General features: G+C 65.9%; 95 protein-coding genes, 2 tRNA genes and 1 pseudogene. 52 read left to right on the top strand and 46 right to left on the bottom strand.

Annotated features, from left to right (window positions below; genetic code table 11):
- The coding region (locus ACZLZY_RS09090) for a BLUF domain-containing protein (RefSeq protein ID WP_472933901.1) at positions 1–231 on the bottom strand (231 nt) is incomplete at its 3' end.
- An 8-nt stretch (positions 232–239) separates the two neighbouring features.
- On the bottom strand, positions 240–1,904 hold the full coding sequence (locus tag ACZLZY_RS09085; protein ID WP_472933900.1) for a putative bifunctional diguanylate cyclase/phosphodiesterase: 1,665 nt from the start codon (positions 1,902–1,904) through the stop codon (positions 240–242).
- A 417-nt stretch (positions 1,905–2,321) separates the two neighbouring features.
- On the opposite strand from ACZLZY_RS09085, the pseudogene ACZLZY_RS09080 reads away from it, so the two are divergent.
- Positions 2,322–2,953, top strand: a pseudogene (locus ACZLZY_RS09080) (tyrosine-type recombinase/integrase).
- 490 nt (positions 2,954–3,443) lie between these two features.
- Here ACZLZY_RS09080 and ACZLZY_RS09075 read toward each other — a convergent pair.
- The 4 genes from ACZLZY_RS09075 to ACZLZY_RS09060 form a co-directional block, all read right to left on the bottom strand.
- Positions 3,444–4,625 carry a glutathionylspermidine synthase family protein gene (locus tag ACZLZY_RS09075; protein WP_472933899.1) on the bottom strand — a complete coding sequence of 394 codons (1,182 nt, stop codon included), beginning with the start codon at positions 4,623–4,625 and terminating at the stop codon, positions 3,444–3,446.
- A gap of 2 nt (positions 4,626–4,627) precedes the next feature.
- A complete protein-coding gene (locus ACZLZY_RS09070) occupies positions 4,628–5,200 on the bottom strand; it encodes a DUF1190 domain-containing protein (protein ID WP_472933898.1) in 573 nt (190 codons plus the stop codon).
- Between the two features lie 10 nt (positions 5,201–5,210).
- Positions 5,211–5,612, bottom strand: coding sequence for a DUF350 domain-containing protein (locus tag ACZLZY_RS09065; protein ID WP_472933897.1), 402 nt, complete (start codon positions 5,610–5,612; stop codon positions 5,211–5,213).
- Between the two features lie 112 nt (positions 5,613–5,724).
- The gene (locus tag ACZLZY_RS09060) at positions 5,725–6,402 is read right to left on the bottom strand and encodes a DUF2491 family protein (RefSeq protein WP_472933896.1); all 678 of its coding nucleotides are present in this window, start codon (positions 6,400–6,402) and stop codon (positions 5,725–5,727) included.
- Positions 6,403–6,498: 96 nt separating this feature from the next.
- On the opposite strand from ACZLZY_RS09060, the gene ACZLZY_RS09055 reads away from it, so the two are divergent.
- The 5 genes from ACZLZY_RS09055 to ACZLZY_RS09035 all read left to right on the top strand — a co-directional run bounded on the left by ACZLZY_RS09055 (position 6,499) and on the right by ACZLZY_RS09035 (position 14,632).
- A complete protein-coding gene (locus ACZLZY_RS09055) occupies positions 6,499–6,930 on the top strand; it encodes a YjfI family protein (RefSeq protein WP_472933895.1) in 432 nt (143 codons plus the stop codon).
- Positions 6,927–7,676: a PspA/IM30 family protein gene (locus ACZLZY_RS09050; RefSeq protein ID WP_472933894.1), complete on the top strand. Its 750-nt coding sequence runs from the start codon at positions 6,927–6,929 to the stop codon at positions 7,674–7,676. The genes ACZLZY_RS09055 and ACZLZY_RS09050 overlap by 4 nt, the downstream gene beginning before the upstream one ends.
- A 791-nt stretch (positions 7,677–8,467) precedes the next feature.
- Positions 8,468–10,939, top strand: coding sequence for an ABC-three component system protein (locus ACZLZY_RS09045; RefSeq protein WP_472933893.1), 2,472 nt, complete (start codon positions 8,468–8,470; stop codon positions 10,937–10,939).
- Positions 10,929–11,579 carry an ABC-three component system middle component 1 gene (locus ACZLZY_RS09040; RefSeq protein WP_472933892.1) on the top strand — a complete coding sequence of 217 codons (651 nt, stop codon included), beginning with the start codon at positions 10,929–10,931 and terminating at the stop codon, positions 11,577–11,579. Before ACZLZY_RS09045 ends, ACZLZY_RS09040 begins: the two co-directional genes overlap by 11 nt.
- Positions 11,576–14,632 carry an AAA family ATPase gene (locus tag ACZLZY_RS09035; RefSeq protein ID WP_472933891.1) on the top strand — a complete coding sequence of 1,019 codons (3,057 nt, stop codon included), beginning with the start codon at positions 11,576–11,578 and terminating at the stop codon, positions 14,630–14,632. The genes ACZLZY_RS09040 and ACZLZY_RS09035 overlap by 4 nt, the downstream gene beginning before the upstream one ends.
- A gap of 633 nt (positions 14,633–15,265) precedes the next feature.
- On the opposite strand, the gene ACZLZY_RS09030 is transcribed toward ACZLZY_RS09035, so the two are convergent.
- Together ACZLZY_RS09030 and ACZLZY_RS09025 are read right to left on the bottom strand one after the other, a co-directional pair.
- Positions 15,266–15,341: transfer RNA gene (locus ACZLZY_RS09030), tRNA-Thr, on the bottom strand.
- 228 nt (positions 15,342–15,569) lie between these two features.
- Positions 15,570–16,529, bottom strand: coding sequence for an NAD(P)H-dependent flavin oxidoreductase (locus ACZLZY_RS09025; protein WP_472933890.1), 960 nt, complete (start codon positions 16,527–16,529; stop codon positions 15,570–15,572).
- Positions 16,530–16,676: 147 nt separating this feature from the next.
- Between ACZLZY_RS09025 and ACZLZY_RS09020 the strand changes: the two genes are divergently transcribed.
- The 4 genes from ACZLZY_RS09020 (at position 16,677) to ACZLZY_RS09005 (ending at position 21,015) form a co-directional block, all read left to right on the top strand.
- Positions 16,677–18,134, top strand: coding sequence for a hypothetical protein (locus ACZLZY_RS09020; RefSeq protein WP_472933889.1), 1,458 nt, complete (start codon positions 16,677–16,679; stop codon positions 18,132–18,134).
- A gap of 70 nt (positions 18,135–18,204) precedes the next feature.
- Positions 18,205–19,011 carry an exonuclease domain-containing protein gene (locus ACZLZY_RS09015; RefSeq protein ID WP_472933888.1) on the top strand — a complete coding sequence of 269 codons (807 nt, stop codon included), beginning with the start codon at positions 18,205–18,207 and terminating at the stop codon, positions 19,009–19,011.
- Positions 19,012–19,041: 30 nt separating this feature from the next.
- Positions 19,042–20,670 carry a cisplatin damage response ATP-dependent DNA ligase gene (locus ACZLZY_RS09010; RefSeq protein ID WP_472933887.1) on the top strand — a complete coding sequence of 543 codons (1,629 nt, stop codon included), beginning with the start codon at positions 19,042–19,044 and terminating at the stop codon, positions 20,668–20,670.
- Between the two features lie 75 nt (positions 20,671–20,745).
- Positions 20,746–21,015: a DUF6460 domain-containing protein gene (locus tag ACZLZY_RS09005; RefSeq protein WP_472933886.1), complete on the top strand. Its 270-nt coding sequence runs from the start codon at positions 20,746–20,748 to the stop codon at positions 21,013–21,015.
- A 6-nt stretch (positions 21,016–21,021) separates the two neighbouring features.
- On the opposite strand, the gene ACZLZY_RS09000 is transcribed toward ACZLZY_RS09005, so the two are convergent.
- Together ACZLZY_RS09000 and ACZLZY_RS08995 are read right to left on the bottom strand one after the other, a co-directional pair.
- Complete coding sequence (locus ACZLZY_RS09000) at positions 21,022–21,684, bottom strand: hypothetical protein (RefSeq protein WP_472933885.1); 663 nt, start codon at positions 21,682–21,684, stop codon at positions 21,022–21,024.
- An 82-nt stretch (positions 21,685–21,766) separates the two neighbouring features.
- Complete coding sequence (locus tag ACZLZY_RS08995) at positions 21,767–22,666, bottom strand: histone deacetylase family protein (protein WP_472933918.1); 900 nt, start codon at positions 22,664–22,666, stop codon at positions 21,767–21,769.
- A gap of 113 nt (positions 22,667–22,779) precedes the next feature.
- Between ACZLZY_RS08995 and ACZLZY_RS08990 the strand changes: the two genes are divergently transcribed.
- Positions 22,780–24,123 (top strand): MATE family efflux transporter, encoded by a 1,344-nt coding sequence (locus tag ACZLZY_RS08990; protein WP_472933884.1) that lies wholly within the window; start codon positions 22,780–22,782, stop codon positions 24,121–24,123.
- Positions 24,124–24,134: 11 nt separating this feature from the next.
- Here ACZLZY_RS08990 and ACZLZY_RS08985 read toward each other — a convergent pair whose 3' ends face one another.
- Positions 24,135–25,235 (bottom strand): quinone-dependent dihydroorotate dehydrogenase, encoded by a 1,101-nt coding sequence (locus tag ACZLZY_RS08985; protein ID WP_472933883.1) that lies wholly within the window; start codon positions 25,233–25,235, stop codon positions 24,135–24,137.
- Positions 25,232–25,579 carry a DUF952 domain-containing protein gene (locus ACZLZY_RS08980; RefSeq protein WP_472933882.1) on the bottom strand — a complete coding sequence of 116 codons (348 nt, stop codon included), beginning with the start codon at positions 25,577–25,579 and terminating at the stop codon, positions 25,232–25,234. Before ACZLZY_RS08980 ends, ACZLZY_RS08985 begins: the two co-directional genes overlap by 4 nt.
- A 106-nt stretch (positions 25,580–25,685) precedes the next feature.
- Between ACZLZY_RS08980 and ACZLZY_RS08975 the strand changes: the two genes are divergently transcribed.
- Positions 25,686–26,198, top strand: coding sequence for a hypothetical protein (locus ACZLZY_RS08975; RefSeq protein ID WP_472933881.1), 513 nt, complete (start codon positions 25,686–25,688; stop codon positions 26,196–26,198).
- Between the two features lie 76 nt (positions 26,199–26,274).
- Here the strand turns inward: ACZLZY_RS08975 and ACZLZY_RS08970 are convergent, their stop codons facing one another.
- The gene (locus tag ACZLZY_RS08970; protein ID WP_472933917.1) at positions 26,275–27,288 is read right to left on the bottom strand and encodes an alpha/beta hydrolase; all 1,014 of its coding nucleotides are present in this window, start codon (positions 27,286–27,288) and stop codon (positions 26,275–26,277) included.
- 222 nt (positions 27,289–27,510) lie between these two features.
- Here ACZLZY_RS08970 and ACZLZY_RS08965 point away from each other — a divergent pair, with 222 nt between their 5' ends.
- Both ACZLZY_RS08965 and ACZLZY_RS08960 read left to right on the top strand, forming a co-directional pair.
- Positions 27,511–27,975 carry a secondary thiamine-phosphate synthase enzyme YjbQ gene (locus tag ACZLZY_RS08965; RefSeq protein WP_472933916.1) on the top strand — a complete coding sequence of 155 codons (465 nt, stop codon included), beginning with the start codon at positions 27,511–27,513 and terminating at the stop codon, positions 27,973–27,975.
- 157 nt (positions 27,976–28,132) lie between these two features.
- Positions 28,133–28,789 carry a response regulator transcription factor gene (locus tag ACZLZY_RS08960; RefSeq protein WP_472933880.1) on the top strand — a complete coding sequence of 219 codons (657 nt, stop codon included), beginning with the start codon at positions 28,133–28,135 and terminating at the stop codon, positions 28,787–28,789.
- Positions 28,790–28,837: 48 nt separating this feature from the next.
- Here the strand turns inward: ACZLZY_RS08960 and ACZLZY_RS08955 are convergent, their stop codons facing one another.
- Positions 28,838–32,323, bottom strand: coding sequence for a hybrid sensor histidine kinase/response regulator (locus tag ACZLZY_RS08955; protein WP_472933879.1), 3,486 nt, complete (start codon positions 32,321–32,323; stop codon positions 28,838–28,840).
- Positions 32,324–32,423: 100 nt separating this feature from the next.
- On the opposite strand from ACZLZY_RS08955, the gene mscL reads away from it, so the two are divergent.
- The 3 genes from mscL to ACZLZY_RS08940 all read left to right on the top strand — a co-directional run bounded on the left by mscL (position 32,424) and on the right by ACZLZY_RS08940 (position 35,257).
- Positions 32,424–32,894 carry a large conductance mechanosensitive channel protein MscL gene (gene mscL / locus ACZLZY_RS08950; protein ID WP_472933878.1) on the top strand — a complete coding sequence of 157 codons (471 nt, stop codon included), beginning with the start codon at positions 32,424–32,426 and terminating at the stop codon, positions 32,892–32,894.
- A 100-nt stretch (positions 32,895–32,994) separates the two neighbouring features.
- Complete coding sequence (locus ACZLZY_RS08945; protein ID WP_472933877.1) at positions 32,995–34,164, top strand: pyridoxal phosphate-dependent aminotransferase; 1,170 nt, start codon at positions 32,995–32,997, stop codon at positions 34,162–34,164.
- Positions 34,165–34,177: 13 nt separating this feature from the next.
- Positions 34,178–35,257: an AbrB family protein gene (locus ACZLZY_RS08940; protein ID WP_472933876.1), complete on the top strand. Its 1,080-nt coding sequence runs from the start codon at positions 34,178–34,180 to the stop codon at positions 35,255–35,257.
- Positions 35,258–35,266: 9 nt separating this feature from the next.
- Here ACZLZY_RS08940 and hemA read toward each other — a convergent pair whose 3' ends face one another.
- Entirely contained in the window at positions 35,267–36,544 is a 1,278-nt protein-coding gene (hemA, locus tag ACZLZY_RS08935) for a 5-aminolevulinate synthase (RefSeq protein WP_472933915.1), read from the bottom strand.
- 146 nt (positions 36,545–36,690) lie between these two features.
- Here hemA and galE point away from each other — a divergent pair, with 146 nt between their 5' ends.
- The gene (gene galE, locus ACZLZY_RS08930; RefSeq protein ID WP_472933875.1) at positions 36,691–37,680 is read left to right on the top strand and encodes a UDP-glucose 4-epimerase GalE; all 990 of its coding nucleotides are present in this window, start codon (positions 36,691–36,693) and stop codon (positions 37,678–37,680) included.
- A gap of 36 nt (positions 37,681–37,716) precedes the next feature.
- Here the strand turns inward: galE and ACZLZY_RS08925 are convergent, their stop codons facing one another.
- Both ACZLZY_RS08925 and ACZLZY_RS08920 read right to left on the bottom strand, forming a co-directional pair.
- Entirely contained in the window at positions 37,717–37,881 is a 165-nt protein-coding gene (locus ACZLZY_RS08925) for a hypothetical protein (protein ID WP_472933874.1), read from the bottom strand.
- Positions 37,878–38,804: an NAD-dependent epimerase/dehydratase family protein gene (locus tag ACZLZY_RS08920; RefSeq protein ID WP_472933873.1), complete on the bottom strand. Its 927-nt coding sequence runs from the start codon at positions 38,802–38,804 to the stop codon at positions 37,878–37,880. Before ACZLZY_RS08920 ends, ACZLZY_RS08925 begins: the two co-directional genes overlap by 4 nt.
- Between ACZLZY_RS08920 and ACZLZY_RS08915 the strand changes: the two genes are divergently transcribed.
- The 3 genes from ACZLZY_RS08915 to ACZLZY_RS08905 all read left to right on the top strand — a co-directional run bounded on the left by ACZLZY_RS08915 (position 38,797) and on the right by ACZLZY_RS08905 (position 41,665).
- Positions 38,797–39,510: a sugar transferase gene (locus ACZLZY_RS08915; protein WP_472933872.1), complete on the top strand. Its 714-nt coding sequence runs from the start codon at positions 38,797–38,799 to the stop codon at positions 39,508–39,510. The genes ACZLZY_RS08920 and ACZLZY_RS08915 overlap by 8 nt on opposite strands.
- A gap of 95 nt (positions 39,511–39,605) precedes the next feature.
- Positions 39,606–40,922: an NAD(P)H-dependent oxidoreductase gene (locus ACZLZY_RS08910; RefSeq protein ID WP_472933871.1), complete on the top strand. Its 1,317-nt coding sequence runs from the start codon at positions 39,606–39,608 to the stop codon at positions 40,920–40,922.
- 2 nt (positions 40,923–40,924) lie between these two features.
- On the top strand, positions 40,925–41,665 hold the full coding sequence (locus tag ACZLZY_RS08905) for an endonuclease/exonuclease/phosphatase family protein (RefSeq protein WP_472933870.1): 741 nt from the start codon (positions 40,925–40,927) through the stop codon (positions 41,663–41,665).
- Positions 41,666–41,668: 3 nt separating this feature from the next.
- On the opposite strand, the gene ACZLZY_RS08900 is transcribed toward ACZLZY_RS08905, so the two are convergent.
- From ACZLZY_RS08900 to ACZLZY_RS08890, 3 genes are read right to left on the bottom strand one after another with little or no spacing between them, the layout of a single operon-like run.
- Positions 41,669–42,067 carry a response regulator gene (locus tag ACZLZY_RS08900; protein WP_472933869.1) on the bottom strand — a complete coding sequence of 133 codons (399 nt, stop codon included), beginning with the start codon at positions 42,065–42,067 and terminating at the stop codon, positions 41,669–41,671.
- On the bottom strand, positions 42,015–44,360 hold the full coding sequence (locus ACZLZY_RS08895; protein WP_472933868.1) for a sensor histidine kinase: 2,346 nt from the start codon (positions 44,358–44,360) through the stop codon (positions 42,015–42,017). Before ACZLZY_RS08895 ends, ACZLZY_RS08900 begins: the two co-directional genes overlap by 53 nt.
- Before the next feature lie 56 nt (positions 44,361–44,416).
- Positions 44,417–44,851 carry a MarR family transcriptional regulator gene (locus ACZLZY_RS08890; protein WP_472933867.1) on the bottom strand — a complete coding sequence of 145 codons (435 nt, stop codon included), beginning with the start codon at positions 44,849–44,851 and terminating at the stop codon, positions 44,417–44,419.
- A gap of 514 nt (positions 44,852–45,365) precedes the next feature.
- Here ACZLZY_RS08890 and ACZLZY_RS08885 point away from each other — a divergent pair.
- From ACZLZY_RS08885 to ACZLZY_RS08860, 6 genes are all read left to right on the top strand, one after another.
- A complete protein-coding gene (locus ACZLZY_RS08885; protein WP_472933914.1) occupies positions 45,366–46,418 on the top strand; it encodes an ABC transporter substrate-binding protein in 1,053 nt (350 codons plus the stop codon).
- Between the two features lie 232 nt (positions 46,419–46,650).
- Positions 46,651–47,529, top strand: a complete 879-nt coding sequence (locus ACZLZY_RS08880) for an ABC transporter permease (protein ID WP_472933913.1) — start codon at positions 46,651–46,653, stop codon at positions 47,527–47,529.
- A complete protein-coding gene (locus ACZLZY_RS08875) occupies positions 47,526–48,308 on the top strand; it encodes an ABC transporter permease (protein WP_472933866.1) in 783 nt (260 codons plus the stop codon). The genes ACZLZY_RS08880 and ACZLZY_RS08875 overlap by 4 nt, the downstream gene beginning before the upstream one ends.
- 28 nt (positions 48,309–48,336) lie before the next feature.
- Positions 48,337–49,413: an ABC transporter ATP-binding protein gene (locus tag ACZLZY_RS08870; protein WP_472933865.1), complete on the top strand. Its 1,077-nt coding sequence runs from the start codon at positions 48,337–48,339 to the stop codon at positions 49,411–49,413.
- Positions 49,414–49,530: 117 nt separating this feature from the next.
- Positions 49,531–51,042, top strand: a complete 1,512-nt coding sequence (locus ACZLZY_RS08865) for an argininosuccinate lyase (protein ID WP_472933864.1) — start codon at positions 49,531–49,533, stop codon at positions 51,040–51,042.
- Positions 51,043–51,223: 181 nt separating this feature from the next.
- On the top strand, positions 51,224–52,852 hold the full coding sequence (locus tag ACZLZY_RS08860; protein ID WP_472933863.1) for a peptide chain release factor 3: 1,629 nt from the start codon (positions 51,224–51,226) through the stop codon (positions 52,850–52,852).
- A gap of 31 nt (positions 52,853–52,883) precedes the next feature.
- Here the strand turns inward: ACZLZY_RS08860 and ACZLZY_RS08855 are convergent, their stop codons facing one another.
- The 3 genes from ACZLZY_RS08855 to ACZLZY_RS08845 all read right to left on the bottom strand — a co-directional run bounded on the left by ACZLZY_RS08855 (position 52,884) and on the right by ACZLZY_RS08845 (position 56,436).
- Positions 52,884–53,894: a sensor histidine kinase gene (locus tag ACZLZY_RS08855; RefSeq protein WP_472933862.1), complete on the bottom strand. Its 1,011-nt coding sequence runs from the start codon at positions 53,892–53,894 to the stop codon at positions 52,884–52,886.
- A 165-nt stretch (positions 53,895–54,059) separates the two neighbouring features.
- Positions 54,060–55,850 carry a DEAD/DEAH box helicase gene (locus tag ACZLZY_RS08850; RefSeq protein WP_472933861.1) on the bottom strand — a complete coding sequence of 597 codons (1,791 nt, stop codon included), beginning with the start codon at positions 55,848–55,850 and terminating at the stop codon, positions 54,060–54,062.
- Positions 55,851–56,067: 217 nt separating this feature from the next.
- Positions 56,068–56,436 carry a DUF6481 family protein gene (locus ACZLZY_RS08845; protein WP_496253575.1) on the bottom strand — a complete coding sequence of 123 codons (369 nt, stop codon included), beginning with the start codon at positions 56,434–56,436 and terminating at the stop codon, positions 56,068–56,070.
- A 350-nt stretch (positions 56,437–56,786) separates the two neighbouring features.
- Here ACZLZY_RS08845 and cysT point away from each other — a divergent pair, with 350 nt between their 5' ends.
- From cysT to ACZLZY_RS08825, 4 genes are all read left to right on the top strand, one after another.
- Positions 56,787–57,641, top strand: a complete 855-nt coding sequence (cysT, locus tag ACZLZY_RS08840; protein WP_472933859.1) for a sulfate ABC transporter permease subunit CysT — start codon at positions 56,787–56,789, stop codon at positions 57,639–57,641.
- Between the two features lie 4 nt (positions 57,642–57,645).
- The gene (gene cysW, locus ACZLZY_RS08835; RefSeq protein ID WP_472933912.1) at positions 57,646–58,524 is read left to right on the top strand and encodes a sulfate ABC transporter permease subunit CysW; all 879 of its coding nucleotides are present in this window, start codon (positions 57,646–57,648) and stop codon (positions 58,522–58,524) included.
- 140 nt (positions 58,525–58,664) lie between these two features.
- Entirely contained in the window at positions 58,665–59,705 is a 1,041-nt protein-coding gene (locus ACZLZY_RS08830; RefSeq protein WP_472933858.1) for a sulfate/molybdate ABC transporter ATP-binding protein, read from the top strand.
- Between the two features lie 150 nt (positions 59,706–59,855).
- Positions 59,856–60,641: an SDR family NAD(P)-dependent oxidoreductase gene (locus ACZLZY_RS08825; protein WP_472933857.1), complete on the top strand. Its 786-nt coding sequence runs from the start codon at positions 59,856–59,858 to the stop codon at positions 60,639–60,641.
- Positions 60,642–60,666: 25 nt separating this feature from the next.
- On the opposite strand, the gene ACZLZY_RS08820 is transcribed toward ACZLZY_RS08825, so the two are convergent.
- Positions 60,667–61,275: a cupin domain-containing protein gene (locus ACZLZY_RS08820; RefSeq protein WP_472933856.1), complete on the bottom strand. Its 609-nt coding sequence runs from the start codon at positions 61,273–61,275 to the stop codon at positions 60,667–60,669.
- Positions 61,276–61,670: 395 nt separating this feature from the next.
- On the opposite strand from ACZLZY_RS08820, the gene ACZLZY_RS08815 reads away from it, so the two are divergent.
- Positions 61,671–62,492 (top strand): VOC family protein, encoded by an 822-nt coding sequence (locus ACZLZY_RS08815; protein ID WP_472933855.1) that lies wholly within the window; start codon positions 61,671–61,673, stop codon positions 62,490–62,492.
- A gap of 141 nt (positions 62,493–62,633) precedes the next feature.
- Complete coding sequence (locus ACZLZY_RS08810) at positions 62,634–62,921, top strand: hypothetical protein (protein ID WP_472933854.1); 288 nt, start codon at positions 62,634–62,636, stop codon at positions 62,919–62,921.
- Positions 62,922–63,165: 244 nt separating this feature from the next.
- Here ACZLZY_RS08810 and ACZLZY_RS08805 read toward each other — a convergent pair.
- Together ACZLZY_RS08805 and cpdR are read right to left on the bottom strand one after the other, a co-directional pair.
- Positions 63,166–63,240: transfer RNA gene (locus tag ACZLZY_RS08805), tRNA-Val, on the bottom strand.
- Positions 63,241–63,319: 79 nt separating this feature from the next.
- Complete coding sequence (cpdR, locus tag ACZLZY_RS08800; protein ID WP_472933853.1) at positions 63,320–63,685, bottom strand: cell cycle two-component system response regulator CpdR; 366 nt, start codon at positions 63,683–63,685, stop codon at positions 63,320–63,322.
- Between the two features lie 165 nt (positions 63,686–63,850).
- Between cpdR and ACZLZY_RS08795 the strand changes: the two genes are divergently transcribed.
- Positions 63,851–64,744, top strand: coding sequence for an N-formylglutamate amidohydrolase (locus ACZLZY_RS08795; protein ID WP_472933852.1), 894 nt, complete (start codon positions 63,851–63,853; stop codon positions 64,742–64,744).
- 3 nt (positions 64,745–64,747) lie between these two features.
- Here ACZLZY_RS08795 and ACZLZY_RS08790 read toward each other — a convergent pair whose 3' ends face one another.
- Together ACZLZY_RS08790 and ACZLZY_RS08785 are read right to left on the bottom strand one after the other, a co-directional pair.
- Entirely contained in the window at positions 64,748–65,710 is a 963-nt protein-coding gene (locus ACZLZY_RS08790) for an alpha/beta fold hydrolase (RefSeq protein WP_472933851.1), read from the bottom strand.
- Between the two features lie 195 nt (positions 65,711–65,905).
- Positions 65,906–66,400, bottom strand: a complete 495-nt coding sequence (locus ACZLZY_RS08785) for a PepSY domain-containing protein (RefSeq protein ID WP_472933850.1) — start codon at positions 66,398–66,400, stop codon at positions 65,906–65,908.
- Positions 66,401–66,698: 298 nt separating this feature from the next.
- Between ACZLZY_RS08785 and ACZLZY_RS08780 the strand changes: the two genes are divergently transcribed.
- Positions 66,699–67,163, top strand: a complete 465-nt coding sequence (locus tag ACZLZY_RS08780; RefSeq protein WP_472933849.1) for an Hsp20 family protein — start codon at positions 66,699–66,701, stop codon at positions 67,161–67,163.
- A 515-nt stretch (positions 67,164–67,678) separates the two neighbouring features.
- On the opposite strand, the gene ACZLZY_RS08775 is transcribed toward ACZLZY_RS08780, so the two are convergent.
- Positions 67,679–68,728, bottom strand: a complete 1,050-nt coding sequence (locus tag ACZLZY_RS08775; protein WP_472933848.1) for a threonine aldolase family protein — start codon at positions 68,726–68,728, stop codon at positions 67,679–67,681.
- 383 nt (positions 68,729–69,111) lie between these two features.
- On the opposite strand from ACZLZY_RS08775, the gene gltB reads away from it, so the two are divergent.
- Positions 69,112–73,824, top strand: a complete 4,713-nt coding sequence (gltB, locus tag ACZLZY_RS08770) for a glutamate synthase large subunit (protein ID WP_472933847.1) — start codon at positions 69,112–69,114, stop codon at positions 73,822–73,824.
- Between the two features lie 187 nt (positions 73,825–74,011).
- A complete protein-coding gene (locus ACZLZY_RS08765) occupies positions 74,012–75,466 on the top strand; it encodes a glutamate synthase subunit beta (RefSeq protein ID WP_472933846.1) in 1,455 nt (484 codons plus the stop codon).
- 87 nt (positions 75,467–75,553) lie between these two features.
- Here the strand turns inward: ACZLZY_RS08765 and ACZLZY_RS08760 are convergent, their stop codons facing one another.
- The 6 genes from ACZLZY_RS08760 to ACZLZY_RS08735 form a co-directional block, all read right to left on the bottom strand.
- Positions 75,554–76,879: an SGNH/GDSL hydrolase family protein gene (locus ACZLZY_RS08760; protein ID WP_472933845.1), complete on the bottom strand. Its 1,326-nt coding sequence runs from the start codon at positions 76,877–76,879 to the stop codon at positions 75,554–75,556.
- Entirely contained in the window at positions 76,879–78,096 is a 1,218-nt protein-coding gene (locus ACZLZY_RS08755) for a lytic murein transglycosylase (RefSeq protein ID WP_472933844.1), read from the bottom strand. The genes ACZLZY_RS08760 and ACZLZY_RS08755 overlap by 1 nt, the downstream gene beginning before the upstream one ends.
- Positions 78,097–78,364: 268 nt before the next feature.
- A complete protein-coding gene (locus ACZLZY_RS08750; RefSeq protein WP_472933843.1) occupies positions 78,365–80,203 on the bottom strand; it encodes an outer membrane beta-barrel protein in 1,839 nt (612 codons plus the stop codon).
- Between the two features lie 108 nt (positions 80,204–80,311).
- Positions 80,312–80,767 (bottom strand): NfeD family protein, encoded by a 456-nt coding sequence (locus ACZLZY_RS08745; protein ID WP_472933842.1) that lies wholly within the window; start codon positions 80,765–80,767, stop codon positions 80,312–80,314.
- On the bottom strand, positions 80,764–81,789 hold the full coding sequence (locus ACZLZY_RS08740) for an SPFH domain-containing protein (RefSeq protein ID WP_472933841.1): 1,026 nt from the start codon (positions 81,787–81,789) through the stop codon (positions 80,764–80,766). Before ACZLZY_RS08740 ends, ACZLZY_RS08745 begins: the two co-directional genes overlap by 4 nt.
- An 87-nt stretch (positions 81,790–81,876) precedes the next feature.
- Positions 81,877–82,788, bottom strand: coding sequence for a DMT family transporter (locus tag ACZLZY_RS08735; RefSeq protein ID WP_472933840.1), 912 nt, complete (start codon positions 82,786–82,788; stop codon positions 81,877–81,879).
- A gap of 173 nt (positions 82,789–82,961) precedes the next feature.
- Here ACZLZY_RS08735 and ACZLZY_RS08730 point away from each other — a divergent pair, with 173 nt between their 5' ends.
- The 3 genes from ACZLZY_RS08730 (at position 82,962) to ACZLZY_RS08720 (ending at position 85,055) form a co-directional block, all read left to right on the top strand.
- The gene (locus ACZLZY_RS08730; protein WP_472933839.1) at positions 82,962–83,267 is read left to right on the top strand and encodes a DUF1244 domain-containing protein; all 306 of its coding nucleotides are present in this window, start codon (positions 82,962–82,964) and stop codon (positions 83,265–83,267) included.
- A 184-nt stretch (positions 83,268–83,451) separates the two neighbouring features.
- The gene (locus ACZLZY_RS08725) at positions 83,452–83,709 is read left to right on the top strand and encodes a DUF2312 domain-containing protein (RefSeq protein ID WP_472933838.1); all 258 of its coding nucleotides are present in this window, start codon (positions 83,452–83,454) and stop codon (positions 83,707–83,709) included.
- Between the two features lie 224 nt (positions 83,710–83,933).
- Positions 83,934–85,055: a zinc-binding dehydrogenase gene (locus ACZLZY_RS08720; RefSeq protein ID WP_472933837.1), complete on the top strand. Its 1,122-nt coding sequence runs from the start codon at positions 83,934–83,936 to the stop codon at positions 85,053–85,055.
- Positions 85,056–85,171: 116 nt separating this feature from the next.
- Here the strand turns inward: ACZLZY_RS08720 and ACZLZY_RS08715 are convergent, their stop codons facing one another.
- Positions 85,172–86,302, bottom strand: a complete 1,131-nt coding sequence (locus tag ACZLZY_RS08715; RefSeq protein WP_472933836.1) for a fumarylacetoacetate hydrolase family protein — start codon at positions 86,300–86,302, stop codon at positions 85,172–85,174.
- A 230-nt stretch (positions 86,303–86,532) separates the two neighbouring features.
- Between ACZLZY_RS08715 and ACZLZY_RS08710 the strand changes: the two genes are divergently transcribed.
- From ACZLZY_RS08710 to ACZLZY_RS08695, 4 genes are read left to right on the top strand one after another with little or no spacing between them, the layout of a single operon-like run.
- Positions 86,533–86,979, top strand: a complete 447-nt coding sequence (locus ACZLZY_RS08710; protein WP_472933835.1) for a MarR family winged helix-turn-helix transcriptional regulator — start codon at positions 86,533–86,535, stop codon at positions 86,977–86,979.
- Entirely contained in the window at positions 86,976–89,048 is a 2,073-nt protein-coding gene (locus ACZLZY_RS08705; RefSeq protein ID WP_472933834.1) for an FUSC family protein, read from the top strand. Before ACZLZY_RS08710 ends, ACZLZY_RS08705 begins: the two co-directional genes overlap by 4 nt.
- Positions 89,049–89,056: 8 nt before the next feature.
- Complete coding sequence (locus tag ACZLZY_RS08700; protein WP_472933833.1) at positions 89,057–89,263, top strand: DUF1656 domain-containing protein; 207 nt, start codon at positions 89,057–89,059, stop codon at positions 89,261–89,263.
- A complete protein-coding gene (locus tag ACZLZY_RS08695) occupies positions 89,260–90,141 on the top strand; it encodes an efflux RND transporter periplasmic adaptor subunit (protein WP_472933832.1) in 882 nt (293 codons plus the stop codon). Before ACZLZY_RS08700 ends, ACZLZY_RS08695 begins: the two co-directional genes overlap by 4 nt.
- A 65-nt stretch (positions 90,142–90,206) precedes the next feature.
- Here ACZLZY_RS08695 and ACZLZY_RS08690 read toward each other — a convergent pair whose 3' ends face one another.
- The 4 genes from ACZLZY_RS08690 to ACZLZY_RS08675 form a co-directional block, all read right to left on the bottom strand.
- Positions 90,207–90,929 (bottom strand): fumarylacetoacetate hydrolase family protein, encoded by a 723-nt coding sequence (locus tag ACZLZY_RS08690; protein WP_472933831.1) that lies wholly within the window; start codon positions 90,927–90,929, stop codon positions 90,207–90,209.
- Between the two features lie 30 nt (positions 90,930–90,959).
- Positions 90,960–91,397, bottom strand: coding sequence for a Ros/MucR family transcriptional regulator (locus ACZLZY_RS08685; protein ID WP_472933830.1), 438 nt, complete (start codon positions 91,395–91,397; stop codon positions 90,960–90,962).
- A 517-nt stretch (positions 91,398–91,914) separates the two neighbouring features.
- A complete protein-coding gene (locus ACZLZY_RS08680) occupies positions 91,915–93,753 on the bottom strand; it encodes a peptidoglycan L,D-endopeptidase MepK (protein WP_472933829.1) in 1,839 nt (612 codons plus the stop codon).
- Positions 93,754–93,924: 171 nt separating this feature from the next.
- Positions 93,925–95,454, bottom strand: a complete 1,530-nt coding sequence (locus ACZLZY_RS08675; protein ID WP_472933828.1) for a sigma-54-dependent transcriptional regulator — start codon at positions 95,452–95,454, stop codon at positions 93,925–93,927.
- 131 nt (positions 95,455–95,585) lie between these two features.
- On the opposite strand from ACZLZY_RS08675, the gene ACZLZY_RS08670 reads away from it, so the two are divergent.
- From ACZLZY_RS08670 to pyk, 7 genes are all read left to right on the top strand, one after another.
- Complete coding sequence (locus ACZLZY_RS08670) at positions 95,586–97,412, top strand: M3 family oligoendopeptidase (protein WP_472933827.1); 1,827 nt, start codon at positions 95,586–95,588, stop codon at positions 97,410–97,412.
- A 286-nt stretch (positions 97,413–97,698) separates the two neighbouring features.
- Entirely contained in the window at positions 97,699–99,144 is a 1,446-nt protein-coding gene (locus tag ACZLZY_RS08665) for a homospermidine synthase (protein ID WP_472933826.1), read from the top strand.
- Between the two features lie 141 nt (positions 99,145–99,285).
- Complete coding sequence (locus ACZLZY_RS08660; RefSeq protein WP_472933825.1) at positions 99,286–99,744, top strand: nuclear transport factor 2 family protein; 459 nt, start codon at positions 99,286–99,288, stop codon at positions 99,742–99,744.
- A gap of 106 nt (positions 99,745–99,850) precedes the next feature.
- Positions 99,851–100,228 carry an Omp10 family outer membrane lipoprotein gene (locus ACZLZY_RS08655; protein ID WP_472933824.1) on the top strand — a complete coding sequence of 126 codons (378 nt, stop codon included), beginning with the start codon at positions 99,851–99,853 and terminating at the stop codon, positions 100,226–100,228.
- Between the two features lie 177 nt (positions 100,229–100,405).
- Positions 100,406–101,467, top strand: a complete 1,062-nt coding sequence (gene hemH, locus ACZLZY_RS08650; protein ID WP_472933823.1) for a ferrochelatase — start codon at positions 100,406–100,408, stop codon at positions 101,465–101,467.
- Between the two features lie 206 nt (positions 101,468–101,673).
- On the top strand, positions 101,674–102,132 hold the full coding sequence (locus ACZLZY_RS08645) for a DUF1036 domain-containing protein (protein WP_472933911.1): 459 nt from the start codon (positions 101,674–101,676) through the stop codon (positions 102,130–102,132).
- Entirely contained in the window at positions 102,129–103,568 is a 1,440-nt protein-coding gene (gene pyk / locus ACZLZY_RS08640; protein ID WP_472933822.1) for a pyruvate kinase, read from the top strand. The genes ACZLZY_RS08645 and pyk overlap by 4 nt, the downstream gene beginning before the upstream one ends.
- A gap of 60 nt (positions 103,569–103,628) precedes the next feature.
- Here pyk and ACZLZY_RS08635 read toward each other — a convergent pair whose 3' ends face one another.
- The 5 genes from ACZLZY_RS08635 to ACZLZY_RS08615 form a co-directional block, all read right to left on the bottom strand.
- Positions 103,629–104,354 carry a tetratricopeptide repeat protein gene (locus ACZLZY_RS08635; protein ID WP_472933821.1) on the bottom strand — a complete coding sequence of 242 codons (726 nt, stop codon included), beginning with the start codon at positions 104,352–104,354 and terminating at the stop codon, positions 103,629–103,631.
- A 104-nt stretch (positions 104,355–104,458) separates the two neighbouring features.
- The gene (gene ykgO, locus ACZLZY_RS08630) at positions 104,459–104,584 is read right to left on the bottom strand and encodes a type B 50S ribosomal protein L36 (RefSeq protein WP_472933820.1); all 126 of its coding nucleotides are present in this window, start codon (positions 104,582–104,584) and stop codon (positions 104,459–104,461) included.
- A 166-nt stretch (positions 104,585–104,750) separates the two neighbouring features.
- A complete protein-coding gene (locus tag ACZLZY_RS08625) occupies positions 104,751–105,836 on the bottom strand; it encodes a 5-(carboxyamino)imidazole ribonucleotide synthase (protein WP_472933819.1) in 1,086 nt (361 codons plus the stop codon).
- Entirely contained in the window at positions 105,833–106,330 is a 498-nt protein-coding gene (purE, locus tag ACZLZY_RS08620; protein WP_472933818.1) for a 5-(carboxyamino)imidazole ribonucleotide mutase, read from the bottom strand. Before purE ends, ACZLZY_RS08625 begins: the two co-directional genes overlap by 4 nt.
- Entirely contained in the window at positions 106,327–106,530 is a 204-nt protein-coding gene (locus ACZLZY_RS08615) for a YdcH family protein (RefSeq protein ID WP_472933817.1), read from the bottom strand. Before ACZLZY_RS08615 ends, purE begins: the two co-directional genes overlap by 4 nt.
- 218 nt (positions 106,531–106,748) lie before the next feature.
- Between ACZLZY_RS08615 and ACZLZY_RS08610 the strand changes: the two genes are divergently transcribed.
- Complete coding sequence (locus tag ACZLZY_RS08610) at positions 106,749–106,916, top strand: YdcH family protein (RefSeq protein ID WP_472933816.1); 168 nt, start codon at positions 106,749–106,751, stop codon at positions 106,914–106,916.
- Between the two features lie 223 nt (positions 106,917–107,139).
- Here the strand turns inward: ACZLZY_RS08610 and ACZLZY_RS08605 are convergent, their stop codons facing one another.
- The gene (locus tag ACZLZY_RS08605) at positions 107,140–107,898 is read right to left on the bottom strand and encodes a sulfite exporter TauE/SafE family protein (RefSeq protein WP_472933815.1); all 759 of its coding nucleotides are present in this window, start codon (positions 107,896–107,898) and stop codon (positions 107,140–107,142) included.
- Positions 107,899–108,106: the final 208 nt, after the last annotated feature.

The following is a 108,106-nucleotide window of genomic DNA, read 5'->3' as shown; positions in this document are numbered from 1 at the left end:
GCGATAGTCCTGCTGGATCCGCTCGAAGGTAGCCTCAACGGCTGCCAGCGGGCCTTCCAATACTTGTGCGAAGACGCCGGCGTTAAATAGCAGCGCGCCGGTAATGCCGACGGCCTCGTTGTTGCGGCGGCTGGTCTCGAGGATGGAGTTCACCTCGGCCGCAAAGTCCGCATTGTCTGCCGAGATCTCGTTACGGCTGTAGTAGACGAGTTGGTACAGTGTGTCTGGCATGTTGGTTCTCACGAGGCGAGGAAACTAGGGATGCTGTCCGCCGACATGGGGCGGCCCGTGAAGAAGCCTTGGACATGGGTGCAGTGCTCTCCGCGGATATGGGCGAGCTGCTCCTGGGTCTCGACCCCCTCGGCGGTGATCGACATTCCGAGGCTCTGTCCAAGGACTGCGATCGCCTTGAGGATGGCTTCGCTATCCCCGCCTTCGCTGGCACCTTGGACGAAGGATCGGTCAATCTTGATCTTGCTGAAGGGAAACTTTTGGAGGTAGCTCAGCGAGGAGTAGCCCGTACCGAAGTCGTCCATCGATATATTCACCCCGAGATCGCGTAGGGCGTGCAGTGTCCGCAGCACGTTTTCCGTATTGTCGAGGAGCGCACCTTCGGTGATCTCGATCTCCAGCCTGTGAGGAGGTAGTCCCGCATGGGCAAGCGCCGAGAGTACGGTTTCGACGAGGGCATCGGACTTGAACTGGACAGGCGACACGTTTACGGCGACCGTCATCTCGTCCGGCCACGTCATGGCTGTGGAGCAAGCGGTACGAAGCACCCATTCCCCGATCTTGCAGATGAGGCCCGTCTCTTCAGCAAGCGGAATGAAGTCGACCGGCGATACCCGCCCCCGAACGGGATGGTGCCAGCGGATGAGAGCCTCGAACCCCATGACCTTGTTCGACTGGAGGTCGACGAACGGCTGGTAGTGGACATCGAACTGTAGCAGGGCGAGCGCTCGGCGAAGGTCGATCTCAAGTTCCCGGCGGTCGCGGAGGGCCGCGTCCATGCCCGCTTCGAAGACGCGAAACCGACCGCGTCCGGCTCGCTTGGCTTCATATAGGGCGAGATCGCCGTTCCTGAGCAAGTCGCGGGGTCCGTTGCCGGGCTCTGCGATTGCGACTCCGACGCTGGCGCCGATGTTTACTGTGTGGCCACTCAACACGTAGGTCCTGCCAATTAAGTCCACGAGCCGGGAGGCCAGCCGCTCCGTATCCTGTTGATCGACGATACCTGTCTGGACGACCACGAACTCATCACCGCCGATACGGGCGACACAGTCGTCCTTTCGGCATGCCGACCGGATCCGGTTCGCCACCTTCTGCAGAAGCAAGTCGCCGATCCCGTGGCCGAGAGTGTCGTTGATGATCTTGAACCTATCGAGATCGATGCAGTGCACCGCTACGCAACGCTGCTCGCTAGGAGAAACGGCAAGAGCGTTCTCGAGCCCCGCACTGAGACCGCTGCGCTTAAGCAAGCCGGTAAGCTCGTCCTTGTCGACGACCACGGATAAAGCTTCCATGTCGTCTGGAAAAAGGCTTAACACGCGCCCCGTCTTGGTGGCCGCGCCGAGAAATGCCCTAAAGCGGGAGTTCTCCTTCGAGGTGACCATGAACGGCTTGCCTTCGGCGGCTAGACGGTCGAGCGGATCCTTATGTTCGGGAAACACATCCCTAAAACGGAGGCCGACGATCCAGCCTCCTAGCAAGCCTTGGGCCGAGGCGTTCGCGTATGTCAGTTCCTCGTCGTGGTCCAAAGCCAGTACGGGATGGGACAGGCTATCCAGCACGACATCCGCTTCGGGCGGCAGTCGATTGTCAGTGACTGCGAGGTGAAGGGCTGTCATGGGGGCCTCTGGTTTGCGATCACTGCTGATCTGCTCCCCATCAACTTTCCCGATCATGAATTAGCCACCTAATCCGTTTCTGCAAGATGGAAGAACGTTGACGGGGTTAACACCAAGTTGCGCCCCCGAAAGTTTCGCTGGTTTGATCAAATCGGCCTCTATTGCGGGATAATCGTTTATCTAGCTTTGACAGGTTGCTTTCCTTGGGACGTTTTTACCTTTTCGTTGCCAAGACCTGCCGGATTTACTGGCCCTTGGCGAGAACGGTCATGTCTCATCGATAGATTGTCGATGCTACAGATGGCCTTAAATTGGAGCCGGGCAGCCGCGACCTGCGAAGCACAATCTCGCTTTTGGAACACCATTGATTGCTCGACAATGACAATGATGGGTCGCTGCCGGTCGGCGCGGAGAAGCCAATCCAAAACTGAAATCAGGTCTCCCTTCGGCCATTTTGGCCGTGGGAGAACGACGATGGAACATTCACAGTTTGATCCGGTCATTGGCGACCGGAAAGCTTGGAACGCTGGAAGAACGGTTGGCGCGAAACTGCGCTGAAGGCACCACTAGTTTGGGCGCTCCGCTTCTGGCTCGATCACGAAGGCCGGGTGCACTACCGAGCGCTCTTCGATCTTGACATCGACAGCAAGCTGCGCGGCTGTGACGTCGTCAAAGTCAAGATCGGCGACCTCGTGTCGGGAGGGCGCGTCCGGGCCCGGGCCATTGTCGTGCCACGAAAAACGAAGCGGCCTGTGCAGTTCGAGCTCTTGGAAGCGGCGCGAGGAAGCCTTCGTTCATGGTTGGAACGTCGCGGCGGGACTATCGACGACTACGCCTTCCCGATCCGCATTGATCATTCAGCTCAATTGAGCACACGCCAGTACGCCCGCCTCACCGACGAATGGGTAACGGGAATCGACCTTCGAAAAGAGGACTATGGTACGCATTCGCTTCGAAGGACGAAGGCATCGATCATCTACAAGGCAACCGGCAACCTTCGGGCCGGGCAGATCCTTCTTGGGCACACCAAGATCGAGAGCACGGTTCGTTACCTCGGTGTTGATGTAGAGGATGCCCTGGCACTCGCAGAAAGCACTGAAATCTAGCAGTTCGTCGCTGCCTTCGTCGAAGGAGCCGCCGCTTCGGAGCATTCCCGCGGCCGTTCCGACAGCAAGGTAGGGTGCTATCCGCAACTGACGAAGAGGGACGTCAGAACGCTTGCGGCGGCTGGCTACGCCGTTCTGGTTGCCGTGGAAGCGGCATGAGAGGCAAGGTGGAAACGAACATCGTTTCGACGGAAAACGGGCGGCACGCACGTCCTGTTCGCAAACTGCGTCAAGCAGGTGAAGCTGCTGACGGTGCTGCGTAAGTACGACAAAGTCGCCCGCGAATTCGTCCACGAGCGTGTCGACCATCATCGCTATCTGCTGCGTCGCAGCTAGCCCGAGCTGATCGGCCTCGAACTTCGTTTATCTAAAGATGGGTCAAGGCGACGCGAAAGCCGGAGCATTATGATCTGTCGATCCTTGAACGCGACCCAACTCAATCCCGCGGGCCGTATTCAGCGCCACCGAAGCTCGCCAGCACTTCAACGCATTACTCGAAAGCAGCATAGTCCGCCTCGTCGAGGATGGCGTGTGGCACGAAGCGGGAGAGGTTGCGGGTGATGCGCGAGCGGTCCTCGCGGATGCCGAGGCCTGCGGCCTTGTCACCGACGATCCAGGGACCCAGCACGGCGTATTGCCCTTCGGCTTTGAAGAGCGGCGTCAGTTCCTGCAGGATGGTCGGGCCGTCGCCGTAGTCGCCCTCGGTGCTGTCGGTTTCCTCGCCTCCTTCGGTGATGGCAATGTTCTCGCCCTCGCGCGAATGCAGCGGCTTGCGTACGGCGGCGTCAAGGTTCGAGGCGCGAGGGTCGTCCGAGAAGAATGCAGGCAACAGGTTCGGATGACCCCGATGCCGCTCCCAGAGGAGCGGCAGGATGCCCTTGTTCGAGAGGATCGCCTTCCAGGCTGGCTCGACGAATTCGGTTCCCGACGTCGAGAGGTGCTTGGCGAAAGGCTCGCGCAGCATGTCCTCCCAGGGGTAGAGCTTGAAGCAGCGGTCGATGACGCGATCGGCGGGGTCGGTGAAGCGGCCGACGGGGTCGATGCCGATGTCGGAGATGTCTATCAGCTCTGTCGCGTGCCCGGCCTGGATCGCGCAGTCCATGAGATAGGCGACGGTGCCGCGGTCCTCCTCGTTTTCCGTTACCACGGCAAAATGGAAGATCGGCCCTTTCGGGAATGTCGCGAAGGTCTCGATCAGGCTTTCCTGCAATAGATTGAACTGGTCAGCGCCGCTAGGCAGGCGACCAAGCGCGATCTGGTCGGTCAGCCAGTTGTACTGGAAGTAGGCGCTTTCGAAGACGCCGGTCGGCGTGTCGGCATTATATTCCAGCAGCTTCGCCGGACCCGTCCCGGTATAGGCGAGGTCGAAGCGGCCGTAGAGATGGCGCTGCCGGCTCTCGAACGAAGACCGCACGGCGTCGAAGAGCTCCGGCGGGATGGCAAGCCGCTCGAGGTCCCGCTCGCTGGCGACGACATCGCCGACGAGGTCCATGCAAAGCGCGTGAAGCTCCTCGCTCGGCGCCTCGATCTGCGTTTCGATCTCCTCCATGGTGAAGAGGTAGGCGACGTCGTCAAGCCAATAGGGCTCGCCATACATCTCGTGGAAGCCAAAGCCGACGGCCTCCGCCTTTTCCCGCCAGCCTTCGCGCTCGGGGATTGCTACGCGGCGCATCCTCAGCCGCCGAAGGAGAAGCCGCGGTTCGACGACAGCCCGCCGAAACCCTGCCGCGACACCGTCCGCGTGTTGACGTTGTAGGGCCTTGGCTGCGGCGGCTGGCCGATCGCCGGTGGATCGCTACGGTAAGTCTGCCCGCCGCGCCCGGTATAGATCGGCGCGGAATTGTAGCCGGTGTCGCGCCGGTAGTTCCGGTAGGCGGCGTAGTTCGTGAGGTTCGAGATCGCCGAGGAGACGAGATAGCCGGTCATGAAGGGGACGAAGAAGCCGCCGGTCCCGGTCCCCGTGCTGCCCTGCGCGGCCGCTTCCATGCAGCGGCCCTCGCCGTATTCGGCTTCGCAGACGGCCATCGCGTTGAACTTCGGCGCGTTCTGGACATGCTGCTGCAGCGCCTGTTGGTACTCGGCGTTGCAGATGTCGCTGTCGACGCCGGCCGCGATGCATTGTGCCGCAGAATTGTATACGGTTTCGGCAGGCGGTGTGTCGCCGCAGGAGGAGAGCACCAGCCCGCTCGCGGCGATCGTGCCGAGAACGAGGATGGGCGGCCGGCGCCCGGTGAAGCGTCTGGTCATGCGGGCCTCCTCAATAGGTCATGCAGGCGGCGTTCAGCATGCCGACTGCGACCGCGATACCTGCCGCCCAGGTGCCGCCCGCCATCTCGCCTGCCGTGATGCGCGCGGGGAGGCCGGACATGGTAAGTGTAGCAAGGAGGAACGCGACGCCCTGGACGAGGCCGCCAACGACGGCCCAGATCACGAAATCAATGATGCTGACGGAATTGGCCGCAGCCGATGCCAGCGGCAGCGAGAAGCCGATAATGGCGCCGAGAAAGGCGACGACGGCCGCGGTATTGCCAGTTCGGATAAGGCGAAGCTCGTGATGAGGGGTCGCGGCAGAATAGGCGACGGCAAAAAGCGCGAGCGCGGCAAGACCCGTCGCGAAGTAGGCCAGGAAAGCCGGCAGGCCGGCGACATATCCGAACATGGGCGAACTCCGAACGAAGCCGGCAGCGCCGGCGGAAAGAAGCAAGAAACCGGCGCCGCCGGCGGAACACTGAAAGAGGCCGGCACACCCAACACGGGGTGCAGGCAGGCTGTCAAAGCCGGCGGACGTCGCCGGGCAGAAGGCCATAGCCGAGGATAAACTCGATCGAGGCGCCCTGCCGTGAGTCGCGGTCGGCGAGGTCGCGCTCGATATTGATGAGCAGCATCTCCTGCCGCGTGCCCAGCATGCGCGCATAGAGCATGCATGACTGGTGGATGGAACGCCGGACCCGCCCGTCGACGATGTCCTCGACGAATTCGACGAGGTCGGCCCGGCCCTCTCCCTCGCCCCAGAAACGGTCGAAGAGGATGCCGTCAGCGTCGTAGCGCGGCTGGCCGATCGTGCCGCGCGGTCCGCGCCATTCCGCCCATTCGGCAGCGTTCGCGGGGACGACGCTGTCCCAGGGCTGATAGAGGCTGACGTCGAAGATCTCCTCGCCGGGCTGGGCCGAGGCCGACATGACCTGCAGGATGGTGTCGCCGTCGTCGTAGTAGCGGGAGAGAACGGTGGTGGCGTCGAGGCGCGCCTCCCCATAGGCCGCGACGATCATCATGCCGCCCGCCGGCACCGGCATCGCGGGCGACGACCCCACGGTGTCGGCCTGCAGTCCCAGCGTGTCGATCTCGACCCCGCCGCCGAGGACGACGCCGAGCGGGCCGTGCTCGGGCGCCAGCGCGCCAGCCGCCTCGCCTTTCGAACCCGATCCCCAGCCGAAGAGCCGTCCGATCATGTTTCCCGCCTTGGTTCTATAGAGGTTCGCCACTAGATATCGCGCGCGGGGACCTTTTGAAGGTGGGCGCGTCGAAACACAGGGGGAATTGATCGCGTGACAGTCTGGAACCTCAATACATTGACAGAGCTCTTCGCGTCCGACCCAGCAGCGCTCGGCGACGTCGACGTTAGCATCCCGCCGGAAGGAGACGTCCTCTGCGTCACGATCAAGGAAAAGGGCTTCCTCGACGTGTTTGTCACCGCCGGCGGCGATCAGGTGATGGCGAGCGTCATGCTGGCCCCGGCTTCCTCCATCCCGAACCGCGAGGCGTTCGAGCGTTTGATCCTCAAGACGCATAAGCTGGTACCGCTTTCGACCTTCGGCATCTCGATCATCAACGGCGAGGAATGGTATGAACTGTTCGGATCGCTGTCGGCCCTGTCCTCGGCCGAGGTCGTGATCGAGGAGGTTGCGGTGCTCGTCTCGAATGCGGAGGACGCGGCACATCTCATCGAGGAATGGAAGAACGGGGAGATTGCGGCATGAGCGTCTGGGGCAAACTGTTTTCCGCCGTGCGCGGCGGCGTCAACGAGGTGGCCGAGAACGCTGCCGATACGCAGGCGCTGCGCATCCTCGACCAGGAAATCCGCGACGCCGATACGGCGCTCCGGCGCGCGCGCTCCGATCTCGCCGGCATCATGGCGACGACAAAGGTGCTGGCCCGCCGGATCGAGGAGGCGAAGGCCAAGGAAGCCAAGGACATGGATAGCGCTCGCGCGGCGATGGCGGCCGGTCGCGAGGATCTGGCCCGGGGTCTTGCCGACCGCGTTTCCGCTGCCCGCGCCGACATCGGCCGAGACCAAGCCGAGCACGACCGTCTGCAGGCACAGCAGGGTCAAATGATCCGCGCCGTCCAGGACACCGAGACGCGCATCCAGACGATGCGGCGCGAGGTCGATGGCGTGAAGGCCAACGAGTCGCTGCTGAAGGCCCAGTCCGCCATCGCGTCCAGCCATGCCGGCGTCAATTCACGCCTCGGCAGCGCGATGGAATCACTTGAGCGTGTGAAGAAGCGCCAGGAGATGACGGCTGGCCGCATTCAGGCCGGCGCCGAAATGCAGGCGCTGGAATCGGGAAGCGACCTCGACCGCGCCCTTCTCGAAGCCGGTATCGGCGGCAACCGCGCTTCCTCTGACGACGTCTTCGCCGAACTCACCCGCATCGACAGCGCACCGGCGCTTCCCGGTCCCTCCGGGCAGAAGCTCCAGATCGGTCACAATCGGGATCGGTGACGACGATGAACCAGCAAGTGCATTCCAGGTGGTATTCCGTGTTCCCGGGATATGCTGAGCTATAAAAATCGACAGCGGCGCGAGGCTAGGGCGAGCGAAGTAAGGCGTAAAATCTCTAACGGTATTACTTTGCTGCCTCTCCGCCTGACCGGGCATCTCCCCCGACAAGGACTGAGATTAGGCAGTGTCGTTCAAGCTGGTAATCTTCCTACCAAAGGCGCTTTCTCGTTTTGTGCCTCTCAGCGCCTGGCCTGCTGTTACTTCGCCGCATTCACCCGATTACTAAACCGACGCTTAGGCAGGATCTTTAGATGGAGTGATTGGTGGCTTGTGGGGAAAAGCGATATACTCGAGAGGGCGACAATGGGTGCGTAGCGGAAATCGTTTCCGATGGCGCAGACGGGCCGTAAGCTGATGGTCCGCTTCAAGGACGCAACGGTGGAAAGCTGACGTTCGGCACACGACCAACATGCGCCGTTCGATGGCCAAGCGTTCGAAGGCAGCTTCCGCCGGAAACTGCCGCCGGCACAATCCTCTGTCTGCCGACAGCAACGCGTCCTACCTTCGGCTGTTTTGCGGCCAGTGGCAGACTTTGAAGCGGACCTTCGAAATTGGCTGCCGCACCGCTTCGCTCAGCACGGCCAACTTGTATCTGAAGCTTTGCCTCTTGCACCCTCGTGTCCCGCAAGAAATCCGGATAAGATTTAGATGCGAAGAATCCCGGCAGTTCGCTATCAAGCTGCTATGAAAATGGAAGGCCAGACCGAGACCGTATCGGTGGTGTGTGCCTGTTGCCGAAAGCGATTCGTCACAGATGTTCGAACGCCCCTGACATGACGCCCCAGCAGATCATTCAGAACGCCAAAATTCCAGGGACTCAGAGCATTCTCGTGCTAGGGAGTTTCGAGAAACGTGTCACCGTCTACGCACAGCAGGTGCGAGCACTCAATCTCGTTGATGCGATGCTTTCGGAGAGCCTTATCCGACCCAGAGGCGGCAAGGTCGCGATCATTGGCGGAGGCGCAGCGGGCATCACGGCCGCAGTAGCGCTTGCGCGAGCCTGCCCTGAGCTCGAATGGCTGGATCTCTTCGAGCGGAGCTCAGGCATCCTTTCGCTGCAGCACGGAAGCCGGCGCTTTCTTCATCCGCATTTTTACGATTGGCCTGCGGCGGGATCCGACTCCAAAGATGCAGGCCTCCCGATCATGAACTGGACTGCTGGTCCGGCCGGGGATGTCGCCGCAATGCTGCGAGCTGAGTTCGAGGCGGCGCGGCACAACACCGTATTGACACTGCACTCGGACCAGACCGTGACCAAGCTTGTGCCAAGCACGCTTGGCCCGATCAGGGTCGTGGTCGACAAGGGCTCTGCCGTTAGGCGCATCTACGATGTCGTCATTCTGGCTATCGGCTTTGGCCTTGAAGCTCATCTTGACGGCGAGACACCGACATACTGGGCACCTTCGGGCCTGGCGGGGCCTATCCATACCCAGCTTCAGAACCCGTTGCTGTTCGTTTCAGGCAATGGCGATGGGGGCTTGGTCGATTTCCTCATGGCGGCCTTCAACGCGCTCGAGCATCACGAGATCGGCGCCATGCTCATGGGTCTCGATCTCGGACCGGCACGCGCTGAGCTTGAGGCGATCGAGCAGGAGGCGTGGACAGCAGGAGCGGATATTGACGTCCTCGCCGCTTATCGCGCCCGCCTTACTCCGATTATGCCCGCGGCCGTATGGCATGAGATTGCCGAAAGGCTGCGCCCTGCAGTGCGCATCCATTTTCATACCCGAGAGCCGCGCCTGCTTCGGAGGACAAGCGCGCTTCACAATCGCCTCGCCGTCTACCTTGTGCTAGAGGCCGACCGCGAGATAGGCAGCAAGGCGATCACCGTCACAACCGGCGTGGAGTTCGAAGGTAACATACCGAAGCGCGGGGCGATCACCCTCACCGGGCAGCCCCCGTTCGAGCCGTTTCGCCGGTTTCTTCGACTTGGCCCCGACTCAGCGCCAAACCTTGATCCATTTCAGGATGTTCTTGCCGCCTACCCCGGAGCGGTGAACCCGCCGCTATCCGCGACTCGACCAGAGTCACCGGCGCTGACGGCAAGCGCCGCAGCGCGGTTTACTGGTCTAGGTCCAGGCCCGGCGGTCGAGCCGGAGCCGGTGGCGCCAGCGCCCGCCGCGGGGCCTCTGACTATCAGCCTTGCCTCTGGCGCTGCGGGCGCTGTTGTTTGGTCTTGTGAGCTCGGGCCCGACGATGCAGGCCAGATTTGGTCGGGAGGAAGAAGCGTCGCCCTTCACAGCGAGATCTCCGCTGTCGATGCTGCTCCGCTCGCCGCGGCGCTCGCTCGGCTCGGAGCCCATGCTGCCGGCTTCACGCTCTACACGAAGGATGCTGCTAGCTGGCGCGCAAGCTTGGGCGCGCTTTGCGCCAGCAAGGCGCTGCCAGGCCCTGATCTCCAGATTCGCTGTGCCGTCGCTGAGTGGCAGGATGCTGCCGTCATCGGTCCGGCAGTCCAGCTCGCCGCGCCCTTGCTTGTGGCAACCATCCAGAGCCGGCTCGATCGCGAGGTTCTGCGCCAGCTGCACGCCGTTCTTTACGAGATACTCGGTCCTCCGGCGGCTCCGACCGGCTGGCCAATCGAGCCAGCCCTCCGCGCGCGTCTTTGGGATCGATGGAGCGAGTGGCATGCTGCGCTCGCGGCCGATGAAGCGCTTTGTCGGCGCTTCCTTCGCCTGCTCACCTCGGAGGACGATCGGGAGCCAGCTGGCGAGGCGGCGCTTGTTGGGCTCGGGCCAAAGACGCTGCGACCGTTTATGACGAAATCGACGATTTTCGCGTTGGCTTTCGCGGTCTGCTCGGGAATGCCTATGTCACCGACGGGCCTCTATCCGGGCAACGTCGCCTACGATTCGATGACAGGCCACAGCTGCGGCGTAAGCTGGATCAATGAACGCAGACTCGGCACGCGCTGCGTGATGGATCAAGCTTGGACCACGGGCGTGGTGCTGCTTTCGCAGTTGCAGGAGGCCGTGCGGATGATGGAAGGTGAGCTCAGGATGGATCGGAGCATTTCAGACGCACCAGCAGTCGGCACCATCTCGGCAATCGAGAACCCCCTGATTATCGGTGCGGATGAGAGCTTTGTTATGGCTCTAGAGGCGGGTGAGCCTGAACTGCAAGAATACTTTCAGTCGATCTTTCGTTGGCGCAATCAGACCGCAGCACCGATGCTCGAGGAGGTGGCTAGTGATGCAGCGTGAGATTCTTCCGCTGATGCTGCTCATGATCGAGGCCGCGCAAGGCATAGGCGCGTTCGTGACTGAAGCTCCCGACGAGCTCAGCGGATCAAGGTTCAACTCGGAGGTGCTTAGCGACGCGATCGCCGGCGGCACAATTGGTCGGCGTGAAAGCGATCTCCCGCACCACGTCGCCGCAACGACCTTGGACGGCATACCCGTGCTGTTCGGAATGCTCGATGGATCAGCGTTGAAAACGAGCGTTGATCAGCAGATGCGTCGTTATCGCAACCAAGCGACCATCGCTCGTTCGTGGCTGGGCTCCGATGCGCCGAACCTGCAGCTATTTGTGGCGGCGCCGAGCGGGGCCTTGCGAGATCCGGCATGGCGCCAGCTCGCAGCAGAGATCGAAGCAGATGATCGGACGTGTCGAAAGCTGGTCTGGCTTTTCGAGGGATCACCCACGCTTGACGACGCCAAAGGCTTTCTCGAACGCACCTTCATCGCTCGGCCTTGGCCAGCGGAGCAGCTTACGCAGCAACTCGACAGCATGGCCAACATTAGTCTTCCTATTGGGTGGGAGGAGGCAATCGAGGATCCTGATTTTGACTTCGGCGAACTCGTTGAGCGGCTCATCGAGCTGGAGCGGGGGGCACCGGCATGAGCGAGCTTTACCTGCGCAGCGTCGAGCTTTCGAACTTCCGCATCTATGGTAACAGCTACGCCTTTGAGCTTCCGGACGGGCCGGGTGTCACGCTGATCACCGGAGCGAACGGCCTCGGAAAGACCAGCTTCTTCGATGGCGTGGAGTGGGCGCTCACCAATCAGGTCAGCCGCTTTCAGGACATTCCGACGGACGCTCGGCGCAAGGAACCCGATCCGCTGACCCGCATCGGAGCGCCCGCGAACAGCCATCGGGTGAGCCTGCAGTTCAGCGACGGCGATCCGATCGACCGTGGCGCCGGCTTCGTTCCGGATGAAGACGCGATCGCGGAGCTTTTGAAGCGCTCGGAGTGGGCGAAGATAGCCAATCTCCATGGCTATCTCTCTATCACCCACTTTCTGGGACAGGCAGCGACGCAGCGCTTCTCTCTTCGCAAGCCTGAGAAGCAGTGGGAGGCCCTGAAAGGTCCCGCTGGCGTGGACCGCATAAACGCGCTCCGTGAGCGGATGAGCGGTCTCGGCGTGCGACGGGCTTTCACTCGCGCTCTGGACGGCCGAACGAAGAGGCTTAGCGAGGCGTCAGAGTCGCTGGCAGCTTGGACGTCGCTGCTTGCCGAGCGCAATCGCGCCAGGCAGCTTTCCTCTTCGAACGAAGCTGTTTCACCCGCAGCGCTGCGCAACGCTGTCGAGCTGGCAAGCGCTCAAGTCCTTAGGCTGGTGCCTGGTGTCGATTGGAGCATGCCGGAACCATCCACACCTTCAGAGGCGCTGCTCGAGGCACTCGCCGAGCTTCTTCGCGCAATCGAGCAGCGTAGCGTGGCCGACACCGAGGCCGTCGACACGCTAGCGAAAATTGCGGCTGATTTCGACGCAGCCGGCGCAGAGACGCAGACTATCCGGAGCAGGGCCGAAGATATCGAGCAGCGCCGGGCCGCAGCCGTCGAGAAGCTTGCGGGAGCCGACGCCTCGCTCTTGCGGGTGACAGCTAATTTGGCCGCCACTCAGCGCCAAGCTGCGCAGGCGCAGGCACGCTCTGTAATCCTTACGCGAGTGCGGGCCGCTCTTCGTCAGCTGGAGGATGCGCAATCGCGTCGTGGCGACGCAGCTGAGCAGCTTGAGCGCGCGCACGCTGAGCTAGGCAGGATCGGGGTCAGCATCAATGCTCTGGTGGAGGGCCTTGCGCGCGCGACCGCGCAGCGAGCTGATCGCCGAGCTTTAGCGGACAGGGTCACGCTTGCGCGACGCAGGGCCGAAGTCTCGGGAAAGCTGACTGCGACTCGCGCCGAGATCGACCGGCTGACGCCGTTTCTTGCGAGCAGGCAAGGGGCGGACCTGCGGGCGCAGCGCGAAGCTCTGGTCGGGCGGGACGCGGCTGCTCAAGCCATGATCGCGCGCATCAACGCAGATCTTCGCGCGCTCGACGATCGCACACGGGCCATCTCCGAAGCTGTCTCTGTTATTGCGCATCGTCTGGGGCATGACGACGTCACCTGTCCCGTCTGCGCCTCTGAGTTTCCGCCGGGGCGGCTTGCGGACCTTGCTACCCAGCAAAGCGCCGCCGATGCTGGGCCTGCATCGCAATTGGCCACTGCGCTGGCGGAGGCCCGGGTGGATAGCGAAGGGTTTCGGCGTCAGATCGTGGATGTCGAGCGCGCCATCGCGGAGCTTGAGCAGCTGCAAGCATCGATGGCGACCTTGCGTGCACGGGAGCAGGAGCTGCGCCAGCAGCTTGTCGAAGCGGGAGGTTCGGCAGATGGGATCTACGACCAGTCCGAGACGCTTTTTCTTGAGCAGAAGCTTGTCGAGACTGATGGGAAGCTCGCCGCCAGTGACACCCCAGAGCAGATCGACGTGCGCCTAAAGGAAGCTGATGCGGTTCTGAAGGCGGAGCTGACGAAGCGTGGCACGCTCCAGCAATCCAGGGACGCAGCCCACGAGGATGTTGAGGCGGCACAGAGCACATTGCGGCAACATGCCGAGATATGGGTTGACGACAAGGGGCTACTTGTCGATCTCGACAATGAGCAGGCAGCTATAGAGAGCCAGCTCTCCGACCTCACCTCACGAATATCTATCGAACGTGCCACTGCTGATGAGGCTAGATTGGCGCGGGACTCCCAACGTGAGGCTGAGGTTCGGGAGACCCAGGCTCAGACCGCGTCCAACGCTCGTCTCGATAGTTTGGCCAATACTAGATCTGCCCTCGTCAAGCGATGGATGGATGCTGGCGAGAGCGGGGAACCCGACACAGCGCGAGTGGCTCAAAGACGCGCCCGGATCAAGGAACGTTCGGCGCAGGTTTCGCAAGTGCGCGAGAGGCAGCAGCAGCTTGTTGCCGGCTATCGCAAATGGATGAGCGACGAGCAGCTGCGCCGGCTCGAGGCGCGGATTGCAGATATCGTGCGTATTGAGAACGCCGCAACCGATCTTGATGTCCGCCGGCTGCTGGAAAGACGCGTTGAGGAAGCGCGTCGCGAGCTTGAGTCTACGCAACGAGCGCGGGATCGAATTGACGCCGTTGGCAGCCAGCTCCAGCAGCGAGCGGAGTCATATGCTGATGATGTGCTGGCGCCGCTTAACGTCACGATCCAGAGGTTTGCCCGGACGCTAATGACTTGGGCGGATGCATCGATCATCTACCGCGCGGAGCATCATGTGACGCGTTCCGAGCTGCGCCCCGGGATCGTGCGAAGCGAAGCTGACGGATCGGTAAAGCAACTCGAGATGAACCCTAACCTATATTTCAGCGAAGGCCAGCTTTCGGCGCTAAGCGTGGCCGCCCTGCTCGCGGCCAGCACGACGTTCGGATGGTCCCGGTGGCGGGGCCTGCTCCTCGATGATCCACTTCAGCACAACGACGTAATCCACGCGAGCGCGTTCATGGACGTGCTTCGGCAGATGGTGCGCGAGCTAGGTTATCAGGTGATCCTCTCCACGCATGACAGTTCCGAGGCCGAGTTTCTGGGTAGAAAGTGCCGCAGCGCTGGCATTCCGTACTATGTTCACGAGCTTGTGCCACAAGGAGAAGGTGGGCTGATCTCCCACGTTGCTTAGGCGTCCGCCCCGTTTTTGACCGATGGCTGCTCCAAACATTTTGCTCCGAGAGGTTGTCAATCCGTTGTCGGCCCGACTTTTGTAGTCCAGCGATGCGGATCTGGTAAAGTCTGCATGGCGGCTACTGACAAGACCTGCCGTTCGAAAGATCGGTCTGGAACGGCTACTTAGCCCCAGTGCCGATCGTTTTGACCGCCGTTCGGAGCTTAGTTCATGAACGGCAGGTTTCAGGACAGCGCGGGATCAATTTGGACTACTCAGATGGGCGCAAAGCCGCCGTGCCAAAATATCCATGAGAACTTGAACGCGGTTCCGTCGAAATCAAACGAAGCCTATAGGGATGTGTAGCGAAGGCTTATTCGTTTTCTGTGTGTGTGTGGTTGTGTAACCAATCGCAAAAACCTTCTGAACGCGGCGCTGACCGTCGAAGTCTCTCTGCTTGCCGACATGAGAAGTTTCATAAGCGTGCCCTGATTCCGGACGATTTCACAATTTCAGAAAGCTGGCAGCTCAACGATTTGAAGGCAGTTGTATCAGGAGGAATGGTTACCCCGGAGGTTACCTCAACGTTGGCATGGATGCCTAGCAGAACGACTCTAGTAATCTTACATATTGTTTTCATTAATGAAAAAATGGTGCCGCTTAGGTGACTCGAACACCTGACCCCGTCATTACGAATGACGTGCTCTACCAACTGAGCTAAAGCGGCATGCCCTGACCAGAAATGGCTTCCCGCGGACGGCGATCTGATACCGACAAATCGGGACGAGTTCAAGCCGCAAATCGACATCGGCCGGGGAGGGGCGTCCGGCAGAAAGTTTCGGACCAGTTTTGTCGATGCGAGCGCCGCCGGCATTTCGCGCGCGCCGCGCTGGGTTGCGTTATCAGCGGCAAAATCGACCAAGCGGCGTATTGCCTTGTGGGCGGTCGGTTCGGCCTACAGGGTGAGGCGGGCGCGGGCGGCTTGGTATTCGTCGGCGAGGCGGGCGACGAGCGCAGCTGTCGGCACCACGTCCTTGACCGCGCCGATGCCCTGGCCGGAGCCCCAGATGTCTTTCCACGCCTTGGCGCCGCCGACGGCGGCCGCAAAATCCATTTGCGAGGGATCGCTTTCCGGAAGGCGCTTTGGGTCGAGGCCGGCGGCGATGATCGACGCCTTGAGGTAGTTGCCGTGGATGCCGGTGAAGAGGTTGGAGTAGACGATGTCGGCAGCGCTCCCCTCGACGATGCCTTGCTTGTAGGCGTCGCTGGCACGCGCTTCTTCCGTGGCGATGAAGGCTGAGCCGATATAGCCGCCGTCCGCGCCCATCGCTTCGGCCGCCAGCACGGCGCCGCCGGTGGCGATGGCGCCGGACAGGAACAGCGGCCCGTCGAACCATTCGCGGATCTCCTGGATTAGCGCGAAGGGCGACAGCGTGCCAGCATGGCCGCCGGCCCCGGTCGCCACGGCGACCAGGCCGTCCGCCCCCTTGCGGATGGCGCTGTGGGCAAAACGGTTGTTGATGACGTCGTGCAAGGTGATGCCGCCATAGCCGTGCACCGCCGCGTTCACCTCGGGCACTGCGCCGAGCGAGGTGATGACGATCGGCACCTTGTATTTCACGCACATCGCCAGGTCCGCCTCGATGCGGTCGTTCGAGCGGTGGACGATCTGGTTGACCGCGAAGGGTGCCGAGGGGGCATCTGGATGAGCGGCGTCGTAGGCGCTGAGCGTCTCGGTGATCTCCGCCAGCCACTCGTCGAGTTGGGCGGCCGGGCGGGCGTTGAGCGCGGGAAACGAGCCGACGATGCCGGCCTGGCACTGGGCGATGACGAGCTTGGGATGCGAGATGATGAACAGCGGCGCGGCGATGACCGGAAGCCGCAGCCGACCTTTGAGAATCGCGGGAAGGCTCATCGGCGCGGCTCCATTCTTTGACGTTAACGTAAACGGAGAGGTAGCAGATCGATCCGATGCTGCAAACCGTGCCTCAATGACTCCCATTTCTCCAGCGATAACGGCAGGATGGGAGAACGGTCCCGTTCTCCTGCAGAAGAGTTGCCGATGCCGTCCCAAAAAATCCCGCTCGCCCTCGCTCTGCTGGTCGCGTCTCTTTCGCCGATCGTCGCGTCGGCCGCCAGCCCCGATGCGTGGGCGGCTTTCCGCCGGGATGTCGAGGCCTCCTGCCGGGCGGCGGCGGCGGCGCTGATCGAGGCGCCCATCGTCACCGTCGACCCTTTCGGGTCCGCCAGCTACGGCCTCGCCGTCCTCAGCGGCAAGGCGCTGGACGACGGCCTGCAAAGTTCGCTCGTCTGCGTCTACGACAAGACGACGCACCAGAGTGAGATCGGCGGCGCCATGGCCTTGCAGAAGGCGGGCGAACGGGTTGCCGCCGGCGCAGGTGAGGCCTCAACGCCCGCCGCTCCGACTGCGTCCGATGCACCAGCCGTTGCCGGAACCGCGTCGCCGGAGCCGGTGGCATCGGCGGGTGAGGCTGCGTCCCCTGCCATCTCCGCGCCGGAAGCCGCGCCGACGCCCGCCCCGGAAGCAACGCCCCAGGCGCCTGCGCCCGCAACGGTTCCGGCGCCAGCGCCGGACGCCAAAGCCGAGGCCGCGCTTGCCGAACGCTTCGCCTCCTTCCCCAGCGATCCCGACGAGACCGATGCGGCGCCGGGTGCTGCCGCCGACCCCGCTGCCTCGCCGCAGAACCAGCGCGTCGTGACGCCGCCGGTGCCGATCCTGCCAAACGTGCCGGGGCCTGCGCCCGAGGCGGAGGGGGAGACGCGCGAGGATCTTCTTCCCGGCGCCGGCGAAGGCGCGGGGCCTGATGCGGCGCGTGCGCCGGACACAGCAACCGTCGACGCGGCCGCGACGCCCGAGGCGCCGCCGGCCGGGCAAGCCGCATCGCCTGCCTTCGCCGGTTGCGCCACGGACTGCGCGGCAACGCTCGCCGCCCTGTCCGCCAACGACCAGAAATCGCTGACGGACCTCCCGTTCGAGATCGACCGGACCATCGCCCGCAACGCTTCGGCCGATCTCGCCGCCGGCCCCGGCGCCGCGCGTGCCGCCGCCGGCGAGATCGCGGCGAACCTCACCGGGCGGCCGTCCCCTTCGATCGCCGCCCCGACGGCCGCGCTCGAGGGCGAGCGCTCCTGCGTTCTCTATTATTTCGGCTATTCCAATCAGGCGGCGCGTTCCGTCGGCCGGCACCGATGCGCGGTCTCGGCGGGCGAGGGCGGTGGGCTCGTGGTCGAGAAGATCAGCGGCGAGCGCCTGCGCGCCGAACTGAAGCCTCTGACATCCGGCGTCTCAGCCTTTGTCGGGCGCACCTACCGCACCGGGCAGGCCGACAACCGGTATGATCCGGCAAAGCCGGTCAGCGACAGCGACAAGGATCTCGGCAACAGCGTCGGGCTCGCCACCGCCAGCGAAGGACGGTTGCTCTTGACCTCTTCCGAGCTTCGCCGTTTCGAGGGTGAGGAATATTTTTTCTGGGTGCTGGCGATCGACCCGAAAGAGTGATGCCGTTTCAGCCACGCAACTCCCGCTGAACGCTTGCGAATCTCTTCGCCAGCGACGACATTCCAAGGTGATGTTGAACCTTTTCCCCGCCGCCCCGACGACGCCGTCGCTGTTTGCCGAACCCGCCCAGACTGTGGTGCGGGTAATTGACACCGAGACCGCCGGTCACAGCCTGCCGGAAGACGCGGTGATCGAGATCGGATCGGCGGATCTCGACCTTGCCACCGGCCAGATCTTCAACCCGCTGCAGAGCCTGGTCGATCCAGCGGGCATCGTCATCAACCCGCATGCGCGGCGCGTGCACCAGATTTCCGACGAAATGCTGGAGGGCGCACCGTCTTTCGCCGAGGCCATCCTGCCGTTCCAAGGCGCGCCGTCCTATGCGGCGCAGCGGGCGGAGTTCGACCGGCCGCGGCTGAAGATCACCAGCCGCTGGCTGTGCACGCACAAGCTGGCGCTGCGGGCGTTTCCCGACCTGCCGGCGCATGGTCTGCAGTCGCTGGTGAAATATCTCGCGCTGGATCTCAGCGAGATCCGGCCGCAGCTGGAGGGGCTGCACCCGCACCGGGCGCTCTATGATGCGCTCTGCACGGCGGTCTTGCTGCGGCGGATCGCCGAAGCGTTGATGCCGCGCTGCCTCGACGTTGCCGATTTCCTGGAGCGGGCCGAGCGGGTCTCGCACCAGCCAGCGCTTTTGTCGAAGCTGCGCTTCGGCAAGCATAAGGGCGTGCGTTTCGGCGAGGTGCCGCTCGACTACCTCGAATGGCTGGTGCGCGAGCCCGGCATGGACGCCGATGCGGTGTTTTCGGCAAAACACCAGCTGGCCAACCGTGTCATGCGCGGTGTGCGGACTGATCGGACGGAGCTGGCGCACTAGCTTCACCGAAAGTCCTTTCGTCAGGTCCGCATGAAACGCTTCGCCGAACTCCTCGACCGCCTCGTCCTCACCCCGTCGCGCAACGGCAAGCTGCGGCTGCTGGTCGACTTCTTCCGCGAGGTGCCGGACACCGACCGCGGCTATGGCCTTGCCGCAATCACCGGCGAGCTCGACATTTCGGCGGTGAAGCCGGCCATGCTGCGGGTCCTTGCGACCAGCCGCATGGACGAGGTGCTGTTCGGCTATTCCTACGACTATGTCGGCGATCTCGCGGAGACCATCGCGCTCGTCTGGCCGGGCCCGCACGACGGCGAGCCCGAGACCATCCTGCGCAACGACCTGCCGACGCTCAGCGAAATCATCGAGACGCTCAACGCCGCCTCGCGCGCCGAGGGGCCGAGGCTCATCGAGGACTGGCTCGACCGGCTCGACTCCTCCGGCCGCTATGCCCTGCTGAAGCTCGTCACCGGTTCGATGCGCATCGGCGTCTCCTCGCGGCTTGCCAAGCAGGCGCTGGCCGATTTCGGGGACAAGGACATCGCCGAGATCGAGGAGCTCTGGCATGGGCTCGCGCCGCCCTATCTCTCGCTGTTCGCCTGGCTCGAGGGCGTTGCGGAGAAGCCGGTCTCGGCGGCCCTCTCGCCGTTCCGGCCGGTGATGCTGTCGCAGCCGCTGGAGGCCGGCGACCACGCCCGCATCACGCCCGAAGACTATGCGGCGGAATGGAAGTGGGACGGCATTCGCGTCCAGGCGACACGCGAGGGCGGCGTCTGCCGGCTCTATTCGCGCACCGGCGACGATATTTCCGGCTCGTTCCCCGACCTGATCGAGCGGATGGAATTCGACGGTGCGCTCGACGGCGAGCTGCTGGTGGCGCGCCCGACGGATGGCGACGAGATCGTCGTCGGCACCTTCTCCGACCTGCAGCAGCGGCTGAACCGCAAGAGCGTCGGCGCCGCCGTCATGAAGCAGCACCCGGTCTTCCTGCGCGCCTACGACCTCCTGCAGGACGGTGGGGAGAACCTCCGGCCGCTGCCCTTTGCCGAGCGCCGGCGGCGGCTGGAGCGCTTTCTGCCGGCGCTCGATCCCAGCCGCTTCGACCTTTCGCCCTTCGTTCCCTTCGAGACGCTGGAGGATCTTGCCGCAAAGCGCATCGCGCCGCCGCACCCGGTGATCGAGGGACTGATGCTGAAGCGCTGGGACTCTGCCTATGTGCCCGGCCGACCGAAGGGCCCCTGGTTCAAGTGGAAGCAGGACCCGCATCTCGTTGACGCGGTGCTGATGTATGCCCAGCGCGGCCATGGCAAGCGTTCGAGCTTCTACTCCGACTATACCTTCGGTGTCTGGGCGGGCCCCGAGGACCAACCCGAACTCGTGCCGGTGGGGAAAGCCTATTTTGGCTTCACCGACGAAGAACTGAAGCAGCTGGACAAATACATCCGCGACAACACGATCGGGCGCTACGGCCCCGTCCGCTCTGTGCGCGCCGAGCCCGATCATGGCCTGGTATTGGAGGTTGCCTTCGAGGGCCTCGCCCGCTCCAGCCGCCACAAGTCCGGCGTCGCCATGCGCTTCCCCCGGATCTCACGCCTGCGCTGGGACAAGCCGGCCTTCGAGGCCGACCGTCTGGAGACGCTGCAGGCGATGCTCGGCGACTGAAGGCTTGCCGCGGCCGCCTTGTCCTCGCCGGCTTGTCCGACTACCTCATGGCCAACGAAGCTTCAGGAACCAGCCATGGCCGACCGCGTATCCAGTTTTCTCGGCGGCTCGCCGCTCTCGGTGATCGTCAAGCTCGTGCTGCTGTCGATCGCCGTCGGTCTCGTCTTGTCCTGGCTGGACTGGAGCCCGCGTGAGATCCTCTACTGGATCACCGATTTCTTCCGCTGGATCTGGTACTCGCTGTTCGGCTCGCTCGACCGTGCCGTCGACTATTTCATTCTTGGCGCCGTGATCGTGGTCCCGCTGTTCATCATCTCGAGGCTACTGAAGATCGGGCGGCGCTGACCGGCTTTAGTTCGTGGGAGGCTGGATCGCGGCGGCGGCTGCCTTCGTCTGCGCTGCGGCTGCTTTCGTCTCGGCCGCGGTGAGGGCAGTATTGGCGCGGTTCAACTCGGCGGCATCCTGCAGCACCTTGATCATCTGATGAATGGGATCGGCACCGCCAGCGAGGAGGCCGCCGACGATGATCACGTCGAGCAGGCGAAGATATTGGTACGATTTGCCGAGGTGGTCAGCCGCGTCGAACATCGGGCCGAGAATGCTCACGCCGAAGAGCCCCAGCAAGAGCCCAAGACCCAGCGCGAAAAGCGTCGCCCTTTTCTGCGTACCTGCTTGATACCCCGCAAGCTTGGATTGAGCTCCTTGTATGAGCGCAGCATCGGTGCCGGCCTGCTCTTTGGCGAGGGTGTTTTCTAGCAAGACCTTCCCCGGCTCGCGGACACTGACAGCATATACCTCGACCGTCCGCTCTACGAAGAGAGCGAGGATTGCCAGGGTGCCGAGCGCAGAGAGGACGTCTGTGAAGGCGGTGTCGGACAGGTGCGGCGTGTCCGGTAGTGGCCAGCCGCTGAACCAGATGCCAATGAGAAAAGTCAGGAGAACCACGACCAGTGCCAGCCGCGAAAGGGACCAGCCTGTTTCGATTGGCGGCTTTGGCAGCAATCCTTGGGGCATGATGCGTCCTCCGGTAGAGAGCAACCAAGAGTTGCATATTCTCTTAATAGTTGCAATTACCCTAAGTCATATGAGGTGGCGATCAGCCAAACTCCGCCGCCACCCGGTGCAGGATCGTGTGCCGGCGGGCCAGGCTGTCGATGTCGCGGGAATAGCCGCCGCCGATGACGCCGGCCACCGGGATACCGCGCTCGCGGAAGAAGCCGATGACGCGGCGGTCGCGTTCGGCGAGCCCCGCGTCGGACAGCGACAGGCGGCCGAGCCGATCGTCCGCATGCGGGTCGACGCCTGCATTGTAGAAGACGAGGTCCGGCCGTGCCTGCAGAAGGCTCGTCTCGAGCGCGTAGGGCAGGACGGCGAGATAGGCCTCGTCGCCGGTCTTGTCGGGAAGGGGAATGTCGAGATCCGACGGCGGCTTCACCTCGGGATAATTGTGGGCGCCGTGGATCGAGAGCGTGAAGACGCGGGGATCGCAGGTGAAGATCCGCGCGGTGCCGTCGCCCTGGTGCACGTCGCAGTCGAACACCAGCACCCGGTCGACCAGGTGCTCGGCCAACATCGCCCGCGCGGCGACGGCGACGTCGTTGAAGACGGAGAAGCCCGCGCCGGCATCCGTCGACGCATGGTGGCTGCCGCCGGCGCTGTTGCAGGCAAGGCCATGCGCCAGCGCCAGCCGGGCGGTGAGGATGGTGCCGCCGGTGGCGCAGCGCGAGCGCCGCGACACGCGTTCGTCGACGGGAAAGCCGATCGCCTTTTCCATCGCAGGCGAGACGGTCTGCGACAGCACCGCATCGACGTATCCGGCCGAGTGCGCCCGGCATAGTTCCTCCGGTGTCGCCGGCACGGGGACGTGAAACCCGTCCGGCACCAGTCCGTCCTCGACGAGGATCTCGGCGAGCCGCGAGAACTTGCCCATGGGAAAGCGATGCCGGGCATCGAACTGCGCGTCGAAGGCGGGATGGTGAACGATCGGCAAGGTCATCGCAGCTGACATAGGGCGCGGCTCGCTACCGTCAGCAGACCCCCGTACAACGCCCCTTGCCGCCTTCATTGGAAGCTGCCACGCCGTCCTCCGAGCTTCGATGGACCCGTGTCATGATCCCTGCATCGCCCCGTACTGCCCGACCGTTCGACGTGACCAACCGTGAGGTCCTGCGCATCGCCGTGCCGATGACGCTGGCCTTTCTGACGACGCCGCTGCTGGGGCTCACCGATATCGCGGTGGTCGGCCGGATGGGAGATGCCGCTGCGCTCGCAGGGCTCGTCGTCGGCGCGCTGATCTTCGATTTCGCCTTCGCCACCTTCAACTTCGTGCGCTCGGGCACCACGGGCCTCACCGCACAGGCCCTTGGCGAGGGCGACGGCACGGAAATGCAGGCGGTGTTCTGGCGCGCGCTGGTGCTGGCGCTGGTCATCGGCTGCGGGCTCGTCCTTCTGGAGCCGGCCATCTCGGTGGCCGGCCTCTTCCTCATCGCCCCCGATGCCGCGGTCTCCGAGGCGACGCGAACCTATCTGTTCTGGCGGATGTTCTCAGCGCCCTTCGCGCTGACGAACTATGCCCTCCTCGGCTACGTCCTCGGGCGGGGCAGAGGCGCGCTCGGGCTCGGGCTGCAGATCGTCATCAATGGCGCGAACATCTGTCTCGCCATCCTGTTCGGCCTCGTCTGGGAAGGCGGGGTCGCGGGCGTGGCGCTGGGGACGGTGTCGGGCGAGGCGATCGGGGCCATGGTCGGCCTCATCCTCGTCATCCGCGGGTTCGACCGGGCCGAGCGCCCGACGCGCCGGCGGGTGTTCGAGAAGGCCGGCTTCCTCAAGATGATCGCCCTCAACCGCGACATCATGATCCGCTCGTTCTGCCTGCTCGGCGGCTACATGCTGTTCACCCGGCTCGGGGCCAGCCTCGGCGCGCTGACGCTTGCCGCCAACGGCGTCCTCCTCAACATGTTTATGATCGGCGGCTATTTCCTCGACGGGATCGCGACGGCCTCCGAGCAGCTGGTCGGCCGTTCGGTCGGGGCGTTCTGGCGGCCGGCCTTCGATCGCGCGGTGCGCCTGTCGATCGCCTGGGGGCTCGCACTCTCAGGCCTCCTGACGCTCGCCTTCCTCGTCGCGGGCGGGTCGATCGTCGATCTTCTCACCACCGACGCGGCGGTGCGGGCGGCAGCGCGCCCCTATCTCTTCTGGGCGTCGATCGCCTCCTTCGCCGGGGCGCTCGCCTTCGTCATGGACGGGATCTACATCGGCGCCACCTGGTCGCGGACGATGCGCGACATGATGCTCCTGTCGACGGCGCTGTTCGCCGTCCTCGCCTTCGCCCTCGTGCCGTCCTTCGGCAATCACGGGCTCTGGCTCGCCTTCGAGGTGTTCCTGTCGCTGCGCGGTGTGACCTTGCTCGCCGCCTTGCCGGGCCGCCGCCGCCAGACCTTCGCCTCCGCCTGAGGCGAAGCGGCTCAATCCGCGTCGGGGCCGGCGGAAAGCACGCGATCGACCGTGCGGTCGCGGATTTCGGAAAGGCGGCCGATGCCGTTGAGGTCCATGAAATGGCTCATGCCGGCGAGAATCTTCGTCGGCAGGCGCGGCCCGCCATAGACGAGGCCGGTATAGAGCTGGACGAGATCGGCGCCGGCCTCGACCTTGGCGATCGCCGTCTTGGCGCTGTCGACGCCGCCGGCGCCGATCAGCGCGATGTCGGGTCCCAGTGCCCGGCGGAACGCTGCCAGCACGTAGGTGGCGCGGCGGAACAGCGGCCGGCCGGAAAGGCCACCGGCCTCGTTGCGGTTCAGCAGCGTGGTCGAGAGGCCGTCGCGCGACAGCGTGGTGTTCGAGACGATCAGCCCCTCGATGCCGTGCGCGGCGACCGACCGCGCAATGGCGGCGATCTCCTCGCGGTCGAGGTCGGGCGCGACTTTGAGGAAGATCGGCGTGCGCGGCCGCCCGTCGACCGCCGCCGCGCCGTTGCGGGCGGCGACCACCGCCTCCAGCAGGCGCTCCAAGTCGTCGCCCCCCTGCAGCTTGCGCAAGCCCGGCGTGTTGGGCGACGAGATGTTGACGGTGAGGTAGCTTGCCAGAGGCTCGAAGCGGCTGATGCCCTCGACATAATCGTGGATGCGGTCGGCGGCATCCTTGTTCGCGCCGACATTGATGCCGACGATGCCGGATTTGCGCCGCCGCTGCTGCAGCCGCTCGTAGGCTTCCGCGGCGCCCTCGTTGTTGAAGCCGAGCCGGTTGATCACCGCGCCGGCGGCCGGCAGGCGGAAGACCCGGGGCTGCGGGTTTCCGGCTTGCGGCAGCGGGGTGATCGTGCCGACCTCGGTGAAACCGAAACCCAGCCGCAGCACGGCGTCGGGCACCTCGGCGTTCTTGTCGTAGCCGGCGGCAAGGCCGAGCGGGTTCGGAAAGGACAATCCCGCGACCGCCGTTCGCAGTCTGCTGTCGATGGGGATGTCGACGCGCGGGATGACGCCGCGCTTCAACGCGGCGATCGACAGGCCATGCGCCTTTTCCGCGTCGAGCTTGAAGAGGAGGGGACGGGCGACGTCGTAAAGGCTCACCGGATGCTCGCGGGGAAAACGTGGTAGCCGGCTGCGTCCACCGGCAGTTCTTCGGCGAACAGCACGGCGTCCAAGCTTAGCGGGCCATATAGGTGTGGGAACAACTGACCGCCGCGCGAGGGCTCCCACTTCAGCGCGTCGCCGAGCTTGTCGGGGTCGATCCCAATCAGCAACAGCTCGCGCTGGCCGGTGAAATGCTTGTGCGCGGTCTCGCGAACCTGCAGCGCGGTCGAGAAATGAATGTAGCCGTCGGCGAGGTCGACCGGCGCGCCGTCGAAACGCCCTGCCTGTTCAGCGGCCTGCCACAGCGCCCTCGGCGCAATCTTGTAGATGGGATCGCTCATAGCCTCGGTTGCCAGACATGGTGATAAAGGTCAATCGCGGCAATCTCGCCCAATTTGCGTGGGATAGCTCCGCGCGTCCGAAGATCCGGGCCCCAGGGAGTTGCCGATGAAGACCGCGATCGCCATCCTGATCCTCGCTCTGGCCGGTGGTGCCGCGATCATGCTGGCCGGCGGCGCGGCCATGGCGCAAAGCCTCGTGCCGCAGAGCCCGTCGTCCCAGAGCCTGATGCCGCCGTCCGCCGCGTCCCGCTATTCGATGCAGCCGGTCGACGGCGGCGTCGCGCGGCTGGACACGCAGACCGGCGAGATCAGCCTCTGCCAGGTCGACAACGGCCAGATCGCCTGCGAGCCGTCCGAAGACGAACGCCAGCGGCTGCAGGATCGCATCCGCGAACTGTCCGACGAAGTCGCCAGCCTTAAGGATGGTGGGTCCGACGATGGCGACGCCGCGACCCCGCTTGCCAGCCCGCGCAAGCCCTCGCAGTCGGTTCTGCCGGAAGATGCCGACCTCGACAAGGCACTCGGCCAGATGAAGCATATCTTCCGCACTTTCCGCGACATCGCCCGCGAGTTGGATGACGAGAAGCCCGCCCCGGAGACCACCCCGAACCGGACGTAACCTTCCCCGTAGGGACCGGCCCGGCCGCGCCCAAAGGCGCGGCCGGATCTGCGAGGGATGCGATAGCGTTCGGCCGCTAGAGCTGTTCGACCAGTCGGTCGTGGCCCTGTGTGCCGTCGCTGGCGGCCTGGTGGCGGCGCAGGAAGGTGGCCATCTCGGCCATCGAGCGGACGCCGGTCGAGGAGGGCAGGTTCTGGAAGACGTGGCAGCCGCCGGTGACCAGCGAGAGTTCCGCCGCATTGCCGGCCGCTAGCCAGCGAGTCGCCATGAACAGGCTGTCGTCGACGAGGAGGTCGCAGGTTCCAACGGTGAAGAGGGCCGGCGGCAGGCCGGTAAGGTCGGCGTAGAGCGGCGAGATGTCGGGCGAGCGCGGGTCGCTGCCGGCGGGCAGGAAGCGCTCCGCGAAGGCGGCCACGTCCTCGGTGTTCAGCACCAGTCGCTCGCTGCCGAAGCGCCGGACGCTGGGGCTCAGCGACAGGTCGTAGCAGCCGGCATTGAGGTTGGCGGCGGCGAACGGCGTCACGCCATGCCCGTCCCGCAGCCGGATCAGCGTGAGGACCGCGAGATGCGCGCCGGCTGATTCACCGCCAATAGCAAGGTAACCGGTCGGCAACGGGCCATGCGCATCGGCGATGTCTCCCGCGATCAAAGCGAGCGCTGCGTCCTCGCAATCCTCGGGCCCGTTCGGAAACGGAAACTCCGGCGCGAGGCGGTAGTCGACGGAGGCGACGGCGAGCCCGGTCTGATCGGCGATCCGGCGCAGGAACGGGTCGTTTTCGGCGGCCGTGCCCCAGACCCATCCGCCGCCGTGGAAGTGCAGGAACGTCCCCCGCTCTGCCTGTCCGGTGGGACGCAGGACGCGCACGGCAATCGGATGGCCGCCGCGTCCGCGGATCTCGGTCGTCGTCGCGCCGGGATCGACCGGTGCGGCCGGAAACACGCCGCGCCCCTCGGCCCGCGCCTGGCGCACTGCGGTGATCGGCGCGCTCCAGGGGCTCGGGCGGGATCGCTGCAGCGCGATGATGTCGGCGTTCATCGCCATCAGCTCCGGCTCGGCGCGGCTGAGGTCGAAATCGGCGGGATCGATGATCAGGCGCTTGACGGTCATCACGCTTCCTTTTTTTGCCGGAGGAACGGACTTTCATTAGCCGTGTGGCCGGTCTTTTTTGCGCTGCGAGAGGTCCGGTGGTTCCATCGCGGCGACGATCATGGTCTGGGATTATGGAGGGACGATGGGCGAAGGCAAAACGCCTGTCACCTCTGCCGGCATCAGCCGGTCGTGTGGTGGCGTAAGAAGGGAAGACCGGCATTGATGGAGCCGATGCAGTTCATCGAGACGCTTGCCGTCCGCACCAAGGGGCGCTCGATGCTTGATTTGTCGCAGGCTGTGCAGGAGCGACTGGCGACGCTGGAGGCGGGCGACGGGCTTCTGACCGTCTTCATCCGCCACACCTCGGCGTCGCTGACGATCCAGGAAAACGCCGACCCGGACGTACAAGCCGATCTTCTCGATGCGCTGGACAGGCTGGCGCCGGCCGGACCGATCTACCGGCATTCGATCGAAGGGCCGGACGACATGCCGGCGCACATCAAGACCGTGCTGACGGCGACGAGCCTCGCCATCCCCGTGCTGCGCGGCCGGCTGATGCTCGGCACCTGGCAAGGCCTCTACGTCGTCGAGCACCGGGTACGGCCCCATACCCGCGAGGTGGTGCTGCATTTTGCCGGAACCCGCGCCGGCCAGCCCGGCCGCAGCAGCCTTGGTGGCCGGGCCTGACCGCGCGCAAAGACGCGCCGGCGGCCGAGGCAAGCCGTGCCCGGCCGCGCCTGCCCCTTGAACCTTCTGCTGCGATGCGGTTCGTTGCAGACATGGCCGGCGTTTCCGCTGCGCTGACCCAGAGAGAGCTGCCCGTGAAACCGTTGCAAGGCGCCCTGTGAACCGTACCTTCATCGTCGCCGACGATCATCCGCTGTTCCGCGGCGCCCTGAAGGAGATCCTGGCCTCGCTGCCGGGCGAGCATCTGATCGTCGAGGCCGCCGATTTCGACCAGGCGGCGGCGGCGATCGCGGCGCATCCGGAAGCCGATCTTTTCCTGCTCGACCTCAACATGCCCGGCGCCAGCGGCTTTGCCGGTCTCGCCTTGATGCGGGCGGAGCACCCGGGCGTGCCGATCGCCATTGTCTCCGGCAGCGAGGACGCGCCGCTGATCCGGCGAGCGCTCGATCTCGGTGCGTCCGGCTATATTCCGAAGTCGGCGAGCTTCGAGGAGATCCGCGCCGCCATCGCCTCGCTGCTGGCCGGGGACGTCTACCTGCCGGCAAACGTCCAGCTTGGCGCCGAGGGCGATCCGGAGGTCGCTGCGCTGATCGAGCAGATGCGCAGCCTGACGCCGCAGCAGACCCGCGTCCTCACCATGCTCGGGCGCGGGCTCCTCAACAAGCAGATCGCCTACGAGCTCGGCATCTCCGAGGCGACGATCAAGGCGCATGTCTCGGCGGTGCTGCAGAAGCTCGGCGTCGACAGCCGCACCCAGGCGGTGATCCGGCTCGGCCAGCTCGATCCCGGCCGCGAGGACGGCGTCAGCCGGTAGTTCTCACGAACGAGCGACCCTTAGGGCAGGGGCTTGCCGTCTCCGGCGCTATTCCGCCGCCTCGCGCCGGCCGCGGTGCTGCGCCATCGCGGCACGCAGCGAGGCCGGCTTCAGCGGCTTGGTGAGGACGTCGACGCCGATGGCAGCCGCGTGTTCGCGCACTTCCGGCGAGCGGTCCGCGGTGATCATGATCGCCGGCAGCTGCCGGTCGATCTGCCAGCGCAGCCGCGACAGCGCGTCGAGCCCGGTGCCCTGATCGAGGTGGAAGTCGATCAGCGCGATGTCCGGCAGCCGCTCGGCCGCTCCGCAAACCTGGATCGCCTCGGCTAGCGAGCCGGCAAGCAGCGTCTCGCAGTGCCAGCCGGAGAGAAGCGCCGCCATGCCGTCGCGGATCGATGCGTCGTTGTCGAGGATCAGCACCAGCATGCCGTCGAGCCGCAGCGCCCGGTGCACGCGTACTGTGGCGAGGGCTGCGGGTGCCGGCGCCATCGCCGGGCGGCGGGGAAGGCCGACATGGAAGCGCGTGCCGCGCCCGTGCTCGGAGGTGACGCTGACGGGATGGTCGAGCACCTTGGCGATGCGGTCGACGATCGACAGCCCGAGGCCCAGCCCTTGCGCCGTGCGGGTGCCCTCGTCGAGGCGGATGAACTCTTGGAAGATGTTCTGCAGCTGGTGGCGGGGAATGCCAATGCCGCTGTCGATGACCGCGATGTCGATAAGTTTTCCCGGGCGCCGGCGCACGCCGACCACGACCTTGCCGGTACGGGTGTACTTCACGGCGTTGGAGACAAGGTTCTGCAGCAGCCGGCGCAGGAGGTTGCGGTCGGAGCGGACGGTCACCGAGGTCTCGACGAACCGCAGACGGACACCCTTCTCCTCGGCCAGCGGCGCAAGGTCCGTCTTGATCTGCCGCAGGAGGGGCTCCAGCGGGAAATCCTCGAGCGAGGGCGCCATGGCACCGGCATCCAGCCGCGAGATGTCGAGCACCGCGCCGAGGATCGCCTCGACCGATTCCAGCGAGGAGCTGATATTGGCGGCGAGCGCCTTGCCGGGCAGGCGGGAATAGCGCTCCTGCAGCGCCGAGGCATAGAGCTTGGCGGCGTTCAGCGGCTGCAGGATGTCGTGGCCGGCGGCGGCGAGGAACCGCGTCTTGCCGATGTTGGCGGCGTCGGCCACCTGCCGCGATTCGGCGAGCGCCGCGTTGACCTTGAGGAGTTCGGCGGTGCGCTGGCGCACCCGCTCCTCCAGCGTCTCGTTCATCTCGTGCAGGGTCGCCGCGTGTCGCTCGCGCTCGGTCATGTCGGCGACGGTCAGCACGAGGCCGCCCTCCGGCATCGGATGGGTGCGGATCTCGACCACCCGGTTCGAGCGCCGCAACGACACCTGGCGCAGCGCCGGAGCGTTGGTGAGGACCTCGAAGCTGCGGGCATACTCGCCGGCATCGATCTGGCCCTCGCGGCGCAGCTGCTCCAGCACGGCCGTCAGCGGCGTGCCGACCTGGCCGAGCTGCGGCGGAAGGTCGAGCAGGTCGCGCAGCTGCCGGTTCCAGAAGGTCAAACAGAAGTCGGCGTCGAAGACCGCAAGGCCCTCGTCAACCTGGTCGAGCGCCAGCCGCAGGATGTCGCGGTTGTACTGCAAGGCTTCCGAGGCATCGTCGAGCAGGCGGATGGCCGATCGGCTGGAGCCCTTGTGCCGCTGCAGCAGGAGCGACAGCACCAGCCGCGACGAGGCCGAGCCGATCGCCGATCCCAGGAGCTGTTCGGAGAAGCCGACAACCCGGCTGTCCGCCTCGTCGGTATCGGCGAGCTGGCGCCGTTCGGCGACGGCGAAGCTGTCGAACGAGCGTTCGGTGCGGTCGCTGCCGAGATAGCGGGCGATCGTCGCCTTCAGCTCGCCGACCGTGACGCCGGCGCGCGCCCGCCGGAAGCCGGTCGAGGCGCCGCCGTCCTGGCGCACGAAGATCGAGGCCTGGATGCGCTCGCGCGGGCTTGGCTGGCGGGTCAGCGAGCCCAGCACCAGCAGCAACGCGTTGCAGCCAAGGCTTAGCAGCGCGCCATGCAGCAGCGGGTCGAGCGATAGGCCCAGCAGCCCCTGCGGCCGCAGCATCCCGATGCCGAGCGGCCCGTCCATGACCAGGGCCGAGCCGGGAAGGACGGCCGGCAGCAGCAAGGTGTAGAACCAGAGGGCAATGCCGGAGATCATCCCCGCCTTCGCGCCACGGGCGTTGGCGCCCTTCCAGCCAAGGCCGATCAGGAAGGCCGGCGCGAACTGCGCGACCGCGGCGAAAGAGAGGAGGCCGATCGAGGCCAGCCCCGTGCCGCCGCCGGCAAAGCGGTAGTAGAGGTAGCCGAGCAGCACGATGAGGATGATCGCCGTGCGCCGAACGGCGAGGATCAGCCGCGTCGCGTCGCGCTCGCCGGTGACGATGGTGTCGCGCCGCTTCAGGAGGACCGGCAGGACGAGGTCGTTGGAGATCATGATCGACAGCGCGACCGAGGCGACGATGACCATGGCGGTGGAGGCCGACAGTGCGCCGAGGAAGGCGATGAGCGCCAGCAGCGAATTGCCTTCCGACAAAGGCAAGGCGAGGACGTAAAGGTCGCTGTCGACGGCGCCGCCGAGCTTCAGCATGCCGGCAATGGCGATCGGCGCGACGAAGAGATTGATGGCCACGAGGTAGAGCGGAAACAGCCAGCGCGCGCGCCGGATCTCCTCGGGCGAACGGTTCTCGACGACGGTCACGTGAAACTGCCGCGGCAGCATCAGGATGGCAAAGCCGCTGAGGATCAGCGAGGCGAGGAAATGCCCGTCGACGCCTTTCGAGAAGGCCGCCCGGATCGCCGGCTCGGCGCGGGCCGCCTGCCACAGCGCCGGCGCGTCGTACAGCTGGAGGCAGACCCAGAGGCCGACCGCGACGAAGGCGGCGAGCTTGACGATCGATTCCATCGCGATCGCCAGCACCAGCCCGTCCTGATGCTCGGTCGCATCCGCCTGGCGGGTGCCGAACAGGATGGCGAAAAGGCCGAGCAGCAGCGTGATGAACAGCGCGCTGTCGCCAAAGAACGGCGGCAGGCTCGCCTGTGGCTGGTAGTAGACGATCAGCGTCGCGACGCCGGTCGAGATCGCCTTCAGCTGCAGGGCAATGTAGGGCACCGCCGCGACCAGCGCGATTCCCGTGGCGATGGCGGCGACCGCCGGGTTCTTGCCGTAGCGCGCGCCGATGAAGTCGGCGATCGTGGTGATCTTCTCGGCCTTGGCGAGCTGCACCACGCGCTGCATCAGCCGCGGCGCCAAGAGGAAGACGAGAATAGGGCCGATGTAGATGGCGAGAAAGTCGAAACCGTCCCGGGCCGCGACCCCGACCGAGCCCAGAAACGTCCACGAGGTGCAGTAGACGGCAAGGCTCAGCGCATAGACGCCCGGACGGCTGGTGCGGGCGCGCCCTTCCGCCGAGCGCCGGTCGCCGAGATGCGCCACGGCGAACAGCAAAAAGAGGTAGATGATCGCCGAAATGACGATGACCCAGCTGTGCACGTTGACATCCTTCCGTTTGCTGTCTTGGCTCTCGCTGCGTCATGACCGGAAGGGTCATTGAAATAACTGGGCGGGACCCGTCCGCGCGAGGGAACGAGCGATGATCAAAGAGTTCAAGGAATTCGCCCTGAAAGGCAACATGGTGGACCTCGCCATCGGCATCATCATCGGTGCCGCCTTCTCGGGCCTCGTCCAGTCGATGGTGAAGGACATCATCATGCCGTTCGTCGGCGTGGTCACCGGCGGCGTCGATTTCACCAACAAGTTCTTCGCGCTGTCCGGCAACGTCACCTCCGGCAGCCTCGAGGTCGCCCGCGAGCAAGGTACCGTCGTCGCCTATGGCGCCTTCCTGACGCTTCTCATCAACTTCCTCATCGTCGCCTTCGTGCTCTTCATGGTCGTCAAGGCGATGAACCAGCTGAAGCGTAGGGAAGAGGAGAAGCCTGCGGTGATCGCCGAAGTGCCGGCAGAGCAGAAGCTGCTGCAGGAAATCCGCGATCTCCTCGCCAGCAGCCGGGCGGACGCCGCGCGCCAGCCGGCGCGCTTCGGCAGCTTTACCGACCCGAGCTGAGGTCTGCCGCCGTCCCGAGGGTTGACGTCCGCGGGCGAAAGCGCGATGGCGGCACATGGCGCGCCGAGGCCGGCCGTGCCCCCATCCTGCAAGGCATTTCATGAGCCCTCTCGATCGATTGCGCCCAGCCGCTGCGGCCGCCCCGGAAAGCGGCATCGTCGCCGTGATGAACTACGGCCGCACGCTCGACGGCGTCATCCCGCTCTGGGCGGGCGAGGGAGACCTCGCGACGCCGCAGTTCATCCGGGATGCCTCGGCGGCGAGCCTTGCCGCCGGCGAGACCTTCTACACTTGGCAGCGCGGCCTGCCCGAGCTGCGCGAGGCGCTTGCCCGCTACACCGAGCGCACTTTCGGGCAGCCGGTCTCTTCCGACCGCTTCTTCGTCACGGGCTCGGGCATGCAGTCGATTCAGCTGGTGATCCAGGCCCTGGCCGGCGAGGGCGACGAGATCGTCTTCATCGGCCCGGCCTGGCCGAACTTCGCCGCCGCCGTCGGCGTCGCCGGCGGCGTGGCGCGCGAGGTGCCGCTCGATTGGACCGAAAGCGGCTGGCAGCTCGACCTCGCCGAGCTCAGGGCCGCCATCGGCCCGAAGACCCGCGCCCTCTTCGTCAACACCCCGTCCAATCCGAGCGGCTGGACCGCCGACCGGCAGATGCTCGAGGACATTCTCGCCATCGTCCGCGAGACCGGCATCACGCTGATTGCCGACGAGATCTACAACCGCTTTTACTATGCCGGCGGGCGGGCGCCGTCCTTCCACGACATCATGCAGCCGGACGAGCCGATCTTCTTCGTCAACTCGTTCTCCAAGAACTGGGCGATGACCGGCTGGCGGGTCGGCTGGATCGAGTGCCCGGCGGTGTTCGGCACGGTCTTGGAAAACCTCATTCAGTATTCGACCTCGGGCGTTGCCGCCTTCATGCAGCGCGGCGCCATCGCCGCGCTCGACCATGGCGAGTCCTTCATCGTCGAGCAGGTCGAGCGGGCGCACAAGGCGCGTGACATCCTGACGGGCGCGCTGCTGTCGACCAACCGCGTCGCCATCGTCGCCCCGGAAGGCGCGTTCTACTCTTTCTTCTCGATCGACGGCATCACCGACACCCGCCAGGCGGCCTTTGACATCCTCGACGACGTGCGCGTCGGCCTTGCCCCGGGCACCGCTTTCGGATCGTCCGCCGGCACTTTCCTGCGCGCCTGTTTCCACCGCCGTTTGGATGAGGTGGAAATGGCTGCCGACCGTCTGCAAAGCTGGATCCGGCGGCAGGCTTGACGGCTTGAAAGGCATGCCCCGCCTGATGGCGCTTGCGCTGACGCTGCTGCTCGCGGCTGCCGGCGGCACGGTGGCGACGCTGCTCGACCTGCCGGTGGCGTGGCTCTTGGGGTCCGCTCTGGTCGTCTCGATCGCCAGCCTGTCCGGCATCGACACTCGGCTGCCGAACAGCCTGCGCAACGCCACCTTCGTCGTCCTGGGCGTCCAGGCCGGGGCAGGGGTCACGCCCGAGGTGGTCGATCAGCTGGCGCTCTGGCCGCTGTCCTTCGCCATCCAGATGATCGGCGTCGTGGCGGTCACGGCGGCGACCTATTTCTTCCTGCGCAAGAGCTTCGGCTGGGACCGCTCCACCGCGCTGTTCTCGGCACTGCCAGGGGCGATGTCCTTCGTCCTCGCCGCTGCCTCCGAGACCCGGTCCGACCTGACGCGAATCACCGTCGTCCAAAGCGTGCGGCTGTTGCTGCTGCTCGGCGCGCTGACGCCGACGCTCGCCTGGCTGCAGGGCGGCGAGGGAATACTGGCGGCGAGCCGCGGCACCGACGGGCCGATCGCCGAATACCTGATCCTCGTCGGCGCCAGCCTCTTTGCCGCCTGGCTCGGCCATCTCTCGCGCGTGCCGGGCGGCATGCTCCTCGGCGCGCTCGCCGCGAGCGCCATGCTGCACGTCAGCGGCATCGCACCGGTGGCGGTGCCGAAGCCGGTCGCCACGGTCGCGCTGGTTCTCCTCGGCGTCATCATCGGCAGCCGGCTGAAGCCGGAAAACCGCCGCGCCTTGCTGGAATACCTGCCGGCCTCGCTCGGCGCTTTCGCGATCGGGCTCGGCCTTTCCGGCGTTGCGGCCTTCATCGCCTACGAGACGCTCGGCATCGGTTTCGGCAAGATCGCGCTAGCCTATGCGCCGGGCGCGCTGGAGGCGCTGACCGTGCTCGCCTACCAGTTCAATTTGGACCCGGCTTACGTCGCTGCGCACCACGTGGTGCGCTTCGTCTGTATCGCCTTGCTGGTGCCGGTTCTCGCGCGCCGCATGGCCGCCGCCTCGCCGCGCGCGCCCGACATCGTGCAGCCGCGCGAGGGCGGCGGACGCGGCGGCTGACGGCTGCTGTCAGCCGCCGGCCTTCGACATCACCAGCGGCATCACCGCGCGCTCGGCCTCGACATCCACATGCCGGTCGCCGCCGAACGGGATCCCGACGCTCTGCCAGGTCTCGACCAAGGCATCGCGCAGCGTGTCGATCAGGTCATCGCCGTGCAGCGGCGTCGGGGTGATGCGCAGACGCTCGGTGCCGCGCGGCACCGTCGGGTAGTTGATCGGCTGGATGTAGATGCCGTGCTTTTCCAGAAGATGATCGCTCGCCTTCTTGCAGAGATCGGGATCGCCGACATGGATCGGCACGATGTGCGTCGCCGAGGGCATGACCGGCAGGTCGGCGGCCGCCAGAACCGTCTTCGCCCGCGCGGCTTGCCGCTGCTGGCTGTCGCGCTCGGCCTGCGAGGCCTTGAGGTGGCGGATCGAGGCGGTCGCCGCGGCGGCCAGCGCCGGCGGCAAGGCGGTGGTGAAGATGAAGCCCGGCGCGTAGGAGCGCACGGCGTCAATCACCGCCGCGCTGCCGGTGATGTAGCCGCCGAGCACGCCGAAAGCTTTCGCAAGCGTGCCCTCGATCACGTCGATGCGGCCGGCGACGCCGTCCCGCTCGGAAATGCCGCCGCCGCGGGCGCCGTACATGCCGACCGCGTGCACCTCGTCGATATATGTCATTGCGTTGTAGCGCTCGGCGAGCGCGACGATCGCCTCGATCGGCGCGATGTCGCCGTCCATCGAATAGACGCTCTCGAAAACGATCAGCTTCGGCCGCTCGGGATCGGCCGCCTTCAACAGTTCTTCCAGATGCGCGACGTCGTTGTGGCGGAACACCTGCTTGCGCGTGCCGGCCTTGCGCACGCCCTCGATCATCGAGGCGTGGTTGAGTTCATCGGACAGAATCAGGCAGTCCGGCAGGAGTTTCGCGATGGTCGAGATCGACGCCTCGTTCGACACGAAGCCGGAGGTGAAGACCAGCGCCGCTTCCTTGCCGTGCAGATCGGCCAGCTCGCGCTCGAGAAGGGTCAGCGGATGGCTGTTGCCAGAGATATTACGCGTGCCGCCGGCGCCCGTGCCCATGCCCGACACGGCCGTCTGCATCGCGCCGACGACGGCGGGATGATGACCCATGCCAAGATAGTCGTTCGAGCACCAGATGGTAATTTCGCGCGCCTCGCCATCGTTGCGCCAGATCGCGGTTGGAAAACGCCCGACGATCCTTTCGAGATCGGCAAACACCCGGTAGCGTCGCTCGGCATGCAGCGCTTCGATCGCGGATTCAAAATGGCCCTGATAGTCGATCATTGAGAACTTCCTTTCGAGAAACGTTCTAAAAGGGCCGGCGCGCGAAGTCCACGATGCTGCGAGCGCCAGATTGTCCACCCTGTCAGACACTTGGAGTAGAGACCCATGACCAACCTCCCGATCACGACTGCGGCCGGCGCACGGTGAGCGTCCTCGTTACCGGCGGGGCCGGTTATATCGGCAGCCACATGGTTCTCGGTCTGCTCGACCGCGGCGAGAGCGTCATCGTCCTCGACAACCTCGTCACCGGTTTCGACTGGCTGGTCTCGCCTGGCGCGACGCTGGTGCAAGGCGACATTGCCGATCAGGCGCTGGTCGGCCGGTTGATCGCCGAGCATGGGATCGACGCGATCGTGCATTTCGCCGGCTCCGTGGTCGTGCCGGATTCGGTTTCGGACCCGCTCGGCTACTACCTCAACAACACCGTCAAGACGCGCGATCTCATCGCCGCGGCGGTGGCGGGCGGCGTGCCGCACTTCATCTTTTCCTCGACCGCTGCGGTCTACGGCATGGCCGGCCTCGGGCCGGTGTCGGAGGACAACCTCCTGAAGCCGCAATCGCCCTATGGCCGGTCCAAGCTGATGAGCGAGATGATGCTGGAGGACGCCGCCGCGGCGCATCCGATCCGCTACACCGCGCTGCGCTACTTCAACGTCGCCGGCAGCGATCCGGCCGGCCGGTCGGGACAGTCGACCAAGGGGGCGACGCATCTCATCAAGGTTGCCGTCGAGACGGCGCTCGGAAAGCGTCCGGCGATCGACATCTTCGGCGACGACTACCCGACGCCGGACGGCACCGCGGTGCGCGACTACATCCACGTCACCGACCTCATCGCCGCCCATCTCGCGGCGCTCGACCGGCTGCGCGCCGGCGGCGAGAGCATCGTCGCCAATGTCGGCTACGGCCTCGGCTACTCCGTCCGGCAGGTGCTCGACGTCGTGCGTGCGGTGCACGGCGCCGACTTCACCATTCGCCAGGGCGGCCGGCGCGCCGGCGATCCCGCCAGCATCGTGGCGAATGCCGACCGCGCCCGGACGGAACTTGGCTGGGTGCCGGCGCATGACGATCTCGAGGAGATCGTCGGCCATGCCATCGCGTGGGAACAACACCTCATGCGCCGCAACGCCGTATAACGCGCCGCAGCCCAAGACGTCCGTGCCGGAGGGGGCTCACTCCTCCGGCACGGGCTCATCATCGTCGCCGCCCATCACTGAGGGCCGCTGCCGCCGGGCCCGCGCCTGTTCCTTGCGGCGCTTGAGGTTTTCCTTCAGCGCCTCTTCCTGCCGGGCGAGCCGCTGCTCGGCGGCGATTTCGGATGGCTTCTTCTCGGTCATCGCGTTTCCGTTTCATCGTCGTCGCCGCGGATTGCCCGTCCGAGCGCCTCCTCGCTCGTCTCCGGCGGCCGCCAGCCGAGTTGGCGCTCGATCTTGCCGGTATCCAGCACGAAACTGTCGAACAGACGTTCGAACGCTTCCCGCCGACCGAGCCGGGTGGCGAGCGTCGCCAGGACTTTTCGCGGAAACGGCAGCACCCGTGGTTCCCGCCCGAGGCCGCGCCGCATGGCCGCGATCATCTCGCCGAGCGACAGCGGCTCGGCATCTGCGACGAGGAACGTCTCGCCTGCCGCCGCCGGATGCGTAAGACAGACGGCCAGGGCGTCGGCCGCATTGCCGACCGACAGGATGCTGCGCCGTGCCGGATCGCCGAGCGGAAAGGGCAGGCGGGTGCGGGCCAGCCGGATCAGGGCGGCGATGCTGCCGCGCCCACCCTTGCCGTAGACCGAGGGCGGCCTCAGCACGCAGACCTCCAGCCCCGTTCGGGCGGCGACTTCCCAGAGGGCCGTCTCGGCGGCGAGCTTCGATTCCGCATAGGGGTTCTGCGGGGACGGCAAGGCGTTCTCGGTGATCGGTCGGCCGGCGACGGGAGCATGCACCAGCGCGGTCGAGGCGAAGACAAACCGTTGGACGCCCTTGGCCGCCGCCCGTTCGGCGAGCGCCCGCGTGCCCTCCACATTGGCCCTCGTCAGCCAGGCCGGATCGCGGGAGGCGCCGTCGTGCCGGCTGGGATTGAGCGCGGCGAGATGGACGACCGCCTCGACACCCGCCGGCCAGTCCGGCCATCTGCCGATGGTGGCGAGGTCGGCCGGTGCCGAACCTTCGCCGCGCCGGAGGATGAGGACGTCGTGCCCGTCCGCCCGGAGACGCGGGACGAGATGCCGGCCGATAAAGCCGCTGGCGCCGGTGACGAGAATGCGCAAGGCGATGGGTGCTCCGAGGCTGGAGGCCGAGCCGATTGACGCATCGGATGCGCCGGGCGATACCGCCCCTTCAAGGCGCTTTGGCGCGGGAAGACAAGGGCCGGCCGCCATCGCAACGCCGTTCCCCAATCAAGCCGAGGGGCCGAGCCAGATGAAGCGCCTGTTCGACGTCACCGTCAGCCTCGTCGGCCTTGTCGTGATCGGCTGGGCGATCCTGCTGCTGGCGCTCATGGTGAAGCGCGACTCGCCCGGGCCCGGCATTTTCGCGCAAGCCCGTGTCGGCCGGAACCGGGCGGTGTTCACCTGCTACAAGCTGCGCACGATGCGGGTCGACACCGTCTCGGCGGCCTCGCACGAGACGCCGGCCTCGGCGGTGACGCCGCTCGGCCGCAATCTCCGCCGGTTCAAGCTCGATGAACTGCCGCAGCTCTGGAACGTCCTGAAAGGCGAGATGAGCTTCGTCGGCCCGCGCCCTTGCCTGCCGATCCAGACCACGCTCATCGCGGCACGCGACCAGCGCGGCGTCTACACCTTGCGGCCGGGCATTACCGGGCTTGCGCAGGTGCAAGGCATCGACATGTCGGACCCCGAAAAGCTCGCCGTCATCGACGAGGCCTATCTCAAGACGCGCAGCTTCTTCGGCGATCTCGGCCTGATCCTGCGCACCGTGACCGGGGGCGGGCAAGGCGACCGCGTCAAGCTCTAAGCGCCCCTTCTGCTTCCAATGGCCGGCGGGAGTGGTAGATAGGGCCTTACGTCCGTCGCCGTTCTGCCCGTTCCCACTTCGCTCGAAAGTTCCCGATGATCGACCGTATTGGCTTTGCCGCCGAACTCGACGCCCATGCCGACCGCCACGGTCCAATTACCATCGGCCTCGCCGGCGCCGGCCAGATGGGCACCGACATCGTCGTGCAGGTCGCGCTGATGAACGGCGTGCGAATCGGCGCGATCGCCGCCAGCCGCCCGACCCGGCCGATGGAGGCCATCGCGCTCGCCAGATACGATGCCGGGCACGGGCGCATCGCCGCCAACCCTTCCGAGATCGACCGGGCGATCGAGGCCGGCGGCATCGCCGTCACTGACGACCTAGCGGCGCTCTGCGCGGCCGGCCGCATCGACGTGATCGTCGACGCCACCGGCAGCCCGGACGTCGGCACCTTCCTGGCGCTGGAGGCAATCCGCAACGGCAAGCACATCGTGATGCTGAACGTCGAGGCCGACATCACCGTCGGCCGGCATCTGGCGGCCGAGGCCAAGCGCGCCGGCGTCGTCTACACCGGCTCGGCCGGCGACGAGCCCGCCGCCACGCTGGAGCTGATCGCCTTCGCGCAGACCCTCGGCATGGACGTCATCGCCGCCGGCAAGGGCAAGAACAACCCGCTGCGTTTCGATGCCGTCCCGGCCGAGTACGAGGAGGAGGCCCGCGAGCGCGACATGAATGCGCGCATGCTGGTCGAGTTCATCGACGGCTCGAAGACCATGGTCGAGATGACCGCCATCGCCAATTGCACCGGTCTCGTGCCGGACGTCGCCGGCATGCACGGTCCGGAGGCGACGATCGAGAACCTTGCCCAGGTGCTCTGCACCGAGGCCGACGGCGGCATCCTCTCGGCACCGGGCCGGGTGGACTACACCATCGGCAAGGGCGTCGCGCCTGGAGTCTTCTGCATCGCCAAGCCGCGGCACGGCCGCGCGATCGAGCGGATGGCGGACCTCAAGGTCGGCCCCGGTCCTTGCTTCGCTCTGGTCCGGCCGTTCCACCTCACCAGCCTCGAGACGCCGCTCTCGGCGATCCGCGCGGTGATGTACAAGCGACCGGACATGGTGGCGCTCGACCGGCCGGTGGCCGAATGCGGCGCCGTCGCCAAGCGCGACCTGAAGCCGGGCGAGATCCTCGGCCGGATCGGCGAGAGCGAGTATCGCGGTTTCGCCATGGAGTGGCGGGAGGCGCGCTCGGCGAAGGCCTTGCCGCTGGGCCTTGCCGAGAAGGCGGTCGTGTCGAAGCCGATCCGGCTGGGCGAACTCCTGACGCACGAGAACTGCAGCGCCGACGACAGCCTCCTCGTCACCCGCATCCGCCGCGAGCTCGACGCCGCCGACACCCGCTTCGCCGGCTGAGCATGGCGGCCATCCCGGTCCGTCCGACGAGCAACGCCTTGCGGATCGTCAGCTGGAATATCCACGGCAGCGTCGGCGGCGACAGGCGCTGCGATCCGGAGCAGATTCTCGCTCGCCTCCGCGCGCTCTATCCTGACATCCTGGCCTTGCAGGAAGTCGACGGCCGCACGCATTTCGGGCGGCAGGCTGGCGCTTTCGAGTTCTTCGCTTCGGCGCTCGGTGCCTACCGTGTGGAGGCACGCTTGGTGAAACGGCCCGGGCGCGACTACGGACATCTCCTCTGGAGCCGCTGGCCGATCTCTGCCGAGACCGTGCACCGGCTTCCCGGCGGCCGGATCGAGCCGCGCGGCGTGATCGACGCCTTCATCGCTTCACCCGCCGGCGCCTTGCGGGTGCTGTCGACGCATTTCGGCCTTTGGCCCGGCGATCGGCGGCGCCAAGCCAGCTGGGTGGCTGGGCTGATGGCCCCCGAGAGGGTGCCCGGCCAAGGGCTGCCAACTATCGCTCTGGGCGACTTCAACGAATGGCGCACGGCTGGTGCTGTGCACCAGACGCTGTCGGCGGCGCTGCCAGTGTTCGCAAACCCCGTGACCTGGCCGTCGCGCCGTCCCTTCGTGCGGATGGACCGGCTTTATGCATCGAAAGGCGTGGCCTTGGCGGCGACGTCGACCGTAACCGAGGCGGCAGGTGCCTCCGATCACCTGCCCCTCGTCATCGACCTCGTCCTGCCGCCGGCCAGCTGAGCGTCAGGCGCCTCTCGGTTCCATCAGCGCGGCGATCAGCTCGTCGTCGTCGAACGGCTTGAGGAATACCTTTTCGGCGCCCCAGACTTCGGCGAGCGAGCTCATCGCTTCGATGGTCAGCCGCGGTCCGCCGCCGGTCACGCCGAAGATCCGCATGTTCGGCTTGCGCCCACGGATTTCCTTCAGCAGCCGGAGGCCGTCCATCTCCGGCATCCACATGTCGGTGACGAGGACGTCGAAATCATCCTTCTCGAGGGCCGCCAGCGCCTCGACGCCGTTGCCCGCGCCGGTGACGGCATAGCCGGCCGACTCGAGGGCGATCGCCAGCGATTCGCGCACCGTCATCACATCATCCACCACCAGAGCCTTGCGGCGGGGTGTCTGGGTTTCCAGCGTTTCCATGGTCGTCCTTTCGGATGGGGAAGAAGATGGTCACGGTCGTTCCGTGCCCAGGAGAAGAGTCGAGGGTGATCCAGCCACCGTAGCCGCGAACGATCCGCTGCACGACGTAGAGACCGACACCGGTGCCGCGGCCGTCAACCTTCGTCGAGAAAAAAGGCTGCATGGCGCGGCGGCGGACATTTTCTTCCATGCCGGCGCCATCGTCGGCGATGCTGAGCCGTGCTCCGTCGTCGAGCTTTGACAGCGAGACGGTGATGGTGCCGGCGCCGTTCATGGCATGGACGGCGTTCGACACGAGGTTGCCGACGATCTGCAGGATGTCGCCGACCTTCACCGACACCGTGCTGCATTCCTCGATCACCGTGTCGACACGCATGCTGGCGGGAAGGGCAGGGCGGACGGCATCGACGCCGTGCTCCACCGCGGTGCTGATCGGCCGGTCGATATCCTTCCAGCGCTCGCCGCGCGTCGACTGCAGGAGCTCCGAGACCACTGTCGCGGCTTGCCGGCTGGAGATGTCGATGAGGTCCATCATCCGCGTGCTCTCGGGATCGGCGGTCGGGCCGGTGCGCAGGCGCAGGCGTTTGGTGAGGTTGATGATGGGGTGGATGAGGTTGTTGATCTCGTGCGCCACGCTGCCCGCGAGTTGCCCGAGCGCAAACATCTGCTGCTCCACCAGCCGCCGGCTCTCGCGCTCGACCTCCTCCGTCACGTCGCGGATCAGGCCGCGATAGACCGCGCTGTGCCCGCGATGGCGGTGCGCCGAGGCAGTGATCGGCCTGCCGCTAATGCTGATCCAGACATCGCGCTCGCCGTCTGCCATCCGCAGCCTGCGGTCGTCGAAGGGATGCCGTCCGGCCACCGCCTCGCGCAGCGGACGGACGAAATCCGTCGAGGTTGCCTCCGCCAGACGCTCGAGGAACCGTTCGCCAAGGCCGAAGCGCACCTGCTCGAGCTGCTGGCCGGTGAAGAAAACGAGCTTTCCGTCATCGTTGATCTCCCAGAAGATGTCGGTGCCGACCTCGGCGAAGGCCCGGAAGCGTTCGGCGTTGTGCAGGATCTCGGCGCGCAGCCTTGCCTCGCGCTTCTGAATGTCGACCGAGGCGATGATCGTGAACAGCACCAGCGACGCCGCGATGCCGAACAGAAGGCTCGTGTCGACCGCCGGACCGGTGCCGATGGCCGGCGCCACGTCGACGAACAGGCGCACGCTGCCGGCCAGCAAAGACGGCAGCCAGGCCATGACGAAGATCGCCGAGCGTCCGGCATTGCCGTGGATGCCGGACAGGGCCGAGACCAGCGCGAGGACGATTGTGGCAAGGCCGAGATAGGGCGAGACCTGGCGCAGGATGCCGATGCCGCTGAGGTCATCGACGACCGCCAGGGCGGCACTGAGGGCCAGCAGGACCATCCATGCCCGCACGAAAGGGTAGAGCCAGGGTTGCAGCTTTTGCAGGCGCAGAAAGCTCGCCTGGAAGCCGGTGAAGCTGAAGTAGATCAGCAGCGCCGAGGTTAGGGCCAGCACCCGCGAGACGCCGCCGCCGCTGGCGAACAGCGTCTCCAGGAAGGAGTTGGCGGAGACGATGTAGAGAAGACCGCTGGCGATGCAGGCGGCCAGCCAGAGATTGGTCCGGCTGCGCAGGAACAGGCCCAGCGCCAGGATGTAGATGAGGATCGCGCTCATGATGCCAATCATCACCGAGAGGATCGAGGTCTCGGTGTCGTACATGGCGAACAGCGTCCGGAAGTCGGACAGCCAGACGAGCCCCTGCATCGAGGACACCGTCGAGATCTGGATATAGATCTCGGCACCCTGCAACTCCGCTGGATCCAGGATGAAAACGGGGTAGCGGAACGCTTCGCTGCGGCCGGTCGTCCGGTCCTCGCTCTTCCAGCTCTGGGTACTGAGACCGCGCGGCGATTTTACATAGAGGTCGACATGCTGCAGCCGCGGTTCGCGGATGGAGATCGCCAGGGGTGGCTTCCAGCCGGATGCCAGAAGCTTGCTAACGTAAGGCACGTCGAAGCTCAGCCAGAAGCGTGAGCGCTCCGGTCCCGCGATGCCTTCATTGGGCGTCGTGCCCGGCCGGTGGCGGAAGAGCGCAGTCTTCCGGGCCAGCACGTCGTCGATGGTGAGCTCGCCGGTCTCATCGACGAAGCTGGAGGCCGAAGGACCGACGAAGAGCGACAGGCGATCCGGGTTGGACTGGCAGCCCGACAGAATCAGCACCGCCGGCAGAAGCAGCAGCCAGTAGCGCAGCGTGGTCAGAAGCCCCGTCAAGCCGATCCCCATCCGTTTTCCATGTCTCGTCCCGCGGATCCGCCGGCAGCGCATCCGCATCCTTTATCTCAGGATTCGTCGAGATCCGGCATGGTCGAGCGGATGGCGATCTCCAGTCCGTTGGCAAGGCATTCGCGGTCCGTGGTGCTCAGCACTTCCAGCGCCGCCGCCACCAACTGCAGCGGGTCGTCGGCGAGGACGCGACGGCCAAGCTCGGTCAGATCAAGCTGCTCGGCCCGGCCGCGGCCGATCGTGCCGGCCTTGACCAGAAGACCCTTGGTAATCAGCGTGCGGACGGTTCTGGCCACGGCACCCGAGGCGAGACCCTGGAACCGCGCAAGATCGATGGCCGTGCGGCGCTGCGGGGGCGCGCCCTCGAGATAGCGTATGGCGGCCCATTGCGCCGGGAAGAGATCCGCCGCGTAGCCTTGGCTGTGGATGCGGCGGGCGACTTGCTCGAGAAGGCTCGCAAGCGCGGCGGCAGAGATAGCCTGAGTAGTCAAATGACCTCCACGAAAGCGCATCTGCTCCAAGCAGACGGCCTCATTGATTCTGCCGAAGCGCACGGCAGCTTGTCGGGTTTCGTGATCGTGTCAATGTCTTGATGTAACGGCATGCCTGAAGAGAACGTATTCCGCTTCAGTAGCACTTCGCTACCCCGAGGCTCTACTGGCCTTTGAAGTCTTTCATTATCATGAACAGGAAATTATCTCGGTCAGTTACCATCTGTGCCCTGAGCAAATAACATTGCTTGACAAATCCGTGCTTACGATGAGGAATTTGCGTCGAAGCCGACGCCGCCGACCGGGTATGGGACGCAGCGACGGCATGCTTGTAACCGTTGCCTAGCAGGCGATGCCGGCCGACATGCCGCTGTCATCAGCCGCTGCTATGCGAACAGCCGATCCGGCATCGTGCCGTAAATTCCGCAGTGGCTCTTCGGGCCGGGCGGGTCTTGAGGGGTTGATCATGAAAACTCACCTGATGCGGGCGGTATCCGCTGTTGCCCTGATCGCGATGTCGCCGTCGCTCGTGCATGCGGCGTCGATGGACGAGCTGATCAAGGCGGCGAAGGCCGAGGGCCAGCTGACCACCATCGCGCTGCCGCACGACTGGTGCGGCTACGGCGCCATGATCGAGGGCTTCAAGGCCAAGTACGGCCTGACCGTCAACGAGCTGAACCCCGATGCCGGCTCGGGCGACGAGATCGAGGCGATCAAGGCCAACAAGGGCAATACCGGCCCACAGGCGCCCGATGTCATCGACGTCGGCCTGTCCTTCGGCCCGACCGCCAAGGCCGACGGCCTGATCCTGCCCTACAAGGTCGCGACCTGGGACGAGATCCCGGCCGATGCCAAGGATGCCGACGGCCACTGGTATGGCGACTATTACGGCGTGCTCGCCTTCGAGGTGAACAAGGACATTATCAAGGACAGCCCGACCGACTGGGCCGACCTCCTGAAGCCGGAATTCGCGAACTCGGTCTCGCTGGCTGGTGATCCCCGCACCGCCAATCAGGCCATCCAGGGCGTCTACGCGGCGGGCCTGTCGGCTGCCGGCGGCGATGCCAGCAAGGCTGCGGAAGCCGGCCTCGACTTCTTCGGCAAGCTCAACAAGGCCGGCAATTTTGTCCCGGTCATCGGCAAGTCGGCCTCGCTCGCGCAGGGCGCCACCCCGATCATCATCCGCTGGGACTACAACGCGCTCGCCGACCGCGACACGCTCGCCGGCAATCCGGACGTCGACGTCGTGGTGCCGAAGACCGGCGTCATCGCCGGCGTCTACGTGCAGGCGATCAGCGCCTTTGCGCCGCACCCGAACGCTGCCAAGCTCTGGATGGAATACCTCTATTCTGACGAAGGCCAGCTGAACTGGCTGAAGGGCTACTGCCACCCGATCCGCTTCAACGCGATGTCGAAGGCCGGCAAGATTCCGGCTGACCTTCTGGCCAAGCTGCCGCCGGCCGCCGCTTACGAGACCGCCGTGTTCCCGACCCTCGACCAGCAGAACGCGTCGAAGGCGAAGATCACCGCCGAGTGGGACAAGGCCGTCGGCGCCAACGTCCAGTAACTGACTTCAAAGCCTTTTCCCGCCGCCGGTCTCCCGGCGGCGGGAATGCCTGGGACAGGCGCGGGCGACCGCTTGCCAGGTAGATGCGCCTTTTCTTACGCTGCCTTTCGGTAGCGGCCTGTCCAGCGTCGTCTCCGACGCCACCACCCCCTCCGATCGGCAGATGTCCTTGAGCGCCCATTCGACGGAAATCGACATGATGCCGGCGGCCGCTGCCGGCGAGGTGGGCGCGATGCTCGGCTCGGCCGGCCCGGCTGCCAAGCGCCGGGGAATGTCGATGGCCTGGCTCGGCATCGTCCCCTTTATTGCCTTTGCCGGCCTGTTCCTGATCCTGCCGACCCTCTATCTGATCGTCGGCGCCTTCCAGGACGCCCAAGGCAACTTCACCCTCGTCAACGTCGCCAGCCTGTTCGAGCCGTCGATCCTGTCGGCCTACAAGATCAGCATCCAGATCTCGCTTGCCTCGGCCGCGCTCGGCGCGCTGTTCGGCTTCATGCTCGCCTATGCCGTGGTCAAGGGCGGCTTGCCGGGTTCGATCCGGCCGACGCTGATGACCTTTTCGGGCGTCGCCTCGAACTTCGCCGGCGTGCCGCTCGCCTTCGCCTTCATCGCCACGCTCGGCCGCCTCGGTCTCCTGACGACCATCCTGTCGGAGGGTTTCGGGATCAACATCTATAGGTCCGGCTTCAATCTCTTGAGCTTCTGGGGCCTGACGCTGACCTACCTCTACTTCCAGATCCCGCTGATGGTGCTGATTATTGCGCCGGCGATCGACGGGCTGAAGCGGGAATGGTCGGAGGCCTCGACGGTGCTTGGCGCGACGCGCTGGCAGTACTGGCGGATGGTCGTGCTGCCGGTGCTGGCGCCGAGCCTTCTCGGCTGCTTCCTGCTGCTCTTCGCCAATGCCTTCGGCGCCATCGCCACCGCCTATGCGCTGACCGGCTCCTCGCTCAACATCGTGCCGATCCTCCTCTACGCCCAGATCCGCGGCGACGTGCTGCACAACGCCAATCTCGGCTACGCGCTGGCCTTCGGCATGATCGTCATCACCGGCTGTTCCAACGGCCTCTACATCTGGCTGCGCAGCCGGGCCGAGAGGTGGCAGCGGTGAAGTCCTTCAAGTTCGGTCCCTGGCTCGTCGTCGCGCTCGCCGCGCTGTATTTCCTGTTGCCGCTGATCGCCACCTTCGAGTTCTCGCTGCGCATGCTGCGCGGGGTCTATTCCTTCCAGGCCTATCGCGTGGTCTTCGGCGATGCGCGGTTCCAGCAGACCTTCCTGTTCTCCACCATCGCCGCGCTCGCCACCATCGTCGTCGGCGCCGTGCTGGTGGTGCCGACGGCCTACTGGGTGCGGCTGCGGCTGCCGCAGCTGCGGCCATTGATCGAGTTCATCACGCTCCTGCCGCTGGTCATCCCGGCGATCGTGATCGTCTTCGGCTATCTCAGGATGTATAATTCCTCGTCCTTTCTGCCGCTGACCTCGAACGAGATGGGCACCAACCTCCTCCTGATCTGCGGCTATGCCACTCTGGCGCTGCCCTACATGTACCGGGCGGTCGACACCGGCCTCGCCTCGATCGATGTGCGCACGCTGACGGAAGCCGCCGAAAGCCTCGGCGCCTCCCGCCGCACGATCCTCCTCAGCGTCATCGTGCCGAACGTGCGCGCGGCGGTCCTCTCGGGTGCCTTTTTGACCTTCGCCATCGTCATCGGCGAATTCGTCTTCGCGAGCCTTCTCAACCGTCCGGCTTTCGGTCCCTACATCCAGAACGTCGGCGCCAACCGCGCCTACGAGCCGGCGGCGCTGGCGGTGGTGGCCTTCGCCATCACCTGGGCTTGCATGGGGCTGCTGCAGGTCTTCGCCGGCGGTCCGAAAGAGCACAAGCGGTGACCCCTCTTCTCGTTTCAGGAACAATCCGATGAGCTTTCTCGAACTCAAGGGCCTGAAGAAATCCTACGGGCCGAACACCGTGGTGCACGGCGTCGACCTGTCGATCGAGAAGGGCGAGTTCGTCTCTTTCCTCGGCCCCTCGGGCTGCGGCAAGACCACCATGCTGCGCATGGTTGCCGGCTTCGAGACGCCGACCGAGGGGCAGATCATCATCGACGGCAAGGACGTGACCCATTTGCCGCCGAACGGCCGCAAGATCGGCATGGTCTTCCAGGCCTATGCCCTCTTCCCCAACATGACCGTCACCGACAATGTCGCCTTCGGCCTCAAGGTCGCCGGCAGGCCCAAGGCCGAAATCGTCGCCCGCGTCGCGGAAATGCTCGATCTCATCAAGCTGGGGCACCTCGGCGACCGCTATCCCTACCAGCTCTCCGGCGGCCAGCAGCAGCGCGTCGCGCTGGCCCGGGCGCTTGCGGTCAAGCCGCAGGTGCTGCTGCTGGACGAGCCGCTCTCGGCGCTCGACGCAAAGATCCGGGTCTCGCTGCGCGAGGACATCCGCAACCTGCAGCGCCAACTCGGCATCACCGCGATCTTCGTCACCCACGATCAGGAGGAGGCGCTGTCGATCTCCGACCGCATCGTGGTGATGAACGAGGGCCGGGCCGAGCACGTTGGCACCCCGTTCGAGATCTACAACCGGCCGAAGACGCGCTTCGTCGCCTCGTTCATCGGCACGCTCAGCGTGCTGGAGGGCGTCGCCTCGGGTGAAGGCCGCATGAGCGTCGAGGGCCAGGAGATCATCGTCCCCGCCAACGCCAATCCGCAGGGCACGCCGCTGACCCTCGCGCTGCGGCCCGAGGCGCTGTCGCTGCAGCCGGGCCTCGACCGGACCAACAGCCTCGACGGCCAGATCGAGGACGTCCACTTCCTCGGCTCGGTCGTGCGGATGCGGGTTCGCCTCGGCCATAACTCGCTGCTGCTCGACGCGTTCAACAGTCCCGCCGCCCCGCCGCCGGCGCGCGGCGAAACCGTCAGCGTCCACTTCGCCCCGGGCGATGGGCAATTGCTCGACCAGCCGATCCGGCATGCCGAGGCCGCCGAGTAGCGGAAGGCAGCTCGACAGCACGGCCGTCCTTGGGACAAGGTTGCGCAATTCATAAGGGATCAGTAGCGTTTCCCCATCGGCAATGACCTTGCCGAAAGGAAAACGGGAGATCCACCGATGCCGACGCCAGTCAGAACCGCCGCCTTCGTCCTCGCTCTGCTGGCGTCCTCGACGTCCGCCCTGGCGGAGGGAGCGGCGGCGCGCGACCCGTTCTTCTGGCTCGGCGAGATGAACAAGGCGACGGCGGTCATCAACACCGAGGAGGGCCTTCTCGACAAGGCGAAGGCGCCAGGCATTGCCAGAGGCATCGCCAAGGTCCTGGCGGATGGCGGCGGCAAGGGGGCGAAGCGTCCGGGCACCGTGATCAGCTTCGAGCCGCTGCTGATCGAGGCCGCGGGCGTCGAGGTGACGCTGCTGCATGCCGGACGCTCCAGCCAGGACATGCACGCCACCTACCGCTCGGCGATGCTGCGCGACCGCCTGCTGGCGCTGGCCGATCAGCTGAGCACCACGTCAAAGACGCTGGTTGCGCTGGCCCGGCGGAATGCTGGCACCATCGTCCCGAACTACACCAACGGCGTGGCCGCCCAGCCCAACAGCTATGGCCACTACCTCCTCGGCCATGCCGCCGGGCTGCAGCGCGATGCCGACCGCATCCGCGAGGCCTATGCCCGGATCGATCGCTCGCCGATGGGGACGACGGTACTGAACGGCACCAGCTGGCCGCTGAACCGCGCCCGCATGGCCGACTATCTCGGCTTTGCCGGCATCGTCGACAACGCCTACGACGCCGGCCAGATCTCCTCGACGGAACAGCCGGTGGAGGTGGCGTCGATCGTCACCAGCATCGCCTTGCATGCCGGCGCCTTCATCGAGGACGTGATGACGCAGTATGCGCAGCCGCGGCCGTGGATCCTGCTGCAAGAGGGCGGCGGAAACACCTATGTGTCCAGCGCCATGCCGCAGAAGCGCAATCCAGGCCTCCTGAACGACACCCGCCAGTCCGCCTCCACGGCCGTGACGCTAGCCATGGGCCCGATCATCCAGGCGCACAACATCACCCCCGGCATGGGCGACGCCAAGGACGTCCGGCAGAACGGCGAGATGGTCGAGAGCGCGATGACGGTGCTGGCGGAGTGGAACGAGGTGTTGGGCGCCCTCGTCATCAATCCCGATCGCGCGCTGGAAGAGTTGAACAGCGATTGGACGGCGTCGCAGGAGGTCGCGGACGTCTTGATGCGCAAGTACAAGCTGCCGTTCCGGGCCGGCCACCATTTCGCGTCGGAGGTCGTCGACTATGCCAAGGCCAACAACATCAAGCCGAGCGACTTCCCCTATGCCGAGGCGCAGAAGATCTATGCCGTTTCGGCCGGCGAGATGGGCTTGCCGCCCGGCGATCTGCCGATGAGCGAGGCCGAGTTCCGCGAGACGCTGGATCCCATCGCCATCATCCGCAACCGGGCGACCGTCGGCGGTCCGCAGCCAGCCGAAATGACGCGCATGCTGGACGCCGCCGACAAGGCGCTCAGCGAACAGGACGCGTGGATCGCAGAACGGCGCGAGCACATCGACACCGCGCTCGGTCGGCTCGACGCCGACTTCGACAAGCTGCTCGCCAGCGGCGGCTGACGCATCCGGGCTCATCGTTCGGGGAAGCGCAGTTCCTGTGGAGGGGAGTTGCGCTTCCGCGCCATGTTCTCGATAAGGAAGCGCCCCTGAGGACAAGCCGAAAGGCTTCCGCCTCGATGCCGCGATGCCTCGCCTCACCCCGAGGACGGCCGCTGCAAACGCTTTCGAAGAGACGATGACGATGAGTGACACCAGCGCCCCGGTCGGCGAGATCGGCCGGATCGATGACGGCCTGTTCGACCTGCAGGGCGGCCACAAGCGCCGCCGCACCTTCGCGATCATCTCGCATCCCGATGCCGGCAAGACGACGCTGACGGAAAAGCTGCTGTTCGAGAGCGGCGCCATCCGGCTCGCCGGCCAGGTCAAGGAGCGCGGCGAGCGCCGGCGCACCCGCTCGGACTGGATGGAGATCGAGCAGAAGCGCGGCATCTCGATCACCTCCTCGGTGATGACGTTCGAGTATGACGGCCTCGTCCTCAACCTCCTCGACACGCCCGGCCACGCCGACTTCTCCGAGGATACCTACCGCACGCTCACCGCCGTCGATTCGGCGATCATGGTCATCGACGCCGCCAAGGGCATCGAGGCGCAGACGCGGAAACTGTTCGAGGTCTGCCGCTTGCGCGACATCCCGATCATCACCTTCGTCAACAAGATCGACCGCGAGGGGCGCGATCCGCTCGAGATCCTCGACGAGATCATGTCCTCGCTCGCCCTCGACGTCGCGCCGATCACCTGGCCGATGGGCATGGGCACCGATTTCCGCGGCATGGTCACGCTGAACGGGGAGGGCCCGGTCACGCTCACCCGCGCCAACAAGGCGCGCTCGCAGCATGAGAGCCTCGAGGACTTCACCTCGGACCCCGAACTTCTCGCCGACCACATCTTCGGGCCTTCGATCGAGGGTCTCGAGATCGCCCGCATGTCGCTGCCGGCCTTCGACCTCGAGAGCTACCGCGAAGGCCACATGACGCCGGTGATCTTCGGCTCGGCCATGCGCGAGGTCGGCGTGCGCGATCTGCTCGAGGCCGTCTGCCGCTTCGCCCCGTCGCCGCTGCCGCAGCCGGCGCTGCCCGCCCCGATCTCGCCGGAGATGGCCGAGGTTTCGGGCTTCGTCCTGAAGGTCCAGGCCAACATGGACCCCAATCACCGCGACCGCATCGCCTTCGTCCGGCTGACCTCCGGCGTGTTCAAGCGCGGGATGAAGCTTCGGAACGTGCGGACCCAGAAGGAGCTGAAGGTGACGAGCCCGATGTTCTTCTTCGCCCGCGACCGGGCGATTGCCGACGAGGCGGTGGCCGGCGACATCGTTGGCATTCCCAATCACGGCACGCTGTCGGTCGGCGACACGCTGACGGAAGGGTCGGAATACAACGTGACGGGTATTCCGAGCTTCGCGCCGGAGCTGATCCGCCGCGTCCGTCTGCCGGATACGATGAAGACCAAGCAGCTGGCGAAGGCTTTGAACGATCTGGCGGAGGAGGGCGTGACCCAGGTGTTCCGCCCGGTGATCGGCAGCGCCTGGCTGGTCGGCGTCGTCGGCGCCCTGCAGCTGGAAGTGCTGGCCTCGCGGCTGCAGTCGGAATACGGGGTCGAGGTGGCGCTGGAGCCCGCCGCCTTCGACACCGCGCGCTGGGTGGATTCCGACGATCCGGCCGAGCTCGACCGCTTCATCAAGGCGAACCAGGGCGACCTCGCCAAGGACCGCGGCGACCGCCCGGTGTTCCTCGCGCGCAATTCCTGGGAACTGTCCTACGCCCAGAAGAACTATCCGAAGGTGATCTTCTCAACGACGAAGGAGCGCGGCTGAGCCGCCGCGCCCTTAACGCCAGAGGCTTGCCTCAGGCGGCGAGGCGGTCGGGCGCGAAGTGCAGCATGACCACGAGGCCGCTTTCGGCCCAGTTGTAGTTGATGGAGCCGCGGAGGTGACCCGTGACGCTGCGCTCGACGAGCTTGCTGCCATAGCCGCCGGTACCGTTAGGAGCCACGACCTTCGGCCCGCCGCTTTCCCGCCAGATCACTGTGACGGCTTCGTCATGCGCCGAGCAGGAGACGTCGAGGGTGCCTGAATCAACCGATAGCGCCCCGTATTTCAGCGAGTTGGTCGCCAGTTCGTGCACGATCAGCGCCAGGATCGTCGTCGCTGCGTCGCCGACGCTCATCCGCGGCACCGACACCCGGATGCGGCCGCTGAAGGCGCCGAGATCGTCGTAGGGCGCCAGCAGAACCGTCAGGAGATCGCCCAGCAGCGCGGACGCTGCCTCGGTCTGCCCGGGGACGGGGCGGACGAGATCGTGCGCGCGACCGAGGGCGGTCAGCCGCAGCGTCAGTTCACGCGCCATGTCCTCGGTGGTCGTCGTCGAGCGGGACGTGATGGCGGTGAGGCCGGAAGCGATGGCCAAGAGGTTCTTGACGCGATGGCTCATCTCGCCGGCCAGCAGTTCGCGGCCTTCCTCGGCCTGCTTGCGGCCGGTGACGTCGATGAAGATGCCGAACATGATCCGCTTGACCATGCCGGCATCGTCGCCCTGGCCGCGCGCCGATATCCACTTCAGCTCGTCGCCGATCATGATGCGGAAATCGATCTCGTAAGGGCCGACGATCGCCCGCGTCGCATTGAAGGCCGCCCTGACGCGGTCGCGGTCGGCAGGGTGGATGTGGGCGGAGAGGTCCTCGAAATTGACGTCGATGCCCTTGGGGATGCCCCAAAGATCATAGGCGGCGTCGTCCATTGCCAGCGCGTCGGTGTCGACGTTCCATGACCAAAGCGTGACGCCGGCTGCCTCGACGGCCCGAACCAGGTTCTTCGCTTCCCAGAGAAGCGGTTTCAACGTTTCGGCGGTCGTGGTCATGCATTCTCCAGGCTCGTACCCGACGCCGAACCGCGGCTGGCTCGGTCGATGCTCTCCATCATTGCTGCGCTGCAAAATCGCAGAAAACGGGCAATATTAAGAGCCGCCGGGGCGATGGCGCCCCAGCGGTCTGTGCCGAGCCGTCAGAGGGCCAGTCCAATAGTCTTAGGCGCTGGGCTTCTTTGGGCGGCGTGGCTTGGCATAGGCCTTGTCGCCGCCGGGACGCGCTGCGCCCGGACCTGCACCCGCGGCACCGGCCTTGACGAAGGGCCGCTTGGTCTTCGGCTTGTCGTAGTCGCGCGGCGGGGTGTCGCCGCCGCCGGCTTCCGTCGAGAGCGAGATGGTGATGTCGTCGGCGTCGATGCCCTTGGCGCTGTCGGCGAACTTCTTCGCCATCGCCTCGCTGATCTCGAACTTGGTCTCGCGGTCGAAGATGCGGATCGCGCCGATGTCGGCGCGGGTGACGTTGCCGCGGCGGCAGATCAGCGGCAGCAACCATTTCGGGTCGGCATTGTTGCGCCGGCCAATGTCCATATGGAACCAGACGCTTGGGCCGGACGGGCTGCGGGCCGCGTCGCGTTCCTTGCGGGTGCCGCGGTCCTGGCCGGCATTGTCGTAGGTCTTGCCGGGCTTCGGGTCGCGGCCGAAGCCCGGATCGAAGACGTCCTCGGGGGCCGGCAGGCGCGAGCGGTAGATGCGGGCGAGCGCCGCAGCGAGTTCCTCCGGCGAATAGCGGCCAAGGAGGGCCGCGGCGACGCCGTCGTCGTCCTCGGCGTTCGGCTGCAGGATCGGATCGGAGAGAAGGCGCTCCTCGTCGAGCTTCTTGATCTCGTCGACCGTTGGCGCGCCACCCCAGGTCGGGTGCACGCCCGCCTCGAGCAGCAGGCGCTCGGCCTTGCGGCGGCGGGAGATCGGCACCAGCACGACCGAAATGCCCTTGCGCCCGGCGCGGCCGGTGCGGCCGCTGCGGTGCTGCAAGGTCTCGGCGTCGTTCGGCAGCTCGGCGTGGATGACGAGGCCGAGGTTCGGCAGATCGATGCCGCGCGCGGCGACGTCGGTGGCGACGCAGACGCGCGCCCGGCCGTCCCGCAATGCCTGCATGGCGGCGTTGCGCTCGTTCTGGCCGAGTTCGCCGGACAGCGAGACGACGGAGAAGCCGCGTTCCAAGAGGCCCGAATGCAGGTGCCGGACGGCCTCGCGGGTGTTGCAGAAGACGATGGCGCTGGTTGGCTCGACGAAGCGAAGGAGGTTCACCACCGCGTGCTCGACCTCGTTCGGGGCGATGCGGACGGCGCGGTATTCGATGTCGACATGGCCGGTGGCGCTGCGCGTCGCCTCGATGCGCAGGGCATCGCGCTGGTAGCGCTTGGCGAGCGCGGTGATCGCCTTCGGCAGTGTCGCGGAGAACAAGAGCGTCCGGCGCTCCGGCGGCGTTGCCTCGAGAATGAATTCCAGATCCTCGCGGAAGCCGAGGTCCAGCATCTCGTCGGCCTCGTCGAGGACGACGGCCTTCAGGCCGCCGATCAGCAGGCGGCGGCGCTCCAGATGGTCGCGCAGGCGGCCGGGCGTGCCGACGACGATGTGGGCACCGGCCTGCAGCTTCTTCTGCTCGGCGCGCGGATCCATGCCGCCGACGCAGGTGACGATCTTGGCGCCGGTGTGCTCGTAGAGCCATTCGAGCTCGCGGTGCACCTGCAGCGCCAGCTCGCGCGTCGGCGCGACGATCAGCGCCAGCGGCTCGCCGGCGACGTCGAAGTGCTCGGCATCGCCGAGCAGCGTCTTGGCCATGGCAAGGCCGTAGGCGACGGTCTTGCCGGAGCCGGTCTGGGCGGAGACGATGAGGTCGCGGCCCTCAACCTTCTCCTCCAGAACGGCGTCCTGCACCGGTGTCGGGTCGTTGTAGTCGCGGTCCTTGAGAGCGCGTTCGAGGGGCAGGCTGGTCGGGCGGAACGGCACGGGCGGTATCCTTCGGAGGGGCGGATCGCTCGGCGGTCCGACGGGGGACCGGCATGGCCATGATCCGGGAAGCGCCTGACCGATCCGGGGACCGACAAAGCACTGAGCGCGGCAGATACCGCAAAGCCATATAGGCCGGCCTGCAGGGCGTTTTGCCCGCGGGTCGGCCTCTGATCGTCAACAGACGTGACGCTGCCGGCGCGAGGCCGGCGGCGGATTACTTCTTGCGCTGCTTGCGGGCGGCGTAGCGCGCGTCGCGGGCTGCCTTACGCTCAGCCTCGTCAGCGACGACGCGGTTGACGCGCTCGTCCGCGATGGCACGCTTGGCGGCTTCCTCGGCAGCCTTTTCGGCCTCGAGAGCGGCCAGACGCTCGGCCTCCTGCTCGGCCTTCAGCGCCTGTTCGGCGCGCTTGGCTTCGGCGCGGGCTTCCTTGGCCTCGGCCCGGGCCTTGCGCTCGGCGATCTTCGCCTGCACAGCCGGATCGTTCTCGTCAGGCTTGGCCTTGAACTTTTCGAGGAGCGCCTTCTTGGCTTCCAGCGCTGCGCTGCGACGCTCGGCGAAATCGTTTTCCTTGGGCGTGCTCAATGCAAAAATATACCGACTGAAGAAAAGGGGAGGGACGGTCCAGGCCGTCCTGTGTTCGGCAGGGCTTAAAACCAGCTGCCGACATGTGCTTCCGATAGGCCGATGGCGCGCAAAGGTCAAGCTGGCGACCATAGAGGCGTCTGTGATCGCCGCGCGCATCCTGGCGCAAACGCCGCCGCCGTCGGGCGTCCGTCAATTGACAATCTATCGCCCGGCTAGATATTGAAGCCGTCCCGCGCCGGCCACAGGGCTGCCACGATCTGCGAGAGGAAACCGCCATGGGGTGCCGTGATCACCGCCGCCTCGCCGCGCACGTCCCCCGGCATTTCCCGCGGAAGTCCTGACGGCCCATGGCGATTTCTGCTGCCTCTTCCGGTTTCCGCAAACCGAGCGTTATTCCAGGCTTCGGCCTGACCTTCGGGTTTACGCTCGTCTATCTCTCCATCATTGTGCTGATCCCGCTGGCGGCTCTCTTCCTGCGCGCCGCCGGCGTCGGCTGGGAGGGTTTCGTCTCGATCGTCATGGATCCGCGGACGATCGCGGCGCTGAAGCTGACCTTCGGCGCCTCGCTGGCCGCTGCCATCCTGAACGCCATTTTCGGCCCGCTGCTGGCGTGGGTCCTGGTGCGCTACCAGTTTCCCGGCCGACGATTCGTCGACGCCATGATCGATCTGCCCTTCGCGCTGCCGACGGCGGTGGCCGGCCTGACGCTCGCTGCCCTCTACAGTCAGAACGGCTGGATCGGCCAGTTTCTGGTGCCTTTCGGCATCAAGGTGGCCTACACGCCGCTCGGCGTGATCGTGGCGCTGACCTTCGTCAGCTTGCCCTTCATGGTCCGCACGGTGCAGCCGGTGATCGAGGAACTCGACCGCGGCTACGAGGAGGCGGCGGCGACGCTTGGCGCCAATCGCCGCCAGACGATCTGGCGGGTGATCCTTCCCTCGCTGTTTCCGGCGATCCTCACCGGCTTTGCCCTGTCACTCGCCCGCGCCGTCGGCGAATACGGCTCGGTGATCTTCATCGCCGGCAACCAGCCGTATTATTCCGAGATCGTCCCGCTGCTCATCGTCTTCCGGCTGGAAGAGTTCAACTATGCTGGAGCGACCACGCTGGCCGCACTGATGCTGATCATCTCCTTCGTCATCCTCCTGACGATCAATCTCATCCAGGCTTGGAGCCGCAGGAGGTTCGGGTATGGCGGATGACCGCATGAGCCCCGCAGCGCGAAAGCCTCGGCGCAAGGCGCGACGGCCGGTGACCAGTGAAACGCCGGCGGTGAAGTGGACGCTGATCACCATCAGCCTCGTCTTCCTCGGCCTGTTCCTGTTTTTGCCGCTCGTCACCGTCTTCTACGAGGCGTTCAAGGATGGCGTCGGCGTCTACTGGGAATCGATCTCCGAGCCCGACACGCTGGCGGCGATCAAGCTGACGCTGCTGATCGCGGCGATCTCGGTGCCGTGCAACCTCGTCTTCGGCGTTGCCGCGGCGTGGGTCGTCGCGAAGTTCGAGTTCAAGGGGCGCAGCCTCCTGATCACCTTGATCGACCTGCCGTTCTCGGTGTCGCCGGTCATCGCCGGCCTCGTCTACGTGCTTCTGTTCGGCGCCGGCGGCTATTTCGGCCCTTGGCTGACCTCGCACGGCATCACCATCATCTTCGCCGTGCCCGGCATCGTGCTGGCGACGATCTTCGTGACCTTCCCCTTCATTGCCCGCGAACTGATCCCGCTAATGCAGGAGCAAGGCAGCGGCGACGAGGAGGCGGCGGTTTCGCTTGGTGCCTCCGGCTGGAAGACCTTCTGGCTGGTGACCTTGCCGAATGTGCGCTGGGCGCTGCTCTACGGCGTGCTCCTCTGCAATGCCCGCGCGATGGGCGAGTTTGGTGCGGTCTCGGTGGTCTCCGGCAAGATCCGCGGCTTCACCAACACCATGCCGCTGCAGGTGGAGATCCTGTCGAACGAGTTCCCCTTCGCCGCCGCCTTCGCGGTGGCGTCGCTGCTGGCGGTTCTCGCTCTACTGACACTCGGCATCCGGACCTTCCTCGAATGGCGCTATGCCGACGGCATCGCCGCGACCTCCGGCCGGCACTAGCCGGCCCAGTGTCTCTTGAAGCCGGCTTGCCCTCGATCCATTGTTTTATCTGCCGCAGTGAAAAGCGGACGGGCGTCCGGCGCGAAAAAGGCTCACGCCTCTCTGCCCTCTCTTTCCCTGACGGACCTTAGGAACGACCCATGGAAATCAGCGTCCGCAACGTCCGCAAGGAATTCGACCGCTACCCCGCTCTGCACGACGTCTCGCTCGACATCGCGTCCGGCGAACTCCTGGCGCTGCTTGGGCCATCCGGCTCCGGCAAGACGACGCTGCTTCGGCTGATCGCAGGGCTCGAGTTTCCGACGGAGGGATCGATCTTCTTCGGCAGCGACGACGCGTCGTCGAAGAGCGTGCAAGAGCGCAATGTCGGCTTCGTCTTCCAGCACTATGCGCTGTTCAAGCATATGAGCGTCGCCGACAATATCGGTTTCGGCCTGACCGTGCGGCCGCGCGCCTCGCGGCCGCCGGCCAAGGAAATCCGTCGCCGGGCGTCCGAACTGCTCGATCTCGTGCAGCTGTCCGGGCTCGAGAACCGTTTCCCCAGCCAGCTGTCCGGCGGCCAGCGCCAGCGCGTGGCGCTCGCCCGCGCGCTCGCCATCGAGCCGAAAGTGCTGCTGCTCGATGAGCCTTTCGGGGCGCTCGACGCGAAGGTTCGCAAGGACCTCCGCCGCTGGCTGCGCGAACTGCACGACAAGACCGGGCACACCACCGTTTTCGTCACGCACGACCAGGAAGAGGCGCTGGAACTCGCCGACCGCGTGGTGGTGATGAGCCAGGGCAAGATCGAGCAGATCGGCAATGCCGACCAGATCTACGACGAGCCGGCCTCGCCCTTCGTCTTCTCCTTCATCGGCGATTCCAGCGCGTTGCCGGTGACGCTAGAGGGCGGCAAGGTTTACCTCGACGGTCGCCCGCTCGGCATCCCCGCCGGCCGGCTGCCGGACGGTCGCGCCGAGCTGTATCTGCGCCCGCACGACCTTGACGTCGTCGATGATCCCGAGGGCGCCATTCCCGGCAAGGTCACGCTCGTCCGCCGCACCTCGGGTGCCCGGCTGGTCGAGCTGGAGGTCGGCCCCCGCAAGGACCGGCTGGAGCTGGAAATCTCCGCCGACGACACACGGCCGATACCCGCGACGCTGATGGTCAAGCCGCGCAAGTGGAAGCTGTTCGCGGCCGATTGAGCCGGAAGGGACGCGCGAGGCTCGCCGCATCGCCACGATCTTACGATGCGCCAAGGCCGGATCGTCGGTGCGCGCGGCCTTCTGGCGTGATGCAGTTCCCTCAACTACGAAGACGATCGCATCTGCCAGACGGCCATCAGGGAGAACGACATGCAGGACTTCGGCGGCAAGATTGCCATCACCACCGGCACGTCCGGCATTGGCAAGGGCGCGGCCTTCCGGCTGGCCCGCGGCGGCGCCACCGTGCTGGCGCTCGGGCTTGACGCCGAGGCCAACGCGCTGATGCGGCAGGAAGCGGCCGCGGAAAATCTGACGGTGACCGTGGCGGAGGCAGACGTCACCGACGAAGCCGCCGTCGCCTCTGCCGTTCGCTCGGTGGTCGACGATTTCGGCGGGCTCGATATCCTCGTCAACTCCGCCGCCATTCATCCTTATGGCGACGCGACGGAGACCGACTATGCCGGCTTCATGCGGTGCCTGGCGGTGAACGTCGGCGGGATCTTCCTCCTCGCCCACCACGCCGTGCCGGCGATGCGGCGACGCGGCGGCGGGTCGATCGTCAACGTCTCCAGCGTCCAGGGTCATGCCAACCAGAAGCGTGTCTCGGCCTATGCTACGTCGAAAGGTGCGATCCATACGCTGACCCGGACGCTCGCCGTCGACTTCGCGGCCGACCGCATCCGCGTCAATTCGGTCTCGCCGGGGTCCGTTCGCACACCGATCCTCGAACTTGCCGCCCGCACCCTCGACGGTCCCGGCGCGGACATCGAGGCTGTCTTCGCGCGCTTTGGCGCCGCCCACCCGCTCGGCCGCATCGGCGAGGTCGCGGAGGTCGCCGAGCTCATCGCCTTCCTTGCCTCGGACCGATCGGGTTTTTGCACCGGCGGCGACTATGCCGTGGACGGCGGCCTCGGCGCAGCGCTCGGCGTGGCCTAGCCCGCGCGCGGAAGCATGCGACCGGTCAGAACGTCGGGGGCGTGTTGACCCAGAATATCGAGGCCCGTTCGGCGCCAGCATTGCGGTAGTGGTGCGGCAGTTCCGAGCGGAAGACGAAAGTGTCGCCGGGATCGAGCCGGTAGGTCCTGTCGTCGACGACGAGCTCGACGGCGCCGGCGATGATGTAGCCGACCTCCTCGCCGGCATGCTGGATCGGGCCGGCGCTCTCGCCGCCGGCGTCGATGTGGTGGATGTTGCACTGGAGCATGTGGCCGGGCGAATAGGGGATCACCCGTTCCAGCGAGATGCCCTCGCCTCGGCGTAAGGGGTCGAGGCCGATCAGCGGCCGCGTGCCGGCGCGGAAGACGATGCCTTCCTCGCCGTCGACTTCCTCGAACATCCAGCCGATGTTGGTTTCGAGCACCTGCACCACCTTGTGCAGCATGGGCAGCGACGGCGAGGCCTTGCCATTCTCGATCTTGGACAAGAGGCTTTCCGAGCAGCCGGCCGCTTCGGCCACCGCCTTCAGCGTCATGCCCCGTATCTGACGGGCGTGTTTCATCCGGATGCCCAGCCGTGCCGCAGCAGCGCTGTCGTCGGCTGCACCCGCGCTGCGTTTGGCCAACTCGTTCATCTCGGCGCTTCTTTCCGTCCGTGGCTTCAGGCGAGGCGATGCGGGCTGGTCTGCAGCGGGCTGCCTGCCATAGCCTCCCGCCTGTGGACGTCGTTATCCATCCGCCGCTGGACCAAGAGGCTGACGAAAGCAGCTTCGATTTGCAAGCAGGTTGATTGTCTTGCAACATCCTTGATGGATAGCTCTCGCTTGGACTCCGTCCTGCTTGGCGGCAGGAGAAGCATTCGCCGTTTGGGACGGGCCGGCCCCGCCAGCCGCGGTGCTCAGACTTCGGATGGCCAGCCGTGCCGGACCCTTCGGGGCCGTGCGTGATCGGAAACACTGCGTTCGCCATTACGGGGCCATGCGGGCCCGTTCATCTCGGCTATGCCTGGGTCTCCTTCAGGAGGTCCGACATGGTCGACATCACAGCAACTCCTTTGCGCATTGGCCGTGTTGCCCTGACGGTGCACGACCTCGACGCGGTCGCCGGCTTCTACCAGGACATAATGGGCCTGCACCTGCTGTCGTCTGACGGCGAGAGTGTAAGGCTCGGTACAGGGAACACAGTGCTGCTGGAATTGCGGCGCGACACGTCTGCCCGCCGCCGTCTCGCCACGGAGGCCGGGCTGTTCCACACCGCCTTCCTGCTGCCGGACCGCCGCGATCTCGGCCGCTGGGTGCGGCACGCTGCTGCACGCCGGGCGCCGGTGTCTGGGGCTTCCGATCACCTTGTCAGCGAAGCGATCTATCTAAACGATCCCGAGGGCAACGGCATCGAGATCTACGCAGACCGCCCGGCAGCCGAATGGCGCTGGAAGGACGGCATGGTCGAGATGGCGACGGCGGGCCTGGACGTCGACGGTCTGATGGCCAGCGGCGGCACGGAGAGCTGGCAGGGTTTTCCCGCGGGAGCGACGGTCGGGCATGTTCACCTCCAGGTCGGTGCACTGGAAGCTGCCGAGGCGTTCTACGCCGAAACGCTCGGGCTCGACATCACCTGCCGCTATCCTGGCGCGACGTTCTATTCCTCCGGCGGCTATCATCACCATATCGGCGCCAACATCTGGAACAGCCGTGGTGCCGGTCAGCGGACGCCGTCGACCGGTCTCAGCGACGTCGAGATCCTCGCGCTGCCCGAGCAGCGTGCGCGTCTCGCTGCAGCAGGGCCCTCCGGTGGCGCCAAAGACCTGACCTTGCTCGATCCCTGGGGGACGGCGATCACCATCAGCGGCTGAGGTTTTCCGTCGCCGGGCGGAAGCTTTCCCGTTTATCTCTTGGACAACGCCAAGTTGGTCCCTACTTAATTTTGTCCTACTTACGATTTATCGGAACAGAAGATCGTCGAGCCGGTTCCTTTCGCCTAACAGGAGCCGAATATGTTCAACCTCAAGTCTATCGCCATCGCCGTCGCCCTTTCGGCTTCCGCCCTCGTTTCCACGGCACCGTCTGCCGTCGCCCGCGACAAGGTCATCGTGATCGAGCAGTCGCAGCGTCCGCACCATGCCCGCAACGATCGCCGCAACGACGTCCGTGATCACCGCGCCGCGCGCCGCGCTGAAGCCCGCCGCGCCGAGGCCCGCCGTGACCGTCGTCACGATCGCCGCATGGACCGCCGCCACGACCGTCGCAACAACGGCGCGGTCATCGTGCTGAAGAATCGCTAACACTCAGCCATCAGACGTCACGTGAATGGGGCCCGCTGAAAAGCGGGCCTTTTTCGTATCTGCTGATGGGAGACTTAAGAGCCGCTGGAAGGGTAAGGCGTATCGGCATGCGTCGGACCCGGCAACAGCCGTTCAGATCGCACCGCACGCAGCTGCCGCAATCAGCATCGCCGCCTTCAACCTGCCAGGACCTCGGTCCGTTCGATGGCAGGCTCAAGTATCGAAAAGAAAGATTGGAGCCGGATGGTGGGCGTGACAGGGATTGAACCTGTGACCCCTTCGATGTCAACGAAGTGCTCTCCCACTGAGCTACACGCCCATCCGACGAGGCGGATAGACCACAGGGCCGATTGAGCGTCAAGAGCTTTCGGCACCTGGATCTACGCCTGTGGAAAAGTTTACGCGGCGTCTTCCAGCATCTTGGCGACTTCGTCGACGAGTTCGCGCAGGTGGAACGGCTTCGAAAGGATCTTGGCATCCTTCGGCGCTTTGGAATCAGGGTTCAGCGCAACAGCGGCGAAGCCGGTGATGAACATCACCTTGAGGTCCGGATCGAGTTCGGTCGCCCGGCGGGCGAGCTCGATGCCGTCCATCTCGGGCATCACGATGTCGGTCAGCAGCAGCGAGAAGGGCTCCTCGCGCAGCCGTTCGTAGGCGCTGCCGCCATTGTCGTAGGAGGTCACCTCATAGCCGGCCTTTTCCAGGGCCTTGGCGAGGAAGCGACGCATGTCGTTGTCGTCTTCGGCAAGCAGAATCTTGACCATTGAGCGTTTTCCAGGTCCGCCGCGGTGAAAGCCCGCGCAAGCTTCGTTGATAGCAGTAGCCTTTTAACAGATTGCCTAAAGAATCCCTAAATGGAATGGTCGATCGCGTGACTGCGGCCATATCTCCCTTGGATGTCGCAACCCGAACGGATGAACGTAGCCGAGATGATCCCGCTTCTAGAGACCGCAGCAGGACCATGCCCGGCCTTCGAAGTCCTCGAGCCGTCGCTGCAGAGCTTGCCGATGGTGTTCTGTTCGCCGCACAGCGGCCGGGTGTACCCCTCGGCTTTCCTAGCGGCATCGCGCCTTTCGGATTCGGCGATTCGCCGTTCGGAAGATCTCTTCGTCGATCAGTTGTACGATTTCGTCCCTTCGCTCGGCGCCCCGCTGCAGATCGCTCGGTTTCCGCGGGCCTATCTCGACGTCAACCGGGAGCCCTACGAACTCGACCCCAAGATGTTCGAGGATGCCTTGCCGGAGTTCGCGAACACCGTCTCCGTCCGGGTGGCCGGCGGGCTCGGGACCATTCCACGCATCGTGGCGGAGCGGGAGGACATCTACCGCGACAGGCTGGCGGTAAGCGAAGGCCTCGAGCGGATCGAGACCATCTACAAGCCGTTCCACGAGCAGCTGACGGCACTGCTGCAGCGCACGCGTGAGCGCTTCGGCATCGCCATCCTCGTCGACTGCCACTCGATGCCGTCCACTGTCAGGGCTCTGCCCGGCGGGCGGCGGCCGGACATGGTGATCGGCGACCGTTTCGGAACCAGCGCCTCCAGCCGCATCGTGACCCTCGCGCAGAGCGGGCTCTCGGCGCTCGGCTACGACGTGATGCGCAACAAGCCCTATGCCGGCGGGTTTATCACCGAACGCTACGGCCGGCCGAATGACGGGGTCCATGCGCTGCAGATCGAGATCAACCGCGGCCTCTATGCCGACGAGGCGCGGTTCGTGCCAAGCGCCGGGTTCGACGCGCTGCGTTCCGACCTCGTCTCTTTCGTCACCCGATTCGCTGAAGATCTCGACGCCGACCTCAGCTACGCCGCGGCGGCCGAATAGCCATCAGAGCGGCAGAGCGGCGCCGGCAAAACTGTCGAACGCGGCGATGAACGGCGCACGGTAGAGGTCGGCCTCCTGCATCAGCTCGTGCCGGGCACCGGGAACGGACAGCGCGTGGCCCGAGCGCATGCGCCAGGCAAGGCGTTCCGCCGCCGGGCTGGAGACCACGCGGTCATGGCCAGCCGTGACGATCAGCGTCGGCACGCGCAAGGCGGCGATCACGTCGGAGTCATCGAGCCGCCGAGCCGCACCGACGGCCCCGGCCACCCAGGCGGCCGTCGGGCCGCCGACGAAGAGCTGCGGGGCGGCCATCATCAGAGCACGGTTGCGCTCGAAGCGGCGGGCATCGCTGGTGAGGGGATTGCGCTCGGCGGTCCAGCCGGCGCTTCGGCCGACGCCGCGCACCGGGACGCGGCCGAGGCCAAGGAAGCGCATGGTGTTCATGCCAAGGAAAAGGCCATTGGCGCGAGAGTTGCCGGGCATGCCGATCAAGGGGGCGGCGGCGACGATCCGGGCGACATGGGCGCCGATCCGGGGTGCGGCCAGCAGTGCTACCGCGCCGCCCATGGAGTGCGCCAGGATGGCATAGGGGCCGGTGCAATCGGGCAGGATCAGCGAGCGGAAGATCGTTTCGAGGTCGATGGCATAGGCATCGAAGCTCGGCACGTGCCCGGTTCTGGCTGCACCACGCAGCCGCTGCGAGCCGCCTTGGCCGCGCCAGTCGAAGGTGGCAACGGCGTAGCCGAGGGCGGTGAGATCGGCGATCGTCTCGAAATACTTCTCGATCGCCTCGTTGCGGCCCTGCAGCAGGACCACCGTTCCCCGCGTGCTGTCCAGCCGGCTCGGCGCCACGGCAAAGCGCAGCCTCACCCGGTCCGGCGTCGACAGGAAGCCGCAAGCAATCCCTTCGGGCAGCGGATTGCCGTCGAGTTCGAAAAGGCCGGTCGGGCCGTCGGTAGGGTTCATGGGCTTCCGTCCGGCGAGGATCGCCATGCTCCAGTCTAGCACCCCAGCCGTTGCCGGGAGGTCAACAATGTCTTCGCCCGCACAGAACGGCTGGCCGAGAAGGGAAGGGATCGGGGATCCCCGCGAAGGGACCCCCGACCGAGCGGTCGGCCTGGAAGGGACGGAACAGGCCGACCGTTTGGGAAAGGCGCCGGCCTATCGGCCGTAGAGCCCGAAACGTCCGCCGCCGAGGTCGTCGGGTCCGCGCCATCCGGGGCCACCGCGACCACCGCCGTCGCGCGTCCAGCCGATGCGCTCGCGTGACAGGATCTCGCCGTCATAGGCATCGACCGACAGCCGGACGAGCGCGCCGTTCGGACGGACGGCCTCGACGATGTAGCGGTCGCGGCGAAGGCGAATGTCGTCGATCGACACAAACCCCTGTCGCACCAGCTTGCGGACCACCCGCTGCTCCGGGATGACGTCGGGGTCGCGGCGATCGTTGCGCGGGCCGCCGTGCCAGCGGCCTTCACCGCGCCCGCGCCAGTCACGCCGGTCACCCCCGCGTTCATAGCCGCCGTCCGGACCGTCATAGGCATCCTGGACAAGGACGTAGTCGCCACGGACGTGGTCGCGCGGCCCGGCGCTCGCGACGGAGCCGAGGCCAGTTAGAAGGAGGAGGGTGGACAGTCCTGCGAGGGCGAATTTCATGGAGGCTCTCTCCGGTGGCGACCCGCATCTTGCAGGCCATACCGAGACTATCGGCGCGAGCGCCTGAACGAAACCGGAAGACGGCGTTCATCCCCGGTTCAAAGACGGGCGCCGACGGGAGAGCGAAGTCGGCCCGGCGGATTTTTACCGCGGTCGTCCGGAGAGGCGCTTGAACGGCGAAATCGACGTCACCAACTCAAGCTCACGGTCGCCGCAAGGGACCGTTGGCCAGAAGGGTCCGCCAGTAAAGGGGACCTGCGGCCATACCGCAACCAGTTGCTTCCTATGGAGAACTACCATGCGTGCCATCGATTTCGCCCCGCTTTACCGCTCCACCGTTGGCTTCGACCGGCTCTTCGCCAAGCTCGACGGTCTGTCGCAGCCCGAGGGTCAGACCTACCCGCCCTACAACATCGAACGCACCGGCGAGAACGCCTACTGCATCAGCATGGCGGTTGCCGGCTTCGGGGAAGGGGACCTTCAGATCGAATCGCGCGAGACCGTGCTGACGGTCACCGGCGATCGCGGCGGTGACAAGGAGGAGGGCGCGGGAGAAGTGCTTTACCGCGGCATCGCCGGACGCTCCTTCGAGCGCCGCTTCCAACTCGCCGATCATGTCGAGGTGAAGGGAGCCAGCCTGAAGAACGGCCTTCTGCACATCGATCTCGTCCGGGTCATCCCGGAGGCGATGAAGCCGCGCAAGATCGAAATCGTCGCCGCCGACAACGGCAATGCGGCGCAGCTCGAGGCGAACGCCGCCTGAGGCAAGTTCGGGTTTAAAGGTTGATAGGGACGGCGCCTCTCGGGGCGCCGTTTTTTTTTGGGCGAGGGGTCGGCATCTCGGCTGAGGCTGGGTTCCCTCGGGTTCCACTCGTCTCTGGTCTCGAGGGTCGCCCGAGCTGTTCCTTCAAGCTCGGTGCTCGGCAAGCTCGTCAAATTCGGGGTTTTGGCCCCGGGGATAGCTCGGTGCTCCGCAAGCACGTCATCCTCGGGGCCTTGGCCCCGGGGACCCATGCCAAGTCATTGGAGCGTGTACCGTCCGGTGGGCATTCCCCCGGCGATTTCCTCAGCCGGACTGGCGCGTTGGCGCGGAGGCATGGGTCCCCCGCCTGCGGCGGAGGATGACGAAACTGAGGGGTTTGCGCCCCTAATTCAACGAGTGCCGAGTACCGTGCTGTGCACGGTGCACGCAAGACCGAGCGCTGCGTTGCAAAGGCGGATGCCCGGCCCCGAGGGCCAGGCATACCCAGCGCGGTTGCCCGCGCTCCGGCCCGGCTGTCAGTCCAGAAGGTCGACAAATCGCGCGACGTCGTCCGGCGTCGTCGACCACGACGTCACCAGCCGCGCCAGCATCTCGTTCTCGCCGATCAGGTCATGCGAGGAATGCGGCGGGTTCCAGTCGTAGAACACGGCGCCCTTTTCGCGGAGCCGGGCGGCCGTCGCGGTCTCGATGATGGCGAAGACCTCGTTGGTGCGGGTCGACCAGGCCTGGCGCGCGTGCGGGCTGGCGTCGAGTCCGGCGCGCAGCTGGTCGGCCATGGCGTTCGAGTGGGCGGCAAGCTTCAGCCAGAGCCCGTCCTCGAAATAGGCCATGAACTGGGCGGCCATGAAGCGGGTCTTGGAGAACAGCTGCGCGCCGCGCTTGCGGATGTAGGGGAACTGCTTAGCCTTTTCCGGATCGAAAAAGATCACGGCCTCGGCGCACCAGCAGCCGTTCTTGGTGGCGCCAAAGGACAGGATGTCAACGCCGCGCTTCCAGGTCATCTCCGCCGGCGACATGTTGTTGGCGACCAAAGCGTTCGCAAAGCGGGCGCCGTCCATGTGCAGCGACAGATTGTGCTCGTGCGCGATCGCGGCGATCGCGTCGAGGCGGTCGGCCGGGTAGATCGTGCCGGCTTCGCCGGGCTGGCTGACGGTGACGGCCATCGGCTGGCCGGCATGCACGAAGGCCGGGTTGAAGCGCTTCAGCTCTCGCTTGAGGTTCACCGTGTCGATCAGGCCGCCGTCGCCGTCGACCGGTGCCATCCGGGCGCCATGGGTGAAGAACTCCGGCGCGCCGCACTCGTCCTCGATGACGTGCGCCTCGCGGTGACAGAGCACCACGCCGCCGGGGCGGTTGACCGCGGCAAACGACAGCGAGTTCGCCGCCGTGCCGGTGCCAACGAAGAACACCGCCACCTCGCGCTCGAAGATTTCGTTGAAACGCCGCTCGACGGCCTTGTCGAGGTCGCTCGCCCCGTAGGCGGCGGCCATGCCGGTGCCGTTCTCGGCGAGCGCTGCATTGATGGCGGGATGCGGCCCGGACCAGTTATCGGATGCAAAGATCATGTCCGGAGGCGTAACGCGGCGGCGTGCCGAGGACAAGGGTGCCCTGTCGCGGCCTGCTTCCGAAGCCCCAGCGGCCTTGTGCTGCAGTGCCGCATAGGCACGGTCTTGCAGGACGCTTAACCTTCTGGCATGTTGCCGACGATAGGACAGTATTGCTGCCATATCCGACTCGCTGCGAGCGGAGGGATGTGCACGACTGATAGACTTGGCTCTGCAACGATGCGGCCCTATCGCTCCGTGCCCCACCATGCGAAAAATTCGCGGGTGGCAACTGTCCGATAGCCTGAACCTGCGACGACGACGGCACCCTTTCTGGCGCCGAGAGAAACGACCTGGACCGTCTCGCGCTCGCGCGGCGGATCCTTGCAACGGGAGACACCGCGATGACCCACAGGCCCTCCACCGCCGCGCCCCGCCCGCGGACCGCGAAGACCGTCGATGGCATCGTGAAGCCGCGCACTCTCCCCGGCAAGGTCGGTCTCTACGATCCGCGCAACGAGCACGACGGCTGCGGCGTCGGCTTCATCGCGCATATGAAGAACGAGAAGTCCCACTCGATCGTCGAGAAGGGGCTGCAGATCCTTGTGAACCTCACGCACCGCGGCGCCGTCGGCGCCGACCCGCTGATGGGCGATGGCGCTGGCATGCTGGTGCAGATTCCGCACGCCTTCTTCACGGCCGAGATGGCCGAGCAAGGCGTCGAACTGCCCGCGCCCGGCCGCTACGGCGTCGGCCACGTCTTCATGCCGCGCGACGCCGAGAAGCGCGCGCAGGTCGAGGCGATGTTCGAGGCGATCGTCGCCGAGGAAGGCCAGACGGTTCTCGGCTGGCGCGACGTGCCCGTCGACAACGGCTCGCTGTCGAAGGCTGCCGACATCGCTGCGACCGAGCCGGTGCAGCGCCAGATCTTCATCGGGCGCGCCGCGGCCATCGCCAGCGACGACGACTTCGAGCGCAAGCTTTACATCATCCGCAAGGTCATCTCGAACCGCGCCTTCGCCGAGGTGAAGGGCGAGGATTTCGGCTTCTACGTCGTCTCGCTCTCGGCCCGGACGGTGATCTACAAGGGCATGTTCCTGGCCAACCAGCTCGGCCAGTACTACCGCGACCTCACCGATCCGCGCTTCGAGAGCGCCATGGCCCTCGTGCACCAGCGGTTCTCGACCAACACGTTCCCGTCCTGGCGGCTGGCGCATCCCTACCGCATGGTCGCGCACAACGGCGAGATCAACACGCTGCGCGGCAACGTCAACTGGATGGCGGCGCGCCAGGCCTCGGTCGATTCCGAGTTATTCGGCAACGACATCGGCAAGCTCTGGCCGATCTCCTATGAAGGTCAGTCGGACACCGCCTGCTTCGACAACGCGCTCGAGCTGCTGACGCAGGGCGGCTACACGCTCGCCCATGCGATGATGATGCTGATCCCCGAGGCGTGGTCGGGCAACAAGCAGATGTCGCGCGAGCAGAAGGCGTTCTACGAGTATCACGCCGCGCTGATGGAGCCCTGGGACGGGCCGGCAGCCGTCGCCTTCACCGATGGCCGGCAGATCGGCGCAACGCTCGACCGCAACGGCCTCAGGCCGGCGCGCTATATCGTCACGGACGACGACCTGATCATCATGGCGTCCGAGGCAGGCACGCTGGAAGTGCCGGAGGAGCGGATCGTCAAGAAGTGGCGTCTGCAGCCGGGTCGCATGCTGCTGATCGACCTCGAGAAGGGCCGCATCATCTCCGACGAGGAGGTGAAGCGCGAGATCGCGACCCAGCATCCCTACAAGGAGTGGCTGAAGAACACCCAGCTGATACTCGAGGATCTGAAGCCCGTGGCGCCGCGCGCCTCGCGCGCCGACGTGTCGCTGCTCGACCGCCAGCAGAGCTTTGGCTATTCGATCGAGGACACCCGCACCTTGATGGCGCCGATGGCGACGACCGGCCAGGAGGCGATCGGCTCGATGGGGACGGACACGCCGATCTCGGCGATGTCGTCGCGCTCGAAGCTGCTCTACACCTATTTCAAGCAGAACTTCGCGCAGGTGACGAACCCGGCGATCGATCCGATCCGCGAGGAGCTGGTGATGAGCCTCGTCTCCTTCATCGGACCGCGGCCGAACATCTTCGATCTCGAGGGCAACTCCCGCCGCAAGCGACTGGAGGTGCGCCAGCCGATCCTGACCAATGGTGATCTCGAGAAGATCCGCACCATTGGTCACACAGAGGATCGGTTCGACACCAAGACGATCGACACGACCTATCCCGCCGAGCAAGGCGCGGGCGGCATGGCCGGCGCCCTCGACCGCCTGTGCGAGCGCGCGGAGGCGGCCGTCGTCGGCGGCTACAACATCATCGTCCTGTCGGACCGGCAGGTCGGCCCCGACCGTATCCCGATCCCGGCGCTGCTCGCCTGCGCCGCCGTGCACCACCACCTCATCCGCAAGGGCCTGCGCACCGCCGCCGGTCTGGTCGTCGAATCCGGCGAGCCGCGCGAGGTGCATCATTTCGCTTGTCTCGCGGGCTTCGGCGCGGAGGCGATCAACCCCTACCTCGCCTTCGACACCTTGCTCGACATGCACCGCAAGAAGGAGTTCCCGCCGGAGGTCGACGAGGAAGAGCTGGTCACGCGCTACATTAAGTCGGTCGGCAAGGGCCTCTTGAAGGTCATGTCCAAGATGGGCATCTCGACCTACCAGTCCTATTGCGGAGCGCAGATCTTCGATGCCGTCGGTCTGAAGTCGGACTTCGTCGCCCGCTACTTCACCGGCACGGCGACGACGATCGAGGGCGTCGGCCTCGACGAGGTGGCGCGCGAGACGGCCGAGCGTCATCTCCTCGCCTTCTCGGACGATCCGGTGCTGGCCCGTTCGCTCGAGGTCGGCGGCGAATACGTCTACCGCATGCGTGGCGAGGCCCATATGTGGTCGCCGGATGCGGTGGCGACGTTGCAGCACGCCGTGCGCGGCAATTCCTGGGAGAAGTTCCAAGAATATTCCAAGCTCGTCGACGAGAGCGCGGTGGACGCTGCCGCCATCCGCGGCCTGTTCCGCATCCGCATGGCCGACGAGGTCGGCGCCCGTACCGTGCCGCTCGACGAGGTGGAGCCGGCGGCCGACATCGTCCGCCGCTTCTGCACCGGCGCGATGAGCTTCGGCTCGATCTCGCGCGAGGCGCATGCGACGCTGGCGGTGGCCATGAACCGGATTGGCGGCAAGTCGAACACCGGCGAGGGCGGCGAGGAGCCCGACCGCTTCCAGAAGATGCCGGACGGCTCGCCGAACCCCGAGCGCTCGGCGATCAAGCAGGTCGCCTCTGGCCGCTTCGGCGTGACGACGGAGTATCTCGTCAATGCCGACATGCTGCAGATCAAGGTCAGCCAGGGCGCGAAGCCCGGCGAGGGCGGGCAGCTGCCCGGCCACAAGGTCGACGCGACCATCGCCAAGACGCGCTTCTCGACGCCGGGCGTCGGTCTGATCTCACCGCCGCCGCACCACGACATCTATTCGATCGAGGATCTGGCGCAGCTGATCTACGATCTGAAGAACGTCAATCCGGAAGCCGACATCTCGGTCAAGCTGGTGTCGGAGGTCGGCGTCGGCACGGTCGCGGCGGGCGTCGCCAAGGCGCGCGCCGACCATATCATCGTCGCCGGCTATGACGGCGGCACCGGCGCCTCGCCGCTGACCTCGATCAAGCATGCCGGCTCCCCCTGGGAGATGGGCCTTGCCGAGACCCAGCAGACGCTGGTGATGAACGGCCTGCGTTCGCGCGTCTGCCTCCAGGTCGACGGCGGCCTGAAGACCGGCCGTGACGTCATCATCGGCGCGCTGCTGGGCGCCGACGAGTTCGGCTTCTCGACCGCGCCGCTGATCGCCGCCGGCTGCATCATGATGCGCAAGTGCCACCTCAACACCTGCCCGGTCGGCGTCGCGACGCAGGACCCGGTCCTGCGCCAGCGCTTCAAGGGCCAGCCGGAGCATGTCATCAACTTCTTCTTCTACGTCGCGGAAGAGGTGCGCATGCTGATGGCGGCGATGGGCGTGCGTCACCTGTCGGAGCTGATCGGCCAGTCCGATCGTTTGGACAAGCGCGGCCTGATCGACCACTGGAAGGCCCGCGGGCTCGACTTCGCCAACATCTTCTACAAGCCGGACGGCGCGCGCGAGGAACTGCGCTGGACCGAGCGGCAGAAGCACCCGATCGACGACGTGCTCGACCGCCGGCTCATCGCGGAGGCGATGCCGGCGCTGGAGACGCGCCAGAAGGTGTCGATCGAGACCGACATCACCAATGTCGATCGCTCCGCCGGCGCCATGCTGTCCGGCGAGGTCGCCAAGCGCTACGGCCTGAAGGGGCTCGCCGACGACACCATCTCGGTCAAGCTCACCGGCACCGCCGGCCAGAGCTTTGGCGCCTTCCTTGCCCGCGGGATCACCTTCGATCTCGTCGGCGACGGCAACGACTACATCGGCAAGGGACTGTCGGGCGGGCGCATCGTCGTCCGGCCGCGCGAGAACACGCGCATCGTGCCGGAGGAGTCGATCATCGTCGGCAACACCGTGCTCTACGGTGCGATCTCGGGCGAGTGCTATTTCCGCGGCGTCGCCGGCGAGCGGTTCGCCGTGCGCAACTCCGGCGCCATCGCGGTGGTCGAGGGCGTCGGCGACCATGGCTGCGAGTACATGACCGGCGGCGTCGTCGTCATCCTCGGCCATACCGGGCGCAACTTCGCGGCCGGCATGTCCGGCGGCATCGCCTATGTCTTCGACGCCGACAACAACTTCGCCGAACGCTGCAACATGGCGATGGTGGAGCTCGAGCCGGTGCCGGAGGAGGACGACCTCCTGGAGAAGCTGCACCACCATGGCGGCGACCTGCAGCACATGGGCCGCGTCAACGTCTCCTCCGACATGACCGGACACGACGACGAGCGGCTCTACCAGCTGATCCTGAACCACCACCACTACACCGGCTCGGGCCGCGCAAAGGTGATGCTGGACGACTGGGAGACCTACCGGCCGAAATTCGTCAAGGTCATGCCGGTCGAGTACCGCCGCGCGCTGCAGGAGATGGAGCGCATGCGCATGGGCATCGCGGCGGAGTAGTTCGCCTCCGACGAACGCCATCCGGCCGGACGCAAAGCGTTCGATGCCGGGTGGCGCACTGGAGCTCTTCTAACAACCGGAAAAAACCGTATTCTGTGCCGCGCCGCGGCAGGGCGAAATGCGGTCTGACGTCATGCGCGCCTGCCGGACAGTCCCGCGGGTCGACGAACTGAGAGTGGGACAAGACATGGGCAAGGTGACGGGCTTCCTCGAGATCGACCGGCAGACTCCAAAATACCAGCCGGCCTCGGACCGTATTCGCCATTTCCGCGAATTCACGCTGCCGATGTCGGATGCCGAGGTCGGCAAGCAGGCGGCGCGCTGCATGGACTGCGGCATTCCCTATTGCCACGGCCCGACCGGCTGCCCGATCCACAACCAGATCCCCGACTGGAACGACCTCGTCTATTCCAACGACTGGGAAGGCGCGATCCGCAACCTCCACTCGACCAACAATTTCCCCGAGTTCACCGGCCGCATCTGCCCCGCGCCTTGCGAGGAAGCCTGCACGCTGAACCTCGAGGACACCCCGGTTGCGATCAAGACCGTCGAGCAGGCGATCGCCGACAAGGCGTTCAAGCTCGGCCTGATCAAGCCGCAGCCGGCCAAGGTTCAGACCGGCAAGAAGGTCGCGATCATCGGCTCGGGTCCCGCCGGCATGGCGGCGGCTCAGCAGCTCGGCCGGGCCGGGCATGCGGTGCACGTCTACGAGCGCGAGTCGCGGCCCGGCGGCCTGCTGCGCTACGGCATCCCCGACTTCAAGATGGAGAAGCACTGGATCGACAAGCGCGTCGAGCAGATGAAGGGCGAAGGCGTCACGTTCTTCTGCGGCGTCAATGTCGGCGCCGACAAGCCGGTCGCCGATCTCCTCGCCGAATACGACGCGGTGCTCTACTGCGGCGGCTCGGAGCGGCCGCGCGATGCCGGCATCCCGCATGGCGAACTCACCGGCGTCTATGATGCCATGCCCTATCTCGTGCAGCAGAACCGCCGCGTCGGCGGCGAGAAGATCGAGAATGTCGGCTGGCGCTCGGGCGAGATCTGGGCGGGGGGCAAGCACGTCGTCGTCGTCGGCGGCGGCGATACCGCGTCCGACTGCGTCGGCACGGCGTTCCGCCAGGGCGCGGTCAAGGTGACGCAACTCGACATCCGGCCGCAGCCGCCGAAGACCGAGAACAAGCTTGAGGTCTGGCCCTACTGGGCGACCAAGATGCGGACCTCGTCCAGCCAGGCCGAGGGCGCGGTGCGCGAGTTCCAGGTGGCGACGCTGGAGTTCACCGGCGAAGACGGGCACCTGACAGGCGTGAAGTGCGCCGAGGTCGATGCCCGGCGCAAGCCGATCCCTGGCACCGAGTTCATCATCAAGGCCGATCTCGCCTTCATCGCCATCGGCTTTGCCGGCCCGTTTGCGGCCGGCCCGGTTTCCGAGCTCGGCAGCAGCCTGGCGCAGAAGGCGGATGGACGCGGCAACGTCGCGCTCGTCGCCAACGACCAGGATTATCGCAGCACCGTCGGCAAGCTTTACCTTGCCGGCGACATCCGCCGCGGTCAGTCGCTGGTGGTCTGGGCCATCCGCGAGGGTCGCCAGGCGGCGCGGGCGATCGACATCGACCTCATGGGCGTCACCACGCTGCCGCGCTGAGACGGCAAGTGGATGCCGGGGCGGCGGCACGGATGCCGCGTCCCGGCGCGGTGCCGCCGTCGTGCAAAGTGGGCGCGTGAGGACGGGTCAGCCGTCCGGTGTGCCACTTCCATCCGGCTGTGGCGGGGAGGGAGGTGCCGCCTGAGGACCTTGCTGGTCGGCGACGGACCCGCGGAACTGATCCGGCGATGGCGGCGGTGGGGCTACCGCGGGCGGGTTGCCGCGGTTGAAGGCATCTGCGCGCCCTGGCTCCGCGCTGGTCGGGATGCCCGACAGCACGAGCCGGTCGCGCGGCGATGGCTCTGCCGCATCCTCCTGCTGCAACGGTCCGCCCAGCAGTGCATCGCCACCGTCGAGGGAGGGGTCGCTGAGGGCGACCAGCGGGGTCGAGGTGGCGTTCGCCGCATTGACCTTCGGCATTTTCGGCAGCGTCTCGTCGGGCCCTGAGAGGGCGATGCCGTCGACCGACGTCCCGAGCTGGCGGAATATCGGCTTTTCCGCAAAGAAGGCGAGCTTCTCGGCACCGGCGGGAGTCATGGTGATGCCATCGGCATTGCGCAGCCGCGCGGGCTGGCCAGATATGTCCGGCCCGGAGAAGGCGAAGGCGCCGGCTGCGTCGACGAAGCCATCCCAGACATCGACATATTCGCCGCCCGCGGCGCTGGCGGCCTTGCGGTAGATCTCGTTGAGATAGGCCATGTCGGCGCTCATCGCCTCGGTCTCGAAGGCCGGCATGCCGACCCAGATCAGCGGCACCTTCTTCGCGGCGACGGCATCCGCCAGGGCACCCGCCCGCCGCTCATATTCGGCGATCCAGCCCGGCGTGCGGGGCGTGAGGCTGGTGCCGGCGAACGCCATCGCCTGGCGCTCGTTCGAGCCGAGCATGGCGACGACGATGGCGGGTTTTTCCTGGTCGATGAGGGGGCCGATCTTAGCCAACCAGTCGTAGTGGTCGTCGCGGACAAGGCCGGACGAGCCGTTGGCGGCGTTGACGACCTTGAGGTCACGGTTGTCGGAAAGGCTCGTCTCCAGTCCGCCCGCAAGTGAGCCGGCCATGAAGTCGCCGATGACCAGCACCGTTTTCGCCGTTTTGCGCTTTTCGACGATCTGCGGCGGGGCCGCCGCCGGCGAAGGGACAGCCCGCGCCCGCGTCGCCTGCTTGGGCCTGCGCACCGGCTTCACCTCTTTCCGGCGCGGCTGGGTGCGGATCACCCGGCGCGGCGGATCGGGATAGTCGCGATAGTAGCGCTGCTGGCGGGGCTCGCCAAACAGCATGTCGAACAGCCCGCGTCGCTCCTGAGCCTCGGCCGTACGCAGCAGCGACGGCGCGAGGCTGGTAAGCGAGAAGGCCAGCGTGAGACCGATCAGGATGGCGAGCCGCAGCGGTCGCCGTGTCGCCATCCCGATCCCCATCAGTTCTTCCGCATGATGTCGAGCAGCGCCTTGGAGGCGTTGCCGTCGGCGTCGACGCCGACGCTGCGCTGGTAGGACATGATCGCCCCCTTGGAGCCCGAGCCGATCTTGCCGTCGATCTTGCCGTCATAGAGCCCGTGCTTGCTGAGGTGCTCCTGCACCTCGGCGCGCTCGACCATCGACAGCGGCACGTAGCCGCGCGGCCAGTCGTGCACCAGCGGGCCGTAGCCGCCGATCCGGTCGCCGAGATGGCCGACGGCCAGGGCATACTTGTCGGCATTGTTGTAGGCCTTGATGACGAAGAAGTTCTTGGTCATCAGGAAGGCCGGCCCGTTCGCGCCCGCCGGCATCAGAAGGTTGGCCTTCTCGGCGGAGGAGGAGAAACCCTTGCCGTTGGCGCGGCGCACGCCGAGCTTTGCCCACTCGGCCATGCTCTTCGAGCCCTTGACGCCCGCAAGCTTCGGCGACGCGATCACCTCATAGCCCCAGGTCTTGCCGCTCTGCCAGCCGTTCTTCCGCAGAAGGTTGGCAGCCGTCGCCAGGGCGTCGGGGACGTTGGTCCAGATGTCGGCATGGCCGTTACCATCCATGTCCGCCCCATAGGCCAGATAGCTGGTCGGAATGAACTGGGTATGGCCCATCGCGCCGGCCCAGGAGCCGGTGAGGCCGCTCGCCGAGACGTCGCCCTTCTGGACGATCTTCAGCGCGGCAATCAGCTGCGTGCGGGCGAACTTGGCGCGCTTGGTGTCGAGATAGGCAAGGGTCGCCAGCGAGCGCGGCAGCGGCTTGACGACATCGGTGCGCGAAAGGATCTTGCCGTAATTGGTCTCCATCGACCAGATCGCGAGCAGGATGTCGCGGTCGACGCCGAAGCGCTTCTCGATCCGGTCGAGCCAGGGCTTCAGCCGCTGAAGCTGGGCCTGGCCCTCGGCGATGCTCTCCTCGTTGACGCGGTTGTCGAGATAGTCCCAGACGGTGTCGCGGAACTCAGGCTGGAACTTCGCCTTCTCGATCACCTCGGGATCGGGATCCTCGACGCCGGCAAAGGCTGCCCGGTAGACCTGGCGGCTGATGCCGGCCTTTATCGCGGTACCCTCGAAGTCGGCGATCCAGCGCTTGAAGCCGGCATCGGCGGAAGCCGACGGTGCCGCTCCCAGGAAGATCAGTCCGGCCAGCGCGGCCGCAGCGAGGCGGGAAAAACGAGAGTCTCCGGACATGGGCAAGCTCCTTGATCGAAAGATTCAGCATCCCCAGGCAGTTTGCAGGCAAGGCCTGCTTTCCACGCTCGACGAATGCCGCGACAGCGCGAAACCAATGCTCCCATCGAATCGGAGCCGGTTCCTGCACCCTTCGTCCATCATACGGCCGAGGTCGTTAAGAGGTGCTTTACCACGACGGCTTCCAGCCCGCATCCGCCGTGCAGGCGATCACGTTGACGTGGGTTCGCGGCGAAAGCGCGGCGATGGCGGTTGCCGGGGGTTTCGGTCAGCGCTGGAGACGCAGGCCGATCTTGATGGAGTCGGAGGTGTAGTCGTCCTCCGAGGTCTTGCCGGTCAGGTTCTCGTGTCGCACTAGTCCGGTGAAAGCCAGCGAGCGGTTCAGCCAGTAGAGAAAGCCTGCTTCGGCGGAATAGCTGGTCTGCTGGTCGGTGGCGCGTTCGCTGTCGCGGTAGGCGGCCGACAGCGTCGCCGTCAGGTCGGTGCGGTGGGTCAGCCGGTGGCGCAGCGCCAAAGCCCCCTCGTAGACCGTCGACGTGCCGGTATCGTCGGTATCGGGGTCGAAGCGGGTCTGGCCGGTTAGGACGAGATCCGTGCCGCGCTGCGGCGACCAGGCGAGCCGACCGTCGATCGTCGGCGAGCCCGTGGTCTCGAGCGACGCGGCGTCCGGGACGTTCCAGGCATAGCCGGCCGCGATCTCGCCGAGGAATTTCTCGCCGAGGTCGAAGGCGACGCCGGTGCGCAGGGACTGGATGAGCGAGTCGCGCTCGACGCCGGCCAGATCGACCTCGTCGTCGAAGTTGCGCCGTCCGAGACTGCCTTCGACGAAGGGCTTCAAGGCCGGCGAGATCTCGTAACCGCCCCGCAAGGCGGCGGTATAGGTCGTGTAGCTTTCGTCGAGGATGCGGGTTTCCCCTGCGAGATCGGGGGTCGAGCGCGTCTGCCGGCTAACCGACGTGTCGAGGCCGGCGGTCAGGCGGCCGAACTGCCGTTCGAGCTCCGCACCGGCGGAGTAGGTGGAAAGGTCCGGCCGGTCCGCCGCGGACTCGCCGGCGTTGAAGTCGATCGGGCTTTCCTGGCGATATTCATAGGCACCCCTGAGGGTCGCCGTCGTCATCCGGTCGATGTCGAGCCGCAGCCGGCCATCCACGGCGATACGCGGTTCCGATTCGAGGTCGCCGGCAAAGTTTCGCCGGTAGGCGCCGAGCGCGTTCAGTTCGAACTGGTGCTCCGACCAGTCTGACAGCAGCCGGGCCGCAACATCGGTCTCGCTGAAGATGCCGCCTTCGCCGCCTGCGCTGTCCGACAGGTTGGTGGACGCACCGAGGCTCTGGTTGAGGGTGGAGTAGAGCACGAACGAGCCGGCGCGGATGCCGACCGGGGCGAAGGGATCGTTCTCGGCGATCGGGATCGTCCCGCGCAGCGGGGTGATCGCAAGGTTCTGACGGCCGAGGATGCTTTCGCCACGCGGGCGATCCACCCGGCTGGCCGGCGGCGACAGGTCGCGCGGCGGCAAGCCGCCATTGCGCGCCGCCATCAGCGGGTCGATCGGCCGGCCATTGCGGTCCCGTTGCGGTGCGTTGCCTTGACGCGTTGCGGCTGCGTTGCCACGCGCCGCACCGTTCTGTGGCAGGTTCTGGCCTGCCGCCGCCGGTGCCGGCGGGCTGGCGAGATTGGCCGGGGCCGTCGGCTTGCCGTCGGGGCCTTCGAAGAGATCGAACTTCGGTTTCGCCGGGGCCGCTGCGTCGTCGGTCGCGTCGACCGGGGGAACGGTGGTGTCCGGCAGGTCGCTGGAGTCCTCGGCGCCGCGGCTGAACGGGACGTAGGCGCCATCGCCGCCGCCGTCGCGCAGCGTCGTCGACGGATCGGCCGCGCCGGTACCGGGATCGGTGAGGCTGCGAGGACCCGTCAGCCCGGAGGGTGTCGTGGTGGGTGATGCGACGGTGCCAGCGCTCGGCCGCAGGCCTTCGATCCCGGACGGGGGCGCTGCCGGCGTCTGCGCGGCGGCAAGACCGGCCAAGCCGCAGCCGAGCGCGAGCACGACGATGCCGGCCCCCCGGAGGGTGCATCTCGGCGTCTCCGCTGACGTGTTGCGTGGCTCGTTCAAGATCCCACCGGCCGGTTGCTGATTCGCAAACTCATTGCCGAAAGGTAAACGCGGATGGTTAACGCAACCTTGCCAACCCGTGGCCGGCTGCGCGAAAGCCTCGGCCCTTCACGTGGCTGGAATGACCGTCAGCACCGATCCTTCGACGCCGGTGACCCGGACGCGGGCGCCGAGCGGAAGGTCCGGGCCGCTCACCCGCCACCAGCCGTCCTCGATCGCGACCTTGCCGCTGCCGCCGACGATCGGCTCGGACAGGACGACGACGCTGCCGACAAGGCGGGCGGTACGGTCATTCAGCACCGGTCTCGGTCCGCTGATCGTCTTCGGGCCGACCTTGCGCCGTCCGAGAAGCACCGCAAGCGTCGACAGGATGACGAAGGCCAGCACCTGCCATTCCCAGGTAAAGCCGCTGGCCTCGCCGAAGAGCAGGACCGCCGTGCCGACGATCAGCGCGGCGATGCCAAGGAACAGGAGGTAGACGCCGGGCAGTACGACTTCGAGCACAAGGAGCACGAGGCCGGCGATCCACCAGGCATAGGGCACGATCTCGGCGAGCGGCGTCATGGGCCCTCGACACCACTGCGGGGCGGCACGGAGCCGACGGCGGGCGTGCTCGTCACGCGGCCTTTTGCGGCGGGCGAGGTGGGCGTTGGGGTGTCGGGAAAGGACGCGCGGGCGAGTTCGGCGATGCCGCCGATCGAGCCGATCAGCGATGCCGCCTCAAGTGGCATCAGGATGACGCGCTGGTTGGGCGCCGAGGCAAGCTTTGCCAGCGCCTCGGTGTATTTCTGCGCGACGAAATAGTTGAGCGCCTGGACGTTGCCGGCGGCGATCGCCTCGGAGACGACGCGGGTCGCGGTGGCTTCCGCTTCCGCCAGCCGCTCGCGTGCCTCGGCCTCGCGGAAGGCCGCCTCGCGCAGGCCTTCCGCCTGCAGGATCTGCGCCTGCTTGTCGCCCTCGGCTCGCAGGATCTTGGCGTTCCGCGCACCCTCGGCCTCTAGCACCTCGGCGCGCTTCTCGCGCTCGGCCTTCATCTGCCGGGCCATGGAGTCGACGAGGTCCCGCGGCGGGTTGATGTCCTTGATCTCGATCCGGGTGATCTTGATGCCCCAGGAGTTCGCAGCTTGGTCGGCGACCCGGAGAATGCGCTCGGAGATCGCGTCGCGGTTCGACAGGAGATCGTCGAGGTCCATCGAGCCCATGACCGAGCGAAGGTTGGTCATCACGAGGTTGAGGATGGCGTTCTCGAGGCCGCTTACCTCATAGGCGGCGGCCGCGGCGTCCAGCACCTGGTAGAAGGCGACGCCATCCGCCGCGACCGAGGCGTTGTCGCGGGTGATGACCTCCTGCGTCGGGATGTCGAGCACCTGCTCCATCATGTTCAGACGGCGGCCAATGCGCTCGACGAAGGGCAAGAGGATGTTGAGGCCGGGCGTCAGCGTGCGGGTGTAGCGGCCGAAACTCTCGACCGTATAGGCGTAGCCTTGCGGGACGGTCTTGACCGCGGCGAAGAGGACGATGACCGCGAAGAACAGCACGGCGAGGATGAGAATGCCGAAGCCGCTGATCGGGAACCCGGTTTCCATGCGTCATGCCTTTCTGCCGATGTCCGATCTCTCCTGAGTGCCCTTCGCAAGCTCTCCGTGCAAGCTGAAACGCCTTGCACCCGCGCGTCAGAGCGTTGGCGCGGGGCGGGGGCGGGCGACGAAGAGGCCGAAAAGGATCAGGAGCCCGCCGGCGATCTGCAGGAGGCCGAGGCTCTCGCCAGCAAAGATCCAGGCGAAGAGTGCGGCGGCTGCCGCCTCGACGAAGATCACCAGCGAGGAGAAGGACGCCGACAGCACGCCGAGTGCCAGTGCCAGCAGGCCCTGACCGCCGGCATGGCTGATCATGCCGAGCGCCAGGAGGTTCGCGACCCCGGTCCCGGTCTCCGGCAGGAAGCCTTCGCCCGAGACGACGGCCGCGGCGAGGAGCGCCAGCGTGGTGATGAGGGTCGAGCGGAGCGTCGCCGCGCCGGCGGCGAAGTGCTTGCGGGCCGTGCGCATCACCAGGAAGTAGAGGCCGAAGAAGAAGGAGGTGGCGATGCCGTAGAGATCGCCCACCCAATTGCTGGATCCATCGCTGGCGGAGTGGAAGATCAGCAGCGCCGCGCCGGGCAGACAGACGGCGAGGCCGATGAAAGTCTGGCGCGACACCGCTTCGCCGATGGTGAAGCGCGAAAGCACGGCGACCCAGAACGGCGCGAGGCAGGCAAAGAAGGTGGCGTTGGCGATCGAGGTGTGGCTGATCGCCAGATGCCAGAAAATGAGGTCGCCGGAGAAGAACAGGCCGGCCAGGAGCAGCGCGCGGCCGCCGCCGGACCGGGGCTTTGCGGCCGTGTTCGCCCGCTCGATCCGCGCCCAGAGAAACAGTACGGGCAAGGACAGCGCGACGCGCCAGAAGGCGCTGGCGAAGGGGCCGACTTCGGCGTTGCGGACGAAGACCGGAGATATGCCCATGGCCAGCGCGCCGACGAAGAGCGCCAGCAGCGCCATGCCGATGGAAATGCCGAGAAGGGCGGGCTTGGCGGAGACGGAGGTGGACATCGGTATCACCAAGCGGCACGAACTATTGACGTCCTGATAGGCAAGCCGGACGACGCCAAGTCAAGGGCTTCCGTCCCGCGGTCGCCCGGCTGCGCTGTCGGCTTGCCGCTGGCCCCGTTGCATCCGATATGACAGCCGTGCCCGCTAGGGGCGAACCGACGAGGACGACAGCGATGACCGAGATCGACCAGCGCCTGCAGACCGAGCTCGAGGCGGCGGCCTTTCGCCGGCTGCGCGACCATTTGCGCGAGCGGACGGACGTCCAGAACATCGATCTGATGAATCTCGCGGGCTTCTGCCGCAACTGCCTGTCGAACTGGTACCGCGAGGCCGCGGGGGAGGCGGGCGTCGACATCGGCAAGGAACAGGCCCGCGAGATCGTCTACGGAATGCCCTACGACACCTGGCGCGACCAGTACCAGCGCGAAGCCGCGCCGGAGGCGGCTGCCGCCTTCGCGGCAAAGGCGCCGCACTCCTGACCGCGCCGGCGAACAGCGCGACCATCTTCCTTCAAACTTTCGGCTTTATCTGCTAGGTGCGCCGGACGCAGTCGAATCCCGGTCCTCGACGAGCCACGGCCTTCGGGGCCGCGGCCGTCTGGTGCGAAGGGTCGACCCCGAATTCTTGAGGCGGCTTCGGCCTCCCAGCGACCGAGAGATTCCGATGGACGAGAACACCCCCGCCGATTCCACCGTTGCCGCCGACGAACTGCGCGCCTTCATCGAACGCATCGAGCGTCTCGAGGAAGAAAAGAAGACGATCGCCGACGACATCAAGGAAGTCTACGGCGAGGCCAAGGGCCGCGGCTACGACACCAAGGTGATCCGCAAGATCGTCTCGATCCGCAAGCAGGACGCCAACGAGCGTGCCGAGATGGACGCCATCCTGGAGCTGTACCTCCAGGCCCTCGGGATGCTCTGACGCATCATCGTCGACGCATTGCGCGGCGGCGTAAACTGAAGGGCGTGGCGGCGTGGCACGCCGTTGCGCGCGCTCGAAAGCCGGTACCCAGTGGGTCGGGCCAAGGTGTTCAGACAGGGCGGCGAAGGGCTGGGGGCCTGTTAAACGGCGGTGGAAACGCCAGTTAGTTTGCGACAGGCGACGGATCATGATCCTCGCCCCTCCCAAACTTTCGGAGAACCACCATGCCCATGACCGCCAAAGAATTGCGCTCGACCATCACCGATGACGGTGTCCTGACCCTTGGCCTGGAAGAGGTGTCGATCAACGATCCCGGCGATGACGAGGTCATCGTCCGCATCGAGGCCGCGCCGATCAATCCGAGCGATCTCGGTCTGCTCCTCGGCCCCGCCGACATTGCGTCGATGAAGGCGGGCAAGGACGGATCTCAGCTGACTTTCACGGTGCCGAAGGAGCGGATGGGCAGCGTCGCCGGCCGGATGGGCCAGTCGATGGCCATCGGCAACGAGGCGGCCGGAACCGTGGTGGCTGCCGGAAAGAACGCGAAGGCGCTGGAAGGAAAGCTCGTCGGCGCGATCGGCGGCGGCATGTATGCCGATTACCGAAAGCTCGCAGCCAAGGACGTCGTTCCCTTGCCGGCCGGCGCCACGGCGGCCGACGGCGCTTCGATGTTCGTCAATCCGCTGACGGCGCTCGGTTTCGTCGAGACGGCCCGCCGCGAGGGACATAAGGCGATCGTCCACGCGGCCGCCGCATCCAATCTTGGACAGATGCTACAGAAAATCTGCATCGCCGACGGCATCCCGCTGGTCAACATCGTCCGCTCGAAGGCGCAGGCGGATATCCTGCGCGGGATCGGCGCCACGCATGTCGTCGACAGCACGGCCAGCGATTTCAAGGCCCAGCTCGCCGATGCCATCGCCGAGACCGGCGCGACGATCGCCTTCGATCCGATCGGCGGCGGCACGCTCGGCAGCGACATCCTGACGGCGATGGAGCAAGCGGCGGCGGCGGCCATGCCATCCTACAACCGCTACGGCTCTGAAACCTTCAAGCAGCTTTACGTCTACGGCGCGCTCGATCCCGCGCCGCTGGTGCTCAACCGGCTGAGCTTCGGCTTCCGCTGGAGCGTCGCCGGCTGGCTGCTTTTTCCGTTCCTGCAGCAGGCCGGTCCTGAGGTCGGCGCCCGCTTGCGCCAGCGTGTGGTCGACGAGCTGACGACCACATTCGCCAGCCGCTACACGCGCGTCATCAGCCTTGAGGAGACGATCCAGCCGGACGTCGTCGAGGCATACCAGCGCAAGGCGACGGGCGAGAAATTCCTGATCGATCCGTCCCGCGGCTGAACTTTTGGCTGCCGCCCTTTGCCGATACTTTGGGTGCGGGGCGAATGAAATAGACGGCGCCGCGGTCTTCGCGGCGCCGTCTTCATATTGAGGTAACAGCTCAGAGCGTCAGAGCGTCATAGCAGTTTGCGGGCGGCGAGGTTGCGCATGAGGGCCGAAGGACCGAAGGTCCAGGGCGCACATTCCGTCGAGAGCAGCACGCGGTTGCGCAAGGCCCCGAGCTTGTCGTTCGAGATGGTGACGACGTCGCCGATCTTGTGGGTGAAGCCCTGGCCGGGATGATCGCGGTCCTCGCTCGGAGCAAACAGGGTACCGAGGAACAGCACGAAGCCGTCGGGATACTGGTGGTGGCGGCCGATGGTCTGGGAAACGAGATCCAGCGGATCGCGGCTGATCTCCTTCATCGAACTGCGGCCGTTCAGCACATAACCGTCCTCGCCCTCGACCTTCAGGTCGAGCTCGGCCTGACGCACGTCGTCAATCCCGTAGCTGTCGTCGAAGAGGCGCACGAAGGGACCGAGCGAGCAGGACGCGTTGTTGTCCTTCGCCTTGCCGAGGAGCAGGGCCGAGCGCCCTTCGACATCGCGCAGATTCACGTCGTTGCCGAGCGTCGCGCCGCGGACCTCGCCCCGGCTGTCGACGACCAGCACGATCTCCGGCTCCGGATTGTTCCACTTCGAGATCGGGTGCAGGCCGACATCAGCGCCGTGGCCGACCGACGAAAGGACCTGGGATTTGGAGAAGACCTCGGCATCGGGGCCAATGCCGACTTCCAGATACTGCGACCAGACGCCTTCCTCGATCAGCGCCGCCTTGACGCGTTCGGCTTCCGCCGAGCCGGCGCGAACGTTGCGTAGGCTGTCGCCGATGAGGGCGGTGACGCGGTCGCGGATGCCTTGCGCCAGATCCGGATTGCCGGCCGCCTTCTCCTCGATGACGCGCTCGAGCATCGAGCGCGCGAAGGTCACGCCGCAGGCCTTCACCGCCTGCAGGTCGATCGGCGCGAGGAGATGCGCGCCGTTCGGGCCGCGGCCGCCGAGAAAGTCGGCGACGCGGCCGAGCGTTTCGCCCGTCGTCGCCGCCAAGGCGCCGGCCGGGTCTTTCATCTCGATGAGATCGCGGACGGTCGGTATTTCGGGCGAGGTGATGTCGACGACATCGCCGTTCCGGATGACGACGACCGACGGGCCCTCCAGCTCCGGCCGCCAGACGCGACCGACGAACGTGCCCGTTTCGTAGAATTCCATGCTGTTTCCTCCCACAGCGATTCGCATCATCGCTTCCGGCGGGACCCTAGCGCCGTCGGGCCGCCAGCCCAAGCCGGACATCCGGGAGGACTAAGACGGCGCGGAAGAGACGGCCGGACAATGTCCTGCAGGCCGGTACAACAATCGTATCCACCAAACTAGCATTGCATACTTATAATGAGAGTCCTATCTATCGAATCATGCAGGCCATTGACCGTCTCCGCTTTGACATGACGAGCACGCTTCACCGCGTCGGCCGGCAATGGCGGCGTCTCGTGCGCGAACTGATGCTCCGGCACGGCCTGTCGGAAGCCTGCGCCCATCCGCTGGTGGTGATTGCAAGGCTCGGGGACGGCACCCGCCAGGTGACGGTGGCGGAAGAAGTCGGGATCGAGGGTCCGTCGCTCGTCCGGCTGCTCGACCAGCTCTGCGGTTGCGGCTTGGTGGAGCGGCGCGACGATCCCGTAGACCGGCGCGCGAAGACGCTGTGGCTGACCGACCTCGGTCGCCGGACGACGGGGCTGATCGAGGACGATCTCGTCGCCCTGCGGCGCGATGTCCTCGGCGATATCGATGCGGCGGATCTCGCGGCAACGATCAGGGTTTTTCAGGCGTTGGAGCGGGGTGTCGCGTCCTCTTCCGGACATGGCGGCCAAAGTGAGGATCAGACATTTTGATCACTGGTCTGCCCAACTGGCGGGAATGGCTGTTCTCGGCCAAGTCGTTCGTCGCCTCGATGATGGCGCTGTACATCGCACTGTCGGCCGGCCTCTCCCGTCCGTATTGGGCGATGGCCGCCGTCTACGTCGTCGCCAACCCCCTGTCGGGCGCCACGCGTTCGAAGGCGGTCTACCGTGTCCTCGGCACGATGATCGGCGCAGCGGGCTCGGTGTTCCTCTTGCCGCTCTTCGTCAATGCGCCGGAGCTGTTCAGCCTCGTCGTCGCGCTGTGGACCGGCGGATTCCTGTTCATTTCGTTTCTCGATCGCACGCCGCGGAGTTACGTCTTCATGCTGGCGGGCTACAGCCTGCCGCTGATCGCTTTGCCGGCGGTGTCCGACCCGACGCAGATTTTCGACATTGCGAGTTCGAGAACCCTCGAGATCGGCATCGGTATCGTCTGCGCTACCCTCGTCAACTCGTTGATCCTGCCCGCGCCGATCGGCCCGGTGCTGGGCGGGCGGACACAGAAATGGCTGCAGGATGCCGGCGAATGGGTGTCGGCCATCCTCAAGCGCGAGGACAGCGTCGACAGTGCCCGCGAGCGTCAGCGTCTGGCTGTCGACATCCGCAGCTTCGACATGCTGATCAGTCAGCTGGCCTATGACGACGCGATCGGCAGCACCGTGCAGCGGGCGCGCGCCTTGCGCGGCCGTATGGCCATGCTGCTGCCGCTGTTGTCTTCCCTCAGCGACCGCCTCGATGCCGTCGGCAAGGGTACCGGCGCCCCGGCGGAGCTCGCCGATCTCACCCGCGACATTGCCGACTGGATCGCCGCACCCGCCGAGAGCGGTACGGCGGAACTGACACTCTTGCAGGAGCGCCTCGCGGCACTGGAACCGCAGGGCGAGCCGGCCGCGCAATGGCAGGGACTGCTCGTCTCCAGCGCCCTCGAACGGCTTCGCGAACTGCTAGACCTCTGGCAGGACTGCCGGGTGCTGCAAGGCGAAATCCTGCTCGGCCGCAAGGCCGGTCGCAGGCAGCGCGCGTCGATGCGCCATCACCGCGTCATCAGCTCGGTGCCGCATTTCGACTACGGCCTGATGGCCTTCTCCGCCCTCTCGGTCGTCGCCGTCACCTTTCTGGCGGGCCTCATCTGGATCATGACGGGCTGGCACGAGGGCGCCGGCTTCGTGATCATGGCGGCGGTCGGCTGCTCGTTCTTTGCGGCCATCGACAACCCGGCGCCGATGATCAAGAGCTTCGTCATCTGGATGTCGGTGGCGGCGGTGATCTCCGGCGTCTACCTCTTCGGCATCCTGCCGAACGTCCAGGATTTCGGCATGCTGGTGCTCGTCTTCGCGCCGCCGTTCCTCCTGGCGGGGACCGTGATCGGCCGGCCGCAGTTCATGCTCATCGGCATGCTGCTGGCGGTCAACATCGCCTCGCTCGTCGGGCTGCAGGAGATCTACGCCGCCGACTTCGGGACCTTCGTCAACGGCAATCTCGCCTCGGTCGCCGGCGGCCTGTTCGGGCTGGTCTGGTCGATGGCAACCCGGCCCTTCGGCGCGGCCTTGGCGGCGCGGCGCTTGGTGCGGGCGGGATGGGCGGAGATCGCCGCCACCGCCGGCGGACGGCGCAATGCCGATCCCGCTCGGTTTGCTGGGCGCATGTTCGATCGCCTCGGCCAGCTCGTGCCCCGTCTGGCCCAGGGTGTCGCAGAGGACGTCGCGGCCACCGACATGCTGGCGGAACTGCGGATCGGCATGAACATGCTTGACCTCAAACGGATCGAGCCTGACCTCCCGCCTCCACTGCGGACGCATGTGCGCACGGTGCTCGACGGCGTCGCCGAGGCCTTCGCCGACCGGCTTCACAACACCCGCCGTGATGGGGTCGCGGAAAAGCTGCTGGTGGAGATCGATGCCGCGCTGGTGGCACTTGTCGACATCACCGACGGGCCAACGCGGCGGACGGCGCTGCAGGCAATGGTCGGGCTTCGGCGCGGCCTCTTCGCCGACCGACAGGCACCCGTGCTGACCATGCCGCGCCACGATGCTCCGCCCCTCGCCATCGCCGCGGAGTAGGGCAAACCATGTTCGGCGACTTCAACATCTTCGGCGTCTTCGTTCCCCGAATCCTTATCCTTGCGCTGGTCGCCTACGTCCTCAATCTCGTGCTGCGTCGGGTCTTGGCACGGCTCGGCGTCTATCGCCTGGTCTGGCACCCAGGGCTCTTCGATCTCGCTCTGTTCGTCCTTGTCCTTGGTGGCGTGGCGCAATTATCGGAACTGTACCTGTGAAAACGCTCTCCCGGATGATCGGCCGCGTACTGTTCACCCTCGTCATCACCGTCGTCGCAGCGGTGGTCGGCTGGCAGACGTGGGACTACTATATGAACGAGCCCTGGACCCGCGACGGCCACGTCCGAGCAGACGTCATCGGCATCACCCCGGACGTGTCCGGCATCGTCAACGAGGTGCTGGTGGCAGACAACCAGACGGTGAAGAAAGGTGATGTGCTCCTGCGCATCGACCGCGAGCGTTTTGCGCTGGCGCTTCAGCTGGCGGAGGCTGCTGCCAAGGGGCAGGCGGCATCCCTCGAGCAGGCGCGGCGCGAGTATGAGCGCTATCAGCAGCTCAGTCGCAACGTCGCTTCGCAGCAGAATGTCGAGCAGGCCGGTGCGGCCCAGGCTGTGGCGGAGGCTTCCTATGAGCAGGCGGTCACCAACCGCGACCTTGCCAAGCTGAACCTCGAACGCTCGGAAATCAGGGCGCCCGTCAACGGCGTGATCACCAATTTGTCGCTGAATGCCGGCGACTACGCGACCGCCGGCAAGGCCGTCATCGCGCTGGTGGACAGCGACTCGCTTCGCGTCGAGGGCTATTTCGAGGAAACCAAGCTGCCGCGCATCGCCATCGGGGATCCGGTGGATATCGCTGTGATGGGGCATCCCGGCAACCTGAAGGGACGTGTCGAGAGCATTGCCGGCGGCATCGAGGATCGCGAGCGCAGCGCCGGATCAGAGCTTCTGGCCAATGTCACGCCGGCTTTCAGCTGGGTGCGGCTGGCGCAGCGCATTCCTGTCCGCATCGCGCTCGACGCCATGCCCGCCGGCGCGCCGCTGGTCGCCGGCCTGTCGGCAACGGTGACGGTGCGACGCGCTGCGGCTGCTGACTGAATCACTGCGGATCGGATTGGCACCGGGCGTCGAACGTCCGGATCATGCGTCGAAACCATTGGATTTCAGCGGCCCGTCGGGGAAGCAATCCGTGTGCGCAATTCCCCGATGCCGTCGATCCCGCCGACGAGAACATCGCCGCGCTCGACAGGACCGACGCCCGCCGGGGTTCCAGCGAAGATCAGATCGCCTGGCTGTAGCGTAAAGAGGGTCGACAGCGTGGCGATGATCTCCGGCACCTTCCAGATCATCTGGTCGAGGTTGCCGCGCTGGCGCATTTTTCCGTTCACGGTCAGCCAGATCGCGCCCTTGCCGATGTCGGGAGCGTTCGCGACCGGCATCAGCGGCGTACACGGAGCCGATCCCTCGAACGCCTTGCCGGTTTCCCAGGGGCGGCCGAGCTTTTTCGCCTCCCCTTGCAGATCACGGCGCGTCATGTCGAGGCCGACGGCATAGCCGAAGACGTGGTCCATGGCGCGGTCGAGCGTGATGTCGGTGCCACCGGTCCGCAGCCCCACCACCAGCTCGATCTCGTGGTGCACGTCGGCCGTCGCGCTGGGGTAGGGGAAGTCCCGGCCGGACAGGATGAGCGTGTCCGGGTTCTTTTGGAAGAAGAAAGGCGGTTCGCGATCGGGATCGTGCCCCATCTCGACCGCATGATCGGCAAAGTTCCGCCCGACGCAGTAGATGCGGTGAACGGGGAACCGCTTGCTGCTGCCGAAGACCGGAAGCGACGGCACGGCCTTGGGCTCGAACACGTAGAGCTCGTCTACACCGCCATCGGCCATTCCGGTTCTCCCGTCAGCGTTTTTAAACGGTCAGGCGCCGGCCCGACCGGTCCGGCGACGCTTGTGACCGAGGCCCATCTGCTTGGCGAGGCGCGAGCGTGCCGCCGCATAGTTCGGCGCCACCATCGGGTAGTCCGCGGGCAGATCCCACTTTTCGCGATAGTCCTCGGGCGACAGATTGTAGTGCGTCATCAGGTGGCGCTTCAGCGACTTGAACTTCTTGCCGTCTTCTAGGCAGACGATGTAGTCGTCGGTGACCGACTTCTTGACCGGAACGGCGGGCTTTGGCTTTTCCGCGGTCGGCGCCGCAGGAGCGGAATGGGTGCGACCCAAGGCCCCGAATACATCGGAAATCAGCGCCGGAAGGTCGGTCACCGGAAGCGAATTATTGCTGACATAGGCGGCCACCACCTCGGCCGTCAGTTCCATCAGCATTTCAGTATTATCGGCTGTCTCGATCTGGTCCATGTCTCACCCAATCACGTGAACGGCCTTGTTCGGACCGTATCGCCAAACGTCTGCTATGACCGATTTCCAGGAGATGCGACGCGCTCTGTACACTGGCATGCTGCCGCATAGCGATAGCGGCGCTTATCTGCTTGTATTGATACTGCGTTACTTAATGTCAAGGCATAAGTCAGGCATCGCAAGCCCGTCCAACCTTAAGTCGCCAGAACAGGTTTAGAATAAAAAAGGGCGCCGCGGCGGCGGGACTAGGCCTGCTTCCGCTTCAATCGCCGAAAATCTTTTCATCCGGGGGTGAGCGACACCCGCATGCCGTGCTGAACGCATCCGCGTCAATATTCAATATTCGCTCCCAGGGGAGCATCGCTCGTAATGTCGGCAGGATTTTCTGCTGTCCTGGCGGGCCGACGCGAATCATATCCGCGACACATACGCTCTCGCCGAATTGCCACGGGCCGCTCGGTCAGCGAAGGGCGTGCCCGCTGTTGGCGAGCGCGGGGCCCGCCAACAGATGCGGCGACTATTCGAACTTGGCAACCGGAAGGAAATTGACCGCCGAGCCCGCGAAGCGGTTGGAGGCGTTGGTCAACGGGTTGGCGGTGAAGCCCGCGGTGAAAACCGAGGAGGGAACCTCGCGCACCAGGCCGTCAGCCTTCGGCTTGCGGAGGACCTCGGACTTTGCCCGCGCCTCGGGGTCGGTCACGAGTGCTGCCATCTCGATCCGCGACGTGATCGCCTTCTGCACATGCTTGACGGACTGAGCGGCCGGAGCCGGGGCCGGGGACTTGACCCGGGCGAAGCGCCCAGTCTTGCCGGCGGGCACGGCGATCTTCGCTGTCGTGCGCACCGGCGCTGCCGTCGCAGCCGCAACCTTGCGGCTTTCCAGTGCTGCCACGAGCTGGTTGTCGACAGCCTTCTTGGACGGCTCCGACGGGACGGCGACGACGGGCGCTGGCTTGGCGCCGAGGTCAGCCCGCATGGCGGGAGCCGCCTCGAGGATACGCTTGATCGGATCGTTGCTCGCCACCAGCGGCGACGGCACCGGAACTGCAGCCGTTTCAACAGGCGCTGCCGAGGCGCCGCCCTTCAGGATGGCTTCGAACGGCGGACGTTCACGCGGCGTCGGCACGGCGTAGGCCATCTGCGCGGGAGCACCGACCACGGCTTCGTCGACCGGCGGAGAGGCTTCAAGCGCGGCGACGAGGCTCGAAACGTCGTCCTCCTTCGCCGGCGTTGCCGTCGGCCGAAGCGGGGCAGCATGCGGCACGGGAACGCGAGCCGGGACCAGCGCGGCGACATCGGTCTCCGCGGCCGCTTCGGCGGTCGCGAACGGCAGCCGGTCGGCGATCGCCGCGGGCGGGGTGGGCGCCGACGTGTCATAGGTATCGCGGATCGGCAGCGGAACGCCCGACGCCAGCATGTTCGGCTTGGCCGACGGCACCATGGCGGCCACGGCGACGCTTGCAGCTGGCTTCGGCGGGACCGGCATGGCCGCAGGGGCGAGCCTTGCTGCCGGTTTCGACGGCACGGCCTCGGCGACCTCGGCCTCGGCGTTGTCGTCTTCCTCGTCAGCCCCGCCGCCGCCGAAGATGGCCGCGAAGAGCGTCTTGCCACCGCCACTGCTGCTCGGGCTGGTCCGGCTGATCGCGCCGCCCGAATTGGCGACCTGAATCGTGCTGGCCGTCTTGCGCGATTTGTAGGAGGCGAGCGCCTGCTCGTAGCCCGGCAACGGCTTGCCGTCGGATGGCACATGCACGGTGTTGCCGTTCGGGAAGACGGCGACGAGTTCCTTGCGGCTCATCTTCGGCCAGTGACGGGCATTGCCGACGTCGAAATGCACAAAAGGCGAGCCGGAGCGCGGATAATAGCCAACGCCGCCGACCTGCATCTTCAGGCCGATCTCGCGCATCTTCTTCAGCGGCACGTCGGGAAGGAAGAAATCGAGGGCGCGGCCGGCGGTGTGCTGGCTTTCCTTGGCGACACCCGAGGAGCGCGAGCGCAACATGTTGTTGGTCGCCGGCGAACGGAAACCGCAGATGACGTTGATGTAGGAGCGTGAGCCGGACTGGCGATACGCCTCCCAGATCAGATCCATCAGGCGCGGATCCATTTTGGTCTCCTGCTTCTTGCGCCAGTCGCGCAGGAACCAGTTGATCTCCTTCAAGCCGGACGGGATGTAGCGACCGTTCCGCTTGTAGTCGATCGCGACCTTTTCCTTGGTGTGCAGATTGTAGAACTTGAGGGTGCGTGTTTCAGCCTTCGCGGTAACCGACCCGACGGAGAGGGCCAGCACGCAGAGGGCGGCCATCGAAGCGGCGCGCGTTCCAGCGCGGCCGACAAGGTCGGTCAGTCCGAACATTCGGTACCAGTCCCCTCAGGTTGACGAACACGGTCTATGCGTCCCCAGACCGCTGTCTTATAGCAGGATAGTTAACGGTCTTCCAATCGGCCGAGAGTGCGGCGCTAAGATGACGCATAGCCTACTCCGACCCAATTTGAAAAGAAAAGGGTTAACAGGATGTGAATGCAGCTAAGCGTCACCCGTGTCACGCAAGGTTTGCTGATGCTTATCCTTGTCGAACCCTGCGTCTGCCTCAAAGATGCCATAAAGCCTCATCTTCCGATACAGCGTCGAGCGACCTATGCCAAGGCGGCGCGCAATCTCACTCATATGACCACCATAATGAGCGACAGCGCGGCGGATGTGCGCAGCCTCGACCGCCTCGAGGGTCAGGAGTTCGCCGTCCTCGCCGAAGCCGTCTGGAGCCGCGGTACTCTCCCGCTCGAACGGCTGCCGTACGGCCATCGGGACGGGTTCGCCAACCCCGTCGGAAGCGTCCGTGACGTCCAGCGCCGGCACCGGTACGGCCTCGATCCCGCCCGGCTGCAAGGCCCCGATCTGCGGGAAGTCGGCAATGCCGAGCGTCGGTCCATCGGCCAGCACCACGGCGCGGTGAAGGGCGTTCTCCAACTGCCGGATGTTGCCGGGCCAGTCGTGCCGCTCGAGGAGGGTCACAGCGTCTGCCGACAAGTGGCGCGCCGGCGAGCCGGGCTCGGCCTCGGCAAACCGGGCGAGGAAGTGCGCCGCGAGCGGAGCAATCTCGTCGCGGCGCTCGCGCAGCGGCGGCAGGCGGACGGACAGCACGTTGAGGCGGTAGTAGAGGTCCTCCCGAAAGCGTCCCGCGGCGACCTCCGTCGGCAGATGGCGGTGCGTGGCGGCGATGATTCTGACATCCGGCCGGACCGGACGGCGCCCGCCCACCGGGTCGACCTCGCCGCTCTGCAGGACGCGCAGCAGCTTGACCTGAATTTCCAGCGGCAGCTCGCCGATCTCGTCGAGGAAGAGGGTGCCGCCATCGGCATCGACGAATTTGCCCGGCCGCCGCTCTCCGGCATCGGTGAAGGCGCCCCGCTCGTGGCCGAACAGGATGCTCTCGGCAAGGCCTGCCGGCATCGCGCCGCAGTTGACGATCACGAACGGCGCCTCCGCCCGCGGCCCGGCCGCGCGGATGGTGTCCGCCAGCCACTCCTTGCCGGTGCCGGTTTCCCCCTCGATCAGCAGGGGAATGGTCGAGCCCGCGGCACGTTCGGCCAGCGCCAGCAGATCGCGCATGGCGCGGCCGGTGGGTGGCGAGGGCGCCCGTATGCCTTTCGGTTTTACTCCGGGCCCACCCCGGCGGCGCGCGTCGTGAACGCGGATCGCCTTGTCGATCGTCTGCTGAAGCTTCTCCGGAGAGACCGGCTTGACCACGAAATCGAAGGCGCCGGCGCGCATCGCCTCGACGACGGTGTCGATGCCGCTGCGGCTGGTGAGGACGATCACCGGAATGTCCCGGCCTTGCCGCTGCATGTCGGCGAGGACGTCAAGGCCGCTTTCGCCCGACAGCATGAGGTCGAGCACCAGCGCGGCGATGGCATCCGAGCCCTCTTGCCTCAAAGCGTCGATTCCGCCGGAGACGCTGTCGCGCAGGAGCGGAAGATGCCCCATGCGCGTCACCAGCGCCTCCACCAATCGGCGCTGGACAGGATCGTCGTCGATGATCAGAACCTGGCGTGTCATGCAGCACTCCACCCTCGCCGGATGGCAGGGTTGCCCCATTTTGACACGCAGGTTCCTGTGATCCGCTTGACGATCAGGCTTAACGCAGTGCTAACCCTCCCATTCCCGCTCTGGCAACGACCGAGATTTTGATGATCGACCGTATTCTTCTGGCCACTTCCGCAACCGGCGCGACCGCCGGGATAGGGCTGCCCGAGTGGAACCTCGACGACCTCTACCCCGCAATGGATGCCCCGGGCATCGCTGCCGATCTCGACAAGGGCGCGGCCCTGGCCCTGGCCTTCCAGGCCCGCTGGCGCAGCGCTCTCGGCCGCGAGACCGCGCTGCCGGGCGGCGGCGGCATTGCCGAGGCGCTAAAGGAGTTCGAGGCACTGGAGGAAATCCTCGGCCGGCTGATCTCCTATGCGGGCCTCGTCTATTCCGGCGATACCTCGGATCCGGCACGCGCGAAGTTCTACGGCGATATCCAGTCGCGGGTGACCGATATTTCCTCGCGCCTCCTGTTCTTTCCGCTGGAGATGAACCGGATCGAGGATGCCGTCCTCGACGCTGCAATGGCGGAGAACCCGAAGCTCGCACACTATCGCCCTTGGATCGTCGATCTTCGCAAGGACAAGCCGTACCAGCTGGAAGACCGTGTCGAGGAGCTATTCCACGACAAGTCGGTCACCGGGCATGGCGCCTGGAACCGACTGTTCGACGAGACGATGACGGCCCTGCGCTTCGATGTCGACGGGGACGACATGGCGCTGGAGGAGACCTTGAACCTCCTGCAGGACGAGCGACGGGAGCGCCGCCAGGCCGCCGCCGGCGCGCTCGCCCATACCTTCGGCGAGAACCTGCGCACCTTTACACTGATCACCAACACGCTCGCCAAGGACAAGGAAATTTCCGACCGCTGGCGCGGCTTCAAGGACGTGGCCTACAGCCGGCATCTCGCCAACCGGGTCGAGCCGGAGGTGGTCGATGCGCTGGCGCGGGCCGTGGTCGCGAGCTATCCCGCGATCTCCCACCGCTACTACGCGATGAAGGCGAAGTGGCTGGGGCTGGAGAAGCTCGAGTTCTGGGATCGCAACGCGCCGCTGCCCGATACCGCGCGGCGCGAGATTTCCTGGGGCGAGGCGCAGTCGACCGTGCTGTCGGCCTATTCCGGTTTCTCGCCGGAGATGGCGGCGATTGCCGAGCGCTTCTTCCAGCGCAACTGGATCGACGCCGCCGTTCGCCCGGGCAAGTCGCCCGGCGCCTTCGCGCACCCGACCGTTCCGTCCGCACATCCCTATGTCCTGCTGAACTACATGGGCAAGCCGCGCGACGTGATGACGCTTGCGCACGAGCTCGGCCACGGCGTGCATCAGGTGCTGGCGGGTCCGCAAGGCGCGCTGATGGCGCCGACGCCGCTGACGCTGGCCGAGACGGCCTCGGTCTTCGGCGAGATGCTGACCTTCCGCTCGCTGCTCGATCAGGCCAAGACCCCGCTGGAGCGCAAGACGCTGCTCGCCCAGAAGGTCGAGGACATGATCAACACGGTGGTCCGGCAGATCGCCTTCTACCAGTTCGAGCGGGCGCTGCATCAGGAGCGGCGGAACGGGGAACTGACGGCGGACCGGATCGGCGAGATCTGGGTCGAAATGCAGAAGGAAAGCCTTGGTCCCTCGATCCATTTGGGCGAAGGCTACGAGACCTTCTGGACCTATGTTCCCCACTTCATCCACTCGCCGTTCTACGTCTACGCCTATGCCTTCGGTGACTGCCTGGTGAATTCGCTCTACGCCGTCTACCAGAATTCGGAAGAGGGTTTTCAGGACAAGTACTTCGCCATGCTGAAGGCTGGCGGCACCAAGCACCATTCCGAACTGCTCGCGCCTTTCGGCCTCGATGCTTCCGACCCGTCTTTCTGGTCGCGGGGACTGGCGGTGATTTCCAGCTTTATCGACGAACTCGAGATCATGGAGGACTGACGTCCTCTATGCGGCGGCGCTATTTTGACGAACGCCGCCGCCGCGGCGCAGCCGTTTGCAGAAAAGTTTTATGAACGTTGCCGCCAAACCCGCGGCGAACGAATAACGCTAATCCGATCAAAGGCTCGCAGCGAACTAGTTTCGACGCTCTGGTGATTCTGGCGGCGCCGAGAATGGAAACGCTGCCGCCGTTGAGTTTCATTTAACGCCGATTTGCTTTAGCCGCAGGGCAGACATAGTCGCAGCGACCTTGATCGTTGCGTCCGACCTGGAAGGAATTGCCACCATGGCGATTGAAAAGCATCCGATCTACGGAAAGATCAGCGGCCCGGTGGTGATGATTGGCTTCGGCTCGATCGGCCGGGGAACGCTGCCGCTGATCGAACGCCATTTCGACTACGACCGTTCGCGGGTCACCGTGATCGACCCGAACGACGCCGACCGGAAGCTGGCGACCGACAGCGGCGCGACCTTCCTGCACCAGGCCCTGACCCGCAAGAACTACGAAGAGATCCTGACACCGCTGCTGACCGAGGGTGAGGGACAAGGTTTCTGTGTCAATCTCTCGATCGACACCGGCTCGGTCGACATCATGCGGCTCTGCCGCGAGCTCGGCGTCCTCTACATCGACACCGTGGTCGAGCCCTGGCTCGGCTTCTACTTCGACGATACGATTTCGAACGCCGACCGCACGAACTATGCGCTGCGCGAGACCATGCGCAAGGAGAAGCGCCGGAACCCCGGCGGAACCACCGCCGTCTCCTGCTGCGGCGCCAATCCCGGCATGGTCTCCTGGTTCGTCAAGCAGGCGCTGGTCGATCTTGCCGGCGAGATCGGCAAGGATTTCGCAGAGCCGGCGTCCGGCGACCGCGAGGGCTGGGCTAAGCTGATGAAGAAGGTCGGCGTCAAGGGAATCCACATCGCCGAGCGCGATACCCAGCGCGCCAAGAAGCCGAAGCCGCTGAACGTGTTCTGGAACACATGGTCGGTCGACGGGCTGATTTCCGAAGGCATGCAGCCGGCGGAACTCGGCTGGGGCACGCACGAGAAGTGGATGCCCAAGAACGCCAAGACCCACAAGAAGGGTCACCAGTCCGGCATTTTCCTGGAGCAGCCGGGCGGCAACACGCGCGTGCGCAGCTGGTGCCCGACGCCGGGGCCGCAATACGGGTTCCTCGTCACCCACAACGAGGCGATCTCGATCTCGGATTACTTCACGGTCCGCGGCAAGAACGACGAGGTCAAGTATCGGCCGACTTGCCACTACGCCTATCACCCCTCCAACGACGCCGTCCTGTCGCTGCACGAGTTGTTCGGTGCCGGTGGCCGCATCCAGCCGGTCCGCCACGTCCTGTCGGAGAAGGAACTGGCCGACGGCGGGGATGAGCTGGGTGTCCTGCTCTACGGGCACGAGAAGAACGCCTACTGGTACGGCTCGCAGCTGTCGCTGGAGACGGCGCGCAGCCTGGCGCCGCACCAGAACGCCACGGGCATGCAGGTGACCTCGTCAGTACTCGCCGGAATGGTCTGGGCGTTGGAGAACCCAAAAGCCGGCATCGTCGAGTCCGATGAGATGGACTTCCGCCGCTGCCTCGAGGTGCAGAGGCCCTATCTCGGGCCGGTGAAGGGCTATTACACCGACTGGACCCCGCTCAAGGATCGATCGAGCCTGTTCGAAGAAGATCTTGACGTTGAGGACCCTTGGCAGTTCCGGAACATTCTCGTCCGCTAGGGCAGGCGGACATCTCCCACTCACCGATTTCCTTGTGCAAAAGCCGTTTGTTGGCTTGGCCTCCTCATGCAGTCACTGGCCAACAAAAGCTACTGCGTTATTATTCCCTCTCGGCTTGTTCTAAGCCGGGAGGAAACATGGATGCTGGAAATCCATGACAGGGCAGAGTTAAGGCGAAACGTTCTTCGTGACGTCATGGATTCGGTCATGTCGGGAACGATGGGCAGTATCGCTCGGCATTTCGCGCCCGGTGCTGTCTTCTCCAACCGCAGCAATGCCGGAATTATCGACGCGCCATGGTTCGACCGGCTGGAGGGCGAGTTCCGCTTGAGCGGCGAGGACGAAGCGAAGTCCTTCCTCAGTGAACTGATGCGGCGCGCAACCTATATTTCCTACGAAGAGCGCGGCACGATCGTCGAGGACGACCAGGCGGCCTGCCGTTGCGACTGGACCCGGCGGGACGAGCGGAACGGCTCACTCGTCACCGGAACGACGATGTACTGGTTCACATTCACCAGCGACGTCCGCATCCGGTCGATCGAAACGATTGGCTCGATACACTCCGTCATTCCAGCGCAGGACAGGGAAACTGCGGCCTGATCGGCCACAGCTTGGGTTTTTCACGACGCATTGCCGGCTGACCGATGACAGGTCCGCTTATGTCTTGTACGGGTCAGTCAACAACTGCTTTTCTCGGAGCCAGAGCATGCGTGCCATCGTTTCCTCCATCGCCCTCGCGACGGCTGCCCTTTTGCTGGTAGCGTGCCAGACGGCAGACAACCGTGTGACCAGCCTCCCGACCGACACCAAGCCAAAGAGCGTCGATGGCAGCTGGGCTTCCGTCGGTGGCCCTGTTTCCTATACCGCTAACTTCCGAGGTGGGAGATATACCGCAACTGAGGCGGGTACTGGAGGTCTCCTCGCTGAGGGTTCATACCGCTCGCTGGGACCCGGACAAGTATCGCTTGATTACACCTCTAAGGTTCGTGGAAACCGTGTCGCTGCGAACTGTAATTATGCAGGCGATAATCTGGTGTGCGTCTTGTCTGACAACAGTCGCTACGACTTCGTACGACGCAGCTAGTAAGGGCTCGTAGGAAGGCCCAGCGACGGCTGCCCTTAGCGACTTTTCGCTCCTGCGAACATGCGCCGCGCTTTGGCTTGGCGTTTTCCCACCTATATCCGTTTCGAGCCGGCGCCATGTTCCGGTGCCGCTCCGGTCGCCGGGGCCTCTTAGCTTGAACGATCGGGGACTTACCAGATGAACGCTCAGACCCCCCTCGCTGCCGCGCGTGCAACGGGCCCGTTGCCGCCCGGCCACCCGGTGGTGAAAACCAAGAAGGTTGGCGTGCTAATCGTCAATCTCGGTACGCCCGATGGCACGACCTACCGTCCGATGCGGCGTTACCTGAAGGAATTTCTCTCCGACAGGCGTGTGATCGAGACGTCGCGCTGGGTCTGGTATCCGATCCTCTACGGCATCGTCCTGACCACCCGCCCGACGCGCTCCGGCAAGGCCTATGCCTCGATCTGGAACGACGAGCTGGACGAGTCGCCGCTGCGCACTTTCACGCGGGCGCAGGGCGAGAAGCTGGCGGTGCGCATGGCGGGGGATGCCGAGGTCGTCGTCGACTGGGCGATGCGCTATGGCCGCCCGTCGATCGCCGAGCGCGCCGATGCGCTGCTTGAGGCCGGCTGCGACAGGATCCTCGTTTACCCGCTCTATCCGCAGTACTCGTCCTCGACGACGGCGACGGTGAACGACAAGTTCTTCGCCCACATGATGACGAAGCGCTGGATGCCGGCGGTCCGCACCGTGCCGGCCTATCACGACGAGCCCGTCTACATCGACGCGCTCGCTCGTTCGATCGAGAAGCACTTGGCGTCGCTCGACTGGGAGCCGGAGCGGGTGATCACGACCTATCACGGCATTCCGCAGAGCTATTTCCGCAAGGGTGACCCGTATCACTGCCATTGCCAGAAGACCTCGCGCCTCCTCGAGCAGCGCCTCGGCTGGGCGCCCGGCCGGCTGATGACGACGTTCCAGTCGCGTTTCGGGCCGGAAGAATGGCTGCAGCCCTATACCGACAAGACGGTCGAGGCCCTCGCCAAGGAAGGTATCAAGCGGGTGGCGATCCTCAATCCGGGCTTCGTTTCCGACTGCCTGGAGACGCTGGAGGAAATTGCGGAGGAGGCCGGCGAAATCTTCCTGCACAATGGCGGAGAGAAGTTCAGCCACATCCCGTGCCTCAACGACAGCGATGAGGGAATGGACGTCATCGAATCCATGGTTCGCCGCGAGCTGCGGGGCTGGGTCGGCTGACGCCGTCCCGCGGTCAGCCTCGCTCCGTCATAAGGCCATAGTTCTGACCCCATCGAACCGGGATGGCCGCCCGGATCAGCCTGTTGTCCGCATTGGCTGGCGGCGTTGACAGGTTTGGGCGGCCGATCGAGACTTCCACGGTCGGCGACGCCGCGATCAATTGCCTTCGTCCTTCGAGGCCCGCCTTCGTCATTCAAGGATTGCCCATGATCTCGCGAAAATTCTGGCGTCACCCGGCCGGGGCCGGTCTGCTGGCACTTTCGGCCTTCATCTTCTCTGCACCCCTCGTATCGACGCCCGCAAAGGCTGATTTCCGAGTCTGCAACGGCACCCAGCAGCTTGTCGGCGTCGCCATCGGCTACCGCGCCGAAGTAGGCTGGACGACCGAGGGCTGGTGGCGCATTCCGGCGACGAGCTGCAAGGTGATCATCGAGGGGACACTCGCCTCGCGCTACTATTACCTCTACGCCGAGGATGCGGACGGGAAGGGGCGCTGGGCCGGGAACGTCAATCTTTGCATCGCCGAGAACGAGTTCAAGATCACCGATGTGAAGGATTGTTTGGCCCGCGGCTATCAAAAGATGGGCTTCCGAGAGTATGACACCGGCGAGCAGGGCAGCTGGATGGTCCAGTTGACCGAACCGCCACGCGGGGGCACGCAATGAGAAGAAATCGCCGGGTCAAGATTCTCGCGACACTGGGTCCTGCTTCGTCCGACGAGGCGATGATCCAGAAGCTGCATGAGGCAGGCGCCGACGTCTTCCGAATCAACATGAGCCATACCGACCACGACACGATGCGCGAGCTGGTGCGCCGCATCCGCTCCGTGGAACTCAACGTCGGCCGGCCGATCGGCATTCTCGCCGATCTGCAGGGACCGAAACTGCGGGTCGGCAAGTTCAAGGACACGACCGTCACGCTGGCGCTCGGCCAGGACTTCACCCTCGACGACAACCCCGCCGAGGGCGACGAGACACGGGTCTTCCTGCCGCATCCCGAAATACTCGAGGCGGTCCAGGTCGGCCATCGCCTGCTGATCGACGACGGGCGTCTGCAGCTGGTCGCCACCGAGACCGACAGCCGCCACATCAAGTGCCGGGTCGTCGCCGGCGACAAGATCTCCAACCGCAAGGGCGTCAGCCTGCCCGACACGACGCTCGCCACGGGCGCGCTGACCGACAAGGACCGCAAGGACCTCGACGCTGTGCTGGCGGTCAACGACGTCGACTGGGTGGCGCTGTCGTTCATCCAGCGCCCGGAAGATCTCGCCGAAGCCCGCAAGATCTCGCGCGGCCGCGTCGCGCTGATGTCCAAGATCGAGAAGCCGCAGGCCGTCGAGCGTCTCGACGAGATCATCGAACTGTCCGACGCGATCATGGTCGCGCGCGGCGACCTCGGCGTCGAGCTGCCGCTGGAAATGGTCCCTTCGATCCAGAAGCGCATCACCCGCGCTTGCCGCAAGGCCGGCAAGCCGGTGGTGGTCGCCACACAGATGCTGGAGTCGATGATCACCGCGCCGGTCCCGACCCGCGCCGAGGTCTCCGACGTGTCGGTCGCGGTCTATGAGGGTGCCGACGCGATCATGCTGTCGGCCGAGTCGGCGGCCGGCAACTTCCCGGTCGAGGCGGTCGCCACGATGAACCGCATCGCCGAGCAGATCGAGCAGGACGCGATCTACCCGAGCATCATCCTCGCCCAGCGTTCGGAGCCTGAGGCGACCGGTGCCGATGCGGTCTCGCTCGCCGCCCGCCAGATGGCCGAGACGCTCAACGTCGCGGTGATAGTCACGTACACGGCGACCGGCACGACCGGCCTCAGAACCGCCCGCGAGCGGCCGATGACGCCGATCCTGGCGCTCTCGCCTGTGCTGTCCACCGCACGTCGACTGTCGATCTGCTGGGGCCTCCACAACGTCGTCACCGAGGATGCCTACGACCTCGACGCGATGATCGACACGGCCTGCCGCATCGCCGTCGAGGAGAAGTATGCCCGCGCCGGCGAGCGGGTGATCATCACCGCCGGCGTACCGCTGCGCATTCCCGGCTCGACCAACATGCTGCGCATCGCGCACATCGGATCGGACGGGCTCTCGGCCGTCTGAGACCGAGCGACGTCACTCAGAACAAAGAGGCCGGCGAGGGGAGGCCCTCCGCCGGCCTTGTTATATGCCCTGACCGGTCAGTTCCTCGGACAAGCGCCCGACGGCGTCCTGTGCGCTCTTGTTGGCGGGGTAGATTTCCAACACCTTGCCATAGGCCTCGAGCGCCTGAGGCTTGCGGTCGGTCTCCTCGAGGATCATCCCAAGCCCCATCAGCGCGCCGTAATGGCGCGGCTCGAGAATCAGCGTCTTCTGGATGTCCGCGATCGACTTGCCGTAGTCGGAGATCTGGTAGTTCAGCGTCGCCCGGCGGTTCCAGGCCTCGGCATAGTCGGGATCGAGGATGATCGCCTGCTCCAGAAGATCTAGCGCCGCGCCGCTGTTCTTCTGCGCCGCCGCCTTGGCCGCCCAGAGCAGCATCAGATCAACCGTCGCGCTGCCGCTGGCGCTCCACTCGACGTCGATCTTGGATGCAACGAGCGCAGCTGCCTCGGGGGTGGCCGTCCGCCTGAGTTCGGCAAACAGGGCATCGAGACGCTCCGCCTTCGTCGTTGGCTGCGGCCTTGCCGCAGACGGCGGCTGGATAGGCGAGGATGGCTCGGCCGGGGGCGTGGGCCTTGCGTAAGGCCGCGGGGCAGCCGATGGGGGAGCAGACGGCCCTGCCGCCGTCGGCGGATCGCCCGTGATGATCGGATCCGTCTCGGCAAAGGCGGGGACCGCCGATCCCGCGATCGATGCTGTCAGCAACAGGATGGAGGCGAGGGTATTTCCAACGAAGAAAGCGCGCATGCGAAAAGCTTAGGCTCCCGCAGCGCGCTGTCAATCCGAACAATATGTGAGAAGGGGCGTCTGCCCTTCACCAAGGCGGCGGGCAAAAGCCCGCGGCCGCCGCCTCAGCCCTGGCGGGCCTTGTAGCGCGGCGCAACCTTGTTGATGATGTAAATGCGGCCCTTGCGGCGAACCAGACGGTTGGCGCGGTGGCGGCTCTTCAGCGACTTCAGCGAATTCTTGATCTTCATTGTCTTAAACCATCGGTCGATGTGACGGAAGCGACCGGGTCCTACCGTTTCGCCACTCAATGAAAAACGCGCCGTTTGGGCGCGTTTCGGTTGGGGTGGGAATTAGCCGCGTGACAGAGAAATGTCAACGACGCCGGGCTGCATCCGGCGCGGCAAGCGGCCTTTTCTACTGGCTGGAACCGCTTCCGAGCGGGAAAACCCGCGTAAGATGGCCCATTTTGCGTCCCGACCGCGCCTCGCCCTTGCCGTACAGGTGCAGGAGGAGGTTCGCTTCCCCGAGCGTCGAGAGCGAGTCGGCTTGGTCGGCGCCGATCAGATTGTCCATCACGCAATCGAAGTGCCGGACAGGCGCCCCGAGGGGCAGGCCGGCAACGGCGCGGATATGCTGCTCGAACTGCGAGACGAGACAGGCCGCCTCCGTCCAGTGCCCGGAATTGTGCACCCGCGGGGCGATCTCGTTCACCAGGAGGCCGTCCGGCGTCGCAAAGAACTCGACGCCGATGACGCCGACATAGGAGAGCCTTTCGAGAATATTGGCGGCGATCGCCTTGGCCTCGAGAGCAGCTGCCGGCGCCACCCGGCCCGGGACGGTCGAGTGGCGCAGGATCCCGTTGGAGTGGACGTTCTCGGCGGGGTCGTAGGCCTCCACGTGTCCGTCCTGGCCGCGCGCGGCAATGATCGACAGCTCGTAGCTGAAGGGCACCTTGCGCTCGAGGATAGACGGCGTGCCGCCGAGGCTCTCGAAGGCATCGCCGTGCGGGGAGCGCTGGCGCAGGACGGCCTGACCCTTGCCGTCATAGCCGAGACGCCGGGTCTTCAGGATGCAGTCCCCGCCGAGTTCGGCAAGGGCATGGTCGAGTTCCTGGGCGGTGTCGACCGCGCGCCACTCCGCCGTCCGCACGCCGATGCCGTTGAGGAACGCCTTCTCGACCACCCGGTCCTGCGCCACCTCCAGCGCATCGGCCGGCGGATAGACCGGGACGTGGCGCGACAGTTCGCGGATCGGACCGACAGGCACGTTCTCGAATTCATAGGTGACGACGGCACAGTGCTGGGCGAGGAGGGCCAGCGCGGCTGGATCGTCGTACTGGCCGACGACCACGTCGCTCGCCACTTGCGCCGCGCAGCAGCGTGCGTCCGGGTCGAGGATGATGGTGCGGAACCCGAGCCGGGCGGCGGCGAGCGCCAGCATGCGACCGAGTTGTCCGCCGCCGACGATGCCGATCGTGGCTTCGATGGGAAGCGGGCTCATACCGCGTCGACCGGGTGGAGGGCCACGGCGTCGGTCTGAGCGGCGCGATAGGCGTCGAGCCGATCGGCCAGCGCCTCGTCGTAGAGGGCGAGCACGCTGGCAGCGAGGAGGGCGGCGTTGACGGCGCCGGCCCGGCCGATGGCGAGCGTTCCCACGGGAATTCCCGCCGGCATCTGCACGATCGACAGGAGGCTGTCCTGGCCCGACAGCGCCTTGCTCTCGACCGGCACGCCGAACACCGGGAGCGGCGTCAGGGCGGCCGCCATGCCCGGCAGGTGCGCCGCGCCGCCGGCCCCGGCGATGATGATCCTGAAGCCCTCGGCTTTGGCGCCGCGGGCGAAATCGAACAGCCGCTCGGGCGTCCGGTGGGCGGAGACGATCCGCGCCTCGAAGGAAACGCCGAGGGTCGTCAGGGCGTCGGCCGCGTGCTTCATCGTCGGCCAGTCGGACTGGCTGCCCATGATGATCGCGACATCGTGTTGCTGAGCCGTCATGCCGAGATATCCGGAATGATCTGGTCCTCGACGTCCTGCAGCCGGTCCTTGACCGCCAGTTTTTTCTTTTTCATCCGCTGGATCTGCAGCCGGTCGCAGCCGGTGACCTCCATCGCGTTGATCGCCGCATCGAAGTCGGTGTGCTCCTGCCGCAGGCGCGCCGCCTGTAGGCGCAGCGTCGCCTGTTCCTGATCGCCCATCTCAAGTCCCCTCGGTACGCGAATGCCTCGATGCTGAAAATCCGGCTTAAACCCGACGCCCGGCCCCGACGATCGATTAACAGCCTACGGCGATTTGGGGAACAGGGAGCTTGAGACTGGTTCGACAGTGCATAAGTTTTGTGACAGGATTCTCCGGTCGAGGCGCCACCGCCGAGAACGGAGCGTCTCGAAAACGTAACGGATCTGAAGGAGCGACTATGTCCTTGGACGTGCATCTTGCGACGTTGGTACAGCGACACTCTGCACTGGAAACCGAGATCGAGGCGGCGCGCACCAAGCCCGCGATGACCGACGCGGAGATCCGTGAATTGAAGCGGCGAAAGCTTTTGCTGAAAGACGAGATGGAGCGCCTCCGAGCGAACTAATTTTCTCTTCTTCCAGCCCGGGCGCGGTTCCTACCGCGGCCGGGTTATCTGCCGACCAGCCCGCGTTTTGCCGGCACAGCCGTTCGACCTGTTTCTCCCGCAAGAGCCTGTCCCAGACGATCGGTCCGCCTGTCGGACATCGTCGCCGGTTTCTCGGTTTGACGGCCCCGCCGCAATTTCCCGAAGGTCGCATCTCGCTCCGAGCGGCCCGGCACAATAAATCCTATCCCAGCAGACCGCGCAGCCCGGCATAGACCAGCTGGATCCCGACCGGGATCAGCAGCGCGTAGGTGATGAGATAGAACCGCTCGCGGTCGGTCCGCTTCACCAGCCAGACGCCCGCCAAGGTCGACAGCGGCGCCAGCGGCAGGAGCACGGCCGAGGTGGCAAGGTTCTCGCTGGAGAACTGGCCGAGCAGGAAATACGGCACGAGCTTCAGGAAATTAGTGACGGCGAAGAAGATTACGGTGGTGCCGGCAAAGACGGCGGGCGCGAGCTTCAGCGGCATCACATAGACCTGGAAGGGCGGCCCGCCGGCATGCGTGGTGAAGCTGGTGAAGCCCGCGATGGTGCCCCAGAACATGCCGCTGATGCGGCCGGGTTTGCCCGCCGGGACCGTATGGCGGGACTGCAGGAACCATTGGGCGGCGAATGCGAGGCAGAGCCCTCCGATGAGCAGCCGGATCCCGTCAGGCGGGATCAGCGTAGCCGTCGCATAGCCGAGTGCGACCCCGAGCACCGATGCCGGGAGGATCAGCCGCAGCACCGTGCGGTCGAACGTGCCGCGCCATGCCAGCAAGCCGACGACGTCCATGACGATGAGGATCGGCAGCATGATGCCGGCCGCCGCGATGGGTGAGATCGCCAGCGCCATCAGCGGCACGCCGATCATGGTGATGGATCCGCCGAACCCACCCTTGGCGAGGCCGACGAGGATGACCGCCGGAATGGCGTAGAGATAGAAGATCGGATCGGTGATCATCGGCGGCATCCTGCGGGCGGCGAGCGCTCCGACAGGTTGCGAGTAGCGCCAAGCGAGGGGACCTGCAACGTCCTGATGGCTTGGCCGAAGATACGGGACGATGTCGCGGGGAAGAAAATCTTGATCGGCGCGTGCGCCCGCCGCTTCATTCTCGCCATGCTTTGCGCGAGCATGTGCATCGCCTATAAGGCATCGGACAAGGGCGGGC

This window comes from Mesocryomonas lacus (assembly GCF_055730135.2).
The sequence above is the reverse complement of the archived record's forward strand: the minus strand, read 5'-3'. Positions and strand labels throughout refer to the sequence as shown.

What these genes read in the sequence shown, in the direction of transcription:
- ACZLZY_RS08730 (WP_472933839.1), top strand. Translation starts at nt 82,962, where the DNA reads ATGACCGAGATCGACCAGCGCCTGCAGACCGAGCTCGAGGCGGCGGCC.
- ACZLZY_RS08870 (WP_472933865.1), top strand. Translation starts at nt 48,337, where the DNA reads ATGAGCTTTCTCGAACTCAAGGGCCTGAAGAAATCCTACGGGCCGAAC.
- ACZLZY_RS08815 (WP_472933855.1), top strand. Translation starts at nt 61,671, where the DNA reads ATGGTCGACATCACAGCAACTCCTTTGCGCATTGGCCGTGTTGCCCTG.
- ACZLZY_RS08830 (WP_472933858.1), top strand. Translation starts at nt 58,665, where the DNA reads ATGGAAATCAGCGTCCGCAACGTCCGCAAGGAATTCGACCGCTACCCC.
- ACZLZY_RS08825 (WP_472933857.1), top strand. Translation starts at nt 59,856, where the DNA reads ATGCAGGACTTCGGCGGCAAGATTGCCATCACCACCGGCACGTCCGGC.
- ACZLZY_RS09020 (WP_472933889.1), top strand. Translation starts at nt 16,677, where the DNA reads ATGCCGTCCCAAAAAATCCCGCTCGCCCTCGCTCTGCTGGTCGCGTCT.
- ACZLZY_RS08715 (WP_472933836.1), bottom strand. Translation starts at nt 86,302, where the DNA reads ATGGAATTCTACGAAACGGGCACGTTCGTCGGTCGCGTCTGGCGGCCG.
- ACZLZY_RS08745 (WP_472933842.1), bottom strand. Translation starts at nt 80,767, where the DNA reads ATGACGCCGCTCGCCGAGATCGTGCCCTATGCCTGGTGGATCGCCGGC.
- ACZLZY_RS08925 (WP_472933874.1), bottom strand. Translation starts at nt 37,881, where the DNA reads ATGACCGAGAAGAAGCCATCCGAAATCGCCGCCGAGCAGCGGCTCGCC.
- ACZLZY_RS08680 (WP_472933829.1), bottom strand. Translation starts at nt 93,753, where the DNA reads ATGTTCGGACTGACCGACCTTGTCGGCCGCGCTGGAACGCGCGCCGCT.
- cysT (WP_472933859.1), top strand. Translation starts at nt 56,787, where the DNA reads ATGGCGATTTCTGCTGCCTCTTCCGGTTTCCGCAAACCGAGCGTTATT.
- ACZLZY_RS09010 (WP_472933887.1), top strand. Translation starts at nt 19,042, where the DNA reads ATGAAACGCTTCGCCGAACTCCTCGACCGCCTCGTCCTCACCCCGTCG.
- ACZLZY_RS08645 (WP_472933911.1), top strand. Translation starts at nt 101,674, where the DNA reads ATGATCTCGCGAAAATTCTGGCGTCACCCGGCCGGGGCCGGTCTGCTG.
- pyk (WP_472933822.1), top strand. Translation starts at nt 102,129, where the DNA reads ATGAGAAGAAATCGCCGGGTCAAGATTCTCGCGACACTGGGTCCTGCT.
- ACZLZY_RS08685 (WP_472933830.1), bottom strand. Translation starts at nt 91,397, where the DNA reads ATGGACCAGATCGAGACAGCCGATAATACTGAAATGCTGATGGAACTG.
- ACZLZY_RS08735 (WP_472933840.1), bottom strand. Translation starts at nt 82,788, where the DNA reads ATGTCCACCTCCGTCTCCGCCAAGCCCGCCCTTCTCGGCATTTCCATC.
- ACZLZY_RS08690 (WP_472933831.1), bottom strand. Translation starts at nt 90,929, where the DNA reads ATGGCCGATGGCGGTGTAGACGAGCTCTACGTGTTCGAGCCCAAGGCC.
- ACZLZY_RS09005 (WP_472933886.1), top strand. Translation starts at nt 20,746, where the DNA reads ATGGCCGACCGCGTATCCAGTTTTCTCGGCGGCTCGCCGCTCTCGGTG.
- ACZLZY_RS08710 (WP_472933835.1), top strand. Translation starts at nt 86,533, where the DNA reads ATGACGAGCACGCTTCACCGCGTCGGCCGGCAATGGCGGCGTCTCGTG.
- ACZLZY_RS09085 (WP_472933900.1), bottom strand. Translation starts at nt 1,904, where the DNA reads ATGATCGGGAAAGTTGATGGGGAGCAGATCAGCAGTGATCGCAAACCA.
- ACZLZY_RS08700 (WP_472933833.1), top strand. Translation starts at nt 89,057, where the DNA reads ATGTTCGGCGACTTCAACATCTTCGGCGTCTTCGTTCCCCGAATCCTT.
- ACZLZY_RS08965 (WP_472933916.1), top strand. Translation starts at nt 27,511, where the DNA reads ATGGAGCCGATGCAGTTCATCGAGACGCTTGCCGTCCGCACCAAGGGG.
- ACZLZY_RS08885 (WP_472933914.1), top strand. Translation starts at nt 45,366, where the DNA reads ATGTCGCCGTCGCTCGTGCATGCGGCGTCGATGGACGAGCTGATCAAG.
- ACZLZY_RS08740 (WP_472933841.1), bottom strand. Translation starts at nt 81,789, where the DNA reads ATGGAAACCGGGTTCCCGATCAGCGGCTTCGGCATTCTCATCCTCGCC.
- ACZLZY_RS09000 (WP_472933885.1), bottom strand. Translation starts at nt 21,684, where the DNA reads ATGCCCCAAGGATTGCTGCCAAAGCCGCCAATCGAAACAGGCTGGTCC.
- ACZLZY_RS08945 (WP_472933877.1), top strand. Translation starts at nt 32,995, where the DNA reads ATGAGCCCTCTCGATCGATTGCGCCCAGCCGCTGCGGCCGCCCCGGAA.
- ACZLZY_RS08810 (WP_472933854.1), top strand. Translation starts at nt 62,634, where the DNA reads ATGTTCAACCTCAAGTCTATCGCCATCGCCGTCGCCCTTTCGGCTTCC.
- ACZLZY_RS08635 (WP_472933821.1), bottom strand. Translation starts at nt 104,354, where the DNA reads ATGCGCGCTTTCTTCGTTGGAAATACCCTCGCCTCCATCCTGTTGCTG.
- ACZLZY_RS08895 (WP_472933868.1), bottom strand. Translation starts at nt 44,360, where the DNA reads ATGGGGATCGGCTTGACGGGGCTTCTGACCACGCTGCGCTACTGGCTG.
- ACZLZY_RS08615 (WP_472933817.1), bottom strand. Translation starts at nt 106,530, where the DNA reads ATGGGCGATCAGGAACAGGCGACGCTGCGCCTACAGGCGGCGCGCCTG.
- ACZLZY_RS08915 (WP_472933872.1), top strand. Translation starts at nt 38,797, where the DNA reads ATGCGCAAGGCGATGGGTGCTCCGAGGCTGGAGGCCGAGCCGATTGAC.
- ACZLZY_RS08995 (WP_472933918.1), bottom strand. Translation starts at nt 22,666, where the DNA reads ATGACCTTGCCGATCGTTCACCATCCCGCCTTCGACGCGCAGTTCGAT.
- ACZLZY_RS08605 (WP_472933815.1), bottom strand. Translation starts at nt 107,898, where the DNA reads ATGATCACCGATCCGATCTTCTATCTCTACGCCATTCCGGCGGTCATC.
- ACZLZY_RS08720 (WP_472933837.1), top strand. Translation starts at nt 83,934, where the DNA reads ATGCCCATGACCGCCAAAGAATTGCGCTCGACCATCACCGATGACGGT.
- ACZLZY_RS08610 (WP_472933816.1), top strand. Translation starts at nt 106,749, where the DNA reads ATGTCCTTGGACGTGCATCTTGCGACGTTGGTACAGCGACACTCTGCA.
- ACZLZY_RS09040 (WP_472933892.1), top strand. Translation starts at nt 10,929, where the DNA reads ATGCAGCGTGAGATTCTTCCGCTGATGCTGCTCATGATCGAGGCCGCG.
- ACZLZY_RS08760 (WP_472933845.1), bottom strand. Translation starts at nt 76,879, where the DNA reads ATGGGGATCGGGATGGCGACACGGCGACCGCTGCGGCTCGCCATCCTG.
- ACZLZY_RS08900 (WP_472933869.1), bottom strand. Translation starts at nt 42,067, where the DNA reads ATGGAAACGCTGGAAACCCAGACACCCCGCCGCAAGGCTCTGGTGGTG.
- ACZLZY_RS08780 (WP_472933849.1), top strand. Translation starts at nt 66,699, where the DNA reads ATGCGTGCCATCGATTTCGCCCCGCTTTACCGCTCCACCGTTGGCTTC.
- hemH (WP_472933823.1), top strand. Translation starts at nt 100,406, where the DNA reads ATGAACGCTCAGACCCCCCTCGCTGCCGCGCGTGCAACGGGCCCGTTG.
- ACZLZY_RS08785 (WP_472933850.1), bottom strand. Translation starts at nt 66,400, where the DNA reads ATGAAATTCGCCCTCGCAGGACTGTCCACCCTCCTCCTTCTAACTGGC.
- mscL (WP_472933878.1), top strand. Translation starts at nt 32,424, where the DNA reads ATGATCAAAGAGTTCAAGGAATTCGCCCTGAAAGGCAACATGGTGGAC.
- ACZLZY_RS08905 (WP_472933870.1), top strand. Translation starts at nt 40,925, where the DNA reads ATGGCGGCCATCCCGGTCCGTCCGACGAGCAACGCCTTGCGGATCGTC.
- ACZLZY_RS09065 (WP_472933897.1), bottom strand. Translation starts at nt 5,612, where the DNA reads ATGTTCGGATATGTCGCCGGCCTGCCGGCTTTCCTGGCCTACTTCGCG.
- gltB (WP_472933847.1), top strand. Translation starts at nt 69,112, where the DNA reads ATGACCCACAGGCCCTCCACCGCCGCGCCCCGCCCGCGGACCGCGAAG.
- ACZLZY_RS08990 (WP_472933884.1), top strand. Translation starts at nt 22,780, where the DNA reads ATGATCCCTGCATCGCCCCGTACTGCCCGACCGTTCGACGTGACCAAC.
- ACZLZY_RS08755 (WP_472933844.1), bottom strand. Translation starts at nt 78,096, where the DNA reads ATGTCCGGAGACTCTCGTTTTTCCCGCCTCGCTGCGGCCGCGCTGGCC.
- cpdR (WP_472933853.1), bottom strand. Translation starts at nt 63,685, where the DNA reads ATGGTCAAGATTCTGCTTGCCGAAGACGACAACGACATGCGTCGCTTC.
- ACZLZY_RS08675 (WP_472933828.1), bottom strand. Translation starts at nt 95,454, where the DNA reads ATGACACGCCAGGTTCTGATCATCGACGACGATCCTGTCCAGCGCCGA.
- ACZLZY_RS09060 (WP_472933896.1), bottom strand. Translation starts at nt 6,402, where the DNA reads ATGATCGGACGGCTCTTCGGCTGGGGATCGGGTTCGAAAGGCGAGGCG.
- ACZLZY_RS08980 (WP_472933882.1), bottom strand. Translation starts at nt 25,579, where the DNA reads ATGAGCGATCCCATCTACAAGATTGCGCCGAGGGCGCTGTGGCAGGCC.
- ACZLZY_RS08910 (WP_472933871.1), top strand. Translation starts at nt 39,606, where the DNA reads ATGATCGACCGTATTGGCTTTGCCGCCGAACTCGACGCCCATGCCGAC.
- ACZLZY_RS08670 (WP_472933827.1), top strand. Translation starts at nt 95,586, where the DNA reads ATGATCGACCGTATTCTTCTGGCCACTTCCGCAACCGGCGCGACCGCC.
- ACZLZY_RS09015 (WP_472933888.1), top strand. Translation starts at nt 18,205, where the DNA reads ATGTTGAACCTTTTCCCCGCCGCCCCGACGACGCCGTCGCTGTTTGCC.
- ACZLZY_RS08880 (WP_472933913.1), top strand. Translation starts at nt 46,651, where the DNA reads ATGCTCGGCTCGGCCGGCCCGGCTGCCAAGCGCCGGGGAATGTCGATG.
- ACZLZY_RS09075 (WP_472933899.1), bottom strand. Translation starts at nt 4,625, where the DNA reads ATGCGCCGCGTAGCAATCCCCGAGCGCGAAGGCTGGCGGGAAAAGGCG.
- ACZLZY_RS08725 (WP_472933838.1), top strand. Translation starts at nt 83,452, where the DNA reads ATGGACGAGAACACCCCCGCCGATTCCACCGTTGCCGCCGACGAACTG.
- ACZLZY_RS08660 (WP_472933825.1), top strand. Translation starts at nt 99,286, where the DNA reads ATGCTGGAAATCCATGACAGGGCAGAGTTAAGGCGAAACGTTCTTCGT.
- ACZLZY_RS08655 (WP_472933824.1), top strand. Translation starts at nt 99,851, where the DNA reads ATGCGTGCCATCGTTTCCTCCATCGCCCTCGCGACGGCTGCCCTTTTG.
- cysW (WP_472933912.1), top strand. Translation starts at nt 57,646, where the DNA reads ATGAGCCCCGCAGCGCGAAAGCCTCGGCGCAAGGCGCGACGGCCGGTG.
- ACZLZY_RS09025 (WP_472933890.1), bottom strand. Translation starts at nt 16,529, where the DNA reads ATGAGCCTTCCCGCGATTCTCAAAGGTCGGCTGCGGCTTCCGGTCATC.
- ACZLZY_RS08940 (WP_472933876.1), top strand. Translation starts at nt 34,178, where the DNA reads ATGCCCCGCCTGATGGCGCTTGCGCTGACGCTGCTGCTCGCGGCTGCC.
- ykgO (WP_472933820.1), bottom strand. Translation starts at nt 104,584, where the DNA reads ATGAAGATCAAGAATTCGCTGAAGTCGCTGAAGAGCCGCCACCGCGCC.
- ACZLZY_RS08820 (WP_472933856.1), bottom strand. Translation starts at nt 61,275, where the DNA reads ATGAACGAGTTGGCCAAACGCAGCGCGGGTGCAGCCGACGACAGCGCT.
- ACZLZY_RS09070 (WP_472933898.1), bottom strand. Translation starts at nt 5,200, where the DNA reads ATGACCAGACGCTTCACCGGGCGCCGGCCGCCCATCCTCGTTCTCGGC.
- ACZLZY_RS08775 (WP_472933848.1), bottom strand. Translation starts at nt 68,728, where the DNA reads ATGATCTTTGCATCCGATAACTGGTCCGGGCCGCATCCCGCCATCAAT.
- ACZLZY_RS08860 (WP_472933863.1), top strand. Translation starts at nt 51,224, where the DNA reads ATGAGTGACACCAGCGCCCCGGTCGGCGAGATCGGCCGGATCGATGAC.
- purE (WP_472933818.1), bottom strand. Translation starts at nt 106,330, where the DNA reads ATGACGGCTCAGCAACACGATGTCGCGATCATCATGGGCAGCCAGTCC.
- ACZLZY_RS09050 (WP_472933894.1), top strand. Translation starts at nt 6,927, where the DNA reads ATGAGCGTCTGGGGCAAACTGTTTTCCGCCGTGCGCGGCGGCGTCAAC.
- ACZLZY_RS09035 (WP_472933891.1), top strand. Translation starts at nt 11,576, where the DNA reads ATGAGCGAGCTTTACCTGCGCAGCGTCGAGCTTTCGAACTTCCGCATC.
- ACZLZY_RS08790 (WP_472933851.1), bottom strand. Translation starts at nt 65,710, where the DNA reads ATGAACCCTACCGACGGCCCGACCGGCCTTTTCGAACTCGACGGCAAT.
- ACZLZY_RS08625 (WP_472933819.1), bottom strand. Translation starts at nt 105,836, where the DNA reads ATGAGCCCGCTTCCCATCGAAGCCACGATCGGCATCGTCGGCGGCGGA.
- ACZLZY_RS08855 (WP_472933862.1), bottom strand. Translation starts at nt 53,894, where the DNA reads ATGACCACGACCGCCGAAACGTTGAAACCGCTTCTCTGGGAAGCGAAG.
- ACZLZY_RS08865 (WP_472933864.1), top strand. Translation starts at nt 49,531, where the DNA reads ATGCCGACGCCAGTCAGAACCGCCGCCTTCGTCCTCGCTCTGCTGGCG.
- ACZLZY_RS08765 (WP_472933846.1), top strand. Translation starts at nt 74,012, where the DNA reads ATGGGCAAGGTGACGGGCTTCCTCGAGATCGACCGGCAGACTCCAAAA.
- ACZLZY_RS08975 (WP_472933881.1), top strand. Translation starts at nt 25,686, where the DNA reads ATGAAGACCGCGATCGCCATCCTGATCCTCGCTCTGGCCGGTGGTGCC.
- ACZLZY_RS08795 (WP_472933852.1), top strand. Translation starts at nt 63,851, where the DNA reads ATGATCCCGCTTCTAGAGACCGCAGCAGGACCATGCCCGGCCTTCGAA.
- ACZLZY_RS08665 (WP_472933826.1), top strand. Translation starts at nt 97,699, where the DNA reads ATGGCGATTGAAAAGCATCCGATCTACGGAAAGATCAGCGGCCCGGTG.